The organism is Ruegeria sp. CDSA193 (assembly GCF_059611885.1).
This window is the reverse complement of record NZ_JBXWPN010000001.1, coordinates 509,729-604,986: the sequence shown is the minus strand read 5'-3', so window position 1 is coordinate 604,986 and position 95,258 is coordinate 509,729. Positions and strand designations below refer to the sequence as shown.

Genomic DNA, 95,258 nt, shown 5'->3' with positions numbered 1-95,258 from the left:
TGGTAGCCCGTAGGGGAATCGAACCCCTCTTTCCAGGTTGAAAACCTGGCGTCCTAACCGATAGACGAACGGGCCACGCTAGCTTGTGGGGGGCCTTTTACGGTTTCACTCTGACCCCCGCAAGCCGAAAAACGCAGGGTTGTGAAAGTTTTTTGGCGGTGGCGAATGCGGCCTTAGATCGCCTCGGCGGCATCTTCCAATCTGAGTTGTACGGTTTGCCGTCCACCCCATGTGTTTACCTCAAGTCGTCCGGCGAAATGAAAGCGCGCGCCGCCGTGATTGGTCAGCCGTTCCCCCATTGGTCCGTCAAAGGCGCCAAACGCAATGGCATCCAACCCGGCACCCACCCCGTCCGATAGCGACAGCTTCAGATGGGAGTCGCCGACCCGCTTGGCAAAGCGCACCTGTAAGTCCGGAAAGGCATACCGCGGAGCCGGAGCACTGGCGCCGAAAGGCCCTGCTTTTTCAATCTGTTCAATCAGATCGACAGTGGCCGCGCCGGGCATAAGTGTGCCTTCCAGTTTCAGGTCAGCAGGGCCGGTTTGACCTGCCCCTTGTTTTGCCAGCAATTCGCTGAGCCGTTCCATCGCCGGTTCCAGCTGATCACGCATGACCGTCAGGCCAGCCGCCATCTTGTGGCCGCCGCCCTTGACCAGCAGACCTTCCGCCGCCAGCCGCTGAATCGAGGCACCCAGATCGACACCGGTCACTGATCGGCCCGATCCTTTGCCCTCATCCCCGTCCAGACCGATGACGATGGCCGGGCGGTTGGCGGTTTCTTTGAGGCGCGACGCGACGATGCCGACAACGCCCGGATGCCAGCCTTCCCCGGCCGCCCAGACCAAGGGCGCATCAAGGCCCCGTTCTTCGGCCTGTTCCATGGCGGCTGCCCGAACCGCATTTTCAATATCGCGCCGCTCGGTGTTCAACTCGTCCAGCCGTTGGGACAGAGCCTCTGCTTCATGGGTTGAATCGGTGCTGAGCAGCCGGGCACCCAGATCGGCCTGGCCGATCCGGCCCCCTGCGTTGACGCGCGGGCCCAGCATGAACCCCAGATGATAACTGTTGGGCGCGGAATCCATCCGCGCCACATCCGACAGCGCCACCAACCCCGGTCTTTGTCGTTGCGCCATGACCTTCAGCCCCTGACGCACAAGCGCGCGGTTTGCACCGATCAACGGGGCCACGTCCGCCACCGTGGCCAGCGCCACAAGGTCTAGCATTGCAATCAGGTCAGGCCCTTTTGCACCCGCTTCGCGCAGTTGCCGTCCGGCCTCGACCAGCATCAGGAACACGACGGCGGCGGCACAAAAATAGCCAAGATCGCCGCTTTCGTCCTGTCTGTTCGGGTTCACCACGGCCACGCAATCGGGCAAAGTTTCACCACCAAGGTGGTGGTCCAGGACGATGACATCGGCCCCCTTTGCGGCGGCGATGGGTTCATGGCTGAGGGTTCCGCAATCGACGCAGATAATCAGATCATGCGCGGCGGCCAGTTCCTGCATCGCCGGGACATTGGGGCCATAGCCCTCATCAATCCGGTCAGGCACATAGAGCGTCGCCTGCAGGCCCATCTGACGCAACCACGTGAGTAGCAGAGCAGCCGAGCTGCCGCCATCCACGTCATAATCGGCAAAGATCGCAATGCGCTGCTTTAGACGGACCGCAGTCAGAAATCGCGTTGCAGCGGTTTCCATGTCTTTCATCGCGCGCGGATCGGGCAATAGCTCTTTCAGTTTGGGTTCTAGAAATCCCGGAGCTTCCATTGCCGGAACACCGCGCCGGGCCAGAACCTGACAGACGGCCCGAGGCAATCCGGCTTGTTGTACCAGCATCTCGGTCGCGCGCTCTACATCCGCCGAGGGGCCGACCCAGCGACGTGCTGACAGTGAATGTTCAACCCCAAGAAAGCTCATGTCCTGCCCCTGATGTGCCAAGGCCGGACCCTCGCGGACCCGGCCTTATCATTTCTATGGATAGCCCTGCACGATGGTCAGGCGCAAGAAATTAGCCGTCGCTATGCGACCACGTCGGCGTGCGGTAGGACATGCGCCGAACCGACCCGGTTTTCGACCGCATCAGCAGAGTGGTGGTTTCAACCCAGCCCGGCTCGCGCTTGATACGCGGCAGCAAAGAGCCGCCGGTGACGCCGGTTGCGGCAAAGATCACATCTGCGGTTACCATCTCATCGCGCGAATAGATGCGGTCCAGATCGGTGATGCCCGCTTTGGCGGCGCGGCCGCGTTCGTCATCATTGCGGAACAGCAGGCGGCCAAAAATCTGCCCGCCCATACATTTCAGCGCTGCGGCGGCCAGAACACCTTCGGGTGCGCCGCCTTGGCCCATATACATGTCGATCCCGGTGACTTCGCTTTCGGCGCAGTGCATGACGCCAGCAACATCACCATCGGTGATCAGGCGGATAGATGCACCGGTTTCGCGAACTTCGGCAATCATAGCCTCATGCCGAGGGCGTTCCAGAATGCAGACGGTAATGTCGGCAGGCTCGCAATCCTTGGCCTTGGCCAGCGCTTCGACACGCTCGCGCGGGCTCATGTCCAGGCTGACAACGCCTTCGGGGAAGCCTGGGCCAACGGCCAGTTTGTCCATATAGACGTCCGGCGCATGCAGCATTGATCCGCGCGGACCCATCGCAATGACAGTCAACGCGTTGGGCATGTCCTTGGCGGTCAGCGTGGTGCCTTCCAGCGGGTCCAGCGCGATGTCGACGCCGGGACCATTGCCGGACCCGACCTCTTCGCCAATGTACAGCATCGGCGCTTCGTCGCGCTCGCCTTCACCGATCACGACAACACCGGCGATATCCAGCAGGTTCAACTGTTCGCGCATGGCATTCACAGCAGCCTGGTCAGCGGCCTTTTCATCGCCCCGTCCAACCAGCGACGCCGAAGCAAGCGCAGCCTGTTCCGCAACCCTCGCCAGGCCCAGAGACAACAGGCGGTCATTGAAATCGATCTTGGCAGCACTCATTTTCACTATCCTCAGGTCAGTATCGGCGTCTTGTCCGGCATAGCCTGCGTATCGTGCAGGCCGCAAGGGTCAAACCTCTTCAATCCGCAAAGCAACCGGTGTGCCCGAAACAACATCGGTCTCGTGCAGGCCCAGCAAGGCGACATCCAGCGTGGCACGGGTGGTTTTGTGGGTAACTATCAGAACCGGCGCGGTGCTTTCCGCATGGGCGTATTGGCGCATGCGATCAATCGAGACCCCGGCATCGCCCAGGATGGCCGCAATTTTGGCCAAGGCGCCGGGTTTGTCCAGCAGACCCAGACGCAGATAATAGGGGGCAGGGCGGCCAGTCAGCGCTGGCACTGCGTCCTGCAACGAACTGGCAGGGCGGCCGAAGGTCGGAATCTGAAGCCCACGTGCCAGATCGCAGACATCGCCCATCACCGCGCTGGCCGTTGGCCCTTCGCCAGCTCCGGGGCCACGCAGAACAACCTGCTCGACCGCGTCGCCTTCGATCACCACCATATTGGTGCCGCCTTCAAGCTGGCCCAGGGGCGAGTCACTGGGCACCAGACACGGCTGCATCCGCTGTTCAAGCCCCCGTGCCGTGCGCTGAGCCACGCCCAACAGTTTGATCCGGTATCCCATGTCATGGGCCTGGTCGATGTCATCCAGACTGATCTGCTGAATGCCTTCGATCTCGATCCCGTCGAAATTCGGTTTGGTGCCGAATGCGATTGAGGCAAGCAGCGCCAGTTTATGGGCGGCGTCTATCCCGCCCACATCCAGATTTGGATCGGCTTCAAGGTAACCCAGCTGCGCGCATTCGTCGAACAGGGCGTTATATCCCTGCCGCTGCGATTGCATCCGGGTCAGGATATAGTTGCATGTGCCATTCATCACCCCCATGACGCGGGTGATTTCGTTACCCGCAAGTCCTTCGGTCAGGGATTTGATCACTGGAATGCCGCCAGCCACGGCCGCTTCGAAGCGGATCACACGGCCCGCGGCTTCGGCCATTTCGGCCAGTTCCTGACCGTGAATGGCCAACAGGGCCTTGTTGGCGGTGACGACATCCTTACCACTGGCTAGCGCCGCTTCGACCGAGGCTTTGGCAGGTCCGTTTTCCCCGCCCATCAGTTCAACAAAAACATCAATATCGTCGCGCTGCGCCAATGCGACAGGGTCAGTTTCCCAAGCATAATCCGACAGGTTCACACCGCGATCCTTGCCAGCGTCACGCGCGGAAACCGCTGTGATCTGGATGGGACGACCCGTTCGTGCCTGCAGCAGGTCGGCATGGCGGCGCACGATCCTGACGACACCCACACCAACAGTTCCCAAGCCCGCAATTCCAAGCCGCAGCGCCTGTGTCATCCTGTGGGTTCCTTTCCGCTCGAATATCCTAAACTGGGGTGTTTCCCCGTTCCCGCTGCCTTAGCGGGTTCGGCGCCGAGGCGCAATCCGCGACACCCATGCTGGGCGGCAGAAAACCTGAGGATTAATTGGTCTGAGCGTTTTGCAATGCCGTTGCCTTTTTCTTCAACGCCTTGCTGCGGTCGGTCAGTTCACTTTCGACCTCTGCCGCTTCGTACAGCGGGTCAACAGGCACAGCGAAAACATCTGCCAGTGGGGTTAATTTGGGGTAGGGGGCCGATTGCACATTTGGCCCTTCGCGGTCTTTCAGCTCGGGAAAATTGGTGCATCCTAGGCAGAGCAAAACTAGGGGCAGAAGAAGAAGGGGCTTCATGATGAAACCTTATTGTGGCAACTGGCATCCGTGATGCACTTTTTGTCCGGTCGTTTCAAGCGGGCTTCTATCTGAACATCCGTTCAGATATGGTGGATACATGGCACGTACACAAGGCTCACACTCGGACATTACCGGCCCGCGTATCCGGCAGGCAGCGCTTCGGCTTTTCGCGCGCCATGGGTATGCTGCTGTTTCTATGCGGAAAATTGCGGGCGAGGTTGGGGTGCAGGCCGGGGCATTGTACAATTACACCCCGGATAAGCAGAGCCTTCTGTTCCGTTTGATGCGCGACCATATGCAGGATTTGTTGTCCGCCTATGGCGAGCAAAAGCAAACTGGCGATCCGCAGGATGCTTTGCGTCGGTTTGTCGGATTTCACATCCGGTTCCACCTGCAGCGCCCTGACGAGGTATTCATCGCCTATATGGAACTTCGGAACCTCACGCCCGAAAACTTCGCCGAAATAGAGGATCTGCGCCGCAAGTATGAAGACGGGCTTGAGGCCATTTTGCGCGAAGGTCAGCGGGCGGGTATCTTTGCGGTCGCGGATACGAAGATTGCGACATTGGCGGTCATCGCCATGCTGAACGGCGTCATGACGTGGTATCGCGCCGGTGGGAGGCTTTCGCTGGACGAGGTTGAAGCCGTCTATTGGGACATGGTCCGAAAGGCGATGACTGCTTAAGGGGCAGTCAATGTGCCGGCCGAATAAACGTCCCGTTGCGCAATTCGCGAAAAGCCTGTTCCAGCTCGGTCCGGGTGTTCATGACGATGGGGCCGTGCCAAGCGACCGGCTCATTGATCGGTGCGCCGGAAATCAGCAGGAACCGGACACCCTCCGGACCTGCCTGAACGGTCACTTCGTCACCACTCCCAAACCGAACCAGTGTTCGGTCTCCCGACATGTCACGAATGTTCACCTCTTGGCCGTCAACTTCTTTTTCCAAAAGGACCCCCGCAGGCCGCGAGGCATCAGCAAAGGCGCCCGCGCCTTCGAATACATATGCAAATGCGCGACGGTAGGTGTCTATGGGGAAGGTCTTCTTCACGCCTGCCGGAATTTGGATGTCCAGATACTGAGGGTCGGCGGCGATGCCGTCGACTGGGCCTGTCTTGCCCCAAAACGTCCCCACGATCACGCGGACAACGGTTCCGTCATCGTCTGTGATTTCAGGGATCTCTTTGCGCGGCACGTCCTGATATCGCGGTGTTGTCATCTTTTGGGCCGCGGGTAGATTGCCCCACAGCTGAAACCCGTGCATTTGGCCGGTTTGGCTCCCCTTGGGCATTTCCTGATGCAGGATTCCGGACCCTGCCGTCATCCACTGCACATCACCCGCGCCAAGTGTTCCGTTATTGCCAAGTGAATCCGAATGCTCAACCGAGCCGGACAGGACATAGGTGATCGTCTCGATCCCGCGATGCGGATGCCATGGAAATCCAGCCTGATAGTCCTGCGGGCGTTCATTGCGAAAGTCGTCGAACAGCAAAAAAGGATCCAGTTCTGACGGGTCCTGAAAGCCGAAAGCGCGGTGCAGTTTAACGCCGGCCCCCTCCATCGTCGGTATGGCCTTTCGGGTTTCCAAAGTCGGTCTGAGGGACATTGCTGCGCTCCTGTTGCTATGGGGAAGATGTACCGCACCGCCATGGCGGGTCAATTTGCGCTGAAACACGCAACCTGTGCGAAATTCAGCAGGTGCGTTCGCCTCTGTTGTTTGGCTGGGAAAGTGGCTAAACCCAACTGCAAAGTGGGAGAGCAACAAATGCAACAAGAAGTTCTGGCCGTGGTCAAAGCCTCATCACCCAGGCGGTGGATGGGTGTCGGAATGTTGTCGACCGTGGGCTTTCTGGTTGTTTTCGTCGCGCTTGCCGCGCCGCCGGAGCCATCCTGGCAGGCATTCCTGTTTGTGGTAGGCGCGGCGTCCTTTTGGCTGGCCTATCGCATGTGGCAGGCAACCTCGGATTGGATCGAGCTGACTGAGACCGAACTCAGAACCGGGGCAGGGCAGCCGATCGCCGCAATAGAAGACATTGAAACCGTCGAAAGAGGTGCGTTTGCCTTCAAGCCGTCGAATGGCTTTCTGGTAACAACCCGGCAATCAGGTGCAAATAGATGGGCGCCGGGGCTGTGGTGGCGCCTGGGACGCCGCGTTGGCATAGGCGGCATGACATCCGCCGCCGAAACCAAATTCATGTCCGAGATTTTGTCTGTGATGGTGGCAGAACGCGGCTAGGTCAGACCTTCAGCGCCACCTCGTTATTCGAAGGCGGGGTGGAAGGCACTAAGATGCCAACCCACCCTGTCCTAGTTCGTTGCGCTTTCCGCACTCGCACCGGAATCCCCTGTGCCAGGGTCCTCGATTTCACCGATCTCGCCAGACCCGTCGGGATTTTCCTCAATTTCAACAACGCCCGACACATTTGCCGCAACCTCATTGGTAAAGCGTGGGCGTGTAAAGACGAAATTTTCAAAGACATGTTCGCCTTTGAGGAAATCTACCCCATAGATCGAGTCAAAGACCGGAATGTAAGCATTCGCCGTTTCAACAATGATCAGTGTGTCCTGGTTCGGCATAGGCGGCAGGTTATCACGCATGCGGTCGATATTGTCGTCGGTCCAGATGCTGTCGTAACCGCGCGCGGTTGACCATCTGACGTAATGACGATCATCCTGTTCGTCGAACACAACCAGCGACACGCGCAGATTCATCTGTGATCGGTTGTTGACCATCGCCACCAGCAGCGAATGCAATGAGGTGATATAAGTGTCCGTGATCGTGCCGGTCTCGCGAGAGATCAAATCGCCAACGGTATACGCCGCTTTCAGGTTAGATGCGCTTTGGCGGAAGCCGTCGAAATACGTGAAAGCGCCTGTGATCGTCCACACCAGCATCGGAAAGACAAGCAAAGCCTCAACCGTGAGTACCCCACTCTCGTCTTTCGTCTTGGATTTCAGAAGATTCCGGAGCTTTGAAATGAAAAACATAGGCTTACAGAGGCTCCTGTACGAAGGCAGTCGTCGCGGTAAGTTCGATCTGGCCTGATTCATCCGACAAAATACGCCCCATCGCCGATGTAGGGAAAATCGGATCGACCTTTGCGCAGGCCCGAAGGATCATCAACTCGTTCGAAAGGCCATTTTCGAAAGCGCGAACTGGGTTCACTTCTTCAGAATTGTCAGTGCAATCCGGGACAGGCGGTAGGTTCAACCCGACAAACGCGCTTTGTTGCAGCATCTCCAGCTGCAAGTTGGTGGTACAGCGTTTGATCACTACAACGCGATCACAGATCGTGCTTTTTATCTGATCATGCGTTGGGTTGGTGCCCGTGCCGAGGCGAATGTCGCGAACTGTCTGGTCCACAGCCCGCTCTAACATCGCCTGCTGCAAGGTGACCACCGAATACTCCATCGCACTCAGGATGAAGAACATGAATGCCGGGAAGATGATCACAAACTCGACGGTGACCGCCCCATCTTCCCTGCGTCTCAGGCTTCGCAGCTTTGAAACAAGGGCTCCGATCATTGGGTCAACCGCAGTTTTCTGATCGACGACGCGATAGAAGCAAATGCGTCTTCCAGGTCCAGACCGTTCACATTGTATACATGGCTGTCCGAGCTGGCACAGTCCTTGATGGTTTTGTACCCGGCTCTGGGTGCTTCGAAGGCGATGCCATAGACAATGACGCCCTCATCCTTGGCTGCGTTACAGATATGCTTGGTGCGCTGGTTCTTGGCCGAAGTCTCAACTTTGGCATACGCTTTCGAGTACCACTCGGCCCATGCACTTGACTGCCAGTAGTAGTTATATCTTGCATTCCAGGCCAACGACACACGGTTGAAAAGTTCTGGATAGGTCAGGCGAACAGCCGTACCCAATTCTTCGTTGGCTGGTGTCTCTGGATCAGGATTGCCGAACGGATGGTCTGCCCATGTGTTCTGCTGTGGCCAGAAAAAGTTCGGGCGACCCTGCGAATGGTAGACTGTGTATTCGGAGGCCTCAGCATTGTACCAGACATCAGACAAGCCCTCCCGAAGGGACGGGTTCAGCATATACTGGTCCGTGTTCTGACCGTCGGTCATTACGATTACAATTTTCAAGATGTCCGAGTTATAGTCTGACGGGCGGGTCCGGAAGTGATTTGGAACGATGTTGTCGTCAGCCAGGTCGCTCACAATGCCACGAACGCTTGGGTCCAGGAAGGCCACGCCCCATTTCATGCCGACATCTATCGAGGTGTTCCCGGTTGCAGTCAACGCCTTGATCTGTTTGGTCAATGCCTCCAGATTATCGGTAACAGGCGTAATCGCACTGCCATCGCGGACCGGGCAAACCGGTGTTCTGATCGAGCCTTCGGAATAGGTGAAGGGGTCAAAATGTGCAGTGCGTTCCAGCCTGTCATCACGCTCTAGGTCCGCGTCGCTATACTGTTCAGGGATAAAGTTCACACAATGGGAGTAGTTGTGCTCTGCTGTAACGTTGGTGAATTTGCTCAGGATGGGTTCACCCGCGTTGACCTGAGTTGCGTAAGGCACGATCGAGATCGAAATGCCCGTGCGGTTCGGATCATCTGAATCCAGCATCAGCGTGACAAATTCTGTGGCCGCATCCTGCAGAAGCGCAATTTTGCTCTTCCCGCCAGAACGCGAATAGTTGTTCATTGAGCCTGAGATGTCGAGAACCAGCGAGATTTCTACAGCACCAATGCTTTCGACGGCCGTGCTGGCCGCGTTAGCGGTCAAGCTGTTGACGCCAGAGAAATGCATAAAGTGGGTTTTGATGGTCGCCTCGGCGGTGGCTGATACTTTACGTGATCCAAAGCCTTCTTCTACCACGACAGAAGTGATTTTGCCGCCCAGCCCAGCCTTCTCGAAATAGGCATCGACAATTTCGCGTGCGGGCTTTTTCTGATCAAGGTCAGCGGCCGCAAGAACGGCGCGGTCCAATGTCGATTGCAGATTGGCGCGGTCGCGCTCAAAATTCATTAGGTCAACGCCAGCTCCGGTCGAAGCGAAGATCACCAGGAAACCCAACAATACAAAGATTGTGAATGTACCGTCTTCGCTTTTTGCGAACCGGCGCGCGCTTAGCGCGGATTTAGCGCCGCTTTTGCTTTCGCGTAGAAACTTGGGCATTTTCATCTTGCAGACCTCGCTGAGCAGACATCCAAAGCTGCTAAGGAAAAGTTAACGTATGGAAATTAACTGCGAAACGTGGCGGGAATTGGGCGAAAAGGGCCCAGTTTTGGCTGGTTTGAGGGAAATTGAGGGATAATTCCGGACCGTTGCGCGGGGCTGTATTCGATGCGTGAACAATTCGGCGGATAATGTCTGGGTTTGGCGACTCAGCCAGAGTTCGAATATTTCCCCGTAACTTGAGATTTTATTTCTGCTTAAACATTGATCGTTTAGCAAAGGGGTGCGACAAAACGTCAGAACGCAAGTCGTTCGCCGGCACGGAGGTTTAAATGACGGCCACAAAAGAACCCAGCTTTCGAGAGAGTGTAGATCTAATGTTTAACAGGGCAGCGTCCCTGATGGATCTGCCTCCGGGCCTTGAAGAAAAGATAAGGGTCTGCAACGCCACCTACACTGTACGCTTCGGCGTCCGGCTGCGCGGTGACATACACACATTCACCGGATATCGATCGGTGCATTCCGAGCATATGGAGCCGGTGAAAGGCGGTATCCGCTTTGCCTTGGCGGTCAACCAGGACGAAGTCGAAGCGCTTGCGGCGCTGATGACCTATAAATGTGCTCTGGTCGAAACGCCGTTTGGCGGATCAAAGGGTGGGTTGTGTATCGACCCACGCCAATACGAAGAGCATGAGCTTGAACAGATCACCCGCCGGTTCGCCTATGAGTTGGCCAAGCGCGACCTGATCAACCCGTCACAGAACGTGCCAGCCCCGGATATGGGGACGGGTGAGCGTGAAATGGCGTGGATGGCGGACCAATACGCCCGGATGAATACAACTGACATCAACGCGCGCGCCTGCGTGACAGGCAAGCCGCTGAATGCTGGCGGTATTGCCGGACGGGTCGAGGCCACGGGCCGCGGCATTCAATATGCGCTGCGCGAGTTTTTCCGCCATCCTGAGGACATTCAAAAGGCAGGGCTGTCGGGCAAGTTGGACGGCAAGCGCATTATTGTTCAGGGTCTGGGAAATGTGGGCTACCACGCTGCCAAGTTCCTGAGCGAGGAAGACGGCTCTCGTATCGTGGGCATCATTGAATGGGACGGAGCGCTGTATAATCCGGACGGGATTGACGTCGAGTCGGTTCGCCAATGGATTGTCAAGCATGGCGGCGTCAGCGATTATCCCGACGCCACCCATTCCGCCGAGGGCGGGGCCGTGCTGGAAGAAGAGTGCGACATCCTGATCCCGGCGGCGCTGGAAGGTGTGATCAACCTTGATAATGCCGATCGCATCAAGGCCCCGTTGATCATCGAAGCTGCAAACGGCCCGGTAACAGCTGGTGCAGACGAAGTTCTGCGCGATAGGGGCGTCGTGATCATTCCTGATATGTACGCAAATGCTGGCGGTGTGACCGTTTCGTATTTCGAATGGGTTAAGAACCTAAGCCATATCCGGTTTGGCCGCATGCAGCGTCGCCAGGAAGAGTCGCGGCACGAGCTGATCGTCAGTGAACTGGAACGGCTGGACCGCTATCTGGGCGATGCCTGGTCCATGTCTCCGAACTTCAAGGCGAAATACCTGAAAGGTGCGGATGAGCTTGAGCTGGTTCGTTCGGGGCTCGATGACACCATGCGGATTGCTTACCAGTCGATGCGTGAAGTCTGGCACAGTCGCGACGATGTCGAGGATCTGAGGACCGCGGCCTACATCGTGGCCATTGACCGTGTCTCGAAAAGCTACCGCGCTAAGGGGCTTTGACAATACTCTCTGCGGGCGGTTGGCATCTGATCCATCGCCCGCAGGACCAAGGCGCAACAGGGCTGCGCAAGATGCAATTCGACGATGGCGCGCATCCGCGCCCGGCAGTAGACTTCAGCGACGAGAACGAATCCCGGAGACCACCATGTTGCGTATTGCCGTTGCGGCTATTTTACTGGCCACACCTCTGGCTGCTCAGGAAACAAAAGAACAAAGCTGCCAGCATCAGGCGGATGTCGTGGCGGCGATCCAGCAGGCGCGACTTGACCGCGTGAAAGAGCGCGACGTGCCGCAAGCCGTGGCCGATACAGGTCCGACCTGGCCCGCGAACTATAATGCCGCGATCCCGCTGATCACCCCTTGGGTCTATGAGCAGAAGATGCGCGATGTGCGCAAAAAGGATCTCGGCGCCACGTGGATGGAGCTGTGCCTGCAGCAGTAATCCAAAACCTTGCGATTTCTTTGCGGACAAACGCGCGCCTTCCCCTTGGCGCGCGTTGCCGTTTCTGTCAGGTTTAACCCATGTCATTACCACCCGGTTTTCTGGATGAGTTGCGCACCCGGCTGAGCTTGTCTCAGGTCGTCGGGCGCAAAGTCATGTGGGACGCGCGCAAGTCCAATCAGGGCAAGGGCGACATGTGGGCTCCGTGCCCGTTCCATCACGAGAAGACAGCATCGTTCCACGTCGATGACCAAAAGGGTTTCTATTACTGCTTTGGCTGCCATGCCAAAGGGGATGCGATCAGCTTCGTGAAAGAGACCGAGAATGTCTCGTTCATCGAAGCGGTCGAAATTCTCGCGCGTGAAGCCGGAATGCCGATGCCAGAACGTGACCCCAAGGCGCAAGAGAAACAGGATCGTCGCACGCAACTGGCCGAGGTGATGGAACAGGCGGTGCAGTTCTTTCGGTTGCAGCTGAAAACAGGGGCAGGTGGGGAGGCGCGCGATTATCTGGCGCGGCGCGGCTTGAAAGTGCAGGCGCTGGATCGGTGGGAAATCGGCTTTGCTCCCGACGGTTGGCAGGCGCTTTGGGATCACCTACGCGGCAAGAACGTGGCCGAAGATCTGATCCTTGGTGCGGGTCTGGCGAAACCCTCGAACAAAGGTAAAAAGCCCTATGACACGTTTCGGAACCGGATCATGTATCCGATCCGGGATCCGCGCGGGCGTTGCATTGCGTTCGGTGGCCGAGCGATGGACCCCAATGACAATGCGAAATATCTGAACTCGCCCGAAACCGAACTGTTCGACAAGGGACGCAGCCTCTATAACCAAGGCCCCGCGCGGCAGGCTGCTGGCAAAGGGCAGCCATTGATCGTGGCCGAAGGATATATGGATGTGATCGCGCTTGCCGAGGCCGGTTTTGGCGCATCGGTGGCCCCATTGGGTACCGCAATCACCGAGCATCAGTTGCAACTGCTGTGGCGTATCTCGGACGAGCCGATCATTGCGCTGGATGGCGACACGGCGGGTTTGCGTGCTGCGATGCGGGCGGTCGATCTGGCCCTGCCGCTGCTTGAGGCAGGAAAGTCCTTGCGCTTTGCGCTGATGCCTGAGGGCAAAGATCCCGATGATCTGTTGCGGGCCGATGGTCCAACGGCAGTGCAGACGGTATTGGAAGAGGCCATGCCAATGGTCAGGCTGCTGTGGCAGCGCGAAACCGAAGGCAAGGTGTTCGACAGCCCCGAACGCAAAGCAGCTTTGGACAAGGTCTTGCGCGACAAGATCAAGCTGATCCGTGACCCGTCGATCCGGTCGCATTACGGGCAAGAGATCAAAGACCTGCGCTGGCAGCTGTTTCGCCCTCAAAGGCAGCCACAAAACCGTACTTGGCAAACACGCGGGAAATGGAAGCCCCAGCCGCAACCGGCCACACCGGGCGCGCGGGCGTCATTCCTGGCATCATCCGACAATGCCGATATCCAGATGCGCGAAGCCGCCATTCTGGCCATCGCCGCATTGAATCCCCAAGTCGTGGTGCAGTTTGAACACCAACTGGAAGAAATGGAGTGCCGTGACCAAGATCACGCTGGCCTGCGCGATGCCATTCTGCGGCACGCGATAGATGATCCTGAGAACCTCAAACAACATATTGCGGAAACTTTGGGACATCACGCCCTTGAAAACCTGCTGGCCCTTCGCCATGTCGCAGTTATCCCCTGCGTGAATAAACCGGGCGACGTTGAAAAGGCCGAAATGACATTGGCTGAGGAACTCGCCAAAATCAAAGCTCTCAGGGGTCTGGACGCAGAGATTGCCGAAGCCGCAGAGGAGCTGTCTGATCTGGACGATGAAGCGTTGACCTATCGCTTGGCGCAAGCCGCCGAAGAGCGCAACAGAACAAGCCGAAGCCAGAATGAAGACAGGGCCGTTTTCGACATCGCTGACAATGGTGCGCGAATCAACCGCGACGAGAAGGATGCGTTTAAGGCAATCATGTCAGGTATCAATTTCGAGCGAAAACGCCGGTAATGTGGTGTTTTCGTAAGGCACTGGAAAAGAAAAACAGGTAAACGGGTGGCCGAATCACTTCAACGCGCTAATGATTCGGTTCAATCGAATCACCCATCCCTGCAGGAGCATTGAATGGCCGCCAAGGATACAAACGAAGACAGCAAATCCGACGAGCAGGAACAGGAAATCTCGCTGGACATGAGCCAGACTCAGGTCAAGAAGATGATCGCCGAGGCTCGTGAGAAAGGCTACATCACCTACGACCAGCTCAATCAGGTCCTGCCGCCTGATCAGGTCAGCTCGGAGCAGATCGAAGACGTTATGTCGATGCTGTCCGAGATGGGGATCAACATCATCGAAGATGAAGAGGCGGAAGAGGAAGAGAATAAAGGCTCGACCGACCTGATCACAACGGAAAGCAACCGTGAGGTCACGCTGGCGGGTGCCGCCGCCGAAAAGCTTGATCGTACCGATGACCCGGTGCGCATGTATCTGCGCGAAATGGGTTCGGTCGAACTGCTCAGCCGTGAGGGCGAAATCGCCATCGCCAAGCGGATTGAGGCTGGTCGCAATACGATGATCCTGGGGCTTTGTGAAAGCCCGCTGACCTTCCAGGCGATTACGATCTGGCATGATGAATTGCTGTCCGAAGACATTCTGCTGCGCGACGTCATTGATCTGGAGGCCACTTTCGGCAATCAGATGGACGAAGACGGCGATGTTGAAGAGCCGGTCGTCGACACTTCGACCGTGCAGGCCGCAAAGCCCGCCAAGGAAGAAGGCCCCGAGCTGGATGCCGATGGCAACCCGATTGCGACCGATGATGACGATGACGAAGACGAGCAGGCGAACATGTCGCTCGCTGCTATGGAAGCTGCTCTGAAAGATCAGGTTCTGACGACACTCGAGCGTATTTCGACTGATTTTGCGATGCTGAGCGAAATGCAGGACAGCCGGATTTCGGCAACCCTGAACGAAGACGGCACATTCAGCGACACGGACGAAGCGACCTATCAGAAGCTGCGCGCCGAGATTGTCGAACTGGTGAACGGCCTTCATCTGCACAACAACCGGATCGATGCTTTGATCGACCAGCTCTATGGCATCAATCGTCGGATCATGTCGCTGGACAGCTCGATGGTGAAGCTGGCGGATCAGGCCCGCATCAACCGTCGCGAATTTGTTGACGCCTATCGTGGGCGTGAACTGGACCCGAACTGGCTGGCTGAGATGGCTGAAAAGCCGGGCCGGGGCTGGCAGATGTTCATCGAACGCTCGACCTCCAAGGTCGAGGAACTGCGCAACGATATGGCTCAGGTCGGGCAATATGTTGGCCTGGACATCAGCGAATTCCGCCGCATCGTACAGCAGGTCCAGAAAGGCGAGAAAGAGGCGCGCCAGGCCAAGAAAGAAATGGTCGAAGCCAACCTACGTCTGGTGATCTCGATCGCCAAAAAATACACGAACCGTGGTCTGCAATTCCTTGATCTTATTCAGGAAGGTAACATTGGCCTGATGAAGGCCGTAGACAAGTTCGAATACCGCCGCGGGTATAAGTTCTCGACCTATGCCACCTGGTGGATCCGTCAGGCGATCACCCGGTCCATCGCGGATCAGGCACGCACGATCCGTATCCCGGTCCATATGATCGAGACGATCAACAAGTTGGTTCGGACCGGTCGTCAGATGCTGCATGAAATCGGCCGCGAGCCGACGCCGGAAGAACTGGCCGAAAAGCTGCAGATGCCGCTGGAGAAGGTCCGCAAGGTGATGAAGATCGCCAAGGAACCGATCAGCCTGGAAACGCCGATTGGCGACGAAGAAGACAGCCAGCTTGGCGATTTCATTGAGGACAAGAATGCTGTGCTGCCGCTGGACAGTGCTATTCAGGAAAACCTCAAGGAAACGACCACGCGTGTTCTGGCCTCACTTACCCCGCGGGAAGAACGGGTTCTGCGGATGCGGTTTGGCATCGGTATGAACACCGACCACACTCTGGAAGAGGTCGGCCAACAGTTCAGCGTGACGCGCGAACGTATCCGTCAGATCGAGGCGAAGGCGCTGCGAAAACTGAAACACCCCAGCAGGTCGCGAAAGTTGCGGTCGTTCCTGGATCAGTAACCCAGAAAGGCGCCTCGACCGAGGCGCCTTTTTCGTTTGAAACCACTGGTCACGGTGGCTTGTAGAAACATCAATTTGGCGAGAACTCACAAGAAGCCCGCTGCGCGTCTTCCTATATCCGCAATGTCCACTCATGGGACGGGCCGGGGCGAGGCTGCAAGGCTGACGACCCCCGGCTACCTCAAAGTTACGATCACGGGTCCAGGCGGCTGCGGAAAGCGCTGGGCGCGCGACCCGTCCACCGTTTGAAAGCAGTGGAAAAGGCGGGTTGGTCTGCGTAGCCAAGTGAGAATGCAATTTCAGATAGCTGCATACCGTTGGTGATGAAAGTTTGGGCCAGATCACAGCGCAGATCGTCTGCGATCTCTCGATAGCTTGACCCTTCATCCTTTAGCCGACGCGCAAATGTTCGCGGGCTCATGCCGAGATTGGCGGCTATGTCATCGGCTTGCGGAAAATTCCCCGGCATTGAACGTGTAATCAGACCCTCGACCTGCGCCCGCAATTTTTGCTTAGGCGAGGCCCGCTCTGCCAAGACGCGTTCCCCGTACTCAATCAGATGCTCTCGAAGCATCGGGTCATATGTGGGCACGGGAAGATCCAGAGATGAAGGCGACAGAACAATCTCTAGGTTTTCTGCTCCAAACTCTACCGAAAATCCTGCAAGCTTTTGAAATAGATTTCTTTTCTCTCCAACCTCGTGTTGAAAGCGAATTGCTATGGGGTGGAAGTCTGACTGCGTCAGGTTCCGCATTCGCGCCAGTGTCCCAAACATCAAAAACTCTGTGCGTCTGTGATACCGGGCAAAACTTGCGTCTTCCCAGTCCGCCTCGAAGGACACAAAATTCCCGGCATGGCGCAGACTGAAGGTGATTGTGGGATCTATGATGCGAGAGAAGCGGGTTGTGTTTTCAAACACCTGTCGGAGGTCACGAGAGTACTTGCTGATATAGGCCGTAATGCTAGAGGCCGAACTGACTTTTGAACCCGCATAGGCGGCAAAAGTTATGTCGCGCATAGCGTCGCAGGCATATCTGATGAACATCGCCTCAGTTTGCGCACTGTAGACTGTAGTGGGGGGAGCGATTGCCGCTCGGCTTAGACCGCTGCGTTCCAAAAGCTGGTCTGCTAACTCTGGGCCGCCCGAACGCTCATCTACCGTTCGGGTCAGGTGTTGAATTCTGGCAATATCAAGCTCCATATCCAATTCTTAATGCTTTCGCGAAAAATTTGAACCCAGTTTGCACGGGTGCAGGCAAACCCATCTGGCAGGTTTTCACAAGTTTCTGGCACTTTTCAGCAAGGATATAGCAACGCAAAGGCATAGTTACCTCGTGTTGTCGGGTCAGCACCTTGTGGGGATGAGGGTAGAGCTCCGGTCGTCTCAGACTAGCGATCGGTGGCTCCCCGGCACGTTTCATCTGAAAACCTACGTGTCGCATTGCGGATTTTACCCTTCAATGGCACGGTCCGGTTGTGGCGAAATTGATCTGGTATCCAATGCAAGACCGGGCGATCTCAGATGTGGGAACCGAGCAGAACCTCATCGTTTTTGATGGAGAATGCGTGCTGTGTTCTCGGTTTTTCAGGTTCATGCTGTGGGCTGACACAAAGAAGCGGTTCAAGTTTGTAATTGCCCAGTCCCCCATAGGACAAAGCCTTTACCGGCAACTCGGCCTGCCCACCGACGAGTTTGAAACCAATCTTGTGATCGTTGACGGTGTTGTGCATCAGCGCTTGGATGCTTTTGCTGCTGCAATGCGCAGCTTACCCGCTTTGTGGCCTGTTCTGTCGGCCTGTCGATTTCTTCCGCGGTTTTTGAAGGATCCGCTTTATCATTTCATCGCGCGCCACCGATTTGCATTCTTTGGACGGTTCGAAACGTGCTTGGTTCCGGATTCATCCCTGAAAGCGCGGTTCTTCCCCGGAGGGTATGCGTGAGGCCGGACCCATTTCTGCAGGCTCTTCCTGCCAATTCTGAGGTGCCGGATGCGGTTCGAAAATTCCACAGTGAAACGGCAGAGTTTACAGGATTATGCAGCATCCAAAGAGGAACCGGGTGGTTGACCTCTTTGTCATTGTGGTTGGGTGGGTTTCCTCCCGCTGCAGATACTCAGACGGTCCGCATTCGAACCAAACTCAATGGCCAGGAATGGGAATGGTTCAGAGATTTTGGCGGGCATGAGACGCTGTCTCATCTGGTCTACGACGCAGACAGGCGGTGCGTGAAAGAGAGGATCGGAGGGCTGACCATCTGGATGCGCCCACAGGTTCGAGGTCAAAAGCTGCATTTGAACATCCTGCGCCTCACTCTATTGCGGGTGCCATGCCCGAACTTTCTTTTACCGCGTTCGGCGACGGTAGAATGGCAGGATGATCAAGGCCGGTTTCGGTTCGATGTTTCGGCAGAAATGCCGATGTTGGGTCAACTGATCAGATATCGGGGCTGGCTGATGCCGGTTCACGTAAATAGGAACAATGCCTGAATTGAACGTGAGGTGGCTTTGCCATGGCCTCCTGCAATCTACTTTAATATTTATCAAGAAACATGAGAGAGTAGCATTATGAAAAAAGTGATCACATCTGCGGTTCTGGCCGCCGCCACGTTGTTTGAACCGGGGGCGGTGACAGCAGCACCAAACGGTTTTCAGACTGTTGCAGTAAACGACAAAGTGTTTGAGGTGATCCCGCGCGCGCGTAGGGATGTGGATGGCTATTGGTGCGCTGCTGCAGATTTTGCTCGTCGCAGCTTGGGGGCAGGGTGGCAGCAGAATATCTATGTTGTGCGTGGATATGGCCCAAGCGAAGCCACCGGTCGCCGCACGGCGGTCCAATTCTCGTTGACCCCTCCAGCAAATGTCGAGCAGAGCACAAGCTTTGTTTCCATTGGTTTCCAGCCGGGGCAGAGCAGGTCCGTCCAGAACGCGAATGGCCTGTGTTTCCGGCAGCCAATTTTTGATTAAAGAAGGTAAGACCCGCGTTTTGCAGACCGAGTTTATAATTTCAACGCAGGGGCCGGGGCTGTATGAGTTCACCTCGGGTATACGAGACTGGCTTGCCCCAAGCGGTCGCGACGGATTGTTGACCCTGTTTGTGCGCCATACCTCGTGTTCTCTGGCCATTCAGGAAAATGCGGACCCCGAGGTGCGGACGGATTTGCAGGCCTTTTTCGAACGTCTAGTGCCACCGGCGGATGATCCGTCGATGGCGTATTTAAGGCACACCTATGAGGGGCCAGACGATATGCCAGCACATATCAAAGCTGCGTTGCTGCCTGTGTCCTTGGGCATTCCTGTCGCCGCAGGGGTGCCCATGCTGGGGACATGGCAGGGCGTTTATCTGTTTGAACACCGGACCCAATCACACAACCGACGCGTCGCTGCGCATTTCGCGTGACCCCTTTATTTAGCGGTAAAAATTTCCGACTACCCAAATCCTAGAGGCTGCCCTATAGTTGTGGATAAGTGGGCCACAGCGCTTACTAAAAGAGGCGGAACAAGAGACGAGGAGACGGCGGATGCGCTGCCCGTTTTGCGGAAATATCGACACTCAGGTCAAAGATTCACGCCCGGCAGAGGATCATGTCGCGATCCGCAGGCGCCGTTTCTGCCCGGCTTGCGGCGGACGGTTCACCACCTATGAACGCGTTCAGTTACGCGATCTGGTTGTGATCAAAACCAATGGAAAACGCGAGGATTTCGATCGAGACAAGCTGGAACGGTCGATCCGTATCTCGATGCAGAAACGCCCGATTGATCCGGAACGCATTGATCAGATGATCTCGGGTATTGTGCGACGGCTGGAAAGCATGGGCGATACCGACATTCCGTCCAGCAAGATCGGTGAAATTGTTATGGAAGCTCTGGCGCGGATCGACACCGTTGCCTATGTTCGGTTTGCAAGCGTGTATAAGAATTTCCAGGCGGCCGATGATTTCGAGGAGTTTGTCCACGAACTGCGCCCGCCGCAGCCTTCGACGGACGAGTGAGCGAAACAGATAAGCGATATATGGCGCTGGCCCTTGCCTTGGGGCGGCGCGGACAGGGGACGTGCTGGCCCAACCCATCCGTTGGCTGCGTACTCGTACAGGACGGGCGGATTGTTGGGCGTGGTTGGACGCAACCTGGTGGTCGGCCACATGCGGAAACCGAAGCGTTAAGACAGGCGGGATCGCAGGCGCGTGGCGCGACTGCTTATGTCTCGCTTGAACCCTGCGCCCATCACGGACAGACCCCGCCTTGCGCTCAGGCCTTGATTGAGGCCGGTGTGGCGCGTGTTGTTTCAGCCATCGAAGACAGTGATCCGCGTGTTGCCGGGCAGGGCTTTGCCATGCTGCGCGAGGCTGGGATTGACGTGACAACCGGTGTTCTTGCGGATCAGGCGGCCCGCGACCACGCCGGTTTCTTTCTAAAGACCGAACAGGGCCGGCCATTTGTCACGCTTAAACTGGCCAGCAGTTTTGACGGGCGCATTGCGACCGAAAGCGGCCATAGTCAGTGGATTACGGGTCAGACCTCGCGGCGGGCTGTTCATGCCATGCGGGCAACGCATGATGCTGTTATGGTTGGGGCAGGTACGGCGCGCGTAGACGACCCGTCTCTGACAGTTCGGGATCTTGGGATTGAACGTCAGCCTGTGCGCGTCGTCGTTTCGCGCCATCTGGATATCCCGTTGATGGGTCAACTGGCACGCACCGCCTCGAAAATTCCGGTGTGGTTGTGCCATGGTCCGTCACCGGATGCCGAACGTGCAAAAGCGTGGGAAGGACTGGGCGCAAGGCTTATCCCCTGCGCGTTACGCGATCATCACATTGACGCCGCTGACCTGTTGCTGCAGTTGGGGCAGGAGGGTTTGACCCGCGTCTTTTGCGAGGGCGGATCGTCCCTGGCTGCGTCGCTTTTGGTGGATGAACTGGTTGATGAGTTGATCGGCTTCAGTGCCGGGCTTGCGATTGGTGCCGAAGGTTTGCCTGCCATCGGGGCGCTTGGAATGGATCGTCTGGATGAGGCACCACGGTTTGAGCTGCTGGAGACCCGCATCATCGGTCAAGACGTGATGCATCGCTGGGCGCGGGCATTGCGCTAACGGCGCCAGAGATGCGCCTGTGTTGCGAAAACGCCCTGTAGTTTCGAGAGCAGTCTAAGGCCGGGGCCAGATCGGCTCTGGTAGCCGTCTGTCAGCCTTTCCAATACCACTTCCGGAGGGCAGGGCATGCCGGTGACAGGGTCCAGATACCTCGGGTAATCGATCAGTGCGGCATGGATCAATCCCAGCAGGGAGGGCCGTGCACCACGACGGGCGGGGACGGACCCCAAATCCTGGGTCAAACCCCAACCAGCATAAAAGGGTGCACCGAGCGTTGTGACCGGCAATCCGCGCATCAGCGCCTCGAACCCTAGCAGAGAGGTCATGGTCCAGACCTCCTGAACCTCACCCAACAATGCGGCGGGATCGGTGTTCGTGACGATCAGGTCTGCTAGCCCCTCAGCCTCGGCCTCACCTTCACGCAGGCCAGCTTCGACATCGGGATGCGGTTTATAGATCAGAACGGCGGTCGGGTTCATCTCTCGGGCCGTGCGCAGAAGTTCAGTATTGGTGCGAACGGTGCTGGTTCCAAACAGGATCGAGGCATCGTCCTCGACCTGTCCGGGCACCAGAATGCGGTGACCTTTTGGCAAGTCCGGAACCGGGCCGCCGGTGTTATATTTGCTGACCGCTCCGGCGATAATCTGTGTCACCAACCGCTCGGCCCGCAATTCCTGATCCGGCCGCAGGGTCTCCCGCTTGGCGATCATCTCTTCCAGCCTGCTGGGTTTGGTCGGGTCGTAATAGATCCCAAGGTCATCCAGCGACAGCGACAGAGGCGGCACAAGGCTGGCCCCCAACCCACGGGACCGAACGAAGCCATCCTCGACCCGTGTGACCTTTTCCATATCACGGCCGTGCCGCGCCCAAACCATGTGGGGACGATCTGGGTTTTCGGGAACGTCAGGCGTGAATTTTACCTTTTTCTCGCGCCCAAACATGTGCTGCAGGTGCCTGCGTTTCCAAAGCCGCATCCCGGATGCCGTCCAGCCCTTGTGATCTTGTCGCCAGGCGCGGGTCAGACCTTCAAGCGTGTCCAGCACGGATTCGAATTCGCACAGCTGATCCCGATAGGGATCGTACCACTTGGGATAAAGAACCATGGTGGCGGCGAAGAGTTGCGCGCGCGTTAGGTTTCGTTGGCGTCTTGGGAAATGGGCTTCGTCTTGGGTAAGACCCCAACCGGCGTAAAACGGTTGGCCGAAGACGCGGGGTTTGTGACCGGCCAATATGGCCTCGAACCCAAGTTGCGAGGACAGGGTGTAGACGCCCACAGCGCCCTCTAACAAGGTCCAGGGGCTGATGGCGCTGTGCTGAAAGGATACGCGGTCGGTCAGATCATCGGCAGAGTAATATCCGGGCCGGTGCCCTGCGATCGTGTCGGGGTGGGTTTTGATCAGAACGGTCGCGCCGGGGTTCTCCTCTTGCGCCATAACCAGCATCTCGCGGAACCGGGCCTCATCGCCGCCGCTTGCCCTTACAGAAGCATCGTCACGTGCTTGATCGACAACCAGGACATACCCTGGGTCCGGCGCAGGGGTCGCGGGATCATAGGCGGAATACTTACTCAGATGCAGTTCGCGCAGCCGCGCCATCCCGCCACGTGCCCGGTTCAGCAGGGCCGTATTATCCAACGGGTCGGTCGCAAGAAGTGTTTCCAGATCCGAAGGCTGTGTTGGATCAAAATGCACACCGCTGCGATCAAGCAGCAGACCCAGCGGAGCCTCGCCACTGCGTCCTGAGTGCAGAGATCGCAGGAATGCATCCTCTACGCGCAAGATCGGAGCATTGTATTTGGTCGCTATTCGCAGTCCACGATGTGCCGTCGGGCTATTGCCCCAGATACCCACCAGATCCGACCCTTTGGGCGTGCCGATGCCGATATCATATCCGGTCAGTGACAGAATTCTCCGCACGCGCGCGGCTGTCAGAAATCCGCCATTATAGACCAAAAGACGACTGCGTTCGGCCTTGGCATACGTTCCTTGTGGAACGGAGGGCATCATCCGCCTGTCAGAGTCGTGACATTGGCAAGCGGGGTCAGGCCACCGGCGATCAACGAGATGGATTTGCTCCATTGCGCGTAAGGTGCTTCGGTGACGTAAATTGTGTCATCATCGCGGATGACAAAGTCACGGGCGATGAAAAGGCCATTGGGAGCTGTCAGGTTCAGCACGTAGATCATGCGCTGCTCTCCCTGCAGGTCCGGTTTTCCCATGACTGACCGGACAATGTCCTGCCGTTCCTTTCGTAGAACGAAAATACCGGTCGGGTCCGAAGACAGGGGCTGTAAGCCACCAACCTGTGCCAGCGCTTCCAGCGCGGACAGATCCTGACTGTCGAATGCCACGCGCGACTGACCGCCCGTCGCCCCCAAGGCGACATAGGACCGGTTGTCGGCTTCGACTAGAATGCGGTCGCCACCCCGCAGGGCAACGTCAAATTCCGGGTTGCGGAACAAGTCATTGTACCAGACCGTCCCTTTTTGATTGCCTCGGATCAGTGTCACCAGGGCGATATCGGACCCTTCGATCACGCCGCCAGCCCGTGTCAGCATTCCGGCCAGTGTGCGGGTTGGTCGTTCGATCGGATAGATCCCGGGTGCGGACAGGGTGCCCGATAGTGAGACGGTTGATCCGTCCCCGGCGATACGGCGCACTTCGACCTGAGGATCAGGGGTCTGGTCCTGGAGCTTTTCCGTGATCAACATGCGAAGCTGTTCCGGCGTGTTTCCGGCTGCGCGCAGGCGCCCGGCATAGGGAACAAAGATGAAGCCCTCGCTGTCGACCTGTACCTCTTCCAGGGATGTTGAGGCACCGGTCTCTCCGGATAACAGCCCGTCATCCACGTTTTCCCAGATTGTCAGGCCCAGTACATCACCCGGACGAACCGTGTCGGCGGTCAGGTTCTGAGCGCTACGGAAGGTTTGCGAGAACCCGTATTGAGGCACTGCGGACGTGACCTGCGCCACCCGGTCGTCAACCTCAACAACATAGGCGTTTCCACCTTTCGTGGTCGAACCGGCAAGGATTTCGGATTTGTTTGGGCCAGTTTTAGGTAGTTGGCACGCGGCCAGCAGGCCAAGAACGGCCACAAGGGTTACACCCCGTCCCCATCGGATTGGAAAGCGCTGCACTGCCGAATATCCTCGAACGTCTTGGTTTTGGTCTTTTGTTTCCAGCAGCGTACTTGTTTCCAACTGCAATCGCCAGCATCAAGAGGGGTGATTTACTCAACGATCCTCAACTGTGGCGTCCGCGCCTCTTTGTCGGTCAGCACGGATTGGTAGGGATCTTTCGCCCTTAGCATCATATCCACGGCTCGCCTAAGCAACTGTCGCCGCCCACGGCGTGAATAAAACCCGCCGGGGACCTGACTGGTTTCAAGCAGAAAACGCCTATAGCTTTGATAGGCTTCGGTATCGGGGATATCTGGATTGGAAAAGAAATCAGTGATCGGTTGGCTGGAAACAAATTCGGGCTTGTCATAGACCGATTTGCCAAAGGCGCGCAGAGGAATGCCGCGCCACAATACCTGCTGACCCGCAGTTGAATTGATCGTCACGGCCGAGCTCGCTTCGTTGAGCAATGTGGCCAGTTTGCCCCCGGGTACATAATGGACCCGATCAGCGATACCCAGTGTTTTGGCCAGTTTGCGTGCCACCTGGCGCAATGGTTCCCGATGGTTTTCCAGCGGGTGTTCTTTGATGACCAGATGATGGTGCGTTGGTGCGCCATTTGCAAAACCGTGCAGTACCTGCTCAAGAAACTCGGACATGCAGTCAAAGTCCGAGTGTGACTGAACCGAACTGTCATGTCCCAGTTGCAGCAATGCCAAGTGATAGGGAAACCCGCCCCGCCGGACCCGCTCCGTCGCCATTCGCCTCCGGATTCTGTGGAACGGCATCATTGCCAGCCGTTTGAAATACAGCCTGAACTCTTTCGAAACCGGTAGGTCACGGTGGGTTCGAAAATTGCGATACTTGCCGTTCAGGAACAGAACAAACCAATGATACAGCGCGCCATAGAAAATATGCTGTCGCATATCACCCCAATGCGTCGGAGGGGGCGGCATCGGCGCATCAGTACGCTCCAGCGCTCGCTGCATCTGGGTAACTTCCAGATTCATCAGATGCGAATTGCCATTCGTACCTGTGCGTTCGTAGGTGACCCACCAGGGCCTCAGATACCCTTCTTCGAAAACATGAACAGTGATCCCGTGGGCGCGGGCGATGCGGATGGCTTGGGCGTGGATTGGACGCGTATCGCCATACAGGACTATGTCTGTCACCTCGCGGCCGACAACCAGGTCAACAAATTTTACCGGCCAGTTCTCGGGTTTGCCAGCATAGGGAATAAAGCTGGCCTTATCAGACCAGAAAGCCTGATCCCCGGCGTTGAAACCCACGCGCCACACCTCGGAACCCGCTGCGCGCAGGATCTTACCAAGCGCGCCAAAAAACGGCCCGTGCGGTCCTTGCAGGAAAAGAAATACGCGTTTTTGCGCAGCGCCGTTGAGTGGTGACATTTCTGCTGCTCTTGTCGTTAGATGAGGAATTATGCCTGTTTGTCGTATTTGCGGCAACCTGGGGCTTGCCCGTAGGCGCGCTTACGCTTACCTCGACGGTGAGCGCTGGCATCAGGTTAGAAACAGAGGGTTAACGCAATGTTTACGGGGATCGTCACAGATATCGGCACCATCACCGAACTGGAGCAGCAAGGCGATCTGCGGGCGCGGATCAAAACCGCCTACAATACCCCGGGGATTGATATTGGTGCATCCATTGCCAGCGACGGCGTTTGCCTGACAGCCATCGCACTGGGCGAAGACTGGTATGATGTGCAAATCAGCGCGGAAACCGTTTCGAAAACCAATCTGGATCGCTGGACCGTCGGCAAACGCGTCAATCTGGAACGCGCGCTGAAGGTCGGAGATGAGTTGGGTGGTCATATCGTGTCTGGTCATGTTGATGGCGTCGCAGAAGTGGTCGCCGTTCTGGACGAGGGCGACAGCACGCGGGTAACCTTGCGCGCACCCAAAGATCTGGCCCGCTTCATTGCGCCCAAGGGATCAGTTGCGCTGAACGGTACTTCTTTGACCGTAAACGATGTGGACGGGTGCGATTTTGGTATCAACTTCATTCCGCACACCAAAGAGGTGACGACCTGGGGGGATGTCGGCATCGGCGACCGGGTCAATCTTGAGATCGACACACTGGCTCGCTATGTCGCGCGCCTCGCTGAAATGTCATAGTCCACAATTCAACGTCGCGTCTGACCGGAACGGTGCCGCATGCGGTCTGGTCTTTGACCGCGCGGTGGTCTATCCACCCGGTCAAACTTGGCATGTGAAAGGCTGCCCCATGAGCTTTGAAACTCCCGGACCGGTCGAGGCCCAGCTGCGCGCGGCAATCAGCCCGATCAAAGAGATCATCGACGAGGCGCGCAAAGGCCGGATGTACATCCTGGTTGATCACGAAGATCGCGAGAATGAGGGCGATCTGGTGATTGCCGCCGAGTTCGCTGATGCTGAGGCAATTAATTTCATGGCCACCCATGGTCGCGGCCTGATCTGCCTGCCAATGACGGCGGAACGGATTGACACGTTGGGTCTGCCTATGATGGCGGTGAACAACTCGTCACGTCATGAGACCGCGTTCACCGTGTCGATAGAAGCGCGCGAGGGAGTGTCGACTGGCATTTCCGCTGGTGACCGGGCGCTGACTGTGGCGACTGCGATCAACGAGCAAAACACGATGGCCCATATCGCCACGCCGGGTCACGTCTTCCCCTTGCGGGCCAAGCGGGGCGGGGTGCTGGTGCGCGCGGGCCATACCGAGGCCGCCGTTGATATCTCACGCCTGGCCGGGCTGAACCCTTCGGGTGTGATCTGCGAGATCATGAACCCTGACGGAACCATGGCGCGGCTGCCTGACCTGGTCGAATTCGCCAAGGAACACGGGTTGAAGATCGGCACGATCAGCGACTTGATCGCCTACCGGTCGCGCAATGACAATCTGGTGGTTGAGACATCTCGGGAAACCGTCACATCCGAATATGGCGGCGACTGGGAAATGCGGATTTTCACCGATCAGACCCATGGCATCGAACATGTCGTGATGGTCAAGGGTGACATCACCACGCCCGAGCCGGTTTTGACCCGGACCCATGCGCTGCACGAGGCGCCCGACATTCTGGGTCTTGGCCCGAAATCCTCACGTGAGTTGCCGCGCGCGATGGAAAAGATTGCGGATGAAGGGCGCGGTGTGGTCTGTCTGTTCCGCCAACCGCGCAACTCGCTCTATGCGGCTGAAGATGAGGGCCCACGCACCATCAAACAAACCGGTCTGGGGGCGCAGATCCTGTCCAAGATGGGGATCCAGGAACTTGTGCTGCTGACCGACTCGCCGGAAACCGTTTATCTCGGGCTCGACGCTTTTGGCCTGTCCATTGTCGGGACCCGTTCAATCCTCAGGGAGGACTGATTGTGGCTGAACAAGACAAACACGGCTTGCTGCCAACGCCGACATTCGACAAACCCGTCAAGCTGTTGATCGTTGTGGCCCCGTTCTATCGCGTCATCGCTGACAATCTGGTGGCTGGCGCAAAGGCCGAGATCGAAGGGGCAGGCGGCACCTGTGATGTGGTCGAAGTGCCCGGCGCCTTGGAAATCCCGACGGCTATCGCCATGGCGGACCGTCAGTGCAATTTTGACGGCTATGTCGCGCTGGGCTGTGTCATTCGCGGAGAGACCACGCATTACGAAACCGTCTGCAACGACTCCAGCCGTGCCATCCAACTGATGGGTCTGCAGGGGCTGTGCATCGGCAACGGTATCCTGACAGTCGAGAATGACGATCAGGCCGAAGTGCGCGCCAATCCGGAAAAAATGAATAAAGGGGGCGGGGCTGCCGCTGCGGCCTTGCATCTGATCGCGCTCAGCCGTAAGTGGGGCTCTTCCAAAAAGGGCGTCGGGTTCAAGCCGCCGTCCGAGTCCATCCTTGTGGCGGGCGACAGCAACGGATCCACGACAGCATGACCAAGACAGACGCGCCAAAACCGGCCAACCAGAAACGCCTGATGAAATCCGCCGCTCGGCTCTATGCCGTGCAGGCGCTGTTCCAGATGGAGCAATCGGGTCAGACAACCGATCAGGTTGTGACCGAGTTTCTGGATCACCGCTTTGGCGCCGTCTATGAGGGCGAGGAAATGCTGGACGGCGATATTCGCCTGTTCCGCAAGCTGGTTGAAGATGCGGTCAATTATCAGGCGCCGATCGATCAGATGACCGATCGTGCTTTGGTTGCCAAATGGCCGATTGCCCGGATCGACCCGACCCTGCGTGCGGCCTTCCGGGCCGCCGGAGCAGAGCTGACACAGAACGACACACCGCCCAAGGTGGTCATCACTGAATTCGTCGATGTGGCGCGGGCCTTCTTCCCCGAAGGTAAAGAGACCAAATTTGTCAACGCAGTGCTGGATCACATGGCGCACGAGGCCAAGCCCGAGGCGTTCTGACGCGTTTACACGGATCAAGTATGCGTTAAACTGAATATTACAGCGCAATGAGGTCCGCCATGCCCAAACTGATCCGTTTGTATATCACGCAAGTGGCCTGGGGCTTTGCCATCTCGGCAATTTTTGTCGGGGTGCTTCTGGCCCTGAATGTCGCCAACCTGCGTCATCTGATTACTGGTTCTGATATCGGCCTGGTTGCTCTGGCGATGATCTGGTTCATGAACGGGATCGTCTTTGCCGGTGTACAGTTTGCCTATGCCATTATGAGCATGGCCGAAAAACCCGGCGGTCCGCGCGGTGGAACGCCGGTTTCTGTCAGGCTAAAGCCTGCCTTGATCAAACAAGAGGCACGTACTGGGCGTTAAGACAGGTGACACGCCGGCTGAGGTGGACGCAGAGCTTGCCCGCCGTAATTGGTAGGTCAGGGCGTCAGTTTTAGTCTGACTGCGTTGTGACTTTTGTCTGACAGGGTTCGGGTCATTCGGCAGACAAGGCGACACCCTCCACGGTAACCCTGTGCATCAATCGTCGAAATCCATGATAGTCATTGACCGCTTTGTGCCATGTGGCCCGGTTGTCCCAGATGGTCATGTCGCCTGTTTGCCAACGAATGCGGCATTGGAACTCGGGTTGCTGGCAATGGTCATATAGCATTGCAAGGATGGCTGCTGATTCATCAGCGCTCAGGCCTTCGATATGGGTTGTGAACACTGGATTCACATAAATACCGCGCCGCCCGCTGAGGGGGTGTTTTATGATCACAGGATGTCGCGCGTCTTGGGTGGCTGCCTGTGCATTGCTTAGCCGACCACTTTGCGCCGCTTCACTGTCCTGTGTGCTTGTTCCAAAAACGTGCCGAGAGGAATGAACCGCCCAGAGCCCATCCAGAAAGCTCCGCATGGTAGGTGACAGCGCCTCATAAGCCGCACCCATCGAGACGAACAGCGTGTCGCCTCCAAAGGGCGGGGTTTCCAAAGCATGCAGGATAGACCCCATCGCCGGGATTTGGTCGTAGGAATGATCGGTATGCCAGCCCTCTCCGATGGCCTCTTTCTGATCCTTTTCCTTCAGCACCATAGCGATTTCTGGATGCCCCTCGACCGGCCTGAAGAAGCGGTTGATGTTGATCGCGCCAAAGCGTTGGGCAAACGCCAGATGCTCATCCGGGCCGACATCCTGCGCTCTGAGTACGATGACAGAGTGCTGAGCAAAGGCCGTATGAATGGCGTCGAACAGGCTGCCGTCTCGGATATCGGCGCCGATGATCTCTGCGCCCACACCGCCGGTAAGTGGTCTGATGTCCATCTGCTTTCTCCCTGAGTTTCAAACGCAGGGTAGCGCATTGCTAAAGGTCGAAAAAACTGATTTAAAATTTGTAAAGAGAAGATTTTATTGATGATACGTTTCACTTTGCGCCAGTTGTCGTTCTTCGCCGAGACGGCGCGATGTGGCGGTATCGCGCAGGCAGCCAGGAACCTGAATGTTTCGGCCGCCGCTATTTCATCGGCAATCGACAAACTCGAAGATGTCACTGGTTTGACGTTGTTTGATCGCTTTCCCGCACGCGGGATGAGGTTGACCCGCGTTGGCGCAGCCTTTTTGACGGATTCCGAAGCGTTGCTGATGCAAGCAGGCGCGCTCGGCAATCGGGCCGCTGTGATGGCTGAGGGTAAAACAGGGTCTATTGTGATCGGGACACACTATGCAATTGCGCAGAAGATCATTCTACCAGCTGTTCTGGCTTTTCGCCAAAGCCATCCCGGTATCCGCATCGAGGTTGTTGAGGATGATTTCCCGAACCTCGTTGCTGCGCTGGATGCGGGCGAGTTGGACGCGCTTGTGGTGTTTGATCAAGGGTTTGATCCCCAACGTCATCACGTTGAAGTACTTAAAGAACTGGCGCCTCTGGTTTTACTTCCGGCCTCCCACCCTATGGCGCATGCCGACAGCGTACAGCTTGAGCAGCTGACAGGCATGCCCTACATTGCAGTGTCGCGTTCCGGTCCGGGTCCAAGCTATCTTGACCTGTTGCAGGCCGCCGGGCTTGATCCAGAAGTGCCGCTGACCTCGCAATCACGAGAGTTGGTGCATGCTTATGTTGGCAAAGGGCTTGGGTTCACGCTGGTTGGTTTTCCGCCAGAGGCGAGCCGCACGATAGAAGGCGATGCGGTCGTAGCGCGTCCGTTGGCACAGGATATCGGGTATTTTAATGTTGTGATTGTGCAGCCCCGCGCCATTCGGCAACCCGAACCCGTAAAAGCATTTCTTGATGCCTGTCTGCTCCAGGTATGATTAGCGCGATCTGGCCCGCAGGTCAGAACCCAGAGCTCGTAAATCCGGCTATTTCCTGCCGGAGTTTGGATCGAGTGTGGCGGGACCACCAGTCAACCGTGCGGTTTGATTCCCGAGGACCTGTATGTACAGGTGGGCGCCAGGTAATCAGGCCAGGACCTGAACAGAGCCAGCCCCCTCGGAATTGCTTAAGGCCACCAGAATGCTACCTGTCACAAGAAGGGCAGAACCCGCCACGGGCCTAAGTAGGGCGTCCGGCGGGTTCGCACAAGGGGTCAGGCGTCAACAGTTTCGTGTAAGGCCACGCGCATCTTGCCGAAATGCTCGTCCCAGCCATTGTCCAGCGCCAGGATCAGGCCAAAGGCATCGGCACCTTGCGGCAGACCTTCGTGCAACAGATCAAGGCGTGTACCGCCCGCAACCGGTTCCAGCGTCCATTTTACGATGCTGACTGCGTCGCCCATTGGCTTAACCGTAAACGAATACTCCAGATATGACGGCGGGCGCGCTTCGCGGACTTCTCCCCAGATCAGAAGGTCGCCACTGGTCGTTCCGAACATCTCCAGTTTTTGTCCCTGGGCCAGGGGGCGTTCAGGTTTGTGAAACCATTCTGCCAGCCTCTCGGGTTTGGTCAGATAAGCCCAGACAGTCTCGGGCTCGGCCCTCAGGAAGATGGACTTCCTTAGAACGGCATCAGTCATTTTGATTTCCTTTCAACAGCTTCTTTAAGAGAGTTAAGGCGTTCATCCCAGAATTGATCAAAGTAGCTGAGCCAATCCAGAACAGGGGCCATGCCTTTTGGTTCAAGTCGGTTTATGCGTTCCCGGCCACGGGCTTCGACGGCAATCAGGCCGCCATCCGAGAGCACGGTCAGGTGTTTCTTGACTGCCGCGCGGGTCATGTCGAAGCGATCAGTCAACTGTGCAATCGTCATGTCCTGCAGTGCCAGCATCTGCACAATGTCCCTGCGGGTAGGGTCAGCCAGAGCGCGGAACGCGTTTTGAGTTTGGTTTTCCATATGCAACCTAAAGAGATACCATTTGGTTTCACATTAATGCGATACCAAATGGTATTATGTCAAGTCGTATGGGCTCACTTTACATTTGTTCACTAATTGTTCACATTTGGGATATGACATTGGACCTGCAACCCGGACAAAAACTTGCACGTGGCGTCGCCCGTCACCTGACGGCGCATGGCTTTGTATCCGTTGAGGAATTCGTGCCTATACGCGGACTGCGGGTTGATGTGATGGGGCTGGGTCCTAAGGGTGAGCTTTGGGTGATCGAATGTAAATCAAGCCGCGCTGATTTCCAGTCGGATTCCAAATGGCATGGTTATTTGGAGTGGTGTGATCGATTCTTCTGGGCAGTGGATACGGAGTTTCCGACCGAGCTGTTGCCTGCCGAGACCGGGTTGATCATTGCCGATGCTTATGACGCCGAGATCGTGCGTATGGCGCCAGAGGACAAGATAGCTCCGGCTCGGCGGAAGAAGATGATCCAGAAATTTGCTACAGACGCGGCCCGGCGCTTGCAGTCCCTGAGAGATCCCAGAATCTGATAGCTCAGCTTTTGACCGCCCGTGCTGCATGCGCGGCAGCACGGAGCTCATCGGCAATCTCTTCGGCTTCTTCCGGATCGAAATCCATTGGAATCTCTAGGTTTTCTGCTTCGATGAATAGGCGCACCATCCCCTGATCTGTTGGTCCGATCTGCAAATTCGCCTGAATGTCACTTTCGGTATTGATGCTCATGTGTGCCTCCGGGGATGAGAGTTCGTGCTAGCGCGCAAAGGCTTGAGAATCAAGTTACCTTTGCGTTCAAATAGGGGATGCACTCTATTCAGATCAGACCCTTTGAAGCTTTGGACGCGCCGTGGTTGGTGGCTGTGCATGATCTTTTGTATTCACGAGACGAGGGTTTTGACGACTCTTTTGCCGTGTTGGTGAAAGAAATCCTCGACGATTTCATCTCGGACCATGATGCCAAGCGCGAGCGTGGCTGGATAGCCGAATGTGACGGTAAACCTTTGGGCAGTATTTTCTGCGTTGCCCTGAGTGAAACGACCGCAAAACTGCGCTTGTTCTTGCTGTTGCCCGAAGCGCGTGGGATGGGCCTGGGAAAGCGGATGCTGGAGAGCTGCATGGGCTTTGCTCGCGGCGCCGGTTACACTGAAATGAGGCTGTGGACGCATGAAAGCCACAAGGCTGCCTGTGCGCTTTATGGGTCCACTGGGTGGCAGTTGATGGATAGCAAACCGGTCCATTCCTTCGGGGTTGATCTGGTCGAACAAAGCTGGAAAATTCAGCTTTAATCCTCTTGCATTCCGTGAACGCGTTCGGTACATCGCCCTTCACAAGTGCCGCCTTAGCTCAGTTGGTTAGAGCGCTGGATTGTGGATCCAGAGGTCCCCTGTTCAAGCCAGGGAGGCGGTACCATCTCCCCGATTGTCAGAAAATTCCCAAGCTAGTTCGGCCCCTAAGCCACCGCGCAAATCGAAGGGCTGCCTTCACTCAAAACGGTACCGATTATTATTTGAGAAATTGTCTTTTCCGGGGATTGCAGCGGCTGCATCCCCGGTAGGTTCTTAGCGTGCCAGATTCAGGCGAAAGCGCATTTTTGTTTTTCGTTCCGCAGGTAAATGACGGTTCAGATGCTTGTTCACCAGGCCGAACCCCCCAACGATCACAAGCGTCAGTAAGATGAAATAGAAGGCAAGGATTGGATAGGCGACAAAGGGGTTGAACGTCTTGTCCGCGAAATAGCTTGCGTAATACAGCGCATCGCCTCGTTGCTGCCAGGCGGGGAAGGCCGAGAAGAACACCAGCGTGGTGGCATGGAACAGAAAGATCGCCTCATTCGTGTAGGCGGGCCAGGCAAGCCGCAGCATGGTGGGCCAGACGATCCGCCGGAAGCGAGACCAGCCGGACATGCCATAAGCATCTGCAGCCTCGGTATCGCCCTTGGGAATGGATCGGAGCGCGCCAAAGAAAATTTCGGCTGAATAGGCGGCTGTGTTCAGAAACAGAACGATCAGAGCCCCTATCCAGGCCGACGTCAGAGAATCGAACATCGGATAGGATTTCTTCAGCGACAGGAAGAAGAAATAGGCAAAGAAAAACTGAATGAACAGCGGCGAACCTCGAAAGATGAAAATGAACCATTCCGAAGGTTTGCGCAGCCAGAAACTGGGTGAAGCTTTGCCAAGCGCCAGTGCTGTGGCCAGGAAAAATCCGGTCGCAAGCGCCATGACTCCGAAATAGATATTCCAGATCATACCAGACCCGATCAGGGTAAAGTGCTCACATAAGGTAAAGTCGGATTTTGGCAGCAGGCGCTCGCCATATCCAAGAGATCGCAGGCCGTAGTCCTGAATGGTCTGCAAGCAGCTCATGCGGTGGTCTCCTTGCGCAGCAATTCTCCGGCGGCGGTGGCCTGTCCGTGCGAGAGCCGGCGCATCAGGCGTTCAAGCCCGATCTCGGACATACGGGTGAAGCCAAGGTAGAAAACCAGCAGGAACAGGAAATACCACATGCGCCAGTCACCGTGTGGGTATTGCGTAAACTTCGGAGTCTTGGTGCTGCCCAGTTCGCGGGCCCAGTACACGATATCTTCGATGCCCAGAAGGAACAGCAACGGCGTGGCCTTGATCAGAACCATCCAGAGATTGCTGAGACCGGGCAGGGCATAAACCCACATCTGAGGCACAAGGATTTTCCAGAATGTCTGGCGGCGGGACATCCCATAGGCTTCGGCGGTTTCCAGCTGTGTATAGGGTACGGCCCGCATGCCGCCGAACAGAACATTGGCGGCGAAAGCACCGAAAACAATAGAGAAAGTGATGACAGCCAGAAAGAACCCATAGGTTTCGTGCACCCATTCCGGCGAGGTGCCCAGTGGCAGTTTGGCAGATTGGCAGACGATAAAGTCGTTGCCCTGTCGGATCGAATCCGTCCAGTCCGGGCAGAGAATTTGATGCCGCGTCCATTCGAATGCCTGATCCAAAGCAATCACGAAGAACATGAAAAAGGCGATATCCGGCACGCCGCGCACGATGGCGATATAACCCTTACCCAGCCAACTGACCGGCAGAACGTGCGAACGGGCAGCCATGGCCCCGACGAACCCGAAACCCAGCGCTACGGGCGCCGTCACGGCAAGCAGGGCCAGTACCTTGAGGAAGGACAGGTAAAAGGACCAATGCACACCATTGGTCAGATAGCACGAGAACCAACGGAAGGTTCCCAGCGTGTCGGGATCAGTGCAGAACGAAAAAATGGCGGGCCTCTTCAGGTGGTAAAGGCGCTAGGGCGGCGCGCCCGTAGACTGGGGCACGCCGCCGGATCAGAATTAGAAGGTCGAAGACACTTCCCATTTGGTGATCAGCTCGTTCAGGCTGCCGTCATCCTTCATGGATTGGATGGCTGCGTTGAGCTTTTCTTTCAGCTCACCGTCGGATTCACGGACGCCAATGCCGACGCCACCACCCAGCGGAACCTCATCGGCCACAAAGCGCAGATCTGCGTCTTCATCGACGATCGGGGCAAGGAAGGATTTGTCGGCCAGAACCGCATCGGCCTCACCGTTGCGTACGGCAGCGATGGTTTCCTCGGGGCTGGCGAACTCGACCAGGGTCGCGCCGGATTCGGCGATATAGCCCGCCTGAATGGTGCCGGTCTGTGCGGCGACGACACCGCCCGCAACATCGGCGTCATCCGACATTGCTACATAGGCGGAGGGATCCGGCGGTGTGTAGTTCTGGGTAAAGTCGATGACCTCGTCACGCTCGTCGGTGATCGACATACCAGCGATGATCACGTCGTAGTTGCCCGAGACCAGGTTCGGAATGATCGAATCCCAGTCGTTCTTGACCCACTCGCAGGTCAGGTCTGCGCGTTTGCACAGCTCGTCGCCCAGCTCGCGCTCAAAGCCGTCGATCTCACCTGCGTCATTGACGAAGTTCCAAGGTGCATAGGCTCCCTCGGTCCCCATCCGGATGGTGTCTGCCATGGCCATGCCCGCGCTTAGCGCAAGGGCCGCAGTGGTCAGGATCAGTTTTTTCATTGGATACTCCCCAGTTTTGGTTCTGATCTGAAGTTATGCCGCCTGAGTGGCGGAAAGAAAGCCCTGAAGCCGTGGAGATTCAGGGGTAGTAAAGAGATCTTCAGGCAGGCCTTCTTCTTCGATGAGGCCCTGGTGAAGGAAAACGACATGGCTAGAGATATCAGCGGCCATTTTCATGTCGTGGGTCACAATGATCATGGTGCGGCCTTCTGCAGCCAGGTCTTTGATCACCTTGATCACTTCTTGTTCCAATTCGGGGTCCAGCGCCGACGTGGGCTCGTCAAACAAAAGCGCCTCGGGCTCCATGCACAGCCCCCGCGCGATCGCGGCACGCTGTTGCTGGCCACCAGACAACTGTGCGGGGTAGGCGTCGCATTTGTCGCCAATACCAACTTTTTCAAGGTATCTGCGTGCGCTGTCTTCAACTTCTTTTTTGTCACGGCCCAATACCGTTACAGGTGCTTCCATCACGTTCTGCAGGATGGTCAAATGAGCCCACAGGTTGAACTGTTGGAAAACCATCGACAGGTTTGTGCGAATGCGCAGAACCTGTTTTGCATCTGCAGGCCGCCGCGTGTGGCTGTTACCGGACCAACGAACAGGTTCACCCTTGAAAAGGATTTCGCCCTGCTGGCTGTCTTCCAACAGGTTGCAGCACCGCAATAGAGTGGATTTCCCAGACCCCGAGGACCCAATCAAAGATACGACATCGCCCCGTCTGGCAGTGATATCCACGCCCTTCAGCACTTCCAGATTGCCGAAACTCTTGTGTAGGTTCTTGATCTCAATGACGGGAGTTGAATCTGTCACGGTTGGTCCAGGTGTTATTGGTGTTGGTGCGGTACTAGGGCTTAAAAATCAGATCAATGCAATGCGCAAATGACAGAGTAAGCGGGTGATTCCGTCAATTTGACGAAGCGTTCTGGTCAATTTGATCATGAATTATCCATCGCAGTTTACAATTTCGACGGATTTGGGACGCGCAGATATTCTTTGGCAGGAATAGAGATCAGGTCATGCAGGTGCAGAAGGTTCCGATCTTGCGGTGACATGGTTAGAATCGCGTTGCGAACAGCGCGTGCAATCTGAGCGGCGTCCTGATCCTTCGCTGTGATATAAGGTAGCGCGGGGGTTGGGGTTGTTTCGGCGACCTCACGCAGAGCTTCTGGAAGGTCGGAATGTACCTTCAGCATCTCCCATGTCAGCGCATCCAGCGCGGCATAATCGGCACGGCCCTCGGAAATGGCTTGAGCAGACAGCGCATGACCATCGGATTGCAGAACCGACGATGGTGTTCGGTGGTATCGTTCAAGGTGAACCATTGGGGCGGCCCATCCGGATTGCGACAGCGGTTCATTATAGGCAAAAACACCATCGGCCAATTCATCAAGATCGCGGGGGTCGTGGCGGCGGGCTACAAAAACTGACCGGTAATGGCCAGGTGGGCAGCCAGGCAACGCGTAATCCGGCGTTCCAACCAACTGCACCTCGCCATGCAGCCGGGTGCGATAGGGCATGCCGCAGGTCTGGGCAAAAACCAGATCCGGGTCCAACCAGACATCCCAGACATCCCGGTCTCGGTTTAGGTTTGCGGGGCCATAGCCAAGGTAATCCCGAATCGATGCCCAAAACCGATTATTCGCAGGGCGCAGCGCAGGCATGTCGTACATGCCCAGCATGGCTATCAAGATTTGGCAGCCTTTTGACGGGCCATTGCAGAGTCGACATCACTGATGCCCAGCAGGCTGACGACCAGTCGCAGTAAGGAATCCTCTTCACCCGTGCGGTGCCCATCCGCCAGAGCGACCGACCACAAGGCCTGAACGACTGCCAGGCGGTCGTCATAGGCAACGGCCTCTTTGATTGCGCGAGTGAACCGTACGGTGTCCGGTGCTTCGGCCTCGAGATCTTCGGCGCGGGCGCGCAGGCCGGCGGCTTCGAACGGGGATAGGTCATAGCGTTCAATCGAAATCCGGTCGATTCGCGCCATTTCACTGTCGGCATAGTCGTTGTCAGATCGGGCAACGCGCACCAGCAGGGCCGTCAAGGCCAGTCGAGCATCGTCATCGGTGAAAGGGGCGGGCTGAGGCTGGGTCAGTCGAGACAGAAAATCACTAAACATGAGACAGGTATAGAGAGGCCTTACGCCTCTTCCAAGCGTCTTTGCACACGCTTTCTGGCGGTCTTGCTGTCGTTAAAGCTCAGACCCATGGCGATGCGGGCTTCTTCGACGATTTTCATCTCGCCCTCATCTGTATTCCCGTCGGCCAGAACCACCTCCCAGAGGGCATCCAAAGCGGCCAAGCGCTCGTGCAGGTCCGTGGTTTCCCGGATCAGCTTACCGAACGTGTCCGTTTCCGGTGCGGCTGCGTGCAGTTTCTCGCAGGTGGCGCGGACCTTTGCGGCTTCGATCGCATTATGTTGATAAAGTCGGGCGAGGATACGGTCGATCAGGCTGATCTCTTCCAGCTTATAATCCCTGTCCGCTTGTGCAACGCGCACCATAAGCGCCCCGAGTGCAAGTTCAGCGTCTGGGTCGGGCAGATTGTCGTGTTGTGGCGGGCGGAAAGCCTGAAAGAGTTTTTTCAACATGGTCAGAGATTATTCCATATTTGATAACCCGCCAAGCACGGACTATCGCGCAAGGCTCAGAATGATCAAAAGACCGCCTGCTACAGCCGGATAGCGCGCTGGGTCAGAGTACCTTTCGCGCTTCGTCTTGCAGCCAGGCCAGCATTTTCCGATAGGGTACAGGGCCATAGCTTATACGCGCGACTCCCAGCCCAGCCAAAGTGGCGGTGTCCGGTGTGCCGGGTAATGCTATGATATTTAGCGGCAGGTCGATTGACTCTACCAACCGGGCAATCATGGCCTGATCCCGTAGGCCGGGGGCGAAGAATCCGCTGGCCCCTGCATCTGAATAGGCTTGTGCTCGGACCATTGCCTCTTCCAGCATCGCATCATCATGGGTTTCGGGCTGCGCCTTCAGGAAAATGTCGGTCCGCGCGTTGATAAACGCAGGAACGCCCGCCGCATCGCAACCTTCACGCATCGCGCTGACACGGGCGGCCTGAGTTTCAATATCGTACAACTCATTTGATCCGATGATCTGGTCTTCGAAGTTGAAGCCGACAACGCCGGATTCAAGGGCCAGCCTGACATTGGCAGAGATACCCTGAGCATCAGCCGCATACGCACCTTCGAAATCCAGAGTAACCGGAAGATCAACGGATTCGACAATCCGGCGAGCATTGTCCAGCGCGGCCTGCATCGGGATGTTTTGGCCGTCGCTGAACCCTTGTGCCATCGCAACAGGAGCGCTTCCAGTGGCAATGGCTTGGGCGCCAGCGTCGCGCACGGCACCGGCACTGCCAGCATCCCAGATATTGTACAGGATAACCGGTTCGCCCTTTTTGTGCAGGGCCGCGAATGTCAGTGCATTGGTGATCTGATCGGTCATGGACGGTCTCCTATCTCTGAGTTGCGGACAGTTAACCGTGCAAAGGGTCAGCGCGTACAGTCTTTTCGCGCTGACCGATACAATCTGCTTTCGTGCCTGGTGTCAGACCAGACGCGAGGTGTCCTTGGCAGCGCGCACAAAGTCGCGGAACAAAGGATGCGGGTCGAACGGCTTTGATTTCAGCTCGGGGTGGTACTGGACCCCAATGAACCACGGATGATCCGACCACTCGACGATTTCTGGCAACCGGCCGTCGGGGGACATGCCTGAGAAATTGAGACCAGCTTTTTCCAGCTTGTCGCGGTATTTGATGTCCACTTCATAGCGGTGGCGGTGGCGCTCTTCGATGGCGGTACCGCCATAGACTTCGGCCACTTTTGACCCTTCGGCCAGAACCGCGTCATAGGCTCCCAGGCGCATGGTGCCGCCCTTGTCATCACCGACTTTGCGTTCGACCTTGTGATTGCCCTGCACCCATTCTTTCAGGTGATAGACCACCGGTTCGAAACGCTTTTTACCGGATTCATGGTCGAATTCCTCGGACCCGGCCTCTTTGATGCCAGCGGCATTTCGCGCGGCCTCAATTACGGCCATCTGCATGCCCAGGCAGATACCCAGGTAGGGCACTTTATGTTCGCGGGCGTATTGCGCAGCCTTGATTTTGCCTTCGGTACCGCGCTCACCGAATCCGCCGGGCACGAGGATCGCGTGGAAGCCTTCCAGATGCGGGGCGGCCTCTTCGGTATCGAATACCTCGGCATCGACCCATTCGACCTTGACGCGGACACGGTTGGCCATCCCGCCATGGGTCAGCGCCTCGGCTATCGACTTATAGGCGTCTTCCAACTGGGTGTACTTACCGACGATGGCGACCTTCACTTCGCCCTCGGCATTGTGGATGCGATCACTGACGTCTTCCCATTTGGTCAGATCGGGCTTGGGGGCAGGGCTGATCTGGAAGGCATCCAGAACCGCCTGATCCAGTCCCTCGCGGTGGTAGGCGAGCGGAGCATCGTAGATGGTGCTGAGGTCCTGCGCAGCAATCACGCTATCGGGGCGGACGTTACAGAACAAAGCCAGCTTTTCACGTTCCTTGGTCGGGATCGGGCCTTCGGACCGGCAGACCAGAATGTCGGGGGCGAGACCGATCGAACGCAGCTCTTTCACCGAGTGCTGGGTTGGCTTGGTTTTCAATTCGCCCGAGGCTTTGATGTAGGGCAGCAGGGTCAAGTGCATGAACAGGCATTGGCCGCGTGGTTTGTCCTGGCTGAATTGGCGGATGGCCTCAAAGAAGGGCAGGCCTTCGATATCGCCCACGGTGCCGCCAATTTCGCACAGCATGAAATCAACCTCATCCTCACCAATGGCGATGAAATCCTTGATCTCATTGGTGACGTGCGGGATCACCTGAATGGTTTTGCCCAGGTAGTCGCCGCGGCGTTCTTTTTCCAACACGTTGGAATAAATCCGCCCAGAACTGACCGAGTCGGTTTTGCGCGCGGCGACGCCGGTAAAACGTTCGTAATGGCCAAGGTCCAGATCGGTTTCTGCCCCGTCATCTGTAACGAACACTTCGCCATGCTCAAAAGGCGACATGGTGCCCGGATCGACATTCAGATAGGGGTCCAGCTTGCGCAGACGCACCGAATATCCGCGGGCCTGCAACAGCGCGCCCAAAGCCGCCGAAGCCAATCCTTTGCCCAAGGATGAAACCACACCACCAGTGATGAAAATAAAACGCGCCATGTTTTTCGGCTGCTCCCCGTGAGACGTCAATATCAGCTGCCCGGCGGTTCAAGAAAAACCGCTGCATCACGGGACTTCACGTATAAAGGATTCGCGCCAATAGCGCAAGAGAACCGCAAGATGCTGTTGCAGTTCTCTTTTCGGTTTCTAGGTTTTGTGTGTCAGTTGGCCTGCGGGATCAAAGGCGCGTTGTCACCCTGTGCCGGAGGCAACAGGTCATCCGCCGACGGAATTGCCGGTGTGCTTTCTTCGGTCGCGGCCGGTGCCTGTGTCCCAATCCGGTCAAGCACAGAGCTGCCCGAGGATTTTTGTGCCGCCAGAATGGTCAGCGTGATCGAAGTGACGATAAAGCACGCGGCTAAAATCCAGGTCACCTTGCCCAATGCTGTTGCAGCCGACCGGCCAGCCATGGCACCGCCTCCGCCGCCACCCATGCCAAGGCCGCCGCCTTCGGACCGCTGCATCAGGACGACGGCGATCAGGCCCAAAGCCAGAAGAAGATGGATAATGAGAACGACGTTTTCCATGGTGGTCCTGTACAGCGTGGCGTGTATCGCGAGGTACTTATGCAAGTTTGGTTCCGGGGGCAAGTCACGAGTTACCATCACGCCAAGTGATCTTCGGGATCACAGCAAAGAGACTGGACAGGCAAGGGGATGGTAAAGCAGGCTGCGACCCATGCCACATGACGATCCCGACCATCCGCACGCCTTATTGCCGCCTGAACCCGCCCTTCGCGTCAAGGCGCTGGAAACGATTCTGACCCGCAAGGGGCTGATAGACCCGGCCGCTTTGGATGAGATCATCGACACTTACCAAAACAAGATTGGCCCGCAGAACGGTGCCCGGGTTGTTGCCAAAGCCTGGACTGATCCGGCCTTTAAGGCAGCACTGCTTAAGGATGCAACGCCCGAGGTGGCAAAGCTTGGCTTTTACGGTCGGCAAGGCGAGCACATAGTTGTTGTCGAAAATACCCCTGATCTCCACAACATGGTCGTTTGCACGCTTTGCAGTTGCTACCCATGGCCTTTGTTGGGGATTCCACCGGGGTGGTATAAATCGGATGCCTATCGTGCGCGGGCCGTGCGTGAGCCGCGTAAAATTTTGTCAGAGTTCGGAGTTTTTCTGGCGGATGAGACAGCCGTGCGGGTTTGGGATTCAACGGCCGAGATACGCTATCTTGTTCTACCCATGCGCCCCGATGGCACCGATGGGATGACCGAAGACGACCTGACCGCGCTTGTGACCCGTGACAGTATGATCGGAACCGGCCTGCCAAAGGTGCCGTCATGACCCGCGTTCACGATATGGGAGGACGGTTCGGCGACGGTCCGGTGATCCCAGAATCCCAAGATGCAGCGATTTTCCCAGAAGAATGGCACGGGCGCGCATTGGCACTGACATTGGCTGCCGGGTTTCTGGGACAATGGAATATCGACATCTCGCGCCATGCACGCGAACGACTTTCGCCCAAAGACTATGCACGATTCTCTTACTACGAAAAATGGGTGTCAGCACTTGCAGATCTGTTGGTAGAGCAGGGAGTCCTGACTTTGGAAGACCTTCTGGGCCAAGGAACGGATGCTTCACATCCTTTGGCTTCCCGCGCGCTGACAGCCGGGGCGGTAGAGGGAGCACTGTCCAAAGGCGGTCCGGCTGATCGACCCTCGAATATCGCGGTGCAGTTTGATCCCGGCCAAAAGGTGCGTACAGTACGACCGGCTGCCAACCGCCTGAAAAACGGTGGTCATACCAGGTTGCCATCTTACGCTTCTGGCGCTTGCGGTCGGATATTACGCCTGCATGGGGCGCATGTTTTGCCAGATTCCAACGCTCATGGTCTGGGAGAGGCACCTGAACCATTATATGCGGTTGCATTCCCAGCCTCGGAGCTTTGGGCCGATCCCGAGAACCGAAATGACGAGGTCATATTAGATCTGTGGCAAAGCTATCTGGTGCCCGATGAGTGAGTGTAACGCGCAGTCATTACCCGAGCTGGCATTCGCAGAGCCCTGGCATGCACAGGCCTTTGCGGTCACGGTCGCGCTGAATGAAGCGGGACGATTCGAATGGTCGGAATGGGCCGATCGATTTTCGAAGATGCTAAAACGCCATGGTCTGAGCAAAGAGCTGAATGGTGGCAACGACTATTTCCATGCCTGGCTGGAAACACTCGAGGCCTATTTAGCCGAAATGGGTGACGCGAACCCAAGTGATGTCGCCGCAGTCTCGTTGGATTGGGAGAAGGCCTATCTGGCGACACCACATGGTGAACCGGTTCATTTGTCGAATGGCTAGAAAGGGGGCGCTGCCCCCGCCGCGGCAAGCCGCGACTCCCCCGAGGTATTTTTGGCCAGATGAAGCAAGGGATCCTCTCTTCATCTGGCCAAAAATACCTCCGCCGGAGGCACCACGCACAGTGTGGTTATGATCTGCGGCGAATTATCGGTTTCCCTGTCGCTGACACATCGCTATACGAGCCGGGTTTGATATCTCAGCGCAAAAGGACCAGATATGGCCAATGTGGTTGTTGTCGGCGCCCAGTGGGGTGACGAAGGAAAAGGCAAGATCGTCGATTGGCTCAGTGAACGGGCCGATGTGATCGCGCGTTTTCAAGGCGGGCATAATGCCGGTCATACGTTGGTAATCGACGGTGCCGTCTATAAGTTGCACGCTCTGCCATCCGGTGTGGTACGTGGCGGCAAGCTGAGTGTTATCGGAAATGGCGTCGTTCTGGACCCCTGGCACCTGCTGAAAGAGATTGCAACGATCCAGGCGCAGGGTGTTGAGATCTCGCCCGAAACGCTGATGATCGCGGAAAACACGCCGCTGATCCTGCCGATCCACGGCGAGCTGGACCGTGCGCGCGAAGAAGCGGCCAGCAAGGGGACCAAGATCGGGACCACGGGTCGTGGGATCGGCCCGGCTTATGAAGACAAGGTTGGGCGTCGTTCTGTGCGGGTCGCGGACCTGGCGGATGAGGCGACCCTTGAGGCGCGTGTAGATCGCGCGCTGCAGCACCATGATCCGCTGCGCAAGGGGTTGGGGATCGAACCGGTGGACCGCGATGCGCTGGTAGCTCAGCTAAAAGAAATCGCGTCGAAGATTCTGCCTTTCGCAGCACCCGTTTGGAAAGTGCTGAACGAAAAGCGCAAGGCTGGTAAACGTATTCTGTTTGAAGGTGCGCAGGGTGCCCTTCTGGACATCGACTTTGGAACCTATCCGTTTGTGACCTCGTCCAACGTGATCGCCGGTCAGGCGGCGACCGGTGTTGGCATCGGGCCCGGCTCGATTGATTTTGTCCTTGGCATCGTAAAGGCTTACACGACCCGTGTGGGTGAGGGGCCGTTTCCAACCGAATTGGATGATGCGGATGGCCAGCGTCTGGGTGAGCGTGGGCACGAGTTTGGTACCACCACCGGGCGCAAGCGGCGTTGCGGCTGGTTTGATGCCTGTCTGGTGCGCCAAACCTGTGCCACTAGCGGCGTAAACGGTATTTCGCTGACCAAGCTGGACGTGCTGGACGGATTCGAGACGCTGAAAATCTGTGTTGCCTATGACCTTGACGGTAAGCGTCTGGATTATCTTCCCACTGCAGCCGATCAGCAGGCACGATGTACTCCGATCTACGAAGAAGTGCCTGGTTGGAGCGAATCCACGGAAGGCGCGCGCAGTTGGGCGGACTTGCCTGCAAATGCCATCAAATATGTGCGTCGGGTCGAAGAGTTGATCGAATGTCCGGTTGCATTGCTGTCCACTAGCCCAGAGCGGGATGACACCATTTTGGTGACAGACCCGTTTGCTGACTGATGGCGGGCGAACAGAAAAATGGCCTGAGCTATAAAGCGCGTCGTCGTTGGTCGATGGTGCTGCTGCTGATTGGCCTGCCGGCTTATATCGTTGCGGTGGTGACGGTGATAAACTGGTTGGACCGGCCACCAATTTGGTTGGAACTTCTGGTATACGTAGCGCTCGGCATTTTGTGGGCTCTGCCTTTCAAATTCATCTTCAAAGGTGTCGGAAAAGAAGATCCAAACGGATCCTCTGACTGAGCGGCCTATTCCGGGCTCATCCTGCGGTGGGTTCATACGCCTGCCCACAAAAGATCGCCCAATGAAAAAGGGCCGGAGTTGGTCTCCGGCCCTTCTTTCTTTTCGGTTTGAATTCAGCCTGCGGCGCGTTCATCTCCGTCAGGGCGGAACCCTATCTCGTCCGAAGCCGCAAACCGACCTCCGCCAGCTTTCTCAATCTTGCCGTCGCGCAGCAGTTGCCCGAATGAGCGCAGGCTTTCCTCGCGATTAAAATCGTCCTGCTTGAGAGAACGGATCTTGTTCATCAGTTGCGGGCGCGAGAACTGTTCCTGTCCTTCGATGAACGACAGATAAGATGCCGCAGCTTCCAGCAGGTCCGGCAGAGATTGTGCGCCCTGTTCCTGCGCATAGTGCGCAAAGCCGCTTTCCTCGATCGGAAGACCTAGCGGTTTGGATTTTACACGGCGCGGAGAAATCGGCCCCATTTCATCCTCGTCTTTATTGTCGATGCGCTGTTCAGCAACCAGCTTGAGGGGAGCGGCAGGCTCTACCTTGGGACGGGCAGTTGTAACATTGCTTTCGGGGCGGCGCGGGCTGATCTGCTGAGCCTGATTACGGTTCAGCGCATCTGCACGATCAGCATTGGTTGCGGCCACTGCATTGCGCAGACGGGAATATGTCTCGCGCTGAGTGGCAGTCGCGGGATCATCCATCTGTTCGACCGCCTTTTCCATCAGGCGAGAAACGTCCTCGTCCAGGTTCGGTTCCTCAGGCAGAGGCTCGGATGCACGGGCGGACAACACGGCTTCGACGCTGGCGATTTCGTCAAGCAGAGTTTCCTCGTCTTCTTCGGTCAAATAGCCGGCAACCTCTTCAGGTTCGTCTGCGTCCGCCGAAATGTCTTCTGTCAGGATATTGTCGATTTCGTCGCTCTCGGCTTCGTCCGTCTCGGCACTCAGATCCGAAAACAAAACCTTTTCTGCCTCGACAGTGGACACATCGTCGGCGATGGGTGCGACATCAATTTCTGGCACGGCGGGGGTCTCTTGGGCCGGGCCTTCGATCTCTGCCTCTTCCGCGGCGGGTGGGGGCATGTCAATCTGAGGTTCGGGCTCAAATTCCTGAGCTGCTTCAACCTCTGCATCGGCCGCGGGGGATTCGACCAGATCTGTGGGGGTCAGAGTTCCGGCCTGAAAGGCAGCCGATACGGCATCAGTTGGGCCGGTTTCGGATTTCATCAGGGGCGAATCTTCATCCTCGGCGTAGATCACCGAGTTTTCTTCGCTATGAGAGACTACCGCCCGGATCCGTTGCAGCTTTGCGGCGATACTATCGGCGGCGGGTTCGGGTCGACCCTCAACCGGCTCGGCCTCTGCGATGGGCGCGGACTGTGAGGGGGCAGCGGTATAGGCTGGAGCACTCGGGGTACTGGGCGGGGTCATGGGCGCGGTAGAAAGGGACGGTGAAGCGGCACGGTCTTGCGCCCGCAGAAGCAATCCGTTTTCGCTCTGGCTGGCTTCGACTTTACGCGTCGCATCTCGCTGAGCAATGCGGGTCAGCATTTCGGCGTCTGGTTGCGGGGGTTCGGACCCAAAATACCTGTCATCCGCTGCAAGGTCGCGGAAGTATTCGGCAATCGACTTCATCGTTTCAAAAGAATCGTCAAATCCTTCCAAAGTGCACGAGAAGGTTCCGTAGGAAACTGTCAAAACCTTGTTATTCTGTACCATCAGACGTACGTCCTCTACAAACTACACGAGCCATCAGCCCGGTCGTGGGCAGAGCTATTGGCTCAGAACTTTGTCCATGAACCTATCATTTTGTGGTCTCAATGTGTCAAAACCCGGAAAAAATGATCAATCTCATGAAAAAGACGCGAATTGTACGTTCGAAAGAGTCAATCACGCTGGTTGGAAGCGGTCAAATTGGCCCTGAAGATTTGGATTTGGCGTTGATTCGCACAAAGTTGGCCGTCGCCGCGGATGGTGGGGCGGCAAGTTTGTTGGAAATTGGGCGTACTCCAGACGCTGTTATCGGTGATTTTGATTCGCTCGATTCGGATCACAAAGATCAGATTCCGCTGGATCGACTGTTTCCAATTAGCGAACAAAACAGCACGGATTTCGACAAGGCCCTGCGCAGTGTCGAGGCGCCGTTGGTGATTGGGGTCGGTTTTCTCGGGGGGCGTTTGGATCACCAGTTAGCAGCACTCAACGTCTTGGTTCGCAGGCAAGATCAGCCCTGTATTCTGATTGGCGAAAGTGAGATTATCTTTCACGCACCCCCCAAAATCTCGGTTTCTATGGCGCCTCGAGATGTCGTCTCATTGTTTCCATTGCAGCGTGTATCGGGGCAAAGCCGCGGCCTTGAATGGCCAATCGACGGTTTGGTGATGGAGCCGAACGGCGCTGTCGGAACGTCCAACCGCGCATTGGGCTCGGTTGAATTGCGTATGGATGGGCCGGGCCTTTTGGTAATGTTTCCCAGGGCGATGCTGGATCAGGTCATGCAGGCGCTTCTGTCGGGGCCGACCGGGCGCTGGCCCGCTCGCGCAGAATGACATAGAGGCCGGCAGCGATGGTGATGCAGATGCCCAAAGCGGCGACACCGTCGGGCAGGTCGTGAAAGATCAGCCAGCCAAACACCGTGGCGACCGGGATTTCGAGATACTGCATCGGGGCCAATGTTGCAGAGGGTGCATATCGCAGCGACCAGGTCATGAACAGATGTGCGACTGTGCCGAGAAGCCCGATTGCAAGCAAAAGCCAGACATCGCCCAAATTCGGAGCAATCAGGGACAGCTCCCAGATTCCGGCGGGTGTTCCCACCAACAGGGCAGGCAGTAGGATGACAGAAGCTATGACGCCTGACACGGCCTGAAGCGCAATGGGATCTGTAGCTTTTGCAATTTGCCGGGTCACGAGCATGAACAGGGCAAACACCACCGCGACGACAAGTGGAAGCAAAGCCGCATATCCGACCTCGGCAAAGCTGGGTTGAATGACAAGCAATGTACCACCAAAGCCCACAAGGCACGCAATCAGGCGTCGCTTGCCGACTTCTTCCTTTAGTACCAGTTTGCCAAGAAGCAACATGATAAACGGCATAACAAAGGCGATGGCCACAGCGTCGGCCAGCGGCAGGTATTGCAGGGCAGAGAACATCGCGGCGATGCCGACGATGTGCAGCAGGGTTCTTATGACAGCCAGGCGAAATATACGCCCCTGCATGCGCCAGGGCCTGCCAGTCCAGGCGACCAGCGGAACCAACAACATGGCTTGAATGGCAAACCGGACAAAGACCAGCATTCCAAGCGGCACGGTTTCACCCAGTAATTTGGCGACCGCATCCCCCAAGGGTGCAAGCGCACAAAAGCCAAGCATCAGCACGATGCCAAAAACGGGACGGTCCTGTGTCATGATGAGACGCTAGCGATTTGATTGAACCGGGGAAAGGCGAAAGCTAGGTTTCAGGCAAAGGCTGCATCTTGGTGTAGTCCGGGCCGATGCAGATCGGCAGCCCGTCATCCATTTGCAACCAGTCCAGCTTTTCCTCATGCGCGACATGCAGTGTTGGCTGCAACTGGTTGGGGTCCTTCAGAAGGGCCACGTAGAGGTGCATTATGCCGGACATGGACGCAGACCGGAATGAGATCGGCGAGCCGCAATCAGGACAAAAGCTGCGTTCTACGCCGGGTGAGGATGCGAATGTCTTTGGTGCCTGGCCGGTCCAGGTCAACTGTCCGTCGCGGACCCCGAAATAAGCTGTCATCGGGGCCGCGCATTGTCTGCGGCAACTGTCGCAGTGGCAGATCACACAGGACAGAACGGGCGAGTCCACCCGAAATGAAACCTTACCGCAAAGACAATGGCCTTCCATTTCGCTTCCCCGCGTTGCCTCAGCAATTCGGCACGTTCACCGCCAAACCGCCCAATGACGTTTCCTTGTATTTTTCATGCATGTCATGCCCTGTCTGACGCATGGTTTCGATGACGGCGTCTAGTGGTACGAAATGGTGACCATCTCCACGCAGGGCCAAAGAGGCTGCCGACACCGCCTTGATCGCACCCAGCCCGTTGCGTTCGATACAGGGTACTTGAACCAGCCCGGCGACAGGATCACAGGTCATGCCCAGATGATGCTCGAGCGCGATCTCAGCGGCATTTTCCACCTGTTCCGGCGTGCCGCCCATAACCGCGCACAGCCCGGCTGCAGCCATGGCTGCGGCGCTGCCGACTTCAGCCTGACACCCGGCCTCGGCGCCCGAGATCGAGGCGTTGTATTTGACCAGCCCGCCAATAGCGGCCGCAGTTAGCATGAAATCTTCGATGTGGTTCTCTGAAGCACCGGGTACATGGTCCAGATAATAGCGCATTACCGCTGGAAGAACCCCGGCAGCACCATTGGTGGGGGCGGTCACCACCTGACCGCCAGCTGCGTTTTCTTCGTTTACGGCCATGGCGTAAACGCTCATCCAGTCGTTGATCGTGTGGGGCGCGTTCAGGTTCATGCCACGCTCGGCCATCAACGCGTCATGGATGCCTTTGGCGCGACGGCGCACGTTCAAACCGCCTGGCAGAATACCGTCAGTGGTCAGACCGCGCTCGATACAGTCATTCATGACCTGCCAGAGGCGCGCAGTGCCTTTGGCAAAACTGTCTGCACAGCCGCGCGCGATCTCGTTGGCGCGCTTCATCTCGGCGATGCTTTTGCCGCTGGTTTTGGCCATGTCCAACATCTCGACCGCCGATTTGAAAGGAAAGGGCACCGGTGCGCCTTCATCTGTTGCCTTGCCTTGGGCCAGTTCTTCCTCGGTCAGAACAAAGCCGCCACCGATCGAGTAATAGACCTGCCGCAGGATCACGTCGCCCTGTGCGTCCGTGGCCATCAGGACCATACCGTTAGCATGGCCCGGCAGATTGTTTTCATAGTCGAAAACCAGATCGGCCTTGGGATCGAACTGCAGCGTGGGCAATCCTTCGGGGGTCACGCTGTGGGTCTCACTTATGCCAGCCAGTGCGGCCTCGGCCCGTTCGTGATCATATGTGTCGGGCACAAATCCGGCCAGGCCCAGGATCGTGGCGCGATCGGTTGCGTGGCCGACACCGGTAAAGGCTAGCGACCCGTGCAGCGACCCGCGCAGCCCTGAAAATTCGAACGGAGAGGCGCGCATCATGTCCAGAAACCGCGCGGCAGCAACCATTGGTCCCATCGTATGGGACGAGGACGGGCCAATGCCCACTTTGAACATATCGAAGACAGACAGAAACATATCAGGTAGCAAAGCCTTCCGGTGGGTTAGCATAGGTTGGTGAGGTAAAGGGTGTAACCCCTAAACCCTCGGCCGCGATTGCGGCACGTGTGGCGGGGCGCGTCTCCAACTGCATCAGCATTCGCTGCAGATGCGGCGTGTCAGCAATCTGAAACCAGCTGCGATCAGCCTTCGCAGGATAGAGCGCCATCCAGCGCATCTGACAGGCCAGATAATAACTCAGGACCGATGGTATGTCCGGGCTCAGCCAGGAAGGCGCGCTTTTCGCAACATCGTCAAGAAGGCGCAAGTGCTGGCGCAAACGAGGGCGGATACCGGCGCGCAAAGGATTGACCTGCGCTGCGTCTATATATTTTTCGGCATAAAACAGAATTCGCAGATCAGCGTGCAGCGTATTGGAGGCAAAGAACAGCCACTTCAGAAACGCGGCGCGGTTGCTGTCCATGGGGGTAGGGGCCAGCCGGCCATGCGTATCCGCCAGCCACAACAAGATAGCAGCGGTTTCGAAGATCGGCCCCTGTGGTGTTTCCAATACCGGGATCAGCCCATTGGGGTTCAGCGCGCGATATTCCGGGCTGTCCTGTGCGCTTTGGCGGCGGTCTACCAGAACCGTTTCATAGGGCAGGCACATCTCTTCCAGCGCCAGCCGGATGACCAGCGAAGCATTGTCCGGGGCATAGTGTAGGCGGTAAGGCGTGTTCATGCGAACTATGTATACCTCACGTATGTTTTCAACAGACCTGATTGCGACGTTTCCCATAGGAAACGCGTAGTTTCGCGACATGTTGGTCTACCGATCCGGACAATTCTCTCTCGCAGTTGTCGTAGGCATTCCGTATAAGTTCCGCAGCAAATTAGGGGGATGCTGAAATGGCCGGTGATCTGTCGCCCATCGACACTGCAAAATACGTCGCAGCACGCCGTGCGGCTGACATGGTGCAGAATGGGATGCGAGTCGGCCTGGGAACCGGATCGACCGCTGCATGGATGGTGCGTCGGTTGGGGGAACGGGTCAGAGAAGAAGGTCTGGCGATCAAGGGTGTTCCGACATCGACCCGGACGGCCCAACTGGCCCGTGAACTGGGCATTGAGGTTGTTTCCCTGGATCAGGCGGGATGGCTGGACATCACTATCGACGGTGCGGACGAATTCGACAGAGAGCTTAATCTGATCAAGGGCGGCGGCGGCGCGCACCTGCAGGAAAAGATCGTAGCCACGGCCAGCGACCAGATGGTGGTCATCGCCGATGCCGGCAAAGAGGTCGAGACTCTGGGTGCCTTCCCATTGCCGGTCGAGGTGATCCCCTTTGGCTGGCAGACCACACGCACCCTGATCGAAGAGGTGCTGGATACCATGGATGTTCTCGGTACCCGCTCGGCGCTTCGCATGAACGGAGAAGCGCCGTTTGTCACGGATGAAGGCAATCACGTGCTGGACCTGCATTTGCAACGGATCGGAAACCCAAGGCAGATGGCGCTGGTGCTGAACCAGGTACCCGGCGTGGTCGAGAACGGGTTGTTCATCGACATTTGCGACAAGGTCGTGATCGGTTATGGAGATGGCCGGGTCGAACTGCGCGACATCAACGAGGGAACGGTGGAACTGGACGAGTTGTTCGATGGCGGCAAAGACAACCTGTTCACGGATTTGGCGGATTAGCGCGTGTCGGCGATAGAATTCTATGAAAGTTCCACAGCTTGGAAGAAGCGGCTGTTTTACAGAGTGGTTTTCGCCGGGTTTTTCTTTGGCGTTTTTATCTTATTGCTTCCTACCGTGCTGCGGTATGAACGGTCGAACTATGTGCTGATGACTTATATGATCTTTTTCATAGGCGCGATCATCAGCATATCTCTTGTCCTGAGATCAGATCGTAAACTGATCACGCTCGACGACAAAGCGATTGGTTTCAGATTGGAATATGTCGTTCACGGGATTTTTCAACAAGAGTCTGCATGGGTCGATGTTGCGTGGAAGGATATCCGCTATTTCGATTTCCCTTCGGGTGGAAAGTTGAACCCCAAAGACGCAGTGTACATCAGCTACAATGACGACAAAGGTCGGGTTCGGAACTGTATTCTACTAATTGCTGGTCTGAGGCGGTCCGATCTCGAGGCGTTTGTGAAATCGCTACGTCGTTTCTGGCCGGACATTGACCGCCAATGGCAGGAGCAGCTTGCCGATCGCAAACAAGAGATTGCAACTCTTGACGTAAACCATATTTGAAGGTTGCGGAGATTCATCCCAATCAGAGAGGGTACGGGACCTACTATGAGCTTTGACTATGATCTTTTCGTCATCGGAGGCGGCTCGGGCGGGGTCCGGGCGGCGCGTGTGGCGGCTGGCGAAAACGGGGCCAAAGTGGCGTTGGCGGAAGAGGATCGCTATGGCGGGACCTGCGTGATCCGCGGATGTGTCCCCAAAAAGCTGATGGTTTTTGCCAGCGAATTCTCTGGCATGGTCGAAGATGCGCAGGCCTATGGCTGGGACGTCAAACCCGGTGCATTTGACTGGGATTTCTTTCGCGGCAAACTCCATGCCGAGCTGGACCGGCTGGAAGGCATCTATCGCAACATCCTGAAAAACAACGGCGTCGAAAGCTTTGATCAGCGTGCACACGTGGTGGACGCACATACCGTCGAGCTGGCCGATGGCACCCGCATGACGGCCAAGCATATTCTGGTCGCCACAGGCGGACGCCCTGTTGTACCCGAGTTTCCGGGCTCGGACCTGGCGATCACCTCGAACGAGATTTTCCATCTGGAAAAACTGCCCGAAAGCATCCTGATCGTTGGTGGCGGTTATATCGCCAGCGAGTTTGCAGGAATCATGAACGGCATGGGCGTGAAAACCACCCAGTTCTACCGCGGTGCGCAAATCCTTCGGGGTTTTGACGAAGAAGCGCGCGGTCTGATCAGCGAAGAGATGTGCCAGAACGGGATTGATCTGCATCTGGGCACCAATGTGCTTGAGATGGCCAAAGACGGTGACAAGATTCGCGTAAAGGCCACCAATGGCACGGAACTGCTGTTTGACGTGGTCATGTATGCCACTGGTCGCGCGCCCAATGCCGACAATCTGGGGCTTGAGGCCATCGGCGTTGAACGCGGCCGCAAGGGTGAGATCATCGTGGATGATTACAGCCAGACAGGCGTGCCCTCGATCTATGCCATTGGGGATGTGACGGACCGGGTTAACCTAACCCCGGTTGCGATCCGCGAGGGGATGGCTTTTGTCGAAACCGTGTTCAAAGGCAACCCGACACCTGTGGATCACGACCTGATTCCAACTGCGATTTTCACGCAGCCGGAATTCGGCACGGTCGGGTTGAGCGAAGAAGACGCTGCAGCCCAAGAGCCGGTCGAGATCTATGCAACCTCGTTCAAGCCGATGCAAAAGGCATTCGCAGGTGGCACGCAGCGGGTTTTGATGAAACTGATCGTCTCTCAGGCCACGCGTAAGGTACTGGGCTGTCACATTGTGGCACCGGGCGCCGGAGAGATGATTCAACTGGCTGGCATTGCCGTCAAAATGGGTGCAACCAAAGAAGATTTCGACCGCACCGTTGCAGTTCATCCGGTCATGGCGGAAGAACTGGTAACAATGCGTCATCCTGTGCGTACGGCTTGATTTGCAACCGCGCGCACACAAGTTACAAGGGAACCCGTGATCACACGGTTCAACACAAGGGAATAGATAAAAATGGCGGGCAACAGCGGCGGCCCCTGGGGGGGCGGAGGCTCTTCTGGCGGCGGAGGAAATCGGGGTGATAACGGGGACGGGCGCAAGCCCCCTGAAAACGAGGGCCCGCAGATTCCCGAGATCGACGAGCTGATGAAAAAAGGCCAGGAACAGCTGCGCGTCCTGATGGGCGGCGGCGGTGGCGGCCGTGGCAGCAATGGTTCGGGCGGTGGCGGGGGTGGTCCCATCTTTACCAAAGGGACTATTGCCATTGGGTTGGTGGTGGGTGCAGTCCTTTGGGGTGCCGCCAGCTTTTATACGGTAAAGCCGGAAGAACAGTCGGTAGAGCTGTTTTTGGGTGAATTTTCAAACGTTGGAAATCCCGGTCTGAACTTTGCGCCTTGGCCGTTTGTAACTGCCGAGGTCATTCCTGTGACCCGCGAGCAGAACGAAGACATGGGCGGAGCCCGTGGTAGCGATGATGGCTTGATGCTGACAGGCGACGAAAATGTTGTCGATATCGACTATCAGGTGGTCTGGAACATCAATGACCCGGCCAAGTATCTGTTCAATTTGCGCGACCCGCGCCAGACGATCCGCGCCGTGTCGGAATCGGCCATGCGCGAGATCATTGCACAAAGCGAGCTGGCACCGATCCTGAACCGAGATCGGGGTGTGATTGCTGATCGCTTGCAGGAATTGATTCAGTCGACGATGGACAGCTATGATTCCGGCGTGAACATTGTGCGTGTCAACTTTGACAAAGCCGACCCGCCACAGGACGTAATCGCGGCCTTCCGCGATGTTCAGGCCGCCGCACAAGAACGTGACCGTCTGCAGAACGTCGCCGACGCCTATGCCAATAAGGTACTGGCCGAAGCACGTGGTGAAGCCGCGCAAGTTGTGGAAGAGGCCGAAGGATATCGCGCCCAGCAGATCAACAGCGCACAAGGTGAAGCCAGCCGCTTTAGCGCGGTTCTGGAAGAATACTCCAAAGCGCCGGATGTAACGCGCAAACGTTTGTATCTGGAGCGGATGGAGCAGATTCTGGGTGATGTCGACAAGATCATACTGGACGAAAACTCGGCCGGTCAGGGACAGGGCATTGTGCCGTATCTGCCGCTGAACGAACTGCGCCGCAATCAATCCGGGGAGAGCAACTGATGCGTAAGTCACCCATTATCCTCATCCTTGTGGTGATCCTTGGCGTCGCTGGGCTGTCTTCGATCTTTATCGTTGATGAACGCGAGCGTGCGCTGGTTCTGCAATTCGGCCGTGTGGTCGCGGTGAAAGAAGATCCCGGTCTGGCGTTCAAAATTCCACTTATTCAGGAAGTTGTCCGTTATGACGACCGTATCCTGTCCATCGACGTTCAACCGCTTGAAGTGACGCCGTTGGATGATCGGCGTCTGGTCGTCGATGCCTTCGCCCGCTACCGGATTTCCGATCTGAACCAGTTCCGCCAGGCGGTTGGTGTCGGTGGTATCCCGGTTGCCGAGGATCGTCTGGACCGCATCTTGCGCGCTGAAACCCGCGAAGTTCTGGGTTCAGTTTCGTCTCGTGACATCCTGAGCTCGGACCGGGCTGCGCTGATGCTGCGTATCCGCAATAGTGCGATTGCCGAGGCACGTGCGCTGGGTGTGACCGTCATTGACGTGCGCCTGAAAGCGACCGATCTGCCGCAGGCCAACCTCGAAGCGACGTTTGACCGGATGAAGGCCGAGCGGGAGCGCGAAGCAACGGACGAACGTGCCCGTGGTAATGAGGCGGCACAGCGCGTACGTGCCCAGGCCGACAGGACCGTTGTCGAACTGGTGTCGGATGCGCGGCGTGAGGCTGAGATCATTCGCGGTGAGGCTGACGCCGAACGCAATGCGATCTTTGCCGAAGCTTACGGTGCGGACCCGGAATTCTTTGAATTCTATCGTTCGCTGACCGCCTATCAGAATGCATTGCAGGGCGGTAACAGCTCGATGGTATTGAGCCCGGATTCCGAGTTCTTCAACTATCTCAAATCACCCACCGGCCGGGGCCAATCGGCGGGGCAGGCGTCTGAATAATGGGTATGATCCTTCTGGCCTTTGGGCTGGTGTTGATTGTCGAGGGGCTGGCCTATGCGCTGGCCCCTTCGCTTATTGAACGTATGCTAGAGGCGCTGCGGTCGATGCCAGAGCAGGCACGTCGGCTTGCAGGATTGTTATGTGTGGTGGGAGGTCTCGTGTTGCTATGGGGTGCATATCAGGTCGGGTTTTGAACAACGGCTACACTTCATGGTGATTTCCCCGCGATCCTCAGTTGCGGGCAAGGACAAACCAGCTACATTGGATATCAAGAAGGGCCGCCTGCGGGTGATCCAGATAGTGTTGACGACAAGGAGTTCCCACGTGCAGTCACAAGCGCGCAGTATATCCGTCCGGCGGGACGACGTTGTTGGTTTCATGCGGTTGATGTGGCTGGCCTTTGCCGGGATGCTGCTTGTATTGGCGCAGTCAGTGGCCGCACAGGCGCGGGGCGAAAGCCTGGCTCCGCTGGCCGACAAGATCAGCCCAGCGGTGGTCAACATCACCACTTCGACACTGATCGAGGGACAGACCGGCCCGCAGGGGATCGTTCCCGAGGGCTCTCCGTTCGAAGATTTCTTTCGCGAGTTTCAAGACCGTAACGGGGAAGATGACAACCGCCCGCGCCGCAGCAATTCGCTGGGCTCGGGGTTTGTGATATCCGAGGATGGTTTCATCGTTACCAACAACCACGTTATTGCCGAGGCTGATGAGATACTGGTCGAATTCTTCCCGGGCGACGGTCAACCGAAGAAAGAACTGCCTGCGAAAGTGATCGGTACGGATGAAAAAACCGATATCGCCCTTTTGAAGGTCGAAGCCACCGGGCCGCTGAAATATGTCAAGTTCGGCGATAGTGACATTGCGCGCGTTGGCGACTGGGTGATTGCGATGGGCAACCCGCTGGGGCAAGGGTTTTCGGTTTCGGCGGGAATCGTCTCGGCGCGGAACCGCGCGCTCAGCGGATCTTATGACGACTATATCCAGACCGATGCTGCGATTAACCGGGGGAACTCGGGCGGGCCGCTGTTCAATATGGATGGCGAGGTGATCGGCGTGAATACGGCGATCCTGTCGCCGAATGGCGGTTCGATCGGGATTGGCTTCTCGATGGCCTCGAATGTGGTGGTCAAGGTTGTCGACCAGCTGCGCGAGTTCGGCGAGACCCGCCGCGGTTGGCTGGGTGTCCGCATTCAGGACGTGACCGAGGATATGGCCGAGGCGATGGGCCTGGACAAGCCGGGTGGTGCGCTGATCAGCGATGTACCCGAGGGCCCGGCCAAAGAGGCAGGCCTGTTGGCGGGCGATGTGATCCTCAGCTTTGATGGTGTCGAGGTCGATGACACCCGTGGATTGGTACGTCAGGTTGGTGAGACAACGGTTGGCAAGTCGGTCCGTGTGGTGGTGCATCGGGATGGCAGCACGCAGACAGTGCTTGTGACTCTGGGCCGTCGCGAAGATGCCGAGCGGGCCGAAAGCGAAGAGGGTGAAGCCGAAGAAGCTCCGGTTGAGGAGAATGCCGATATTCTGGGGCTGACGATATCGCCCGTGACTGAAGCCCTGCGTGCTGATCTGGGGCTGGAGCCGGATACCGAGGGGCTGGTTGTGACCGAAGTGGACGAGGCGTCAGAAGCCTATGCCAAGGGTTTGCGCGCCGGTGATCTGATCACCGAGGCTGGCCAGCAGAAGGTCACTGCGATTTCTGATCTCGAGGACCGGATGGAAGAAGCCCGGACGGCCGGGCGGAAGTCACTGCTGCTTTTGGTGCGGCGCGGTGGAGATCCACGCTTTGTCGCGCTGAGCCTTGAAGAATGATCTCTTAGGTTGAACAAACAGAAAGGCCAGGGCACCTGCTCTAGCCTTTTTTCTGTGCTGAAAAAAGATGAGCCACACGCCGGGGAAGGCGTATGGCTCTGGTACAGGGAGAGGTCAGTGGACAGATATCGGGGATGATTCTCTGACCTCCTACGGTAACAGTTCCTAACGTAATCTTAATGCGATCCGTCGTATGTGAAGCAGGTCACAACAGGTCAAATGAGGTCGGAATCCGCCAGTTCCCGCAGTGCCTCAAAATCATGGATCATCAGGCCGCCCCGCGAAGCTTCGACAACCTTGTCGCGTTTCCAGGTTGAAATTGTCTTTGAGACAGCTTCGCGCGTGGCACCAACGAATTCGGCCAGCTCGCTTTGGGACAGGGTAATGCGAGTGGTTGGATCGTCTTGAAGGTTGGACAGATGCAGCAGTTTGCGCGCAAGCCGGATAGGCATCGGCAAAAAGACCTGTTCATTCAGTTGCGACCCCATCCACCGCATGCGCAAACCGGCCAGTCGGATCATATCCACCGCAAGGTCAGGATGTTGGCGGATCTGGTTCATGACATCGGACCTACGCACACGCAGCACCCGAGAGGCCTCGGCCGCGGCCACGGTTGCGGTACGGGGGCCATTGTCGAACAAGCCGATTTCACCAAAGACCTCGCCAGGCTTCATCAATGTCAACGAGAGTTTTCGACCGCTCATCGCCAAGAAGGACACCTCTAGCGTGCCGGCAAGAATGGCATAGAGGGCATCCCCTTCATCCCCTTGTTCGAAAAGGATATCACCAGGTTCGAGAGAAATCTCTGTCGCCTGTGCCGAGAGCATTGATCTCAGCCGGTCTGAAGCTTCGGATAGAAAGCCACTATTTGGGAAAGCCGTCATTTGGTGTGGTGCTCCGGCGGGAAAAGGTGAGTGGTGACACAACTTTTCATAGCCCAAGCGTTTAGCCAAGGATTTTGTTAGGTTTTAGGGCTCCCGCGCTTCACGGAAAAGTCATCCGAAGGGCGGTTGAGGATTTAGCCGTCATTGATGATCGGGATCATCCATATAGCTTTGCAACAGGCTGAACTGCAGCATGAGGAACGCCATAAGGGCAATGGGGAATCCGAAGGTCTCAATCTTGACCCACAGGTCAGTCGACATCGTGCGCCACACGAATTCATTTGCGACGGCCAGAACAGCAAAACACGTACACAGACGACGGGTCAGGATCATCCAGCCTTCGTGTTTCATGGGCAGCATCTCGTCCAGAACATAGGCAAGATAGGATTTCTTTTGCAGCAGCCCGATCCCCAGGATCAGCGCAAACAGGCCATAGACGAGCGTGGTTTTCATCTTGAAGAACCGCTCGTCATTGAACCAGGCGGTCAAGCCGCCAAAGAAAATGACCATGAAAGCTGTGAATATCTGCATCCGGCTTAGCTTGCCGGTCAGGTACCACAGGATGCCCATTGCCCCCAGCATCAGAGGCACAAAAATGATCGTGGCAATGATAAAGCCGGAATACTCGATGCCGCCGATCATAAAGCTGTCATCGCGCAAGCGCAGGTAGATGAAGAAAAAGGCTAGCGGAGGCCCCAGTTCCAGCACCTGTTTCAGAAATGGATTTATGTCGGTCTTGCCTGTCATGTCTTTTGTCCTGCTGCTTACCCGCCCATTTCAACTATTACGGCGCCGAGTGCAATCAATGCCATCAGCGCGATCCGCCTTGGGCCGACGGTTTCTTTCAGAACCAGCCAGCCGATCAGGGCGGCAAAGACGGTGGAGGTTTCCCGCAGAACGGCGGCTTCGCCGACCTTGTCCAACCGCGTGGCCAGCATGATGGCCCCGAAAGATAGAGGGGCGATGATCCCGCCGGCGATGCCGCGCAGCGCCAAGGGTCCCAAGGCCGGGCGATGGGCCATCGCGCGCCAGCGAAAGAACGCATAGATCGGCATCGTCGCCCCGTCGATCATGAAGAACCAGGCCAGAAAGGAGAACGGATCGGCCGTCGCGCGAATGCCATAGGCGTCATAGGTGGTGTAGAGCGCCACAAACAACCCAGTTGCCAGCGCCAGGGCCAAAGCGATCCCAAGCGTTTCGCGGTTGGTTTCAAGAAACCGCAAATTATAGGCCGCCAGCCCGAATATCCCCGCTAGCAAGACCGCGACACCAAACCATTGCGTGGCAGAGAAGGTCTCGCCAAACAAAAGATAGGCGCCGAAAACGGTGAACAGCGGCCCGGTGCCGCGCACAACAGGATAGACCACTGTATAAGAGCCTTTGGTATAGGCCATTGCCTGCAGTATCTTGTAAGCGATGTGGATCAGCCAGACGGTGGCGAAGATTGGCCACATATAGGGTTCGGGCCAGGGCACTACAAAAAACGCGAAAGGTGCAGCCAGAAGACAGTAGCTGGCGTCTATGGCCCCGCGGGACAGCCACGGGTCGTGACGGCCCTTTTGTAATGCTCCGAACACCGCGTGCAAGAAGGCGGCCATCAGCGCGAGCCCAAGGGCAAGGTCATGGCCCTTGGGCGTGCCTTCCAGAGAGATGAGCCAGTCGCTCAAGACATCGACCTTTCGCGGGTGGAGAGGGTGGGGGGCTGTCTGCCCCTCACCCCCCCGAAGATATTTTTAGCCAGTTGAAGTTCGGATCAGCGTTGATCGAGGCCGGTTAGAGCAGCGGCGAATTCTTCGGGATCGAAAGGGGCGAGATCGTCGATCTGTTCTCCGACGCCGATTGCGTGAATGGGCAGGCCGAACTTGTCGGCCAGTGCCACCAGCACGCCGCCTTTTGCGGTGCCGTCCAGCTTGGTCATCACCAGGCCGGAGACATCGGCCAGTTTTTGAAAAGTATCAACCTGGCTGAGTGCATTCTGACCGGTGGTGGCGTCCAAAACCAAAAGGGTATTGTGCGGTGCGGTTTCGTCGACTTTGCGGATCACCCGGACGATCTTGGCCAATTCCTCCATCAGGTCGGCACGATTTTGCAGACGACCGGCGGTGTCGATCATCAACAGATCGGCGCCATCCTCTTGTGCGCGGGTCAACGCGTCGAAGGCCAGGGAGGCGGGGTCCGAGCCTTCGGGGGCTGTCAGGACCGGAACGCCTGCGCGGTCGCCCCAGACCTGCAGCTGTTCTACGGCGGCTGCGCGGAAGGTGTCTCCAGCTGCGATCACTACGTTCTTGCCGGCAGCCCTGAACTGGCTGGCTAGTTTGCCGATCGTGGTGGTCTTGCCCGATCCGTTGACGCCAACGACCAGTACCACCTGTGGGCGTTTGGAATAGAGCGGCATGGGCTTTGCAACGGGTTCCATAACCCGGGCGACTTCCTGCGCCAGAAGCTGCTTGATCTCTTGTGTCGAAAGTTTGCGGCCATAACGGCCCTCGGCCATATTGGCGGTGACGCGCAGCGCTGTGTCCACACCCATGTCGGATGCAATCAACAGCTCTTCAAGCTGTTCCAGCATGTCGTCATCCAGCGTGCGGCGAACTGTTGTCTCGGTCTCGGCGCGCCCGAAAAGCCGCCCGAGCATGGATTTGGACGGAGCAGACTCGGCTGTAGTGGCCACCGGTTTGGCAACTGCCTGTTCCGGTGCCATGTCCGGTTGCGCGACTTCGGGTTCCGGTTCGGAATGCGGCGCTGGTGGGATTGGATCCGGTGCAGTTGTTTCCTCGCCCCCATCTTCAACGATGGCATCCAACCCCTGTTCAAGGCGGGATGAGGATTTGAACAGCTTGTCCTTGAGCTTTGAGAATAGCGCCATTTTTGGTCTCCGCAGGTGTTCCTCTCACCTAATGCGGAATTGCAGCAGTTGCAAAGGGTCAGAGGAAGGCGATCAGAAGACCGGCTTGCGCCCCCCAATACAATACCCAAACCAGATAGGAGGTGAAACGGCGGCTGGGATGGTCCGCTGGCAGAAGAAACTTCTCAGTCGCCAGGATCAGGTCGGACGCGATAAAGGACAACGCCGCAGGTAAAGCCCAACGCAGCGCGCCTGTCGCGGGCAGGGCCAGGACCGTGATACCCATGCCCAGAATGATCGGAATATACCCGAGAACGGGCCATTTCAGGTCTCCGGCACGCGGCGGTAATAGGGTGACAACGACAATACCGAGGAGGATCAAAGACCAGAAATATCCGGGCTTCTCCAGAATAAGCGCGGCGTCGCTGGCCGAATGGGACAAGAACAGCCCGATATAGGCCAGATGACCAGTTGCAAAGGCACCGATCCCGGCCATGAAGGTGGCATCACTTTCCCGGGACAGAAGGGCGTCCCCCAGCGCACAGAATGCCAGCGCAAGGATCAACAGAAATGGAGCGCCACTTTGGGCGGCAATGACCGCCAGAACTGCGACGGATAAGGTCTTTAGGATTGACCGAACAGCGCCAGCGCCACGCGAGGTCAATGGCAGGTAAGCCAGAGCGCAAGCTGTCGCAATCAGAAAGAGGGCATTGGTCATAGAGTTATCTCCGCAGCATGTACTGAACACTTTCGCAGCGCATAACCGCAAAACTCAATCGGTGACGTGAAGGCACCCGGTTGGAATGAAAAGGGAATTGGCCTAGCGGCCTGCCATCTGACAGAATGAACCCATGCTGAAACGAATTGCGATTCTGTTGTCGTTGGCTGCCCCGGCGGTTTGTGCCGACACATCCCTGTCCGGCGCCGAATTTGACCGCTATACGCTGGGAAAAACCCTGTTCTATGGCTTTGAAGGCAGGATTTATGGGGTCGAGCGTTATCTGCCGGATCGCCGCGTGATTTGGTCTTTTCTGGATGGGAACTGCAAAGAAGGGCTCTGGTACGAGCAGGAAGGACAGATCTGTTTCGTCTATGAAGACCGGCATGACCCGCAATGCTGGGTATTCACCGAATCTGGCGGCGGTCTGATCGCTCAGTTCGAGGGAAATCCTGAGATGACCGAACTATATGAGAACGAAGACACAGACGCCGAGATGGTCTGTTACGGTCCTGAAGTCGGTGTCTAGCCTGTGCAGGGGTCAGAACAACGACCCCTGATCCGGCGCATCCTTTTTCGGCGGCTTTTTCGAAGTTGACGGTGACGCGGTAGACGGGCCGGTCTTCAATTCGCCATCTGCAAATTCAATGTCAAAGGATTGGTGCTTTGCCGCCTGTTTACGAGTCGTCAGCACCTGTCCTTCGGCGCGTACGACCGCATATCCACGTTGCAGCGTTGCCTTGTAGCTTAGCGTTTCCCGCAGCCGGTCTGCGGTTTCCAGGGATTGACGCATCCGGTCCAGACGCGCGGCTTGCGCTGTACTCAAGCGTTCGGCTAGGCGGTTGATGTTTTGCCGTTGGCTGTCGATTTCGCGCTGGATCGGCCGGACAGACAGGCGCGACGAAAGGCTGCGCAGTGTTTCCTGTCGGGTTCCGACCAGTGAGCGTAATGTGGACGGGCGCAGATGGGCGGACAGTTTCACAACTTGAAGGCGGCGGTTTTGTACGCCGCGCTCAAGTGCTGGTGTCAGTCGGTCCGCAATTAAATCAAGGCGTTGTCGCGGGTTGTTCAACAAGCTATCCGGGCGTGGTAATGCGCGGGATAAATCCCGCAACCGTTGCGACCGTCTTTGCACAGCGTCCGTGGCTGCACGGGACAGGCGGGCGCCTTGCTCTCCGGTCCAGGCCAGAAGTTCCATGCGGACAGGCACCGCAAGTTCGGCTGCGGCTGTGGGGGTTGGGGCCCTGCGGTCCGACACAAAATCAATCAGGGTCGTGTCGGTCTCGTGCCCAACGGCCGAGATCACCGGGATCTCTGATGCCGCCGTAGCGCGGGCCACGATCTCTTCGTTGAACCCCCAGAGGTCCTCGATTGACCCGCCACCACGGGCGACGATGATCAGGTCCGGTCGTGGCAGCGCACCGCCAGGAGTCAGTTGGTTGAAACCAGTAATCGCGTTCGCCACCTCAGGCGCGCAATTCGAACCTTGCACGGCGACAGGCCAGATCAACACTTTGCGCGGAAATCGGTCACGCAACCGGTGCAGGATATCGCGGATCACCGCGCCCGAGGGTGAAGTCACCACGCCGATGATCTGAGGAAGATAGGGCAGAGGCTTTTTACGCTCGGGTGCGAACAGGCCCTCGGATTCCAACTGTTTCTTTCGCTTTTCAAGCAGGGCCATCAGAGCACCCTGTCCGGCCACCGAAACCTCATCCACGTTCAGATTGTATTTGGACTGCGCTCCAAAAGCGGTCAGGCGGCCTGTGACGACCACTTCCAGACCTTCCTCGGGAACCACGGACAGGGCAGCAACCTGGCCTTTCCAAGTGGTGCAGGCCAGTACGTTCTTGTCGTCCTTGATGTCATAGTACAGATGACCAGATCTGGCTTTGAACACGCGACCGACTTCACCCCGAACACGGATTCGGCCGAAACTGCCTTCCAGCGTCCGCTTCACCTCGCCCGAGATGTCGGAAACAGTGTATTCTGGGGTATTTTGGCCGGGAATGGGGTCGTCAAGCAGGTCGGACATTTCAGCGCCTTGTGTCAAATGCCCGGCCAGCTTAGAACGCGCGGAAGGCAAGGCCAAGCAGATCGGAGAGCAGTCATGAACATCCTCATTCTCGGCAGTGGTGGGCGCGAACACAGCCTGGCCTGGGCGGTGATGCAAAACCCGAAATGCGACCGCCTGATTGTGGCGCCGGGCAATGCCGGGATCGCCCAGATTGCCGAATGTGCAGCGCTGGATATCGAAAACGGCGGTGAGGTGGTCAGGTTTGCGGATGAGAACGCGATCGACTTTGTGATCGTCGGCCCCGAGGCGCCATTGGCTGCGGGGGTTGCGGATCGTTTGCGCGAGGCCGGTGTCCTGGTTTTTGGCCCCTCGGCCGCGGCTGCACGTCTCGAGGCGTCCAAGAGCTTTACTAAAGAGATCTGCGACGCCGCCAATGCTCCAACCGCAGGATACGCCCGGTTTACCGAGGCCGAGCCAGCCAAAGCCTATATCAAAAAGAAGGGCGCACCTATCGTCGTCAAGGCTGATGGCTTGGCCGCGGGCAAGGGTGTGATCGTTGCGATGGACGAAGCGACGGCCTTGGATGCGATCGATGACATGTTTGGCGGAGCCTTTGGTGGTGCCGGTGCCGAAGTTGTGGTCGAAGAGTTCATGGAAGGTGAAGAGGCATCTCTGTTCGTGCTATGCGACGGGGAAAGCATCCTGTCCATTGGCACGGCGCAAGACCATAAACGGGTAGGCGAGGGCGATACCGGTCTGAACACCGGCGGCATGGGCGCGTATTCTCCGGCTCCTGTGTTAAGCGCTGTAATCGAAGAGCGTGCGATGAACGAGATCGTGCGCCCCACCATGGCAGAGATGAAGCGGCGCGGAACGCCGTTTCAGGGCGTTCTTTATGTTGGTTTGATGATCAAGGACGGCCAGCCACGGTTGGTTGAATATAACGTGCGTTTCGGCGACCCGGAATGTCAGGTGCTGATGATGCGCCTGGGCGCGCAGGCGATGGACCTGATGCACGCCGCAGCAGAAGGCCGGTTGGCCGAGGCGCGTGTAAACTGGGCGGATGATCACGCCTTGACGGTAGTCATGGCCGCAAATGGTTATCCAGGCTCTTACCAAAAAGGCAGCGTGATCAAAGGGCTGGATGACGTATCTGAAGATAGCGGTAATATGGTGTTTCACGCAGGAACCAAAGAATCCGACGGTCAGATCGTCTCTAGTGGTGGCCGGGTATTGAATGTCACCGCACGCGGCCAGAACCTGCAGGAAGCGCGTGACCGCGCCTATGAGCTGATCGACGGGATCAACTGGCCAGAGGGGTTCTTTCGCCGGGATATCGGATGGCGGGCGCTTTAATCGCGACGGCTCCCGCGCCCAGCCACTGCATCAGAGATGCAGCGTCAATGGACTTGGGCCGGGCAGCCCTCTGACGCGGGCTGCAGTCAGGGCGAGGGTACGCAGTTAAGCGCAGAGGTCATTGCTTTCGGGCTAAAGGGGGCGACCAGATGCTGCACCCAGCCATTGTCAAAGCGGATGCTGACAATTTCGCGCCAGTCCGCAGACGCGACAACCAGTTCCGGGCCATTGCCACAGTCGCGCAGACCCCCTGTGATGAAATCTTCGCCGATCCGATGATTTGTCAGCCTTGGTAGAGCGGCAATCTGGATTAATTCGCCGTCGACAAAGCGCCAAATGCGCAATGTCTTGGCCAGATGAGGGCGGTCGATATAGGCGATCTCGATATTGCCATCCCCATCCAGATCCGCCGCCCCGACCGGAGCAAGCCATCGAAAGCGGGTACCGATATGCGGAGTTGCGGCGATTTTGTCCCCTCTGGCATCATAGATGGCCAACTGAGCGCCCGCTTGATCCTGAGATTCAACGACAATGGCCTCGGGGGTCCCGTCCTGATCCACGTCCACAAGCCGTGGAGCGAGATCTTCAAATACGCGATCAGATGGAAGACGGATGGTCACGTTTCCGCTTTGGGTAGTCAGCTCTAACGCGCCATATTCGATGTTATCACCCAGAACTCCGTGGGCGTAACGTGTTGTCGGCTCGGTGAAACGAGCGGCTGAGACGGTCTCCGCCAGTGCCAGCGGGATATGGCTCGTCAGCCAGAAGCACAACGTCAGCGCTGCGCCGCGGGCCTGACCCTGCCAAGTTCGGTAGGGTAGGCGCGGCGCTTTGCGCGGCATCAGATCTGTTTTTCCGGCATCTGGACGATCAGGCCATCCATCTCGTCTGTGACTTTGATCTGGCAGGTCAGGCGCGAACGGGCAGGGTCGGGCTCATAGGCAAAGTCCAGCATGTCTTCTTCCATGTCATCCTTGCCGGGAATTTTCTCAACCCAGTCGGGGTGGATATAGACATGGCAGGTCGAACAGGCACAGGCGCCGCCGCAATCCGCTTCGATACCGGGAATGTTGTTGTCACGGGCTCCTTCCATGACGGTTAGTCCGTTGGCGACCTCGACAGTGTGCTCGGTACCGCCATGCTCGACATAAGTGATCTTTGCCATTGCGTGCGTCTTCCTCTTGCGATGTTAGATCCTTCCTTAGTCAAGGCATTTAGGTGTTTCCAGCCTCATTTGCGACTCGATGTGCCGCGTCTGGGAATTCTCGGCCTTTGTTCCCCTCCCGTTCTTCTGCTCGCTGTATTTTTACCCGCAGCTACTGACTGGATTTGGCGTAGCCTGTCAGCGGCTGCCCGCTGTGAGGTCGAGGGTCAATAATACGCCGATTGCCAAGGTCATGAGGTTTTGCCGGAAAGCGAATTGAACGCCAAGGGTTCTGCCCATGCAAATAGCCGAGACCATCGGCGCTGGGGTAAGGGTGGGATGCCACTGCGCAGGACGGCCAGTCTCAGGGCGTTTGGGCTACGTAACAATGCCTGATAAACTTGCAACGCACCGGGGCGTGTGTAGCTGGACCAATGGCTGAACCTGCGTCTGGAGGCATGGATCGCAAAGGCGTGATGCTCCAGATGATTCAGCGTGTCCGGGCAATCCAGTTGCAGCGTGATAGCATTCGGGGCGGTCAAGCCGCTGCCTATGCTGCGATCGCCTTGTTCAGGCGGAGGGATCAGGCATTCGTAAAGAAAATCAAACAGATCATTTTCGCGGCTCGTAATATTAATGAATTCCGCCCGTCTACCCGCCGGAGTGGCCAGCGCTCTTAACGCGCGACTCTGATAGGCGGCTCCGGTCAACGAGATGATGCGGTTTAGGGATCCGGGTCGGATGTGATGCAGGGCTTCAAGCGCCAATTCGGTCCCCATCGAGTGGCCAATAAAGTGGATCGGACGTCGCGGGTTCAGATGGTGCAGTTCCCGGATCAATTCGGCCAGAACACGTCCGGCCTCGTGCGCCCGGCGGAGGGCACCCCAAAACGATCCCCGTGCATTCCAGCCAAAGGCAATGCCCAGCCCTTCGGTTTGCAAACCAGTGCCAAAACCAAGTTGCCGCGGCCAGCTGCAGAAAGATGTTGGCGAGGATGTCCGGGGCAGGGACAAGAAATGTTGGTGCGGGCAGGCCTTGGCCCGGCCTGGCCGGAATCTGTACCCATGTGACATGAGGATGACCGGGCCTTGGATGTGCCGGGTCTGACATAGCAGGCTGAAGGGGGACTGTGGGCTGTTGTGCAGCGTAAGCGTGTCGCCGGTCGCGTTGATCCGGATTATTGGCATTCTCACAGCCTCATACAAGATGTTGTGGCGGCAATATCCCAACAGCCTATGCCCCCTAAGTGAAGGGATTGTTACAGCTGCGCGACGTTGCGGGGGGCGGGGTTGACGATACTGCAGCCGCGGCGTAATTCAGCATCACCACGTGGCGATTTGTTACCGGATTGCGGGCCACGCTAAACAACACCGCTAAAAGGTCAGGATGAAAGACCCCTTTCGCTTGGCCGCGTCTGGGGTTTTTTGTTTACGTCCCTCAAGGGGCTGAAAGGAATGACATGAGCGAGAGCTGGAACAAGCGCACACAAGCCGTCCATGGCGGCACCCGCCGCAGCCAATACAACGAAGTGAGCGAGGCGATCTTTCTGACCCAGGGATTTGTCTATGATACGGCCGAGCAGGCCGAGGCGCGGTTCATCGAAACCGGCCCTGATGAGTTCATTTACGCTCGTTATGGCAACCCGACAGTTTCGATGTTTGAACAGCGTATCGCGGCTCTGGAAGGGGGCGAAGACGCTTTTGCCACCGCCTCTGGAATGGCTGCGGTGAATGCGGCACTGACTTCGATGTTGCAAGCCGGTGACCACGTTGTTTCTGCCAAGGCTCTGTTCGGGTCGTGCCTGTATATTCTGGAAAACGTGCTGACCCGGTTCGGGGTTGAAGTGACCTTTGTGGACGGTACCGATCTTGACGCATGGGAGGCTGCGATCCGCCCGGACACCAAAGCGGTTTTCTTCGAATCCATGTCCAACCCGACGCTTGAGGTCATCGACATCTCAGCCGTTTCCCTTCTGGCCCATGCGGTTGGTGCAACGGTCATCGTGGACAATGTGTTCTCGACCCCAGTTTTCTCGCGCGCGATCGCTCAGGGGGCTGACGTGGTTGTCTACTCGGCAACCAAGCATATTGACGGGCAGGGCCGCGCCCTGGGTGGTGTCATCATCGGCACCAAAGAGTTCATCCGTGGTACGGTCGAGCCCTATATGAAACACACCGGAGGCGCGCTTAGCCCCTTCAACGCGTGGATCATGCTGAAAGGGCTTGAGACCATGGCCTTGCGGGTCAACGCACAGGCCGAAACCGCCCAGAGGATTGCCGAGGCGCTAGAGGGCCATCCGGCGTTGGAGCGGACGCTTTACCCCGGTCTGAAGTCTCATGCGCAGAATGATCTGATACAAACGCAGCTTGGCGGCAAAGGCGGGACAGTGCTGTCGTTGGATATCAAGGGCGGAAAAGAGGCGGCATTTTTCTTCCTTAACGCCCTGACGATTCCGGTGATTTCGAACAATCTGGGCGATGCCAAGTCGATTGCGACCCACCCGGCAACCACCACACATCAAAGATTGAGTGACGACCAAAAAGTTGAGCTGGGCATTGCTCCGGGCCTCATCCGGTTCTCGGTAGGTTTGGAAGACGCCGATGATCTTCTTGCCGATATCAAGCGCGCATTGGACGTTTCTCAGCAATAGGGGTGTCTGCTGGACTGTTAGGCATAGTTCGAAAACGGTTTGTGACTTGTGCGCATGATGCGCCCATCACGAAGTTTCGATCCGGGCTGTGTTTCGGCGCGTATACCATTAGACTGGAAATCGCGTCGAACATATATATAGTCCGGCGACCAACCCGAGGAGCCCTGATCGATGAACGTGTATCCCCGTGACATTGATGACGCCCCCAACAATGATGAGGCCGCGGCAGCGTTGAAAACCCTGCGGAAATGGGCCGAGAACGCGACCGAGGCAGATATCGGTCAGCTTGATCCTGCTGTCGCGCGGCTTGTGCCGGGGCTCCTGCCGGTCAACTACCCATCCCTGTCGCGGCATTACCCCGAGGGGTTTGCTGTGGATGAGGCCTACCGCGCGTCGTTGCCTGACCTTCAGAATGGACCTTCCAGCCTGATCCGTGGGGCAAAGCAACAGATTCAACATGTTGGCATATCGAATTTCCGCCTGCCGATCCGGTTTCACCGCAAGCACGGCGACGACCTGACGCTGGAGACCTCAGTGACTGGCACTGTCAGCCTTGATGCGGAAAAGAAGGGCATCAACATGTCCCGTATCATGCGTTCGTTCTACAAACATGCTGAGCGCACGTTCAGCTTTGAGGTGATCGAGGCTGCGCTGAACGACTATATGACCGATCTGGACAGCTTTGACGCACGTATCCAGATGCGGTTCTCCTACCCGGACAGGACTCAAAGCCTGCGTTCGGGTCTGGAAGGCTATCAATATTACGATATCGCGCTGGAACTGGTCGAACAGAATGGCGTGCGCCAAAAGATCATGCATCTGGATTATGTGTATTCCTCGACGTGCCCATGTTCTCTGGAGCTCAGCGAGCATGCGCGGTCTACACGAGGGCAACTGGCGACGCCGCATTCGCAGCGCTCGGTTGCGCGGATATCGGTTGCGGTCGATTGCGATGCCGATTGCCTCTGGTTCGAAGATCTGATTGCGCTGTGTCGCAGGGCGGTGCCGACCGAGACGCAGGTCATGGTCAAACGTGAAGATGAGCAGGCCTTTGCCGAGCTGAACGCCGCAAACCCGATTTTTGTCGAAGACGCGGCACGCCTGTTTTGTGCCGAACTTTTGGCCGACCATCATATCGGCGATTTCCGCGTGATCGCCAGCCATCAAGAAAGCCTGCACAGCCATGATGCCGTTTCTGTTCTGACTGAGGGCCCGACCTTTATGTCCTCTAGCCTGGATCCGAGACTGTTTACGACATTGTTTCACGTCGGATAGGCGCTAAACTTTTGTAAAACCTTGATTAAGTGCCGATGCGGTGAAATTTCGCCGCATTGCAGCGATAAATGCTGCAAGCGCGAAGTTCTTGCTGTAAACTATCCTTGAATGCAGCCATCTCGTGGTCACTGTTCTGGTGATCATTTCACTCAATCAGGAAGCCGGCACGTGCGACGCCAAGGACTGCAAGGCAACGTAATCCGCCCGTTTAGTCAGGGCGGGCAGGGTTCTTTACTCATTCGCAGGTTGCATCACTTTCACAGGAGAACAACCTCATGAACCCGTTTACCCAGCCATTTGAATTTCAGGCAGCGGCAATTCGATTTGCCGGTGAGGCAATGACCAACCATTTGAAAATCATGCAAATTCTGACCAACTCTGCGATTGAACTGCCCTTCGCCCAGGTTCAGGCCCTGCGTGTCGCCTCCGAAAAGACTGTTGCTGACGTGAAGGCACCTGAGTTCAAATCTCAGGCGATGCCTGTGGTCAATGCTGATCCGCAACCTGCGGCAAAGGTCAAAGTGGCCGTCCAGAAAAAGGTAGAAGTCAAGGCAAAGGCCGAATCGCCCAAGCCCGCCCTGGCGAAACCTGTGACAATAGCCAGAGCGTCGGGGGGTGCGAAAAAGGCACAGACCAAATCCGCGGCAAAACCTGCAGTGGCAAAAGCCGCGGCCCCAAAAGTCGCAGCTAGGCCCGCTGCCCCCAAAGCCGCTACGGCAAAGCCTGCAGTTACCAAAACCGTAACTGCCAAATCTGAAACGCCCAAAGTAGAAGCCGCTAAACCTGCTGTAGTCAGACCTGCAGTGGCAAAAACTGCTGCTCCCGCCGCAGCGATCGACGCTGCTGTTGCAAAAACCGCAGCTGTTAAACCCGTAGCGTCCAAGGTGAAGGCAGATCGGGTTGCAACCGCCAGACCTGCACCTGCAAATCCGGCCGCGCCGAAGGCTCAGGGGGGACAGGCGGCAGCTGCACGCCGGTCACGCGCGCCTTCGAAACCGCCCGTGATGCCCGTCTCGAGCAGCAAAACCGAAAAGTAATCGGGACATCCGCTTGACACAGTCGTGCAGGCGCGCCAACGCTGCGCCTCATGACGGACATGCGCCCGGTAGGATATGTGATTGGCCTGTTGGTCGCCATTCTTGGGGCGACCATGATGTTGCCCATGCTTGCGGACCTTATCGAGGGCCGCGGCGAATGGCATGTTTTCCTTGAAAGCAGCGTTATCACCATTCTGACCGGCGCTGTCCTTTCTATGAGCTGCTCAAATGGCGTTGGCGAAGGGTTGACGATCCGTCAGACCTTTCTGCTCACGACCGGCGTTTGGGTGGCTTTGCCTTTATTTGGGGCAATTCCTTTCCTGTTCGGGGAAACCGAGCTGCGCTTTGTAGATGCCTATTTCGAGGCCATGTCTGGCCTTACGACCACGGGATCGACCGTGATTTCCGGGCTCGACGGGCTGCCGCAGGGGTTGCTTTTGTGGCGCGGTGTGCTGCAATGGCTGGGCGGTATCGGGATCATCGTTGTTGCAATGGTTTTTCTGCCCGAGCTTCGGGTCGGAGGAATGCAGATCTTCCGTTCGGAAGGTTTCGAAACCATGGGTAAGATCCTGCCGCGGGCGCAAGAAATCGCAGGCCAGATTTCCCTGATCTACGTGTTCCTGACCGTGGTCTGCGCGCTTGTTTACACCGGTCTTGGCATGAGCTTTTTTGACGCCGTGGTTCATTCTATGACCACAATCTCGACCGGTGGGTTTTCAAACTATGATGCATCGTTCGGTACCTTCTCGGGTCCGGCGGAATATGCGGCGTCGATTTTCATGATCCTCGCTGCCCTGCCATTTGTGCGTTATGTTCAGTTTGCCAATGGCAGCACCGGCTCCCTGTTCCGCGACAGTCAGATTCGGGCGTTTTTGGCCACGATCGTGGTTCTTGTAGCCGTCATGGCGGTGTTTTTGACCTCTGTCTTTCCGCATCACTGGGAACAGGCGGTGCGGGAATCGCTGTTCAACATCACGTCGATCATTTCAGGTACCGGTTATGCCAGCGTCGATTATATGGGTTGGGGCAGTTTTCCGATCATGGTGTTCTTCCTGATTGGCCTGATCGGAGGGTGTGCAGGATCAACTGCCTGTTCGATCAAGATTTTCCGCTATCAACTGCTGTTTGCATCCATCAAAACTCAAATCCGGCGTATCCGTTCACCGCATGGGGTGTTCATGCCTCTCTATGACGGGCGTCCCATCGGAACGGATGTCCTGACTTCGGTCATGAGCTTTTTCATGTTCTTCGTATTGTCTTTGGGCTTCCTGGCATGGGCGCTGGCGCTGACCGGGCTGGATTTCATTACCTCTGTCTCGGGTGCAGCAACAGCATTGGCCAATGTTGGTCCCGGCCTTGGGGATCAGATCGGACCAGCGGGTAATTTCAGCGGGCTCAGCGATACAGCCAAATGGCTACTATCTGCGGGGATGCTGGTCGGTCGGCTTGAACTGCTCGCGGTCTATGCGCTGTTCACAGTCCATTTCTGGAGAAGTTGATGAAAAGACCACTTGGCGCTCAAATCTCGCACATGCTCCGGGATCGGGGTGTTGATGTGATTTTTGGTATCCCCGGCGTTCATAATCAGGAGATGTATCGCGGGATCGAAGAAGCCGGCATCACCCATGTTCTTGCGCGGCACGAGCAGGGGGCCGGTTTCATGGCGGACGGATATGCGCGCGCAAGCGGCAATCCTGGCGTGGCCTATGTGATCACTGGGCCTGGGCTGTGCAACATCATGACACCCATGGGGCAGGGGTATTCGGATTCGGTGCCAATGCTGGTGCTGTCCTCCTGCCTTGATGATGATCAGGCGCTGCAGGGACAGCTTCATCAGATGAAGGATCAACGTGCCGCCGGAGAAACGGTCGCGGATTGGTCGTTGCAGGCTAGTACAGCTTCGGCCGCCTATGGCCTGGTTGAACGTGCTTTCGAAGAGTTCGCGCTGAGCCGCCCCAGACCCAAGCACATACAGGTGCCGATTTCGCAGCTTAAGGCACAGGCTGACCCAGCCCCATTCCCGAACCAGCCGGGTTTGCGGACAAAGGCTCTGCCGCCGGACGTCGCGCCGGTCTTGTCGATGCTGAACATTGCGCGCAGGCCGCTGTTCATTCTGGGAGGCGGTGCAAGATCAAACCTGTGGCGGCAGATTCTGACACAGATCGGAGCGGCCTGTTTCACCACCTATGCGGGGCGTGGAATGGTGGGGTTGGATTATGCGTTGGATTTTGGCGCTGCCTTGTCTCGTCCCGAAAGTGCCCAGATCATCGCCTCCGCCGATCTTGTGGTGGTCGTCGGAGCCGAGCTGGGTGAGGTCGATCTGTGGCGCGATGCGCTGGGGCATACGGCCAATATGATCCGCATTGATCTGGACCCTCAGGTCCTGTCAGACCATCATCGGGCCTCGGTCAAGTTGCAGGCGGATGGCGAAAGCTTTGCCCAAGCGATGTGGGCGTCTATCGACCATGTCAAACCGGCAAATGGCTGGTCTTCGGATGAGGTCTCCGAAGCCCGCAGTAAATGGCGCGCGGAGATTGACGCAGAACGGCCCGGAATTGTCCCGGTGTTGGATGCCTTGCGTAAGGCAATGCCAGCGGATGTGATGGTGTATTCGGACATGACCCAGTTCGCCTATGTTGCCAAGGGGGTGTGGGAAATGCCTTTCCCCTATCATTGGCACCACCCGAACGGCTTTGGCACGCTGGGCTATGCGTTGCCGGCTGGAATAGGTGGCGCTATCGCGCGGCCGGGCAGGCCGACTGCTGTGATTGCTGGGGATTATGGCTTTCACTACACGATGATGGAATTGGGCGTGGCGGTAGAGCTGGGTTTGCCCCTGCCGATCATTCTTTGGGACAATGGCAAGCTGAAAGAGATCGAAGACAGCATGGTGGGCAGTCAGATCGCCCCGAATGCTGTCGTTGCGCGTAACCCTGACTTTTGCAAACTGGCCGAGGCATTCGGCGCCTTGTCTGCTGCGCCCTCAACACTGGAAGACATGCAGTCTGCGGTGCGAAAAGCGTTTACCGCTAAGGGGCCGACATTGATCCGGATCACTCCGGACATATGGCGCGCAGAATAAAAAACGCCGCCCGGATGGGCGGCGTTAATGCGCGATTTTACGAACTCAATCCCAGCATTGTACCAGAACAGTCATCCCATTTGCCCGGCGGCTAAGCTCATTGGGTGAGACCTGCGTGGCGGCGGTGGCGCTGGATTGACCTGCCAGCCCAGCCTTGCTCAGCGCCTTGTTCAGGCTCTCTGTATTGGCAGACAGGCTGACCGAGGCGGGCAGGGTCCGCCCATTCGTCGGGGTCGGCAAAAGCATCCCGACCACCTGACCGTTGCCGTCAAACACGGGGCCTCCTGCATCGCCGGGTTGGGTGGCCAGCGCCAGACGCTTCACGCCATCCTCACCGTTCAGGCCGCGCAGGTCGGCGATCTGCCCATATGACAGCGTCGGACCGCCCAAAACGCCCTGATACGAGAATCCGGAGACCGCAACCTCGGACTGAATCCGCGGCTTGGTGCTGCTGAACTCGGCCACGCTGATCGGGGAAAGGTCGCGGCTTGGCCGCAGAACGGCGATGCCGAGATTGGGATCGGTCGAGGCGACCTCAAGCTCGTGCGCGCCGTCCAGCGTGATCCGCGAGCAGCTATCTGCCGCCTCGGTCACGGTCAGGACGGTGCCTTTGGCATCCGCAAAGAACCCCGAGCGTGACAGGCGCGGTTTGCGAACCTGCAGGCCGGATACAAGATCAATGCTTTGCGCAGCGTCTGATCCGGCGGCGGCGTCAAGAACCGCATCAGTGGTGCTAAAGCCCGCTTTCATGGCGGCAAGAACGCGGGTACGGCGCGCCTCGTCCCCTTCGGGCCAGACCAGGGTAAAACCTTTGATCTGACCATCTTTCAGCTTGGCCTCGGTATAGGACACAATGTCATTACCGCGACCTTCCAGCGTAAAGCTGTCATCGCGCAGCTGGCGAGGGCCTTCAAGCGGAACGATTTCCAGCGACTGCATGACCTCAAAAAGGGCCCGCAGGGTTGCTTTGGTGCCATCCTGACTGATCAGCAGGGCCTGAGCATTCAGGTCGGTCGAGCCGTTGAAATGCACGAAGGGGGCCTCGTAACGGTCGAATGCAACAACACCCAGCGGCATGGCCATCTCGATACCTGCCTGTGGGTCTGTGTAGAGCTGCATTCCGGCGCTGACTAATGGCGCGTTATAGTCATCCATCAAGGCCTTGCGCTGTACCGTCGTCAGAACCCCGGTCGCCTCATATCCGTTGAAACTTTGCCAGTCGCCCATCGAGCGACGCGTTCCCTGTCCAAAGGCACCGTCAATCGTCGAGTTGTAGAAACCGGCTGCCTGAAGTGCGGTTTGAAGGCCCATACGCTCCTGCGCGCTCAGCAATCGTTCGCTTTGCAGCGCCTGTGATCTGGTTTCATCGGCAATTTGCGGGGTTGCCTCGGCCACTGGTTGTTCCGGTTCAGATGCGACCGGCGCTGTCACAGCGGCCTGGTCCTGAGTATTCGCACTGACCGGCCAGAACTGCTGCCCCAGTGTGTTCGAGAAGGCGATAAAGCTGTCGGCTGGAATTTGCCCCTCTGCGCGGTACACCCGCAGAACTTGCTCGGCATCGCCGCGCAGATACGGGCCGATCACAATGGCATACCAGCCCGAATTCAGGCGAAATCCATTTACGTCTGGCAACGCGCCAGAATAGGTTTGTGCGCGTTCCTGGGCTTCACGCAGCGAAGGCTGCGCCTCGACCTGGACCCAAACACCTCCGTCTTGCTGCGCAAATGATGCCCGCACGCCGAAAAGGAAAAGAACTGAAATTACCGTTAATATGCGTCTCATTGTGTGCCTGTGTCCGCGGTGTTTTTCTGCGATGAAGAGTACGCGATATGCGGGTTGAAACACCATGCCTGGAATACGGGGAATTTCCAGTTTGGCCGCTCAGTGGCTTCCCGGGCACACTGTCCCGTTGACGCCCCTTGGCCCCTTGCATAGGAAGGGCAAAACCCACCGGAACAGGGCGCAATGGCGTCCAAAGGGAATGTGATGACCGTTAAGTCCAACGCACCTCGCTCTTTTCAGGAGATCATCCTGCGCCTTCAGACCTATTGGGCGTCAAAAGGCTGCGCCATTCTGCAGCCCTATGACATGGAGGTCGGGGCAGGGACATTCCATCCAGCGACTACTTTGCGCGCTTTGGGGTCCAAGTCCTGGGCCGCAGCTTATGTGCAGCCCTCGCGCCGCCCAACAGATGGGCGTTATGGCGAGAACCCCAATCGCTTGCAGCACTATTACCAGTATCAGGTGTTGATCAAGCCTAGCCCGCCGGACCTGCAGGCGTTGTATCTGGGCAGCCTTGAGGCAATCGGCATCGACATGGACCTGCATGACATCCGGTTTGTCGAGGATGACTGGGAAAGCCCAACCCTGGGCGCCTGGGGCCTGGGCTGGGAGGTCTGGTGCGACGGCATGGAAGTCAGCCAGTTCACCTATTTCCAACAGGTCGGAGGCCATGACTGCGCGCCGGTTTCAGGTGAATTGACCTATGGGTTGGAGCGGCTGGCGATGTATGTGCTGGGTGTTGATCACGTGATGGACATGCCCTTCAACGATCCGCAGTCACCCAGCCCGCTGACCTATGGTGACATATTCAAGCAGACCGAAGAAGAATATGCCCGCTGGAACTTTGACGTGGCCAACACCGAAGTCCTACTGCGCCATTTCGAAGAGGCCGAGTCCGAATGCGCCAATATTCTGGCGCAAGAGCATGACGATCCAAAAACCGGTAAGCGTATCGTAATGGCGCACCCGGCCTATGATCAGTGCATCAAGGCATCACATATCTTTAACCTGTTGGATGCGCGTGGCGTGATCTCGGTGACGGAACGGCAGGCCTATATTGGGCGCGTGCGGACCTTGGCAAAGCAATGCGCCGACGCCTTCGTTCAGACCGATGCCGCCGGGTACGAGGTCTGATGCGGCAGTTACGCCAAACCGGGAAGCAGAACTTTAAGTCCGTCCGCGATCATGCTGATTGCGATGGCAGACAGGATCATACCCATAAAGCGGCTCATGATCACCCGAGCGTTGTCCGAAAGCCGCTTGGACAGCGCCGCGGCGTTCCAGAATGTGACGAACAGCAAAAACAGCACTGCCAGAAAAACGCCCGCATAGAGTATGACGTCCATAGGTTTGGACATTTGATGTGCATAGAGGATCAACGTTGTGATTGTGCCAGGCCCAACGAGGATGGGAAAGGCCAACGGATAAAAGGCGACGGTGTCGGGCTCGGGATAAGATTTCTTTTCGCCTTCGGTTCCGTGATGCGCCGTGCTCTCGGTGCCGCTCAGCATGTTCAGGCCGATCATCAGGACAACAAGACCGCCCGCAACGCGCAGATCATTGACGCTGATGCCGAACAGTCCCAATGTCTTGCTGCCAATGGCTGCAAAAGCACCGCCCAGGATCAGACAGTAGGTGACGGTTTTCACCGCAACCTTGCGTTGATCTGCGGGGGTCAGACCATCAGTCACGCTCAGAAAAACGGGCAAGTTGGTGATCGGGTTCATGATCGCAAAAAGCGCGCCGAAAAAACCTGCGGCGAGAGTCGTGTCCATTTTCATTACCCTAATGTCAGCCTGTATCAGGTTGGAAACTGGCCCATTTTTGACCTCAATGAAAGAGGCCACGTGAATAGGATGCTCGAACGATGACCGGAAAACTACTTGCTATTCTCCTTCTTGGGTCGGCTGTTCTGGCTGGTGGGGCCATGTACTATCTGCAAGTTTACGGCTTTTATTATGAAGTGGTCTCAAAGCCGGGACAGGATGTCCGTTTGCTAGCAATCGGCGCAGATGAGCCCGAGACCATCGCCTATACGGACTTTCAGGCGATTGATGCGGACAGCTCTCCGATTCGATACCGCGCCTGCTTTGAAACTGACCTGAAGCCAGCAGATCTGGCTGGTTATCAGACCGCCAATGACCCCGAACCGTTGACGGCGCCCGGATGGTTTGAGTGCTACGATGCCATTGAGATTGCCAACGCGTTGCAGACCGGTCAGGCGCAGGCCTTTATCGGGGCTAAGAATATACACTTTGGCGTGGACCGGATCGTCGCTGTAACCCAGGATGGAAAAGGCTATGTTTGGCACGCGCTGAACAACTGCGGGGAAAAGGCCTATGACGGCACGGTCGTCGGAGAGGAATGCCCGCAGCAACCGGAAACGGGGCAATGACTTATCTCATCCCGGATATGATCGCCGCCACGTTGGGTCTGGCTGTATATCTTTTGGGGGCGGAGTTGAACACGCAGGTGAAGCTGCTTCAGCGCTTCAACATACCCGAACCGGTCAGCGGCGGGTTGGTCGCAGCGCTGGTGATGTTGGGATTATACATGGCCACAGGCATCTCATTCGATTTTGAGATGGCCACGCGGGATTACATGCTGGTGCTGTTTTTTGCGGCAATTGGCCTGAATGCCCGGTTCCTGGATCTGCTTACCGGCGGCAAACCTCTGTTCTTGCTGTTGGTTCTGACACTGATCACCATCATCATGCAAAACGGCATTGGTGCCGTCGGGGCGGTTGCATTTGGCTTTCCTGCCCAATCCGGAGTGTTATTCGGATCAGCTGCCCTGATCGGAGGGCATGGAACCGCCATTGCATGGGCGCCGGACGTTGGTGCCGTAACTGGGTTGGAAGGCGCGACCGAGTTGGGGGTCGCAGTGGCGACATTGGGTCTGGTGTTGGCCGCGGTGGTTGGCGGTCCTGTGGCCAAGTATCTTGTCGAACGCTATAATCTGACCCCCGACCGCCCCAACGAAGAACTGACAGTTGGTGTCGCAACCGAAGAACAGCGTTATCCCGATATTACGCCGCTTGGTTTGATGCGGGTCATGCTGTACCTCCATCTTGCCATTATCATTGGCTATGGTGTGAATGTCCTGATCGCAGAGGCCGGCCTGAAACTTCCCCTGTTTGTACCTTGTCTGATCATTGCCATTTTGATCGGCAACCTGCGCAGCTGGTTGCGGCCAAATGCAGTTCCCGTCAGCCGCACATCCGCGCTTGGGCTGGTTTCAGAGCTTGCGTTGGGTACCTTTCTGGCCATGTCGCTGATGAGCCTGCAGTTGTGGACGATTGCGGAACTTGGTGTGACCATTTTGGTCGTACTGGCGGCACAAACCGCCTTTACGGTAATCTTCGTTATCTACGTGTTGTTTCCGGTGATGGGGTCGGGATATCGCGCCGCGGTTCTGGCCGCAGGCTTCGGTGGGTTTGCGCTGGGCGCGACCCCCACCGCCATCGCCAATATGACCGCCGTAACCAAGCGATATGGCCCTTCACCTATTGCCTTTATCGTACTGCCCCTTGTATCCGCATTCTTTGTGGATATCGCCAATGCCATCGTCATCCAGACGATCGTCAATTTCTAAGGACTGACTATGCCCGACCTGCTGATCGAACTGTTTTCCGAGGAAATCCCTGCACGCATGCAAACCCGTGCCGGTGAAGACCTGAAAAAGCGGATCACCGATGGTCTGGTCGAGGCCGGTCTGACCTATGCCGGGGCCGCCTCTCTGACCACGCCCCGTCGTCTGACTTTGGCGGTCGAAGGCTTGCTGGCCGAAAGCCCGTCCATCCGCGAGGAACGCAAAGGCCCGAAAGTGGGCGCACCCGATAAGGCCATCGAAGGCTTCCTGCGCGGCGCCGGCCTGACCCGCGATCAGTTGGAAGAGCGTGAAACGCCCAAAGGTGCGGTCTATTTCGCGATGATCGAAAAGCCTGGTCGCCCGGCGGCTGATATCGTGGCCGACGTGCTTGAGGCGACCATTAGGAACTTCCCCTGGCCCAAGTCGATGCGCTGGGGCAGTGGACCGATGCGCTGGGTACGTCCGCTGCATTCGATCCTGTGCCTCCTCAGCGATGAGGCAGGCGCGCAGGTCGTGCCTCTTGAGGTCGAAGGGATCAAATCCGGCGACACGACCGAGGGCCACCGTTTTATGGCCCCGAACCGGTTTTCTGTCACGTCGTTCGAGGATTATGCCGCCAAGCTGAAACGCGCCTTTGTTGTGCTATCGCCTGAGGAACGCGCCGAACACATCTGGAACGACGCGCAGAACATGGCGTTTGCCGCCGGTCTGGAAGTGGTCGATGACAAGGGCCTGCTGGCCGAGGTCGCCGGGCTGGTCGAATGGCCCGTGGTGCTCATGGGGCAGATCGACGAGGAATTCCTGGAACTGCCACCCGAGGTGCTGCGGACCTCGATGAAGGAACACCAGAAATTCTTTTCCGTGAAGAACCCCAGAACCGGCCGGATTGAACGTTTTATCACCGTCGCCAACCGCGAAACCGCCGACAATGGCGCGACCATTCTGGCGGGGAACCAAAAGGTGCTGTCGGCGCGTCTGGCCGATGCCAAGTTCTTTTGGGAGAACGACCTGCGCATTGCCAAGTCGGATATGACTCAGTGGACCCGCGCATTAGAGAACGTGACCTTCCACAACAAACTGGGCACACAGGCGGAACGGATCGACCGCATCGCAGCACTTACCCGCGAACTGGCCCCAGTGGTCGGAGCAGATGCGGATCAGGCCGAGAAAGCCGCGCGTCTGGCCAAGGCCGATCTGAGCTCGGAAATGGTCTATGAATTCCCCGAACTTCAGGGGCTTATGGGGCGCTATTACATTGAGGCAGCAGGCGAAGACGCTGCCGTGGCCGCCGTGGCGCAGGAGCATTACTCGCCGCTGGGCCCGTCTGACGATGTGCCAACGGCACCGCTTTCCGTGACCGTGGCGCTGGCCGATAAGCTGGACACGCTGACCGGGTTCTGGGCGATTGATGAGAAGCCGACGGGGTCGAAGGACCCGTTTGCCCTGCGCCGTGCGGCGTTGGGGGTTATTCGTTTGATCTTAACGAACGGCCTTGGGCACTCGTGGCGTAGAATAATTTCTATTGCCACGCGAGCGGCGTTTGGTGCTCGGTACACATCTAATAGGGCCACAGCGCTTATGTGGATAAAAGAATATATTTCCTATTTGCCAACAGAATTTAGTGAAAAGTACTCTAGTTCTCTGAAAAAGGGGCGATACTCCGGTGATCAGTTTGCGGAAATGCTGGCGGAGGCGCAAGGCTTGGGCCTCTTGGATTCCGCATATTCTGTAGAAAGCCCTGAAATTGAAAATAGTTTCTGGGAGTTTCTCCACGACCGCCTCAAGGTCTTCCTCCGTGACGAGGGTGTCCGCCACGACATCATCGACGCCTGTATCGCGATGGAGCGCAATGACGATCTCACACTACTGGTCAAACGTGCCCGTGCTCTGAATGCGGTGATTGCGACCGAGGACGGAGAAAACCTCGTGCAAGGGTTCAAGCGGGCCAACAACATCCTGTCTCAGGCGGAAGAGAAGGATGGGGTGGAATACTCCTATGGTGCGGATGTGAAGTTTGCCGAAACAGACAGCGAGAAAGCGCTGTTTGCAGCATTGGATCAGGCTCAGGCGCGGATCGATACAGCACTGGCGTCCGAGGATTTCCCGGCCGCGATGACGGCCATGGCCGCGCTGCGCGGGCCGGTGGATGCGTTCTTTGAGGATGTGCAGGTCAATACCGACAATGACATCCTGCGCCGCAACCGTCTGAACCTGCTCAGCCAGATCAGGAAGGTCTGTTCCAGCGTGGCCGATCTGGCCCGAATCGAAGGTTAACGCTCTTGCGCCACGGGCGCAGGGGCCTATGCTGCGGTGAAACCAAAAGGTGCCGCAGTGCAGAATAACCCGCATACCACTCTGATCACAGCCGAAGCGCCCGTAGCGGCGAATACTCATGGCGGGCGCGCGAAATGCCTGCAGCGCCTGGTTCGGCTGGATTTTCCCGTACCACGAACGGTTGCATTGTCCTTTGATGCAGTGCAGCGGATCGCCGGCGGGCAGGTGCCCGACATTGCGGCCATTCTCGAACAGTTCGACGAGGCGGCGCTGCTATGTGTTCGTCCAAGTTCCGAGGACCCCGATTGGGGCGGGCCTGGGGCAATCCTCAACATCGGTATGAATGATGCGCGCTATGTGGATCTGTCAGACGAGATGGGGAACGAGGCCGCGGCTGCACTGTCGCTGCGCTTTGTTCAAAGCTATGCCATTCATGTGGCGCGTCTGGATGCGGATGTGTTTGACGACATCGAGGCCGATGGGCTGGAAGGTCTGCGCCAGTCGTTGCGGGCCTATGAGGATGAGACCGAAGAGCCCTTCCCACAGGATCGTGGTGAGCAGCTGGTCGCGGTTCTGCGTTCGATGGCGCGGGCTTGGGATGGAACCTCAGCCCGGCTGTTACGCCAGGCAAAAGGTGCGCCAGCGGATGCAGGTCTGGGCCTGGTCATTCAGGAGATGGTCCCGGGTGTGGGGCAGGGTGAATGCGGGTCCGGCGTTCTGCAACTGATTGATCCGACAACAGGGCTGCAGCAGATAACCGGTCGTTACCTCAGCCAAAGCCAGGGTCGCGATGCGTTGGGCGAGGGGGTCGCTGCGCTGTATCTGGAAAAGGATCCGCGCGGTAAGTCGCTTGAGGAAGTTGCGCCCAAGGCATTCGCGGAACTCAAGGCACATGCTGCAATCATGCGCGAAAAGCTGCGTGAGGAAATGCAGGTCGAATTCGTCATCGAAAATGGGCACGTTCACATTCTGGACGGTGTGCGCGTGCAGCGCAGTGCCCGTGCTGCCATGCGGATTGCCGTTCGGTTGGCCGAGGATGGCATCATTCCTCAGCAAGAGGCGGTGATGCGGGTCGATCCGCATTCTCTGAACGAGTTGCTGCACCGGCAGGTTCACCCCGACGCGCGCCGCGATGTGCTGACCACAGGCATTGCAGCCAGTCCAGGGGCGGCAACCGGAAAGCTTGTGTTTACTGCGGCCGAGGCGCAGGCCAGTGCCGCGCGGGGCGAGCCCTGTATTCTGGTGCGCCGAGAGACGTCCCCGGAAGATGTCCGGGGAATGCACGCCGCAGTGGCTGTTCTGACCGAAAAGGGTGGGATGACCAGCCATGCGGCCGTGATTGGTCGCGGCTTGGGCCTGCCTTGCATCGTTGGCGCCTCTGAAATGCGGTTTCAGACCAAAGAGAAGATGTTGACAGCCCAGGATGGCCGCGTTTTCAAAACGGGCGACAAGCTGACGATAGACGGAACTTCGGGGCAGGTTCTGGCGGGGCAGCCCGCGATGCTTGAGGCGGCGTTAGACGATTGTTTTCAGACGCTTATGAGCTGGGCAGACGCCGAACGTGATATTGAGATCCGCGCCAATGCCGATACGCCTGCGGATGCGCAGACCGCTCGGAACTTTTCGGCACAAGGGATCGGCCTGTGCCGGACGGAACATATGTTCTTTGATCCCGGCCGCCTGATCGTGATGCGCGAAATGATCTTTGCCCAAACCTCTTCCGGTCGTGCGGCGGTTCTGGAACGTCTGCTTCCGATGCAACGCGCAGATTTCGTGCAACTTTTTCGAATTATGGAAGGTCAACCGGTCTGTATCCGCCTGTTCGATCCGCCGTTGCATGAGTTCCTGCCCACGACTCGCAGTGGCCAGCGTGAATTAGCAGAGGCACTTGATCTGCCGGTTTCGGATGTGGAACGCCGTGTCGCCGAGATGACCGAATATAATCCGATGTTGGGATTGCGCGGCGTCAGGCTGGGCATCACGGTGCCGGAAATCTATGATATGCAGGCCCGGGCAATCTTTGAGGCGACGCTTGAGGCCAGCAAAGAGGGCGCTCTGGTGGTCCCCGAGGTGATGATACCGCTGGTTTCGGCCAAGCGCGAGGTTGAGCTTGTCAAATCTCGGATAGACACGGTTGCGGCGTCGGTAGCCGCTGAACGAGGGCAAGAGTTCGAATATCGGCTGGGGGTCATGGTGGAAACGCCGCGTGCCTGCCTGCGGGCGGACGAAATCGCTCCACAAACTGCGTTCCTTAGCTTCGGCACCAATGATTTGACCCAAATGACCTACGGATTGTCTCGTGATGACGCTGGTCGTTTCATGTCTGCTTATGTGCGTCAGGGTGTTTTCGCCGAGGATCCGTTCCACGTGCTAGATCCCGATGGTGTAGGGGAATTGCTGAAGCTGGGGTCTGAACGCGGACGCCGGGTTCAGCCGGACGTGACCCTGTCGGTCTGTGGTGAACATGGCGGAAACCCCGAATCAATCGCAATTTGTCGGGATTTGGGGTTCGACTATGTGTCATGTTCACCCTTCCGGGTACCTGTCGCTCGGCTGGCTGCCGCTCAACTGGCGATTTCGTCCAGACTTGGGGGTTGACAGTAACTGCCGACCCAAGGATTAGTGGGAAAAGAAGGTAGCCGTCGTCAACTTATTTTGACGTTACGGCGATTTTCCACTTGCATCTTCTTCTGATCTGGACGTTTCCGATTCAATTCGGTATGAGCCTCATCGCGCCCGCCGGGGGAGGGTATGGCGCAGAATGTGCCTGTGCGAGGTTATCTGATGCTAAGATATATTCTGGCTGTTGCCGTTATGGCGACAACCATGCTGCCTAGTGTGTCCTTCGCTGAGAGGGAAGCAACCGATACTGCGAAACGTGAGCTGGTCGCCCGTAGCGAACTGCCCGGTCAGAATTTTCGCGATTATCTGAATTTGTTCAAGCCCCGACAGGAGCCTGAGCCGAAAGAAGTGTCCTACTCCAAGAGCTGGTTGGACGAGCAACCCACCGCCACCGGAGGCGAACAGTTCAAGTGCCTGGCCGAGGCGTTGTACTTTGAAGCGCGCGGCGAAGGCGTGCGCGGTCAGTTTGCTGTGGCGGAGGTTATCCTCAACCGTGTTGCCAGCAGCCGCTTTCCCGACACGCTGTGTGGTGTGATCAATCAGGGCACAGGTAAGAAATACCAGTGCCAGTTCACCTATACCTGTGACGGTCAAGAGGAAGTGATCCGTGAAAAGAAGGCCTATGAGCGTGTAGCGAAAGTCGCGCGTACAGCCATCGACGGGGCTGCCAAAAAGCTCACCGAAGGGGCTACGCATTATCACACGACCGCAGTGCGCCCGTCTTGGGCCAAGGTCTACAAGGAAACCGCGCGTATCGGTGTTCATATTTTCTACCGTCACAACTATCAGACGGCGAGCAACTGATTGACGCACCCGCGCTGGAACCCTACTGGCGCGGGACGAAAATCGGTTTAGATTGCGGGCCAAGGAGGCCCGTATTGTTGTTATCACGCAGACAGATATTGCAATCCGGTACAGCAATGTTGCTGTTGCCCAAGGCAGTGCATGCCGCGATAGATGATTTGGTTGCCCAGATCGTCTCCCGTCAGCTGGCCCCTGACGGATACCCCGAGACCTCGGTTTGGTCCTTTTGTGGAAATGTGCCCGGTTCAGAAATTCGCCTGCGCAAAGGGCAAAGCGTCCGGCGCAGATTGGTAAACGATTTGCCCCAACCCGCTACGATCCACTGGCATGGCATTCGGATTGTCAATGCAATGGACGGAGTTCCGGGTCTGACGCAGGACGCTGTTCAGCCTGGCCACAGTTTTACCTATGACTTTGTGGTCCCGGATGCGGGGACATATTGGTATCATGCCCATAACCGATCCATGGAGCAGGTTGCGCGTGGCCTCTACGGCCCATTGATTGTCGAAGAAGATAATCTGCCTGATGTGGATCAGGATTTGACCCTTATCCTGGACGACTGGCGATTGACCCCGGAAACCGGACAGATCGTCGAAGATTTTGATAACCAGCACGACCTCAGCCACGCCGGGCGTTTGGGTAATCTCGTCACAGTTAATGGCCAGTTTGATCCAGAATATGCAGTGGCGCGCGGCGCGCGCCTGAGGCTGCGGCTGATCAATGCGGCAAATGCCAGGATATTCGATCTGGGGCTTGATGGTCTGACAGGTTGGATCGTCGCTTTGGATGGAATGCCTCTGGTTGACCCTTTGCCGTTTTCCGGGAACGTCCCGCTTGCACCTGCTCAGCGGATGGATCTGATCGTGGATGTGCAAAGTGATGAGGGTCAGATTGCCGGGCTTGTTAGTCAAGAACGCGGTGAAAGCTTCGGTCTGGTTCGGCTTGCGGTGGCCGGTCAGGCGGCGGCAAACAGGACTGGAATCCGCCCTTTGCCAGCAAATGAGATGCCTAAGGTTCGGCTGGACGACGCACCGATCCATCGCATGACGCTGCAAGGCGGGGCCATGCGCTGGCTGGATTCCGCTAATATGGGCGAGACCGAGCTATCAGGCCGTGAATTGGCCCAACTCGGGAGGTTTTGGGCATTGAATGGCAATTCTGATCGACCGGATGAGCCGTTTCTGGATGCACGATTGGGAAGCGCTCATCAGATTGAGTTTGTCAATGAAACGGCGTTTCCCCACGCTATGCACCTGCATGGGCACCATTTCCGCATCATCCTGGATGACGGCACGCTGGGCCCCTGGCGCGACACAATACTGATAGGGCGGGGTCAGACCCGTAAAATCGCGCTGATTGCTGACAATCCAGGCGACTGGTTGTTACACTGCCATATGCTGGGTCATTCAGCATCGGGAATGATGAGCTGGTTTCGCGTCAGCTGACGCCGCATTCGAAGACTGGAATGGCGCTTGTTGCAGTGTTATAGGGCCTGCAATGTGTAAATAGGTCCGAAAAGTCCACCAAGCCCAAAGGGTCAACCGCATGAGTTCTGAAATCCGTCTTGCCTTTGCGCACCCCTCCGAGCGGTCCGAAGCGACAGCCACGCGGGGACCTCTGGATCGCATTTCTCTGCGGGACCATATTGTCGAGGTCGAAATTGGCGCTTTTCAGGCCGAGCGCGGAACGACGCAACGCATTTGCTTTAATATCGTTGTCGAGGTGCGCCCTTTGACCGATCCGATTGACGACGATGTTGATCGCATTTTGTCATATGATCGTGTGACCGAGGCTATCGCCTTTGAACTGTCAGCCGAGCGGTTGAACCTGCTGGAAACTCTGGCAGATCGGATTGCGGAAAGAATTTTGCTTGAGCCTCAGGCCGTAAGGGCTTTTGTAAGAATAGAAAAACTGGACCGAGGACCCGGCGCTTTGGGCGTCGAGATCGTGCGCGGTAAAGATGCATCTCACCACGATCTGGTCGAGGAAGAGCGTCCGCACCCGCGTTTGGCCTTCCTGTCAAACGAAGCAATCGCTTCGGACAATCTGACCGGTTGGATCGACCAGTTGGAGAATCGGAAACGCCCCTTGATCCTATGCGTTGGGGCGGCGGAGATGGCCGTTTCACAAACCGGGCACGCCATGACACAACGCCGGATCGACCTTTTGGCCATCGAGCAAAACGCCTGGGTATTGGCCGCGCGTGACCTTCGCTGTGTCGTCGTTTCAACGCGGACTGAGTTGGATTGGGCCATGAAGAACGGACAGATTTGTGTTTGGGCCCCGTCTAAGATCGTTCTTGATGCGGTGGATGGGCCATCTGCCGCACCCTCTGACGCGGTCGCTTTGGCGGCGTGGTTTGCCGCGACTTTCGAAGCAAGTGAGCTGTTGGTTTTCGGAGGCGCCCTGCCGGAATCGCCACAGATTCCGCTGCGCGCTGTGCCGGTGGATCAGGCGAATCTGTGACTGCTTACTACCGACCCCTGGTTCAGCATGGTGAGGTGCGCCCTGAAGGGGCGGTGACCTTAGCCGGTCAGAAGCTGTGGTTTACCCATGTCGAACGTCTGAGCCGGACTGAAGCCGCGTGCATCATCCCGGCTGCGCAGGTTCCGGGGGATGTGCTGGATCGACTGACACGTCCACGGGCAGCTGTTTCTGGAGTTGCGATGGATTGCCCTCAGATCATGGGGATCCTCAACGCCACGCCGGACAGTTTCTCGGATGGCGGGGTGCATAACTCGGTCGAGGCGGCACAGGCTGCGGCTCGGGACATGGTATCGCGGGACGCCAGTATTCTTGATATCGGAGGAGAGTCGACACGCCCGGGTGCAACCTTTGTCCCTGAAGATGAGGAAATCGCCCGTACGGAACCTTTGGTTCGGGCGATCAGATCGACGACCGATGCGTTGATTTCCATAGATACCCGCAAAGCCGCCGTTGCCAAAGCCGCTTGGAAAGCCGGGGCAGGGCTGATCAACGACGTCTCGGGCTTTACCTTCAATCCGGACCTTGCGCCGTTCTGTGCCCAGGTTGGTGCGTCCGTTTGTGTGATGCACATGCAGGGCGATCCAGGTTCGATGCAGGACGACCCGACTTACGACAGTGTTTTGCTGGATGTTTATGACTTCCTACATGGGCAGGTCGGGTTTCTTGAAGACCTCGGCATGAGCCGTGACCAGATCGTTATCGACCCGGGCATAGGATTTGGCAAAACCGAAAAGCACAATCTTATCCTTCTGCAGAATCTCAGCCTGTTTCACGGTTTGGGGTGTCCGATCCTGCTGGGCGTGTCCCGAAAGGGGTTCATCGGGCAGATTGGCAAAGAGCCCCGCAAAGATGCCCGTGCGCCGGGATCCATCGCCGTGGGGCTGGCCGGATTGGCACAGGGTGTGCAGATCCTTCGTGTTCATGACGTCGCTGAAACCGCTCAGGCCTTGCGTCTATGGGCCGCCGTCCGGTAATCCGGTCGCAACAAGCAAGAATTTACGGAGAGATACCAATGCGCAAGCTGTTCGGAACCGATGGGGTGCGTGGCACCGCCAATACGCATCCGATCACGGCTGAGATGGCCCTGCGCATGGGGGCCGCGGTTGGGCGGTACTTCCGACGTGACCAATCCGGCGTGCACCGTGTTGTTATTGGCAAGGATACGCGCCTGTCTGGGTATATGTTGGAAAACGCTCTGACGGCGGGGCTGACCTCGACCGGGATGAATGTTTTGCTGCTGGGACCGGTTCCAACGCCGGCTGTCGGCCTGATGACGCGGTCAATGCGCGCCGATCTGGGCGTGATGATCTCGGCCAGTCACAACCCCGCCGAAGACAACGGGATCAAGTTTTTCGGGCCTGATGGCTTCAAACTGTCGGATCAGGCGGAAATTGAAATCGAACGGCTGATCGAAGAAGGGGTTAAGCCTGCGCAGGCCCAAAATATCGGTCGGGCCCGCCGGGTAGACGATGCGCGGTTTCGCTATGGCGAGCGGGTGAAATCTTCGCTATCCCGCGATCTTAGGCTGGACGGTTTGAAAGTGGTGGTGGATTGCGCCAATGGCGCCGCGCACCGTACCGCACCCGAAGTTTTGTGGGAACTTGGGGCCGAGGTCATTCCTGTAGGCACATCTCCTAACGGTAAGAATATCAACCTGAATTGCGGTTCGACCAAACCTCAGCTTGCAGCTGAAACAGTGGTGGCGCACGGGGCCGATGTCGGGATCTGCCTGGATGGTGATGCCGATCGGGTTGTGATCGTGGATGAGCACGGACACGTGGCCGACGGCGATCAGTTGATGGCGTTGTTAGCGACCTCTTGGGCCAAGGCAGACCGCTTGCGCGGCGGCGCTTTGGTCGCGACAGTCATGTCCAACCTTGGTCTCGAACGCCATCTCGGTTCGCAGGGGCTCAGGCTTGAAAGAACGGCCGTAGGCGACCGCTATGTAGTCGAGCGGATGCGTGAAGGAGATTTCAACCTGGGTGGTGAACAATCTGGCCACATCGTCATGAGCGATTATGCCACCACAGGCGATGGCCTCATGGCGGGCCTGCATTTCCTGGCTGAAATGGTACATTCCGGGCGCAACGCATCCGAACTGTCGGTTCAGTTCGAAACAGTACCGCAACTGTTGAAGAACGTGCGCTATGGCGAGGGGCAGGCCCCGCTGGAAACAACTGGTGTGAAAGCCGCAATCTCGGATGCCGAAGAGCGTCTGAAAGGAAAAGGCCGATTACTGATCCGTAAATCCGGCACTGAACCTCTGATCCGCGTCATGGCGGAGTGTGAAGATGATCAGCTGTTGGCCCAAGTCGTTGACAGTATCGTTGCTGAGGTCGCGGCGGTTGCAGGCTAGCGACCGGCAAGCATTCTGCGCAGGCTGAACCACTGGCTGATCGCTAGCCCGGTCAGGATCATCGCCAGAGCAACGTAAAACCGTATCGGCAATGCCTCGGACAGAATCCACGCGCCAAATACCATCGACCATATCGGAACCTGGTAGTTGACCAGCGTCAGAAAAACAGACCCGGCGCTGCGAATAATCGAGACGCGCAACAACGTGGCAAAGGCGGTCGGAACAAGGCCCAATGCGATTATGGCGAGGCTAGGCCGTGCGCCATGCCAATTTGGCACCCCTTCGGTTACCAGCATGATGGGCAACAAGATCGCCGCGCCGACCAGCAAAGTGAGCGCAGCCAGAACAACCGGATCGACCGGAGGGCATCTGCGCGTGAATATAGAAGCGCAGGAATAGCACAGTGCAGCACCAATACATGCCAGCTGTGCCAGTGGTTCCGCACCTTGACCAAGCTGTGCAAGGCCAGGGCCAATCAGCACCAGTGCGCCTGCAAATCCAAGTGATACGCCAACAAAACGCCGCGCGTTGAGGGGCTCATCCGAAAAGAAATGTGCCAGTGGCAACACCATCAACGGGATGGCCGCCATCGACAGGCCCGCAAAGGCGGACGGAACATATTGCTGGCCCCAGCTGAGCAGCAAAAAAGGTAGGGCCGTCGACAGAATGCCGATCACGATGATTGAAGGCCAAAGGCCCCGCGTGGTTGTTGGCAATTTGCGACCCGTCGCCCCCATCAGCAGTATAAGGGTAAGCGCGCCCAGAGTCGTGCGCGCTGTTGCTACTGTGACGGGCCCGTACCCTTCGAGCGCGATGGCCACGACCATAAATGTGCCGCCCCAGATGAAGCCAAGTACAGCGACCATAAGCCAGTTTTTATTGGTGATTTCAGAGGGTTCGCTCATGGTATTGCCTGCTTCGTCACAATTAGCTGCGAGTGTGGTATTGTAGGGGTATTGGAAAAAGAATTTGGAGACAAATTATGGACTACAAAGAAGTGAATGCTGTTTGCCAGCCCGGAGACGATGTGGCTTCACGAGATTGGTATGCTTGGAACAACAAGATGCCTCCGGGGCCCGCTAGGTTGATTGTGACGGGCATTGTCACGGTTGGTAATCCAGGGGTCGAGCCCATGTTGGTTATCGCCAATCCGCAGGGGATCAATCCCAGCCATTTGCTGCTCAACATCTTCCTCTGTCAGAAGCCCGGGAAATGGCCCTCGGTGGTTGTCGACAAGCCGGTGCGGTTCGAGCAGCATTCGAACCCGATGTATACCCATGTGGATATTGTTGGCGGGCCGTCGATAGAAATTTTTGACGCCCATTAAATGAATGACGCCGCCCCGGGGGGCGGCGTCACGATAGGATCAGTTCTTTTCCTGATCGACCAGTTTACCGGCCGAAATCCAGGGCATCATGTCCCGCAGCTTTTTGCCGACCACTTCGATCTGGTGCTCGTCATTGGAACGGCGCGAGGCTTTGATGGTGGGTTGACCCACAGCATTTTCCAGCATGAAGTCGCGTACGAACTTGCCGCTCTGAATGTCCGACAGGGTCTCTTTCATTGCCTTCTTGGTCTGCTCATAAGGCAGGATGCGCGGACCAGTGACGTACTGACCGTATTCAGCAGTGTTCGAGATCGAGTAATCCATGTTGGCGATTCCGCCTTCATAGATCAGGTCCACGATCAGCTTGGTTTCGTGCAGACACTCAAAATAGGCCATTTCGGGTGCATAACCAGCCTCGACCAGAGTTTCAAAGCCGCAGCGGATCAGCTCGACGATACCGCCACACAGAACCGCCTGTTCACCGAATAGGTCGGTTTCGCATTCTTCGCGGAAGTTGGTCTCGATGATGCCCGAACGGCCGCCACCGATGGCCGAGCAATAGGACAGACCGATTTCCAGCGCTTTGCCGGTTGCGTCAGTGTCAACAGCCACAAGGCAGGGAACGCCGCCACCTTTGGTGTATTCACCACGGACGGTGTGGCCGGGGCCTTTGGGGGCCATCATGATGACGTCTACGCCTGCTTTCGGTTCGATCAGGCCAAAGTGAACATTCAGGCCGTGGGCGAACGCAATCGCAGCACCCGGCTTGATGTTGTCATGCACGTATTTCTTGTAAGTTTCGGCCTGCAATTCATCGGGCATGGTGAACATGATGACATCACACCAGGCTGCCGCTTCTGCAATGCCCATGACCGCCAGGCCTTCGGCTTCGGCTTTCCTAGCCGAAGGCGAGCCTTCGCGCAGGGCAACGACCAGATTCTTCGCGCCCGAGTCGCGCAGGTTCAGCGCGTGTGCATGACCCTGGCTGCCATAACCCAGGATGGCCACTTTTTTGTCTTTGATCAGGTTGATGTCGCAATCGCGATCGTAATAGACGCGCATGATGCTGGTCCTTTCTGTTTCGATTGCTGTGGGTTTTAAGGCGATTTTCCAAGGATAGCGATACTGTTATCCTTGAATTATCAAGGATAACTCGAGTATCTATTCTTGAAGTATAGCAATAAAGAAAAAATCATGCTTGATGATGTTGACCGCAGGCTTCTGCGTCATTTCCAGGCCGACCCGACGCTGACAACCGCTGAGTTGGCCGAGCTTTGTCGCATCAGCACAAGTGTCTGCTGGCGGCGTATCGAAAAAATGCAAGAGGTCGGGATTATTCAAGCCCAAGAGGCGATCATTGACTGGGCCGCATTGGGATATGCAGTCGAGGTTTCATTGCGGGTGACGCTGGATAAGACCCAACCGCGTGCATTCGACGAGTTCATGGGTGTCGCGCGTGAGGTTCCCGAGGTGATCGAGATTCAGACCTTTTTGGGCCGTGTGGATGTGCGCTTATCTGTGCTTGCCAAGGATATGGCACATTACCAGCAGCTGTATCGTGACCGTATCCTGACTTTACCGCATATCGCAGATATCGAGGCATTGATGCATATCGCGCGGGTCAAAAGCGATGAGGTGCTGCCGCTATGACCGAATTGGATGAGCTCGACCGCAAAATTCTGCGCGCTCTGATCCAGGATGCAACGCAAAGCGCGGGTGCCTTGGGGCGTAAATTCGGCCTGTCTCAGCCCGCGATGTGGCGCCGTATCCGGAGGCTTGAAACGATGGGGATCATAAAGGGGCGCCACCTGCGTTTGAATGCAGAAGCGTTGGGGTTTGGGGTGACAGTTTTTCTGGGGGTCAAGTTAGCGCGGAAAGGTCAGGTCAGCCTTGAAGATTTCGAACGTGCCGTCAGTGCGATCCCCGAGGTTCAAACCGTTGAACATGTGTTGGGCCTCTATGATTACCGTTTGCGCGTCGTGGCACGGGATCTCTCGGACTTTGAACGTGTTCTGCGCCGCCGGATAATGACTTTGCCCGGGGCCGGAGATGTCGAAGCCAATGTATTGCTGAGCGAAGAGAGGCTACCCGGGCCTATCGGCTAGGCCCGTTTCAGTACCTAGTGCGGATGTAATATCCGGGATGATGTGTCATGCGCGCAAAGGTAATTGGCTGCCCGTCTTTCCATGTCGTGCGCTCTAATTGGATCATGGACGTCCCCGAGGTTGTCCCCATGAATTCAGCCAGCCGTCCATCTGCCGAAATCGCGCAAAAGGCGACTTCAGCATCGGTGAAGGGGGCGGCGTGCAACAGCCACTCATGCGGGCCTTTGGTGTCGAGGTCAGCATGTTCCACTTCTGGAACTGCGTCGATATTGATCCAGCGCTCTTCCAGTTGAAACGGCCGGTTGTCTGCATAGTGCATGCAGACAATATGCAAAACACGCGCTTCTTGCGAGACGCTTAACTGAGAGGCAAGCCATCCGGGGCTGGAGACGATATTACGCTCGACCAGCGCATAACGATAGGTGGAGTTCTGCCCCTCGACATCCAGTCGGGTCAGGGAAAACTCCAGTTTTGCGTGTTTGCTGGGTTCTTTTTTGACCCGCGTTCCGCTTTTACGTTTTCTTTCAACGAAGCCCTGATCTGCCAGTTCCCGCAAAGCACGATTTACCGTGGCACGGGCACAATTAAATTCTTCTGCCAACTGGGTTTCTGTCGGCAGCACCGACCCCTGTGGCCAAACTCTGGTTTCTATTCGTCGTTTTACTTCGTCACGTACAAACTGAAA

The 95,258-nt window shown here is 57.1% G+C and carries 98 protein-coding genes, 2 tRNA genes and 1 riboswitch (1 of these 101 cut by a window edge); of the genes, 54 read left to right on the top strand and 46 right to left on the bottom strand.

All coding sequences use genetic code 11. From position 1 onward, the window contains the following. The 5 genes from AC2FLG_RS03025 to AC2FLG_RS03005 form a co-directional block, all read right to left on the bottom strand. Positions 1-75, bottom strand: a tRNA-Glu gene (locus tag AC2FLG_RS03025). Positions 76-173: 98 nt separating this feature from the next. Continuing rightward, positions 174-1,916, bottom strand: coding sequence for a single-stranded-DNA-specific exonuclease RecJ (gene recJ / locus AC2FLG_RS03020; RefSeq protein ID WP_282027477.1), 1,743 nt, complete (start codon positions 1,914-1,916; stop codon positions 174-176). Positions 1,917-2,007: 91 nt separating this feature from the next. Then, complete coding sequence (glpX, locus tag AC2FLG_RS03015) at positions 2,008-2,991, bottom strand: class II fructose-bisphosphatase (RefSeq protein ID WP_271946243.1); 984 nt, start codon at positions 2,989-2,991, stop codon at positions 2,008-2,010. A gap of 69 nt (positions 2,992-3,060) precedes the next feature. Next, on the bottom strand, positions 3,061-4,347 hold the full coding sequence (locus tag AC2FLG_RS03010) for a homoserine dehydrogenase (protein WP_282027476.1): 1,287 nt from the start codon (positions 4,345-4,347) through the stop codon (positions 3,061-3,063). A 124-nt stretch (positions 4,348-4,471) separates the two neighbouring features. Beyond that, positions 4,472-4,720, bottom strand: coding sequence for a hypothetical protein (locus AC2FLG_RS03005; RefSeq protein ID WP_142634680.1), 249 nt, complete (start codon positions 4,718-4,720; stop codon positions 4,472-4,474). Positions 4,721-4,820: 100 nt separating this feature from the next. On the opposite strand from AC2FLG_RS03005, the gene AC2FLG_RS03000 reads away from it, so the two are divergent. After that, positions 4,821-5,408 (top strand): TetR/AcrR family transcriptional regulator, encoded by a 588-nt coding sequence (locus tag AC2FLG_RS03000; protein ID WP_142634678.1) that lies wholly within the window; start codon positions 4,821-4,823, stop codon positions 5,406-5,408. A 7-nt stretch (positions 5,409-5,415) separates the two neighbouring features. On the opposite strand, the gene AC2FLG_RS02995 is transcribed toward AC2FLG_RS03000, so the two are convergent. Then, positions 5,416-6,327 (bottom strand): pirin family protein, encoded by a 912-nt coding sequence (locus AC2FLG_RS02995; protein ID WP_496690804.1) that lies wholly within the window; start codon positions 6,325-6,327, stop codon positions 5,416-5,418. 159 nt (positions 6,328-6,486) lie between these two features. Between AC2FLG_RS02995 and AC2FLG_RS02990 the strand changes: the two genes are divergently transcribed. Continuing rightward, entirely contained in the window at positions 6,487-6,957 is a 471-nt protein-coding gene (locus AC2FLG_RS02990) for a hypothetical protein (protein ID WP_281972336.1), read from the top strand. Positions 6,958-7,028: 71 nt separating this feature from the next. On the opposite strand, the gene AC2FLG_RS02985 is transcribed toward AC2FLG_RS02990, so the two are convergent. The 3 genes from AC2FLG_RS02985 to AC2FLG_RS02975 are packed head-to-tail and all read right to left on the bottom strand — an operon-like array spanning position 7,029 to position 9,857. After that, a complete protein-coding gene (locus tag AC2FLG_RS02985; protein WP_496687444.1) occupies positions 7,029-7,709 on the bottom strand; it encodes a TadE/TadG family type IV pilus assembly protein in 681 nt (226 codons plus the stop codon). A gap of 4 nt (positions 7,710-7,713) precedes the next feature. Continuing rightward, entirely contained in the window at positions 7,714-8,247 is a 534-nt protein-coding gene (locus AC2FLG_RS02980) for a TadE/TadG family type IV pilus assembly protein (protein WP_142634669.1), read from the bottom strand. Next, the gene (locus AC2FLG_RS02975) at positions 8,244-9,857 is read right to left on the bottom strand and encodes a TadE/TadG family type IV pilus assembly protein (protein WP_496704917.1); all 1,614 of its coding nucleotides are present in this window, start codon (positions 9,855-9,857) and stop codon (positions 8,244-8,246) included. The genes AC2FLG_RS02980 and AC2FLG_RS02975 overlap by 4 nt, the downstream gene beginning before the upstream one ends. 332 nt (positions 9,858-10,189) lie before the next feature. On the opposite strand from AC2FLG_RS02975, the gene AC2FLG_RS02970 reads away from it, so the two are divergent. The 4 genes from AC2FLG_RS02970 to rpoD all read left to right on the top strand — a co-directional run bounded on the left by AC2FLG_RS02970 (position 10,190) and on the right by rpoD (position 16,195). Continuing rightward, positions 10,190-11,620, top strand: a complete 1,431-nt coding sequence (locus AC2FLG_RS02970) for a Glu/Leu/Phe/Val family dehydrogenase (protein WP_142634665.1) — start codon at positions 10,190-10,192, stop codon at positions 11,618-11,620. A gap of 145 nt (positions 11,621-11,765) precedes the next feature. Continuing rightward, positions 11,766-12,062: a hypothetical protein gene (locus AC2FLG_RS02965; protein ID WP_142634663.1), complete on the top strand. Its 297-nt coding sequence runs from the start codon at positions 11,766-11,768 to the stop codon at positions 12,060-12,062. 80 nt (positions 12,063-12,142) lie between these two features. Further along, positions 12,143-14,092: a DNA primase gene (gene dnaG / locus AC2FLG_RS02960; protein ID WP_496704915.1), complete on the top strand. Its 1,950-nt coding sequence runs from the start codon at positions 12,143-12,145 to the stop codon at positions 14,090-14,092. Positions 14,093-14,206: 114 nt separating this feature from the next. After that, the gene (gene rpoD, locus AC2FLG_RS02955; RefSeq protein ID WP_142634659.1) at positions 14,207-16,195 is read left to right on the top strand and encodes an RNA polymerase sigma factor RpoD; all 1,989 of its coding nucleotides are present in this window, start codon (positions 14,207-14,209) and stop codon (positions 16,193-16,195) included. Positions 16,196-16,388: 193 nt separating this feature from the next. Here the strand turns inward: rpoD and AC2FLG_RS02950 are convergent, their stop codons facing one another. Next, positions 16,389-17,396, bottom strand: a complete 1,008-nt coding sequence (locus AC2FLG_RS02950) for a helix-turn-helix domain-containing protein (RefSeq protein ID WP_142634657.1) — start codon at positions 17,394-17,396, stop codon at positions 16,389-16,391. Positions 17,397-17,695: 299 nt separating this feature from the next. On the opposite strand from AC2FLG_RS02950, the gene AC2FLG_RS02945 reads away from it, so the two are divergent. From AC2FLG_RS02945 to ribD, 6 genes are all read left to right on the top strand, one after another. Continuing rightward, complete coding sequence (locus AC2FLG_RS02945) at positions 17,696-18,136, top strand: thiol-disulfide oxidoreductase DCC family protein (RefSeq protein ID WP_281995007.1); 441 nt, start codon at positions 17,696-17,698, stop codon at positions 18,134-18,136. Continuing rightward, positions 18,079-18,681, top strand: a complete 603-nt coding sequence (locus tag AC2FLG_RS02940; protein WP_496690798.1) for a DUF4166 domain-containing protein — start codon at positions 18,079-18,081, stop codon at positions 18,679-18,681. The genes AC2FLG_RS02945 and AC2FLG_RS02940 overlap by 58 nt, the downstream gene beginning before the upstream one ends. Before the next feature lie 78 nt (positions 18,682-18,759). Then, a complete protein-coding gene (locus AC2FLG_RS02935; RefSeq protein ID WP_142634653.1) occupies positions 18,760-19,158 on the top strand; it encodes a hypothetical protein in 399 nt (132 codons plus the stop codon). A gap of 19 nt (positions 19,159-19,177) precedes the next feature. Further along, positions 19,178-19,591 carry a secondary thiamine-phosphate synthase enzyme YjbQ gene (locus AC2FLG_RS02930; protein ID WP_142635160.1) on the top strand — a complete coding sequence of 138 codons (414 nt, stop codon included), beginning with the start codon at positions 19,178-19,180 and terminating at the stop codon, positions 19,589-19,591. A gap of 121 nt (positions 19,592-19,712) precedes the next feature. Further along, the gene (nrdR, locus tag AC2FLG_RS02925; RefSeq protein ID WP_142634651.1) at positions 19,713-20,183 is read left to right on the top strand and encodes a transcriptional regulator NrdR; all 471 of its coding nucleotides are present in this window, start codon (positions 19,713-19,715) and stop codon (positions 20,181-20,183) included. Next, positions 20,180-21,280, top strand: a complete 1,101-nt coding sequence (gene ribD / locus AC2FLG_RS02920) for a bifunctional diaminohydroxyphosphoribosylaminopyrimidine deaminase/5-amino-6-(5-phosphoribosylamino)uracil reductase RibD (protein ID WP_496700006.1) — start codon at positions 20,180-20,182, stop codon at positions 21,278-21,280. Before nrdR ends, ribD begins: the two co-directional genes overlap by 4 nt. On the opposite strand, the gene AC2FLG_RS02915 is transcribed toward ribD, so the two are convergent. The 3 genes from AC2FLG_RS02915 to AC2FLG_RS02905 form a co-directional block, all read right to left on the bottom strand. Beyond that, entirely contained in the window at positions 21,277-23,283 is a 2,007-nt protein-coding gene (locus tag AC2FLG_RS02915) for a capsule polysaccharide biogenesis protein (protein ID WP_496704913.1), read from the bottom strand. The two genes, ribD and AC2FLG_RS02915, sit on opposite strands and share 4 nt — an antisense overlap. After that, entirely contained in the window at positions 23,283-24,416 is a 1,134-nt protein-coding gene (locus AC2FLG_RS02910; RefSeq protein ID WP_496704911.1) for a polysaccharide biosynthesis/export family protein, read from the bottom strand. Before AC2FLG_RS02910 ends, AC2FLG_RS02915 begins: the two co-directional genes overlap by 1 nt. Before the next feature lie 92 nt (positions 24,417-24,508). Then, positions 24,509-25,807 (bottom strand): capsule polysaccharide biogenesis protein, encoded by a 1,299-nt coding sequence (locus tag AC2FLG_RS02905; RefSeq protein ID WP_496700651.1) that lies wholly within the window; start codon positions 25,805-25,807, stop codon positions 24,509-24,511. A 138-nt stretch (positions 25,808-25,945) separates the two neighbouring features. On the opposite strand from AC2FLG_RS02905, the gene AC2FLG_RS02900 reads away from it, so the two are divergent. From AC2FLG_RS02900 to AC2FLG_RS02880, 5 genes are all read left to right on the top strand, one after another. Then, a complete protein-coding gene (locus tag AC2FLG_RS02900; protein ID WP_496678229.1) occupies positions 25,946-26,533 on the top strand; it encodes a riboflavin synthase in 588 nt (195 codons plus the stop codon). Positions 26,534-26,642: 109 nt separating this feature from the next. Then, on the top strand, positions 26,643-27,764 hold the full coding sequence (gene ribB / locus AC2FLG_RS02895; RefSeq protein WP_496690792.1) for a 3,4-dihydroxy-2-butanone-4-phosphate synthase: 1,122 nt from the start codon (positions 26,643-26,645) through the stop codon (positions 27,762-27,764). A gap of 2 nt (positions 27,765-27,766) precedes the next feature. Then, positions 27,767-28,318 (top strand): 6,7-dimethyl-8-ribityllumazine synthase, encoded by a 552-nt coding sequence (locus AC2FLG_RS02890; protein WP_496704909.1) that lies wholly within the window; start codon positions 27,767-27,769, stop codon positions 28,316-28,318. Then, complete coding sequence (nusB, locus tag AC2FLG_RS02885) at positions 28,315-28,797, top strand: transcription antitermination factor NusB (protein ID WP_142634634.1); 483 nt, start codon at positions 28,315-28,317, stop codon at positions 28,795-28,797. The genes AC2FLG_RS02890 and nusB overlap by 4 nt, the downstream gene beginning before the upstream one ends. 59 nt (positions 28,798-28,856) lie before the next feature. After that, positions 28,857-29,162 carry a hypothetical protein gene (locus tag AC2FLG_RS02880; RefSeq protein WP_142634632.1) on the top strand — a complete coding sequence of 102 codons (306 nt, stop codon included), beginning with the start codon at positions 28,857-28,859 and terminating at the stop codon, positions 29,160-29,162. 112 nt (positions 29,163-29,274) lie between these two features. Here AC2FLG_RS02880 and AC2FLG_RS02875 read toward each other — a convergent pair whose 3' ends face one another. Beyond that, complete coding sequence (locus AC2FLG_RS02875) at positions 29,275-30,102, bottom strand: TauD/TfdA dioxygenase family protein (protein WP_496690790.1); 828 nt, start codon at positions 30,100-30,102, stop codon at positions 29,275-29,277. A gap of 90 nt (positions 30,103-30,192) precedes the next feature. On the opposite strand from AC2FLG_RS02875, the gene AC2FLG_RS02870 reads away from it, so the two are divergent. Beyond that, positions 30,193-31,089, top strand: a complete 897-nt coding sequence (locus tag AC2FLG_RS02870) for a LysR family transcriptional regulator (protein ID WP_496704907.1) — start codon at positions 30,193-30,195, stop codon at positions 31,087-31,089. A 275-nt stretch (positions 31,090-31,364) separates the two neighbouring features. On the opposite strand, the gene AC2FLG_RS02865 is transcribed toward AC2FLG_RS02870, so the two are convergent. Together AC2FLG_RS02865 and AC2FLG_RS02860 are read right to left on the bottom strand one after the other, a co-directional pair. Then, a complete protein-coding gene (locus AC2FLG_RS02865; RefSeq protein ID WP_496704905.1) occupies positions 31,365-31,790 on the bottom strand; it encodes an SRPBCC family protein in 426 nt (141 codons plus the stop codon). Beyond that, complete coding sequence (locus AC2FLG_RS02860; protein WP_271946295.1) at positions 31,787-32,107, bottom strand: ArsR/SmtB family transcription factor; 321 nt, start codon at positions 32,105-32,107, stop codon at positions 31,787-31,789. Before AC2FLG_RS02860 ends, AC2FLG_RS02865 begins: the two co-directional genes overlap by 4 nt. Positions 32,108-32,220: 113 nt before the next feature. On the opposite strand from AC2FLG_RS02860, the gene AC2FLG_RS02855 reads away from it, so the two are divergent. Beyond that, positions 32,221-32,652 (top strand): MmcB family DNA repair protein, encoded by a 432-nt coding sequence (locus tag AC2FLG_RS02855; protein WP_496704903.1) that lies wholly within the window; start codon positions 32,221-32,223, stop codon positions 32,650-32,652. A gap of 4 nt (positions 32,653-32,656) precedes the next feature. Here AC2FLG_RS02855 and AC2FLG_RS02850 read toward each other — a convergent pair whose 3' ends face one another. Then, on the bottom strand, positions 32,657-32,845 hold the full coding sequence (locus AC2FLG_RS02850) for a DUF6324 family protein (protein ID WP_142634620.1): 189 nt from the start codon (positions 32,843-32,845) through the stop codon (positions 32,657-32,659). A 77-nt stretch (positions 32,846-32,922) separates the two neighbouring features. On the opposite strand from AC2FLG_RS02850, the gene AC2FLG_RS02845 reads away from it, so the two are divergent. Beyond that, positions 32,923-33,405: a GNAT family N-acetyltransferase gene (locus AC2FLG_RS02845; RefSeq protein WP_496690787.1), complete on the top strand. Its 483-nt coding sequence runs from the start codon at positions 32,923-32,925 to the stop codon at positions 33,403-33,405. A 47-nt stretch (positions 33,406-33,452) separates the two neighbouring features. Then, positions 33,453-33,529: transfer RNA gene (locus tag AC2FLG_RS02840), tRNA-His, on the top strand. Between the two features lie 149 nt (positions 33,530-33,678). On the opposite strand, the gene AC2FLG_RS02835 is transcribed toward AC2FLG_RS02840, so the two are convergent. The 10 genes from AC2FLG_RS02835 to secG form a co-directional block, all read right to left on the bottom strand. Next, positions 33,679-34,485, bottom strand: a complete 807-nt coding sequence (locus AC2FLG_RS02835; protein ID WP_142634616.1) for an ABC transporter permease — start codon at positions 34,483-34,485, stop codon at positions 33,679-33,681. Further along, the gene (locus AC2FLG_RS02830; protein ID WP_142635158.1) at positions 34,482-35,369 is read right to left on the bottom strand and encodes an ABC transporter permease; all 888 of its coding nucleotides are present in this window, start codon (positions 35,367-35,369) and stop codon (positions 34,482-34,484) included. Before AC2FLG_RS02830 ends, AC2FLG_RS02835 begins: the two co-directional genes overlap by 4 nt. A 72-nt stretch (positions 35,370-35,441) precedes the next feature. Continuing rightward, on the bottom strand, positions 35,442-36,155 hold the full coding sequence (locus AC2FLG_RS02825) for a transporter substrate-binding domain-containing protein (RefSeq protein WP_271946303.1): 714 nt from the start codon (positions 36,153-36,155) through the stop codon (positions 35,442-35,444). Positions 36,156-36,188: 33 nt separating this feature from the next. Beyond that, the gene (locus AC2FLG_RS02820) at positions 36,189-36,965 is read right to left on the bottom strand and encodes an ABC transporter ATP-binding protein (RefSeq protein WP_271946306.1); all 777 of its coding nucleotides are present in this window, start codon (positions 36,963-36,965) and stop codon (positions 36,189-36,191) included. Positions 36,966-37,111: 146 nt separating this feature from the next. Beyond that, complete coding sequence (locus tag AC2FLG_RS02815) at positions 37,112-37,834, bottom strand: phosphate/phosphite/phosphonate ABC transporter substrate-binding protein (RefSeq protein WP_496704901.1); 723 nt, start codon at positions 37,832-37,834, stop codon at positions 37,112-37,114. Between the two features lie 5 nt (positions 37,835-37,839). Beyond that, the gene (locus tag AC2FLG_RS02810; RefSeq protein ID WP_281972316.1) at positions 37,840-38,277 is read right to left on the bottom strand and encodes a tellurite resistance TerB family protein; all 438 of its coding nucleotides are present in this window, start codon (positions 38,275-38,277) and stop codon (positions 37,840-37,842) included. A gap of 20 nt (positions 38,278-38,297) precedes the next feature. Beyond that, the gene (locus AC2FLG_RS02805; RefSeq protein WP_142634606.1) at positions 38,298-38,747 is read right to left on the bottom strand and encodes a tellurite resistance TerB family protein; all 450 of its coding nucleotides are present in this window, start codon (positions 38,745-38,747) and stop codon (positions 38,298-38,300) included. A 103-nt stretch (positions 38,748-38,850) separates the two neighbouring features. After that, entirely contained in the window at positions 38,851-39,615 is a 765-nt protein-coding gene (locus tag AC2FLG_RS02800) for an isocitrate lyase/PEP mutase family protein (protein ID WP_142634604.1), read from the bottom strand. A gap of 102 nt (positions 39,616-39,717) precedes the next feature. Further along, positions 39,718-41,361, bottom strand: coding sequence for a CTP synthase (gene pyrG, locus AC2FLG_RS02795; RefSeq protein WP_142634602.1), 1,644 nt, complete (start codon positions 41,359-41,361; stop codon positions 39,718-39,720). A 161-nt stretch (positions 41,362-41,522) separates the two neighbouring features. Then, on the bottom strand, positions 41,523-41,888 hold the full coding sequence (gene secG / locus AC2FLG_RS02790; protein ID WP_142634600.1) for a preprotein translocase subunit SecG: 366 nt from the start codon (positions 41,886-41,888) through the stop codon (positions 41,523-41,525). A 151-nt stretch (positions 41,889-42,039) separates the two neighbouring features. Here secG and nthA point away from each other — a divergent pair, with 151 nt between their 5' ends. The 5 genes from nthA to AC2FLG_RS02765 all read left to right on the top strand — a co-directional run bounded on the left by nthA (position 42,040) and on the right by AC2FLG_RS02765 (position 45,413). Next, positions 42,040-42,654 (top strand): nitrile hydratase subunit alpha, encoded by a 615-nt coding sequence (gene nthA / locus AC2FLG_RS02785; protein WP_496704899.1) that lies wholly within the window; start codon positions 42,040-42,042, stop codon positions 42,652-42,654. After that, on the top strand, positions 42,651-43,331 hold the full coding sequence (gene nthB / locus AC2FLG_RS02780; RefSeq protein ID WP_496690783.1) for a nitrile hydratase subunit beta: 681 nt from the start codon (positions 42,651-42,653) through the stop codon (positions 43,329-43,331). The genes nthA and nthB overlap by 4 nt, the downstream gene beginning before the upstream one ends. Then, complete coding sequence (locus tag AC2FLG_RS02775; protein WP_496700665.1) at positions 43,324-43,659, top strand: nitrile hydratase accessory protein; 336 nt, start codon at positions 43,324-43,326, stop codon at positions 43,657-43,659. Before nthB ends, AC2FLG_RS02775 begins: the two co-directional genes overlap by 8 nt. 216 nt (positions 43,660-43,875) lie before the next feature. Beyond that, positions 43,876-45,171: an adenylosuccinate synthase gene (locus tag AC2FLG_RS02770; protein WP_496700667.1), complete on the top strand. Its 1,296-nt coding sequence runs from the start codon at positions 43,876-43,878 to the stop codon at positions 45,169-45,171. Further along, a complete protein-coding gene (locus tag AC2FLG_RS02765; RefSeq protein WP_142634590.1) occupies positions 45,171-45,413 on the top strand; it encodes a DUF2842 domain-containing protein in 243 nt (80 codons plus the stop codon). Before AC2FLG_RS02770 ends, AC2FLG_RS02765 begins: the two co-directional genes overlap by 1 nt. A gap of 113 nt (positions 45,414-45,526) precedes the next feature. Here AC2FLG_RS02765 and AC2FLG_RS02760 read toward each other — a convergent pair whose 3' ends face one another. Continuing rightward, positions 45,527-47,122, bottom strand: coding sequence for a hypothetical protein (locus tag AC2FLG_RS02760; protein ID WP_496704897.1), 1,596 nt, complete (start codon positions 47,120-47,122; stop codon positions 45,527-45,529). A 134-nt stretch (positions 47,123-47,256) separates the two neighbouring features. On the opposite strand from AC2FLG_RS02760, the gene AC2FLG_RS02755 reads away from it, so the two are divergent. Then, positions 47,257-47,952: a thiamine diphosphokinase gene (locus tag AC2FLG_RS02755; protein ID WP_496704896.1), complete on the top strand. Its 696-nt coding sequence runs from the start codon at positions 47,257-47,259 to the stop codon at positions 47,950-47,952. Here AC2FLG_RS02755 and AC2FLG_RS02750 read toward each other — a convergent pair. Genes AC2FLG_RS02750 through AC2FLG_RS02735 form a run of 4 tightly spaced genes read right to left on the bottom strand, consistent with a single transcriptional unit; the run spans position 47,897 to position 51,367 of the window. Next, positions 47,897-48,811 carry a DMT family transporter gene (locus AC2FLG_RS02750; RefSeq protein ID WP_496704894.1) on the bottom strand — a complete coding sequence of 305 codons (915 nt, stop codon included), beginning with the start codon at positions 48,809-48,811 and terminating at the stop codon, positions 47,897-47,899. The two genes, AC2FLG_RS02755 and AC2FLG_RS02750, sit on opposite strands and share 56 nt — an antisense overlap. A 43-nt stretch (positions 48,812-48,854) precedes the next feature. Continuing rightward, complete coding sequence (locus AC2FLG_RS02745) at positions 48,855-49,271, bottom strand: GFA family protein (protein WP_496693317.1); 417 nt, start codon at positions 49,269-49,271, stop codon at positions 48,855-48,857. A gap of 19 nt (positions 49,272-49,290) precedes the next feature. After that, positions 49,291-50,664 (bottom strand): L-serine ammonia-lyase, encoded by a 1,374-nt coding sequence (locus AC2FLG_RS02740; RefSeq protein WP_496678195.1) that lies wholly within the window; start codon positions 50,662-50,664, stop codon positions 49,291-49,293. Position 50,665: 1 nt separating this feature from the next. Further along, on the bottom strand, positions 50,666-51,367 hold the full coding sequence (locus AC2FLG_RS02735) for a glutathione S-transferase family protein (protein WP_142634580.1): 702 nt from the start codon (positions 51,365-51,367) through the stop codon (positions 50,666-50,668). 167 nt (positions 51,368-51,534) lie between these two features. Between AC2FLG_RS02735 and rpiA the strand changes: the two genes are divergently transcribed. From rpiA to AC2FLG_RS02700, 7 genes are all read left to right on the top strand, one after another. Further along, a complete protein-coding gene (gene rpiA, locus AC2FLG_RS02730; RefSeq protein WP_271946345.1) occupies positions 51,535-52,323 on the top strand; it encodes a ribose-5-phosphate isomerase RpiA in 789 nt (262 codons plus the stop codon). 3 nt (positions 52,324-52,326) lie between these two features. After that, a complete protein-coding gene (locus AC2FLG_RS02725; RefSeq protein WP_496704892.1) occupies positions 52,327-52,887 on the top strand; it encodes a hypothetical protein in 561 nt (186 codons plus the stop codon). A gap of 45 nt (positions 52,888-52,932) precedes the next feature. Next, positions 52,933-54,291, top strand: coding sequence for a glutathione-disulfide reductase (gor, locus tag AC2FLG_RS02720; RefSeq protein ID WP_496704891.1), 1,359 nt, complete (start codon positions 52,933-52,935; stop codon positions 54,289-54,291). 72 nt (positions 54,292-54,363) lie between these two features. Then, positions 54,364-55,506, top strand: coding sequence for an FtsH protease activity modulator HflK (hflK, locus tag AC2FLG_RS02715; RefSeq protein ID WP_271946353.1), 1,143 nt, complete (start codon positions 54,364-54,366; stop codon positions 55,504-55,506). Continuing rightward, positions 55,506-56,402 (top strand): protease modulator HflC, encoded by an 897-nt coding sequence (gene hflC / locus AC2FLG_RS02710; RefSeq protein ID WP_142634570.1) that lies wholly within the window; start codon positions 55,506-55,508, stop codon positions 56,400-56,402. Before hflK ends, hflC begins: the two co-directional genes overlap by 1 nt. Further along, positions 56,402-56,596, top strand: coding sequence for a DUF2065 domain-containing protein (locus tag AC2FLG_RS02705; RefSeq protein WP_496695008.1), 195 nt, complete (start codon positions 56,402-56,404; stop codon positions 56,594-56,596). Before hflC ends, AC2FLG_RS02705 begins: the two co-directional genes overlap by 1 nt. A gap of 130 nt (positions 56,597-56,726) precedes the next feature. Next, positions 56,727-58,217, top strand: a complete 1,491-nt coding sequence (locus AC2FLG_RS02700) for a Do family serine endopeptidase (RefSeq protein WP_496690773.1) — start codon at positions 56,727-56,729, stop codon at positions 58,215-58,217. Positions 58,218-58,432: 215 nt separating this feature from the next. Here the strand turns inward: AC2FLG_RS02700 and AC2FLG_RS02695 are convergent, their stop codons facing one another. The 5 genes from AC2FLG_RS02695 to AC2FLG_RS02675 all read right to left on the bottom strand — a co-directional run bounded on the left by AC2FLG_RS02695 (position 58,433) and on the right by AC2FLG_RS02675 (position 62,664). Then, positions 58,433-59,101: a Crp/Fnr family transcriptional regulator gene (locus tag AC2FLG_RS02695; RefSeq protein WP_142634564.1), complete on the bottom strand. Its 669-nt coding sequence runs from the start codon at positions 59,099-59,101 to the stop codon at positions 58,433-58,435. 141 nt (positions 59,102-59,242) lie between these two features. Next, positions 59,243-59,848: an inner membrane-spanning protein YciB gene (locus tag AC2FLG_RS02690; RefSeq protein ID WP_281972307.1), complete on the bottom strand. Its 606-nt coding sequence runs from the start codon at positions 59,846-59,848 to the stop codon at positions 59,243-59,245. A 17-nt stretch (positions 59,849-59,865) separates the two neighbouring features. Beyond that, the gene (locus AC2FLG_RS02685) at positions 59,866-60,768 is read right to left on the bottom strand and encodes an EamA family transporter (protein ID WP_496704888.1); all 903 of its coding nucleotides are present in this window, start codon (positions 60,766-60,768) and stop codon (positions 59,866-59,868) included. Positions 60,769-60,854: 86 nt separating this feature from the next. Then, the gene (gene ftsY / locus AC2FLG_RS02680; RefSeq protein ID WP_496690770.1) at positions 60,855-61,967 is read right to left on the bottom strand and encodes a signal recognition particle-docking protein FtsY; all 1,113 of its coding nucleotides are present in this window, start codon (positions 61,965-61,967) and stop codon (positions 60,855-60,857) included. A gap of 58 nt (positions 61,968-62,025) precedes the next feature. Then, positions 62,026-62,664 carry a lysoplasmalogenase family protein gene (locus tag AC2FLG_RS02675; protein ID WP_496690769.1) on the bottom strand — a complete coding sequence of 213 codons (639 nt, stop codon included), beginning with the start codon at positions 62,662-62,664 and terminating at the stop codon, positions 62,026-62,028. 133 nt (positions 62,665-62,797) lie between these two features. Here AC2FLG_RS02675 and AC2FLG_RS02670 point away from each other — a divergent pair, with 133 nt between their 5' ends. Then, the gene (locus tag AC2FLG_RS02670) at positions 62,798-63,193 is read left to right on the top strand and encodes a hypothetical protein (protein ID WP_496690768.1); all 396 of its coding nucleotides are present in this window, start codon (positions 62,798-62,800) and stop codon (positions 63,191-63,193) included. Positions 63,194-63,205: 12 nt separating this feature from the next. On the opposite strand, the gene xseA is transcribed toward AC2FLG_RS02670, so the two are convergent. Beyond that, positions 63,206-64,699 carry an exodeoxyribonuclease VII large subunit gene (gene xseA / locus AC2FLG_RS02665; RefSeq protein WP_496704887.1) on the bottom strand — a complete coding sequence of 498 codons (1,494 nt, stop codon included), beginning with the start codon at positions 64,697-64,699 and terminating at the stop codon, positions 63,206-63,208. Between the two features lie 75 nt (positions 64,700-64,774). Between xseA and purD the strand changes: the two genes are divergently transcribed. Continuing rightward, entirely contained in the window at positions 64,775-66,037 is a 1,263-nt protein-coding gene (gene purD, locus AC2FLG_RS02660) for a phosphoribosylamine--glycine ligase (protein ID WP_496704886.1), read from the top strand. An 86-nt stretch (positions 66,038-66,123) separates the two neighbouring features. Here the strand turns inward: purD and AC2FLG_RS02655 are convergent, their stop codons facing one another. The 3 genes from AC2FLG_RS02655 to AC2FLG_RS02645 all read right to left on the bottom strand — a co-directional run bounded on the left by AC2FLG_RS02655 (position 66,124) and on the right by AC2FLG_RS02645 (position 68,368). Beyond that, on the bottom strand, positions 66,124-66,879 hold the full coding sequence (locus tag AC2FLG_RS02655) for an FG-GAP repeat domain-containing protein (protein WP_496704884.1): 756 nt from the start codon (positions 66,877-66,879) through the stop codon (positions 66,124-66,126). After that, complete coding sequence (locus AC2FLG_RS02650; RefSeq protein WP_142634548.1) at positions 66,879-67,202, bottom strand: 2Fe-2S iron-sulfur cluster-binding protein; 324 nt, start codon at positions 67,200-67,202, stop codon at positions 66,879-66,881. The genes AC2FLG_RS02655 and AC2FLG_RS02650 overlap by 1 nt, the downstream gene beginning before the upstream one ends. A gap of 230 nt (positions 67,203-67,432) precedes the next feature. Next, a complete protein-coding gene (locus AC2FLG_RS02645; RefSeq protein WP_496704882.1) occupies positions 67,433-68,368 on the bottom strand; it encodes an alpha/beta hydrolase in 936 nt (311 codons plus the stop codon). Positions 68,369-68,500: 132 nt separating this feature from the next. Continuing rightward, a riboswitch (SAM riboswitch) is annotated at positions 68,501-68,578 on the top strand. A gap of 62 nt (positions 68,579-68,640) precedes the next feature. On the opposite strand from AC2FLG_RS02645, the gene metZ reads away from it, so the two are divergent. The 5 genes from metZ (at position 68,641) to AC2FLG_RS02620 (ending at position 75,225) form a co-directional block, all read left to right on the top strand. After that, on the top strand, positions 68,641-69,831 hold the full coding sequence (gene metZ / locus AC2FLG_RS02640; RefSeq protein ID WP_496678172.1) for an O-succinylhomoserine sulfhydrylase: 1,191 nt from the start codon (positions 68,641-68,643) through the stop codon (positions 69,829-69,831). Positions 69,832-70,002: 171 nt separating this feature from the next. Next, positions 70,003-71,106, top strand: a complete 1,104-nt coding sequence (gene folE2 / locus AC2FLG_RS02635; protein ID WP_496704880.1) for a GTP cyclohydrolase FolE2 — start codon at positions 70,003-70,005, stop codon at positions 71,104-71,106. 275 nt (positions 71,107-71,381) lie between these two features. Then, a complete protein-coding gene (locus AC2FLG_RS02630; RefSeq protein ID WP_496704878.1) occupies positions 71,382-72,143 on the top strand; it encodes a hypothetical protein in 762 nt (253 codons plus the stop codon). A 50-nt stretch (positions 72,144-72,193) separates the two neighbouring features. Beyond that, the gene (locus tag AC2FLG_RS02625; protein ID WP_496678166.1) at positions 72,194-73,642 is read left to right on the top strand and encodes a TrkH family potassium uptake protein; all 1,449 of its coding nucleotides are present in this window, start codon (positions 72,194-72,196) and stop codon (positions 73,640-73,642) included. After that, entirely contained in the window at positions 73,642-75,225 is a 1,584-nt protein-coding gene (locus tag AC2FLG_RS02620; RefSeq protein ID WP_496695029.1) for a thiamine pyrophosphate-binding protein, read from the top strand. The genes AC2FLG_RS02625 and AC2FLG_RS02620 overlap by 1 nt, the downstream gene beginning before the upstream one ends. Before the next feature lie 45 nt (positions 75,226-75,270). On the opposite strand, the gene AC2FLG_RS02615 is transcribed toward AC2FLG_RS02620, so the two are convergent. After that, positions 75,271-77,007 (bottom strand): serine protease, encoded by a 1,737-nt coding sequence (locus AC2FLG_RS02615; protein WP_496704876.1) that lies wholly within the window; start codon positions 77,005-77,007, stop codon positions 75,271-75,273. A 204-nt stretch (positions 77,008-77,211) separates the two neighbouring features. On the opposite strand from AC2FLG_RS02615, the gene AC2FLG_RS02610 reads away from it, so the two are divergent. After that, on the top strand, positions 77,212-78,141 hold the full coding sequence (locus AC2FLG_RS02610; protein ID WP_496690759.1) for a glycine--tRNA ligase subunit alpha: 930 nt from the start codon (positions 77,212-77,214) through the stop codon (positions 78,139-78,141). Between the two features lie 8 nt (positions 78,142-78,149). Here the strand turns inward: AC2FLG_RS02610 and AC2FLG_RS02605 are convergent, their stop codons facing one another. After that, positions 78,150-78,782: a MarC family protein gene (locus AC2FLG_RS02605; RefSeq protein WP_496690758.1), complete on the bottom strand. Its 633-nt coding sequence runs from the start codon at positions 78,780-78,782 to the stop codon at positions 78,150-78,152. A 92-nt stretch (positions 78,783-78,874) separates the two neighbouring features. On the opposite strand from AC2FLG_RS02605, the gene AC2FLG_RS02600 reads away from it, so the two are divergent. The 9 genes from AC2FLG_RS02600 to glmM all read left to right on the top strand — a co-directional run bounded on the left by AC2FLG_RS02600 (position 78,875) and on the right by glmM (position 91,141). Beyond that, on the top strand, positions 78,875-79,402 hold the full coding sequence (locus tag AC2FLG_RS02600) for a DUF6446 family protein (RefSeq protein ID WP_496700055.1): 528 nt from the start codon (positions 78,875-78,877) through the stop codon (positions 79,400-79,402). Beyond that, positions 79,399-80,601 (top strand): sodium/glutamate symporter, encoded by a 1,203-nt coding sequence (gene gltS, locus AC2FLG_RS02595; RefSeq protein WP_496700057.1) that lies wholly within the window; start codon positions 79,399-79,401, stop codon positions 80,599-80,601. Before AC2FLG_RS02600 ends, gltS begins: the two co-directional genes overlap by 4 nt. 9 nt (positions 80,602-80,610) lie before the next feature. Further along, the gene (gene glyS, locus AC2FLG_RS02590) at positions 80,611-82,872 is read left to right on the top strand and encodes a glycine--tRNA ligase subunit beta (protein ID WP_496704875.1); all 2,262 of its coding nucleotides are present in this window, start codon (positions 80,611-80,613) and stop codon (positions 82,870-82,872) included. 36 nt (positions 82,873-82,908) lie between these two features. Beyond that, positions 82,909-85,470 (top strand): putative PEP-binding protein, encoded by a 2,562-nt coding sequence (locus AC2FLG_RS02585; protein WP_496704873.1) that lies wholly within the window; start codon positions 82,909-82,911, stop codon positions 85,468-85,470. 153 nt (positions 85,471-85,623) lie between these two features. Then, a complete protein-coding gene (locus tag AC2FLG_RS02580; protein ID WP_271946407.1) occupies positions 85,624-86,298 on the top strand; it encodes a cell wall hydrolase in 675 nt (224 codons plus the stop codon). Positions 86,299-86,414: 116 nt separating this feature from the next. Beyond that, positions 86,415-87,743 (top strand): multicopper oxidase family protein, encoded by a 1,329-nt coding sequence (locus AC2FLG_RS02575; protein WP_496704871.1) that lies wholly within the window; start codon positions 86,415-86,417, stop codon positions 87,741-87,743. 100 nt (positions 87,744-87,843) lie between these two features. Continuing rightward, on the top strand, positions 87,844-88,764 hold the full coding sequence (locus AC2FLG_RS02570) for a dihydroneopterin aldolase (protein ID WP_496704869.1): 921 nt from the start codon (positions 87,844-87,846) through the stop codon (positions 88,762-88,764). After that, positions 88,761-89,759, top strand: a complete 999-nt coding sequence (gene folP, locus AC2FLG_RS02565) for a dihydropteroate synthase (protein ID WP_496704867.1) — start codon at positions 88,761-88,763, stop codon at positions 89,757-89,759. The genes AC2FLG_RS02570 and folP overlap by 4 nt, the downstream gene beginning before the upstream one ends. 38 nt (positions 89,760-89,797) lie before the next feature. Next, positions 89,798-91,141, top strand: a complete 1,344-nt coding sequence (gene glmM / locus AC2FLG_RS02560; protein ID WP_496690751.1) for a phosphoglucosamine mutase — start codon at positions 89,798-89,800, stop codon at positions 91,139-91,141. Here the strand turns inward: glmM and AC2FLG_RS02555 are convergent. After that, entirely contained in the window at positions 91,138-92,046 is a 909-nt protein-coding gene (locus AC2FLG_RS02555) for a DMT family transporter (protein WP_496690750.1), read from the bottom strand. The genes glmM and AC2FLG_RS02555 overlap by 4 nt on opposite strands. Positions 92,047-92,123: 77 nt before the next feature. On the opposite strand from AC2FLG_RS02555, the gene AC2FLG_RS02550 reads away from it, so the two are divergent. Then, positions 92,124-92,468, top strand: a complete 345-nt coding sequence (locus tag AC2FLG_RS02550) for a hypothetical protein (RefSeq protein ID WP_142634506.1) — start codon at positions 92,124-92,126, stop codon at positions 92,466-92,468. Between the two features lie 39 nt (positions 92,469-92,507). Here the strand turns inward: AC2FLG_RS02550 and ilvC are convergent, their stop codons facing one another. Further along, positions 92,508-93,530: a ketol-acid reductoisomerase gene (gene ilvC, locus AC2FLG_RS02545; RefSeq protein WP_142634504.1), complete on the bottom strand. Its 1,023-nt coding sequence runs from the start codon at positions 93,528-93,530 to the stop codon at positions 92,508-92,510. Between the two features lie 132 nt (positions 93,531-93,662). On the opposite strand from ilvC, the gene AC2FLG_RS02540 reads away from it, so the two are divergent. Next, on the top strand, positions 93,663-94,118 hold the full coding sequence (locus AC2FLG_RS02540; protein ID WP_496700716.1) for an Lrp/AsnC family transcriptional regulator: 456 nt from the start codon (positions 93,663-93,665) through the stop codon (positions 94,116-94,118). Further along, positions 94,115-94,573 carry an Lrp/AsnC family transcriptional regulator gene (locus AC2FLG_RS02535; protein WP_271946423.1) on the top strand — a complete coding sequence of 153 codons (459 nt, stop codon included), beginning with the start codon at positions 94,115-94,117 and terminating at the stop codon, positions 94,571-94,573. The genes AC2FLG_RS02540 and AC2FLG_RS02535 overlap by 4 nt, the downstream gene beginning before the upstream one ends. Before the next feature lie 7 nt (positions 94,574-94,580). Here the strand turns inward: AC2FLG_RS02535 and hutC are convergent, their stop codons facing one another. Further along, on the bottom strand, positions 94,581-95,258 hold the 3' portion of the coding sequence (hutC, locus tag AC2FLG_RS02530) for a histidine utilization transcriptional repressor HutC (protein WP_142634498.1). 24 nt of this gene lie beyond the right edge of the window; only the last 678 of its 702 coding nucleotides appear in the window; the start codon falls outside the window, past its right edge — the gene reads right to left on this strand; it ends in the stop codon at positions 94,581-94,583.

Coding starts and splice junctions, on each gene's coding strand:
- recJ (WP_282027477.1), bottom strand. CDS start 1,916: ATGAGCTTTCTTGGGGTTGAACATTCACTGTCAGCACGTCGCTGGGTC.
- glpX (WP_271946243.1), bottom strand. CDS start 2,991: ATGAGTGCTGCCAAGATCGATTTCAATGACCGCCTGTTGTCTCTGGGC.
- AC2FLG_RS03010 (WP_282027476.1), bottom strand. CDS start 4,347: ATGACACAGGCGCTGCGGCTTGGAATTGCGGGCTTGGGAACTGTTGGT.
- AC2FLG_RS03005 (WP_142634680.1), bottom strand. CDS start 4,720: ATGAAGCCCCTTCTTCTTCTGCCCCTAGTTTTGCTCTGCCTAGGATGC.
- AC2FLG_RS03000 (WP_142634678.1), top strand. CDS start 4,821: ATGGCACGTACACAAGGCTCACACTCGGACATTACCGGCCCGCGTATC.
- AC2FLG_RS02995 (WP_496690804.1), bottom strand. CDS start 6,327: ATGTCCCTCAGACCGACTTTGGAAACCCGAAAGGCCATACCGACGATG.
- AC2FLG_RS02990 (WP_281972336.1), top strand. CDS start 6,487: ATGCAACAAGAAGTTCTGGCCGTGGTCAAAGCCTCATCACCCAGGCGG.
- AC2FLG_RS02985 (WP_496687444.1), bottom strand. CDS start 7,709: ATGTTTTTCATTTCAAAGCTCCGGAATCTTCTGAAATCCAAGACGAAA.
- AC2FLG_RS02980 (WP_142634669.1), bottom strand. CDS start 8,247: ATGATCGGAGCCCTTGTTTCAAAGCTGCGAAGCCTGAGACGCAGGGAA.
- AC2FLG_RS02975 (WP_496704917.1), bottom strand. CDS start 9,857: ATGCCCAAGTTTCTACGCGAAAGCAAAAGCGGCGCTAAATCCGCGCTA.
- AC2FLG_RS02970 (WP_142634665.1), top strand. CDS start 10,190: ATGACGGCCACAAAAGAACCCAGCTTTCGAGAGAGTGTAGATCTAATG.
- AC2FLG_RS02965 (WP_142634663.1), top strand. CDS start 11,766: ATGTTGCGTATTGCCGTTGCGGCTATTTTACTGGCCACACCTCTGGCT.
- dnaG (WP_496704915.1), top strand. CDS start 12,143: ATGTCATTACCACCCGGTTTTCTGGATGAGTTGCGCACCCGGCTGAGC.
- rpoD (WP_142634659.1), top strand. CDS start 14,207: ATGGCCGCCAAGGATACAAACGAAGACAGCAAATCCGACGAGCAGGAA.
- AC2FLG_RS02950 (WP_142634657.1), bottom strand. CDS start 17,396: ATGGAGCTTGATATTGCCAGAATTCAACACCTGACCCGAACGGTAGAT.
- AC2FLG_RS02945 (WP_281995007.1), top strand. CDS start 17,696: ATGCAAGACCGGGCGATCTCAGATGTGGGAACCGAGCAGAACCTCATC.
- AC2FLG_RS02935 (WP_142634653.1), top strand. CDS start 18,760: ATGAAAAAAGTGATCACATCTGCGGTTCTGGCCGCCGCCACGTTGTTT.
- nrdR (WP_142634651.1), top strand. CDS start 19,713: ATGCGCTGCCCGTTTTGCGGAAATATCGACACTCAGGTCAAAGATTCA.
- AC2FLG_RS02915 (WP_496704913.1), bottom strand. CDS start 23,283: ATGCCCTCCGTTCCACAAGGAACGTATGCCAAGGCCGAACGCAGTCGT.
- AC2FLG_RS02905 (WP_496700651.1), bottom strand. CDS start 25,807: ATGTCACCACTCAACGGCGCTGCGCAAAAACGCGTATTTCTTTTCCTG.
- AC2FLG_RS02900 (WP_496678229.1), top strand. CDS start 25,946: ATGTTTACGGGGATCGTCACAGATATCGGCACCATCACCGAACTGGAG.
- ribB (WP_496690792.1), top strand. CDS start 26,643: ATGAGCTTTGAAACTCCCGGACCGGTCGAGGCCCAGCTGCGCGCGGCA.
- nusB (WP_142634634.1), top strand. CDS start 28,315: ATGACCAAGACAGACGCGCCAAAACCGGCCAACCAGAAACGCCTGATG.
- AC2FLG_RS02880 (WP_142634632.1), top strand. CDS start 28,857: ATGCCCAAACTGATCCGTTTGTATATCACGCAAGTGGCCTGGGGCTTT.
- AC2FLG_RS02875 (WP_496690790.1), bottom strand. CDS start 30,102: ATGGACATCAGACCACTTACCGGCGGTGTGGGCGCAGAGATCATCGGC.
- AC2FLG_RS02870 (WP_496704907.1), top strand. CDS start 30,193: ATGATACGTTTCACTTTGCGCCAGTTGTCGTTCTTCGCCGAGACGGCG.
- AC2FLG_RS02865 (WP_496704905.1), bottom strand. CDS start 31,790: ATGACTGATGCCGTTCTAAGGAAGTCCATCTTCCTGAGGGCCGAGCCC.
- AC2FLG_RS02860 (WP_271946295.1), bottom strand. CDS start 32,107: ATGGAAAACCAAACTCAAAACGCGTTCCGCGCTCTGGCTGACCCTACC.
- AC2FLG_RS02855 (WP_496704903.1), top strand. CDS start 32,221: ATGACATTGGACCTGCAACCCGGACAAAAACTTGCACGTGGCGTCGCC.
- AC2FLG_RS02850 (WP_142634620.1), bottom strand. CDS start 32,845: ATGAGCATCAATACCGAAAGTGACATTCAGGCGAATTTGCAGATCGGA.
- AC2FLG_RS02845 (WP_496690787.1), top strand. CDS start 32,923: ATGCACTCTATTCAGATCAGACCCTTTGAAGCTTTGGACGCGCCGTGG.
- AC2FLG_RS02835 (WP_142634616.1), bottom strand. CDS start 34,485: ATGAGCTGCTTGCAGACCATTCAGGACTACGGCCTGCGATCTCTTGGA.
- AC2FLG_RS02825 (WP_271946303.1), bottom strand. CDS start 36,155: ATGAAAAAACTGATCCTGACCACTGCGGCCCTTGCGCTAAGCGCGGGC.
- AC2FLG_RS02815 (WP_496704901.1), bottom strand. CDS start 37,834: ATGCTGGGCATGTACGACATGCCTGCGCTGCGCCCTGCGAATAATCGG.
- AC2FLG_RS02810 (WP_281972316.1), bottom strand. CDS start 38,277: ATGTTTAGTGATTTTCTGTCTCGACTGACCCAGCCTCAGCCCGCCCCT.
- AC2FLG_RS02805 (WP_142634606.1), bottom strand. CDS start 38,747: ATGTTGAAAAAACTCTTTCAGGCTTTCCGCCCGCCACAACACGACAAT.
- AC2FLG_RS02800 (WP_142634604.1), bottom strand. CDS start 39,615: ATGACCGATCAGATCACCAATGCACTGACATTCGCGGCCCTGCACAAA.
- pyrG (WP_142634602.1), bottom strand. CDS start 41,361: ATGGCGCGTTTTATTTTCATCACTGGTGGTGTGGTTTCATCCTTGGGC.
- secG (WP_142634600.1), bottom strand. CDS start 41,888: ATGGAAAACGTCGTTCTCATTATCCATCTTCTTCTGGCTTTGGGCCTG.
- nthA (WP_496704899.1), top strand. CDS start 42,040: ATGCCACATGACGATCCCGACCATCCGCACGCCTTATTGCCGCCTGAA.
- nthB (WP_496690783.1), top strand. CDS start 42,651: ATGACCCGCGTTCACGATATGGGAGGACGGTTCGGCGACGGTCCGGTG.
- AC2FLG_RS02775 (WP_496700665.1), top strand. CDS start 43,324: ATGAGTGAGTGTAACGCGCAGTCATTACCCGAGCTGGCATTCGCAGAG.
- AC2FLG_RS02770 (WP_496700667.1), top strand. CDS start 43,876: ATGGCCAATGTGGTTGTTGTCGGCGCCCAGTGGGGTGACGAAGGAAAA.
- AC2FLG_RS02765 (WP_142634590.1), top strand. CDS start 45,171: ATGGCGGGCGAACAGAAAAATGGCCTGAGCTATAAAGCGCGTCGTCGT.
- AC2FLG_RS02760 (WP_496704897.1), bottom strand. CDS start 47,122: ATGGTACAGAATAACAAGGTTTTGACAGTTTCCTACGGAACCTTCTCG.
- AC2FLG_RS02755 (WP_496704896.1), top strand. CDS start 47,257: ATGAAAAAGACGCGAATTGTACGTTCGAAAGAGTCAATCACGCTGGTT.
- AC2FLG_RS02750 (WP_496704894.1), bottom strand. CDS start 48,811: ATGACACAGGACCGTCCCGTTTTTGGCATCGTGCTGATGCTTGGCTTT.
- AC2FLG_RS02745 (WP_496693317.1), bottom strand. CDS start 49,271: ATGGAAGGCCATTGTCTTTGCGGTAAGGTTTCATTTCGGGTGGACTCG.
- AC2FLG_RS02740 (WP_496678195.1), bottom strand. CDS start 50,664: ATGTTTCTGTCTGTCTTCGATATGTTCAAAGTGGGCATTGGCCCGTCC.
- AC2FLG_RS02735 (WP_142634580.1), bottom strand. CDS start 51,367: ATGAACACGCCTTACCGCCTACACTATGCCCCGGACAATGCTTCGCTG.
- rpiA (WP_271946345.1), top strand. CDS start 51,535: ATGGCCGGTGATCTGTCGCCCATCGACACTGCAAAATACGTCGCAGCA.
- gor (WP_496704891.1), top strand. CDS start 52,933: ATGAGCTTTGACTATGATCTTTTCGTCATCGGAGGCGGCTCGGGCGGG.
- hflK (WP_271946353.1), top strand. CDS start 54,364: ATGGCGGGCAACAGCGGCGGCCCCTGGGGGGGCGGAGGCTCTTCTGGC.
- hflC (WP_142634570.1), top strand. CDS start 55,506: ATGCGTAAGTCACCCATTATCCTCATCCTTGTGGTGATCCTTGGCGTC.
- AC2FLG_RS02705 (WP_496695008.1), top strand. CDS start 56,402: ATGGGTATGATCCTTCTGGCCTTTGGGCTGGTGTTGATTGTCGAGGGG.
- AC2FLG_RS02695 (WP_142634564.1), bottom strand. CDS start 59,101: ATGACGGCTTTCCCAAATAGTGGCTTTCTATCCGAAGCTTCAGACCGG.
- AC2FLG_RS02690 (WP_281972307.1), bottom strand. CDS start 59,848: ATGACAGGCAAGACCGACATAAATCCATTTCTGAAACAGGTGCTGGAA.
- ftsY (WP_496690770.1), bottom strand. CDS start 61,967: ATGGCGCTATTCTCAAAGCTCAAGGACAAGCTGTTCAAATCCTCATCC.
- AC2FLG_RS02675 (WP_496690769.1), bottom strand. CDS start 62,664: ATGACCAATGCCCTCTTTCTGATTGCGACAGCTTGCGCTCTGGCTTAC.
- AC2FLG_RS02670 (WP_496690768.1), top strand. CDS start 62,798: ATGCTGAAACGAATTGCGATTCTGTTGTCGTTGGCTGCCCCGGCGGTT.
- xseA (WP_496704887.1), bottom strand. CDS start 64,699: ATGTCCGACCTGCTTGACGACCCCATTCCCGGCCAAAATACCCCAGAA.
- purD (WP_496704886.1), top strand. CDS start 64,775: ATGAACATCCTCATTCTCGGCAGTGGTGGGCGCGAACACAGCCTGGCC.
- AC2FLG_RS02655 (WP_496704884.1), bottom strand. CDS start 66,879: ATGCCGCGCAAAGCGCCGCGCCTACCCTACCGAACTTGGCAGGGTCAG.
- AC2FLG_RS02650 (WP_142634548.1), bottom strand. CDS start 67,202: ATGGCAAAGATCACTTATGTCGAGCATGGCGGTACCGAGCACACTGTC.
- AC2FLG_RS02645 (WP_496704882.1), bottom strand. CDS start 68,368: ATGCCAATAATCCGGATCAACGCGACCGGCGACACGCTTACGCTGCAC.
- metZ (WP_496678172.1), top strand. CDS start 68,641: ATGAGCGAGAGCTGGAACAAGCGCACACAAGCCGTCCATGGCGGCACC.
- folE2 (WP_496704880.1), top strand. CDS start 70,003: ATGAACGTGTATCCCCGTGACATTGATGACGCCCCCAACAATGATGAG.
- AC2FLG_RS02630 (WP_496704878.1), top strand. CDS start 71,382: ATGAACCCGTTTACCCAGCCATTTGAATTTCAGGCAGCGGCAATTCGA.
- AC2FLG_RS02625 (WP_496678166.1), top strand. CDS start 72,194: ATGACGGACATGCGCCCGGTAGGATATGTGATTGGCCTGTTGGTCGCC.
- AC2FLG_RS02620 (WP_496695029.1), top strand. CDS start 73,642: ATGAAAAGACCACTTGGCGCTCAAATCTCGCACATGCTCCGGGATCGG.
- AC2FLG_RS02615 (WP_496704876.1), bottom strand. CDS start 77,007: ATGAGACGCATATTAACGGTAATTTCAGTTCTTTTCCTTTTCGGCGTG.
- AC2FLG_RS02610 (WP_496690759.1), top strand. CDS start 77,212: ATGACCGTTAAGTCCAACGCACCTCGCTCTTTTCAGGAGATCATCCTG.
- AC2FLG_RS02605 (WP_496690758.1), bottom strand. CDS start 78,782: ATGGACACGACTCTCGCCGCAGGTTTTTTCGGCGCGCTTTTTGCGATC.
- AC2FLG_RS02600 (WP_496700055.1), top strand. CDS start 78,875: ATGACCGGAAAACTACTTGCTATTCTCCTTCTTGGGTCGGCTGTTCTG.
- gltS (WP_496700057.1), top strand. CDS start 79,399: ATGACTTATCTCATCCCGGATATGATCGCCGCCACGTTGGGTCTGGCT.
- glyS (WP_496704875.1), top strand. CDS start 80,611: ATGCCCGACCTGCTGATCGAACTGTTTTCCGAGGAAATCCCTGCACGC.
- AC2FLG_RS02580 (WP_271946407.1), top strand. CDS start 85,624: ATGGCGCAGAATGTGCCTGTGCGAGGTTATCTGATGCTAAGATATATT.
- AC2FLG_RS02575 (WP_496704871.1), top strand. CDS start 86,415: ATGTTGCTGTTGCCCAAGGCAGTGCATGCCGCGATAGATGATTTGGTT.
- AC2FLG_RS02570 (WP_496704869.1), top strand. CDS start 87,844: ATGAGTTCTGAAATCCGTCTTGCCTTTGCGCACCCCTCCGAGCGGTCC.
- glmM (WP_496690751.1), top strand. CDS start 89,798: ATGCGCAAGCTGTTCGGAACCGATGGGGTGCGTGGCACCGCCAATACG.
- AC2FLG_RS02555 (WP_496690750.1), bottom strand. CDS start 92,046: ATGAGCGAACCCTCTGAAATCACCAATAAAAACTGGCTTATGGTCGCT.
- AC2FLG_RS02550 (WP_142634506.1), top strand. CDS start 92,124: ATGGACTACAAAGAAGTGAATGCTGTTTGCCAGCCCGGAGACGATGTG.
- ilvC (WP_142634504.1), bottom strand. CDS start 93,530: ATGCGCGTCTATTACGATCGCGATTGCGACATCAACCTGATCAAAGAC.
- AC2FLG_RS02540 (WP_496700716.1), top strand. CDS start 93,663: ATGCTTGATGATGTTGACCGCAGGCTTCTGCGTCATTTCCAGGCCGAC.
- AC2FLG_RS02535 (WP_271946423.1), top strand. CDS start 94,115: ATGACCGAATTGGATGAGCTCGACCGCAAAATTCTGCGCGCTCTGATC.